The following is a 90,835-nucleotide window of genomic DNA, read 5'->3' as shown; positions in this document are numbered from 1 at the left end:
GCGCTGTTTCTTTGCCTACTTTCTTTTTGCGCAAAAAGAAAGTAGGTGCGCCGCCGGGCGCACATCCCGGCTCCCGCACTTAAACAAGGCATGCGGTAGCCATCGACACCAAGCTGAAGCCACAAAACAAAAACGGCCCACCGAAGTGAGCCGTTCTTGCTGTGCAAAAAGCAGAAGAAGCAGAAATTACTTCTTGCCCTTGCCCTTGCCCTTGGCGTCTGCAGCAGGAGCCGCTTCGGCAGGGGTCTCGACGACCACGACCGGAGCAGCCACGGACACCAGAACGGGATTGTTCTTGTTGCCACGGATCACGGCGCTCACGCCCTTGGGCAGCTTGATGTCCTTGAGGTGCAGCGAAGAACCCTTTTCCAGCTTGGACAGGTCCACAGCGATGAACTCAGGCAGGTCCGAAGGCATGCACGACACGTCGAGTTCGTTCACTACGGGGTTGACCATGCACTTGTCCACCTTCACGGCGGGCGATTCTTCAGCGCCGCTGTAGTGCAGTGGCACCTTCATGTGCAGCTTGGTCTTGGCATCCACGCGCTGGAAGTCGATGTGCAGCACGAGTTGCTTGTAGGGGTGGTATTGCACGTCACGCAGCAGAACCTTGCTGGTGGTGCCGGCGACTTCCATGTCCAGCACGCTGGAGTGGAAGGCTTCCTTCTTGAGGGCGTGCCACAGTGCGTTGTGGTCGATCTCGATCAGTTGGGGTTCAGCGGTACCGCCGTAGACGATGCCAGGCGTCTTGCCCGAATTGCGCAGACGGCGGCTCGCACCCGTACCCTGCTTGGCGCGCTCAAAAGCGACGAAGTTCATAACTAGCTCCTGAAAAGGGCAGACCGCGACCAGTCGTGCCCTGTTGAAAAAGACCTGCCTTGGCAGGCCACACTTTGCCCCCGAACCAACGGACAAGCCTCCCGAAGGAGGCTTGGTGTTCACCGTCCTGCAAAAACCGAAGGCCTCTTGCGAGGCCCGGGATTGTCAGAACAGGTTTTCCTGGTCCGAGAACAGACTCATCACCGACTCGCCCTTGGCAATGCGCTGGATCGTCTCGGCGATCAGCGGCGCCACGGAGAGCTGGCGGATTTTTGCGCATCCCTTGGCGTTGTCGTTCAAGGGAATCGTATTGGTCACCACCACTTCATCGAGGGCCGTGCCCTTGGCGATGCGTTCGATGGCAGGACCCGAGAAAATGGGGTGCGTGCAATAGGCGTACACGCTCTTGGCGCCGCGCTCCTTGAGCACTTCGGCGGCCTTCACCAGCGTGCCGGCGGTGTCGATCATGTCGTCCATGATCACGCAGTTGCGTCCTTCGATTTCGCCGATCACGTGCATCACCTCGGACACGTTGGCCTTGGGGCGGCGCTTGTCGATGATGGCCAGGTCGCAATTGAGCTGCTTGGCCAGAGCACGGGCGCGCACCACGCCGCCCACGTCGGGCGAGACCACGATCAGGTCTTCGTAGTTCTTCTGGCGCAGGTCACCCAGCAGCACGGGCGAGGCATAGATGTTGTCGACCGGAATGTCGAAGAAGCCCTGGATCTGGTCGGCGTGCAGGTCCATGGTCAGCACGCGGGCCACGCCCACGGCCTGCAGCATGTTGGCCACCACCTTGGCGGTGATGGGCACGCGCGAAGAACGGGGGCGGCGGTCCTGGCGGGCGTAGCCGAAGTAGGGGATCACGGCGCTGATGCGCTCTGCCGAGGCGCGCTTGAGCGCGTCGACCATGATCAGCAGTTCCATCAGGTTTTCGTTCGTGGGCGCGCAGGTGGACTGCACCACGAAGACGTCGCGTGCGCGCACGTTCTGCTTGATCTCGACAGTCACTTCACCGTCGGAGAAGCGGCCCACGTCGGCGGCGCCGAGGGTGGTTCCCAGATGCTGGGCGATTTCAGCTGCCATGCCAGGATTGGCATTGCCGGTGAATACCATGAAGTCGGGTTGATTGCCTTGCATGAGCGTCCCAGCGGTCTGAAATAAAAGCCCGTACGCGAGAGAAAGCGCGTGAAAGAAATTTGGCAGGGGAAGAAGGATTCGAACCTTCGCATGCCGGAATCAAAATCCGGTGCCTTAACCAGCTTGGCGACTCCCCTACACAGGTCAACTGCTGAAAGCAGCCAACCTCAATTCTCGTCTGATGCCCACCCAGCCAGGGGATGGACCATCAAATTGTCACATGCTTTGACCTGCCAGTCGCCCGGGGCGTCTTCCAGATCCACCGCATGTGGCATTTGCGCAAACACCGCACTTCCAGAGCCTGTCATCCTGGGCTGCAACCCGCGCTGTTCAAGCCATCTCAGGGCTTGCTTCACATCGGGGCACAGTGCCTCGGCAACCGGCTGCAGATCGTTTCGACCGAAGTCAAAGTGTGTTGCAGCAAAGCCTAAGATTGTAGCACACTCAGAATCGCGTTTTAGGTTCGGCGAAGAAAAAATTGCTTTTGTCTCCAAACCTGCCGCGGGCTTGACGACCGCGAAGCGCGCTTGCGGAAGTTGCTGTGCATTCTCAAGCGGCGTTATTGTCTCACCAATTCCGGTGACAAAAGCGTTCGTGCCGCATAAAAAAAACGGAACGTCTGCGCCGAGGCCGAGGCCGATCTTCTGCAGTGCTTGGCGCGACAGGTTCAGACCCCACAGCCGGTTGAGTGCCAGCAGGGTGCTGGCCGCATCCGAAGAGCCTCCTCCCATGCCGGCCTGCGCAGGCACGCGCTTCATGACGCCGATGTGCGCGCCCTGGGCGCAGCCCGTGGCTGCCTGCAGTGCATGCGCCGCGCGCAGCACGAGGTCCATCTCGGGAAGGGGTGGGCCCAGGTCCTCGCGGCTGATGGCACCGGCCGGGCGCCGTTCGAAATGCAGGGTGTCGCACCAGTCGATGAGCATGAACACCGACTGCAGCAGGTGGTAGCCATCGGCGCGACGGCCCGTGATGTGCAAAAACAGATTGAGCTTGGCCGGGGCCGGCACGTCGTACAGGGCTTGCATGGAAAGAAAGGGAGGAGCCGCCGGGCGTTCAGCGGCTGAAGGCAATGCGCAATGTGGCTTCGGGGGCGGGGTCGTGGCGCCGGGCCACCAGCCGGCCATCGGCCGTGCCCGAGAGGTCGGCCTGCCAGCCGCTGGCCGTGGCCTGGTTGCCATGGAGCCATTGGAAGATGGCAGCCACCGGTATGGCCGTGCCCGTCGCTTCACGCAACAGCTCATCGAGCGAGGCGGACTGGCGCTTCTCCTGCCCGGTGCTGAGCTCGGCGCGGCCATCTTCCCATTGCAGGCGCGCCAGCGTGTTGCCCAGCGGGGTGGTGAGGGTCAGCTCTCCCTTGTCGGGATTGCCTTGCAGATCGAACAGGGCCGAGAAGGATTGCGAGGCCTGCCCCTCCACCTGCAGGGACAGGCGGCCAGACCAGGCGGAGGAGGCGCGCGCACTACCGTCGGCCGCGCGGGGCGGCTGGGCGCAGCCGGTGAGCCACAGCAGGGCCAGCACCAGCCACCATGCCCAGGCGCGGTGCGTCGGCTGCGCGGCGGTGTTGCCGTGCATCAGGGCCTGGCCCCCAAGCGCTTGAGGGTTTCCTTGAGGCTGTCGTTCTCGGGGTTCAGGCGCAGGCCTTCGCGCCAGATGCCCAGGGCCTTGTCGCGCTCGCCCATGCTCCAGACGACCTCGCCCAGGTGGGCGGCAATCTCGGCATCGGGCCGGGCCTTGAACGCCGTTTCGAGCAGGCTGCGCGCCTTGGCCTTGTTGCCCATGCGGAACTCCACCCAGCCCAGGCTGTCGGTGATGAAAGGATCGCCCGGGGCCAGCTCCAACGCCTTGGTGATCAGCTGCCGGGCTTCGGGCAGGCGCAGACCGCGCTCGGCCAGCGAATAGCCCAGGGCGTTGTAGGCGTGGTGGTAGTCAGGCTGGCGCGCGATGATCTGGCGCAACAGCTTCTCCATGGTGTCGAACTGGCCGGTCTTTTCGGCCAGCATGGCCTGGTCGTAGAGCAGCTCGCCATCGTCCGGGGCCAGGGCCACGAGCTCGGTCTGTACTTCCAGGGCTTCCTTGAACTGGCGCTGGTCGCGCAGCAACTGCACTTCGGCCATCAGCTTCATGCGCTTGTCGTCGTCGGTCACGCCGGGCAGTGCGCGCAGCAGCGCGCGGGCCTGGGCCATCTTGCCCTGCTTGGCGAGCAGCGAGGCCCGGCGGCTCTGGGCGCTGAACAATTCACTCGAGTTCTCGATGCGTGCCAGCCAGCCTTCGGCCGCGGCGAAGTCCCCGCGCTTCTCGGCGATCTGCGCGTACAGGAGGTAGGCCTGGTTCAGGCTGCGCTGGCGTGCTTCGCGGTTGATGTCCGGGCCTTCGATGAGCGTCAGAAAACGCTTGAGCGAGGTCTCGGACAGGTCCAGGCGGTTGTCCTGCAGCTGCAGTGTCGCGAGAATCAGCCAGGGCTCGGGCAGGTCCGGTTTGGCGCGGGTCACCGACTCGAGCTGGGTCTTGGCCTCGCCGTACTTCTGCTGGCCCAGCAGCACGCGGGCGTAGGCCATCTGCATCTCGGGCGTGGCCTGCGGCTGGCGCGCGAAGTAGCGCGCCACCAGGGCTTCCCCTTCGGGCACGCCTTCTTCCTGAAGCTCCATGCCCAGCCGGGCCGGGCCTTCACTCGCAGGGTCCAGGTCCTGGGCGGCGCGGGCGCTGGCCAGTGCGCCCGTCTTGTCGCCGGCGGCCAGGCGCACGCGCCCGATGGCAATGTGCGCGGCCGACGCCGTGGCGGGTTTGGCCAGCTCGTCCACCAGGGCCTGTTCGACCACCTTGGCGGCCAGGGCCTTGTCGCTGACGCGGGCAAACATCTGGGGCACGATGCCCAGGATGGTGGGTTTGGCCTGGACCGGGGCCTGGGCCAGTTCCTGCCGCAGCAATTCAGGCGTCTCGCCAATGCGGTTCAGGGCGATCAGGATCTGCAGCACATAGCGGTTGGCCTCGCGCGACTCCGGCTGGGCCTCACGCCAGGCCCGGGCCGCCGCCAGCGCATGGTCGCCGGCGCGCGCCTGCAGGGCCATGTCGGCGGCCCGCTGGTAGAGCTGGGGGTTGTTGGTGCGCCGCGCCGCCTCCAGCATGAGCGCATAGCCCGTGCCCGCCTCGCCGGTGCGGGCGTTGATCTCGCCCATGAGGATTTCATAGAACAGCTCGGCATCCAGGGCCGGGTTGCTGCTCGCGGCATCGTCGGGTGCCGGTTCGGCCGCCGCAGGGGGGGCGCTGGCGGGCGGCTGCTGCGCGTGGCCCACACTGGCCACGGCGGCAAGAGCAACTGTCAACACGGCAGACCGAAAGTAGTTTGAAGGCACCATCGACCCATAATAATCCATGCATGACTACCTGTTCGTGAGGGCTTTGGATGCCTGAGTTGCCCGAAGTGGAAGTAACAAAACGCAGTTTTGCGCAGGCCATCGCGGGTGCCCGGGTCACGGCCGCGCGGCTGGGCAAGCCCTTGCGCTGGCCGCTGGGGGCCGAGGGCGATGCGCTGGTAGGGCGACAGGTCCTGGGGGTGCGCCGCCGTGGCAAGTACCTGCTGGTGGACCTGGACCAGGGCATCCTGCTCGTGCACCTGGGCATGTCCGGCAGCCTGCGCTTCGCCCATGGCCTGCCGCCGCCGGGCCCGCACGACCATTTCGACCTGGTCACCACCCAGGGCACCCTGCGCCTGCACGATCCCCGGCGCTTCGGCGCGGTGGTGCATGCCGCGGGCGAAGCCGATGCCGTGGCGCAGAAGCTGCTGGGCGGCCTGGGGCTGGAGCCGCTGTCCGAGGACTTCACCCTGGAGGCTTTCAGCCGCGGCATCAAGGCCTGCCGTGCGCCCATCAAGCAGATGCTGCTTTCGGGCAAGGTCGTGGTCGGGGTCGGTAACATCTATGCGTCGGAGGTACTGTTTCTGTCGGGTATTCGGCCCGCGACCCCTTCGGCGCGCATCGGCCCCGCCAGAATCGGGCGGCTGCACGCCGCCATACGCGAGGTGCTGGAGCGTGCCGTGGAACTGGGTGGCAGCACGCTCAAGGATTTTTCGAACGCCGACGGTGCCTATGGCAGCTACCAGGCCCATGCCAATGTGTACGGGCGCGAAGGCGCACCCTGCAAGGTCTGCGGCACACCCATCCGGGCGCTGCGCCAGGGCCAGCGCAGCAGCTATTTCTGTCCCCGCTGCCAACGGGCCTGAGGGTGCGCCGGGGTGGGCGCGGTGGCACAAATGTGGCGTATGCGGCCCATGATGGGGGGTAAGCACCATCCACAGCTATGGCCGGCGCGCAGTCGATGCTATATTTTGTTCAGTTCAGAAACAGTCGTTATCGAACGCCGGGAGCAAAGTGGGACCTTCATTCAACGAGCAGTTTGACCAGCATGGCGCGTGGAGACGTGCGTTCGCTCAGCAGCTCAAGCAGCTGGCCGAGTGGATGGATGCCCACGAGTTGATGGACGCCTCCGTCCAGGAGCGCCTGCAGCGCCTGGAGAGCCAGGTCCGCACCGACAAGGTGATGGTCGCCTTCGTTGCCGAGTTCTCGCGCGGCAAGTCCGAGCTGATCAACGCCATCTTCTTTGCCGACTACGGCCGGCGCATCATGCCCGCCAGCGCGGGGCGCACCACCATGTGCCCGACCGAGCTGGGCTACGACGCCGACTTCGCCCCCAGCCTGCGCCTTCTGCCCATCGAGACACGCCTGCAGATGCATGGCCTGGCCGAGTGGCGCCTGCGGCCCGACCGCTGGCAGGAGATCCCGCTGGACGTGAACGACCCCGACCAGATCGCCAAGGCCCTCGAAAAGGTGGCCGAGGTGCGCCGCGTGAGCCTGGACAATGCGCGCGCGCTGGGTTTCTGGCACGACGACCTGGTGGACGAGAACCCGATTCCCGATGCCAACGGCCTGGTCGAGGTGCCCATGTGGCGCCACGCCATCATCAACATCCCCCATCCACTGCTCAAGCAGGGGCTGGTGATCCTGGACACCCCGGGCCTGAACGCCGTGGGGGCCGAGCCCGAACTCACGGTGAACCTGATCCCCCAGGCCCATGCCGTGGTCTTCATCCTGAGCGCCGACACCGGAGTGACCCGCTCGGACCTGTCCATCTGGCGTGAGCACCTGGCCACCTCGGCCGAGAGCTTGGACGGCCGGCTGGTCGTGCTCAACAAGATCGACACCCTGTGGGACTCGCTCAATTCGGCCGAGCAGATCCAGGCGCAGATGGAGCGCCAGGTCAGAACGGCTGCCGAGATGCTGGGGGTCGCTCCCGACAAGGTGGTGCCTGTGTCCGCCCAGAAGGGCCTGGTCGCCAAGATTTCGGCCGACGACCTGCTGCTGGAGACCAGCGGCCTGCCCGTGCTCGAGGAATCCCTGGCCAAGGGCATCATGGGCCAGCGCCAGGCCATCCTGCGCGCGGCCGTGGCCACGGGTGTCGCCGGCCTGCGTGCCGAGACCGGGCGCGTCATCAACATCCGCCGGCGCGACCTGGATGACCAGATGGCCGAACTGCGCAGCCTGCGCGGCAAGAACGCCTCGGTCATCGAGTCCATGCGCCAGCGCATCGAGCAGGAGCAGCACGAGTTCGATCTCTCCGCCTCCAAGATCCAGGCCGTGCGCGCCGTGCACCTCAAGCTGCTGCGCGACGTGTTCCAGCAGCTGGGCTCCAAGGCGCTCAAGGTGGAACTGGCCGAGCTGGCGCAACTGCTGCAGCAAAAGGGCCTCAAGCTCGGTGTGAAGAAGATCTATGTGCAGACCTTCGACAAGCTGCGCGGCACGCTGGACAAGGCCCAGGCCTCGGGCACCGAGATCCAGGCCATGCTGGGTGGCACCTTCCGCCAGCTCAATGCCGAGTTCGGCTTCTCGCTGCAGGTACCGCCGCCTCCGCAACTGGAGCATTTCTCGCACGATCTGTCGCAGATCGAGCAGAGCCATCTGCAGTACCTGGGGGTGGGCAATTCGCTCAAGCTGGCGCAGCCCGAGTTTTCGGAGCGCCTGGTGCGCGCGCTGGCCATGCGCCTGCGCACCGTGTACGAGTCGGCCGCGAATGACCTGGAGCTGTGGAGCAAGTCCGCCACGGCCCAGCTCGATGCGCAGTTGCGCGAGCGCCGCCGCAGCTTTGCGCGGCGCATGGAGGCCGTGGACCGCATCCAGCAGGCGGCCAGCGGGCTGGTCGAGCGCATCGCCGAAATCGAAGAAGGCGAGGGCGAACTGATCCAGCTGGAGCACCGCCTGCAGGAGCTGACCTCGCAACTGATTGCACCGCCGGATGCCGATCCGGCCGCGAGCGAAGAGTCCGCCGTGGACGTGGCCTTGCCGCTTTCATGAGGGTTGCGGCGGGGGAAGTCGCCCGGCGCGTGGTGCGCTGGCAGGCGACGGCTGGGCGCAACCACCTGCCCTGGCAGAACACGCGCGACCCGTACCGGGTCTGGCTGTCCGAAATCATGCTGCAGCAGACGCAGGTGAGCACGGTGCTGGGCTACTACGCCCGCTTTCTGGAGCGCTTCCCCGACGTGCAGGCCCTGGCCCGCGCCCCGCAGGACGAAGTCATGGGCCTGTGGAGCGGCCTGGGCTACTACAGCCGGGCGCGCAACCTGCACGCCTGTGCACAGGCCGTGGTGGCCCTGCATGGCGGGGCCTTCCCGCGCACGGCGGAGGTGCTGGCCACCCTGCCGGGCATTGGCCGTTCCACGGCCGGGGCCATCGCCTCCTTCTGCTTTGCCGAGCGCACACCCATCCTCGATGCCAATGTGCGCCGCGTACTCACCCGGGTGCTGGGTTTTGACGCGGACCTTGCCGTTGCAAAGCACGAGCGCCTGCTGTGGGACGAAGCCGAGGCCCTGCTGCCCACCGACGACCTCGCCAACGCCATGCCGCGTTACACCCAGGGCCTGATGGACCTGGGCGCCTCGCTGTGCAGCCCGCGCAGCCCCGATTGCCTGCCGTGTCCGCTGCTGGACATCTGCGTGGCCGGCCAGGCCGGCGATGCCGAGCGCTACCCGGTGCGCACGCGCAAGCTCAAGCGCCGGGCCGAATCCTGGTGGCTGCTGGTGGTGCGCGATGGCGAGGGCCGCGTGTGGCTGGAGCGCCGGCCCGATTCCGGCATCTGGGCCGGGCTGTTCTGCCCGCCGGTGTTTGCCGACCCGGCGCATTTGCACGACCACCTGGCCCGGCTGTCCGTGGCACCGGGGCAGACCGAGGAACTGGGCGCCTTCCTGCATGTGCTGACGCACCGCGACCTGCATCTGCACCCCGTGCTGCTCACAGCGCGCATGGGTGGCGCCATGCCCGGGGAGGGTGGCTGGTACGGTGCCAGCGAGTGGGAGGCCATGGGGCTGCCTGCGCCCATCCGCAAGCTGCTGGGCAATCTCTTCGGCAGTCTCTTGTAGCCGGGCGGCTGTTTCAGCGACCGTCCAGCTCGCGGTGGCGCCGCAGCGTGGCCCAGCGCCGGCCAAAGGCCTCGGCGAGGCGTTCCACCAAATACACCGAGCGGTGCTGGCCCCCCGTGCAGCCGATGGCCACCGTCACGTAGCTGCGGTGGTTGCGGTCCAGCATGTCCAGCCAGTGGGCCAGAAAGCCTTCAATGTGGCTTTGCATCAGTGCCACATCCGGTTGGGCGCGCAGAAAATCGGCCACCGGGGCATCCAGGCCGGTTTTGTCACGCAGTTCGGGTTCGTAGTGCGGGTTGGGCAGCATGCGCACGTCGAACACATAGTCCGAGTCCACGGGCAGGCCCCGCTTGAAGGCGAAGGACTGGAACACCAGGGTCAGTTGCCCGGGCGCCGTTGCCATCAAGGTCTTTACGTAACTTTGCAATTGCGAGGCGCGGATGGCGCTGGTATCGATGACATGCGCCTCCTCGCGCAGCTCGGCCAACAGCTCGCGCTCGAGTTCGATGATCTGCACCAGCGCGCGCCGGCCCTGCTTGAGCGCATCCGGGGTCAGCTCGTCGTGCGACAGCGGGTGGCGCCGGCGTGTCTCGGAAAAGCGCCGCACCAGGGTGTCGATGGTCGCGTCCAGGAACAGCGAGTGCACGACCACGCCCTGCTTGCGCAGCCGGTCCAGTTCCAGCGGTACCAGCGGCAGCGAGGTGGCGCTGCGCACATCCATGGCAATGGCTACGCGGTTGCCATGGTGGCGGTGCTCCAGCGAGACGAAGGCCGGCAGCAGCTCGGGCGGCAGGTTGTCCACGCAGTAATAGCCCGCATCCTCCAGGGCATGCAGGGCCACCGACTTGCCGGAGCCGGACATGCCCGTGATCAGCACAATCTCAAGCGCCATCGGTCTCTTTCCTCCTTCGGGGGCTGCGCGGGGCCTTGGACGGCGGTGGTGCGATGGCGAGCATTTCGCGCGCATGGGCCACGGTCACCTTGCTGGAGTCGTCGCCGCCCAGCATGCGCGCCATTTCGGAAATGCGGTCCTCGCCCTGCACCGCCACCACCTGGCTGGCCGTTCCCTTGGCGCCGCTGCGCTTGGAGACCACCAGGTGGTGGTCGGCGCGCGCTGCCACCTTGGGCAGGTGGGTGACGGTGAGCACCTGGCGGTCGCGCCCCAGCTGCTGCATGAGGCGGCCGACGGTGTCGGCCACGGCCCCGCCCACGCCCGAGTCCACCTCGTCGAAGATCAGGGTGGGGGCTTCGCCCAGGGCGCTGGTGGTGACCGCGATGGCCAGCGAAATGCGCGACAGCTCGCCGCCCGAGGCCACCTTGCCGATGGGCCGCGGGCTTGCGCCCGGGTGGCCCGCCACGAGGAAGGCCACGTCGTCCGTACCGTGGGCGGCGGGCTCGGCCAGCTTGCCCAGGGACACCTCGAACTGGCCGCCGGCCATGCCCAGGCCTTGCATGGCCTGGGTGATGGCGGTCGATAGCCGGGGCGCACCCTTGGCCCGCGCCAGCGACAGGGCACGCGCCGCGGCCTGGTAGGCCCGGGCGCTGGCGGCCTCGGCCTTTTCCAGCGCCACCAGATCGGCGGCGGCATCGAGTTGTTGCAGTTCGGCCTTCCAGCCGTGCAGCAGGGCGGGCAGCTCCACGGGGCTGCGCTTGTAGCGCCGTGCGAGTGTCATCCACAGCGACAGGCGCGTATCCACGGCGGCCAGGCGCTCAGGGTCCAGGTCGTTGTGGCGCAGATAGGCGTGCAGCGAATGCACGACATCGCCCGCCTGCGCCACGGCGGAGTTGAGGATGTCGGCGGCGCTGGCGAACTCGGCCTCCAGGTGCTCATGGCCCTGCAGCAGGTCCTGCGCGCGGGACAGGCCGTCCAACGCGCCGCCATCGCCCTCGGCATCCGTGCCCGAGAGGGCTGCGATGGCGGCGTTGGCCGCGTCCATCAGCGCCGAGGCGTTGGACAGGCGCTTGTGCTGGGCATCGAGCTCGGGCCACTCGTCGTCGCCCGGGGCCAGCTTGTCCACCTCGGCGATCTGCCATTGCAGGCGCTCGCGCTCCTGCTGCAGCGTGGCCTGGGCGGCGCGGGCCTGGGCCAGGGCCTTCTGGTCCTGGCGCCACTGGTTCCAGCGCTCGGCCGTGGGGCGGTCGCTCGTGCCGGCGTAGGCGTCGAGCAGGCCACGCACCGATTCGGGCCGGGTCAGGCTCTGCCAGGCGTGCTGGCCATGGATGTCGAGCAGCAGCTCGCCGAGCGCGCGCAACTGTGTGGCCGTGGCGGGTGTGCCGTTGATCCAGCCGCGGCTCTTGCCCTGGGTGTCCACCGTGCGGCGCAGCAGCAGAAGGTCTTCGCCCTCCAGCCCGGCCTCTTCGAGCCAGGGGCGGATGTGGGCCGGGGCGTCGAATTCGGCGCAGACATCGGTGCGGGGGCAGCCCTCGCGCACCAGGGCGGCATCGGCGCGGGCCCCGAGCACCAGCTGCACGGCGTCGATGAGGATGGACTTGCCGGCACCGGTCTCGCCTGTGAGCACGGTGAAGCCGCTTTGCAGGTCCAGCTCCAGCGCCTGGACGATGACGAAGTCGCGCAGGGTGATGCGCCGCAGGGCCATGGTCAGGAGCCCCCGTCGTTCCAGCGCAGCTTCTTGCGCAGCGTAGCGAAATAGTTCCAGCCCAGGGGGTGCAGAAAGTGCACGCAGTGTTCGGAACGCTGCACGAGGATGCGGTCGCCGTGCAGCAACGAGGCCAGCGACTGCATGTCGAAATTGGCGCTCACGTCGCGGCCACTGACCACCTCGACAGCGATCTCTGTGGCGTCTGACAGCACGATGGGACGGTTGGACAGGGTGTGCGGCGCAATCGGCACCAGCACCCAGCCGGGGATGGACGGGTGCAGCATGGGGCCGCCGGCCGACAGCGCGTAGGCCGTGGAGCCCGTGGGCGAGGCGATGATCAGGCCGTCGGCGCGCTGGTTGGCCACGAAGCGCCCGCCCACCTCCACGCGCAGCTCCACCATGCCCGAGGTGGCGCCCCGGTTCACGACCACGTCGTTCATGGCCAGTGCCTCGAAGACCACCTGGCCATCGCGCACCACGCGGGCATGCATCAGCGGGCGCAGGTCTTCCTCGTATTCGCCCTGCAGCATCGGGGGCAGGGTGGTCTGGTAGGTGCCGAAGGGGATGTCGGTGATGAAGCCCAGCCGCCCCTGGTTGATGCCGATCAGCGGGGTCTTGTGGCGCGCCAGCTGCCGGCCTATGCCCAGCATGGTGCCGTCGCCTCCCACCACCAGGCCCAGGTCGCACTGGGTGCCGATGGTGTCCACATCCATCGTGGGGTAGTCGGACAGGCCGGCATTGGCGGCCGTCTCGGCCTCCAGGGCCACGCTGCAGCCCTGGCCTTGCAGGAATTGCGCGATGTCCTGCAGGGCCTGGCGTGAGCCCTCGGTCATGGAAGAGGCGCCTGCAGCCGATGCCTGCTGGTACTTGCCGATGAGCGCTACATGGCGGAAATTGGAGGGCATCGTCAAATTACATCATTGTTGTGGGAACACGGAGCCTGGGCGAGGCCTTGCGTCCGGCGGGGGCAAGTTGCGCAATGCTAGTGCATCCCATGCGGACTTCTCTGTACAACGATAGACGAAACGCGACAGGGAAACACCCGCTTCCCTCATTAAAATCGACCGCATGCTTGATGACCGTGCCAAGTTGCTGCTCAAGGCGCTCGTGGAGCGCTACATAGCCGACGGACAGCCCGTGGGCTCGCGCACGCTCTCGCGCGCCTCCGGCATGGACCTGTCGCCGGCGACCATCCGCAATGTGATGGCCGACCTTGAAGAACTCGGCCTGATCGCCAGCCCGCACACTTCGGCCGGGCGCATTCCCACGGCCAAGGGCTATCGTCTGTTCGTCGACACGATGTTGACCGTGCAGCGTGACCCTTTGATTTCACCGCCGCTGGCGCCCGAGCAGCCGCAGAAGGTGATTGCCAATGCCGCCAACCTGCTGTCCAACCTGTCGCAGTTCGTGGGTGTGGTGATGGCGCCACGGCGCACCTCGGTGTTCCGGCACATCGAATTCCTGCGCCTGTCGGAGCGGCGCTTCCTGGTGATCATCGTCTCGCCCGAGGGCGATGTGCAGAACCGCGTGATCTTCACCGACATCGATCACTCGCAGTCGCAGCTGATCGAGGCCGCCAATTTCCTCAACGCCAACTACGCCGGCCTGGCCATGGAGCAGGTGCGCGAGCGCCTGAAGTCCGAGGTGGATGCACTGCGCGGCGAGATCGGCACGCTCATGCAGGCGGCCGTCAATGTGGGCTCGGAGGGGGAGGCGCAGGACGAGGTGGTCATCTCCGGCGAGCGCAACCTGCTGTCCGTGAGCGACTTTTCGAGCGACATGGGCAATCTGCGCCGCGCTTTCGATCTTTTCGAGCAAAAGACGCAGATTCTGCGGCTCATGGACTTCTCCAGCCAGGCCGAGGGCGTACGCATCTACATCGGCGGCGAAAGCCAGGTCGTGCCGTTCGAGGAACTCTCCATCGTGAGCTCCCCCTACGAGGTGGACGGCAAGGTGGTAGGCACCCTGGGCGTGATCGGCCCGACACGCATGCCCTACGATCGCATGATCCAGATCGTGGACATCACCTCCAAGCTGGTCTCCAATGCGCTGAGCCACCGCCGCTGAGCGCCTGCTTGCCCCTACAATACCGCGTGCCCCATCTTCGGTCTGGTACAAGGGGCGTTAGCTCAGTTGGTTAGAGCAGAGGACTCATAATCCTTTGGTCGCGGGTTCAAGTCCCTCACGCCCTACCATATCCCTTCTGCCATAGTTGCTATCAAAATTGCAGCTATCAGCATGCTTGGCGTTTCGCGCCGCGCTATTTTCCCCGCCTTACCACCCCCTGCACCCTCCCCTGCCCGGGGAGGGCTCGCCAGAGCATCTGCATGTAACTTGTGCGCCGAATCACTGCGGTGATGCAACGTTACCGTTACGATGCAAAGACACGTTATGTCACGTTTGCAGGCCTGCAGGGGTGGGCCTTGCGGCGCGCTGGCGTGGTGCATGTCAGAACGATAGGCCAAACGGTCCTGGCATCCGCAGTTTTCTCCCCCGAAATGGCGGCCCTGGGTGAAGCGGGCCGCGAGCGCGTGCCCGGTCATTTTTATTTTTGGAGTCCTCGATGCGGTATCTCATTGTTTTATTTTTGTCGGCGCTGACCACCTTTGCCCAGGCTGCGAACTTCGTTTCGATGCACCAGTCTGCGCACAAGATCGCGCTGCCGCCAGCGCCTGGCACCTTCAACTACACCTTTGACACCAAGGTCGGCTTCAAGGCGCAGTACGCGCCTACCGGCGTGACGGGCTGTGCCATTGGCTTTGGCACGGGCGGCTGCGCCTTCCCTGGTGGTGGTTCCCTTTCCCTGCCCGAGTTCACTGGTTTCCAGATGCAGAGCCAGGAGTTCAAGATCTTCATTCCTGCAGGTTCGCGTTCGTTCCTGTTCTCCGGCTATGCCCCCCAGGGCACCCAGTCGGCCTTCGTGCTGCGCTATGGCAAGGAGCCTACGCGTACCGCTCCTCTGAGTGGCAGCGAGTACCAAGCCGCACAGACCGGTGAGCGCATCGACACCGCGTTTGCACGCCTGGTTACCCAAGACGTTGACCATTTCGTCGTGCACGACGGCGGCGGCACCCTGCGCTTCGTGGGCGGTCAGCTCGATGCCAACCGCGGCAGCACCGACCAGGGCAAGTGGCTCTACGTGCGCCAGCTGAGTGGTGCTGCCCTCTTCGACTACCAGGGCGCCATCGATGTGGACATGCCCAAATACGCCGCGGGCTACAACGCCATCACCTGGACCACCAGCGCCTTCCCGGACCCCGTGGACGCAGCCAGCCCTGGCGGTGGCACGACCAATCCTCCTGGCGGCGGCGGCACGACCAACCCACCGGCCACGGGCACGACAGTCACCACCACGGTGGCTTCCGCCGCCGGCCAGCCCCTCAAGCTGGACATCACGATGACGCAGTCCGCGGCAGAAGTCGCGGCCAATCCACAGATCAGCACCTGGGTGGCTGCGCGCATTCCCGCCAACGGCCTGTTCTACACGACGGACGTCTGGTTCTTCCGCAAGGTCGATGGCTGGGCCCAGCTGGTGCTGCCTTTCCCCGAGAGCGTGGCCTATTCCAGCCTGGGTACGAATGCTGCCAGCCTGAAGTTCACGCCCTCGATGGACCTGGCGGACACGGACCTGCGTGCCTTCAACATCGAGATCTACTTTGGCTACAAGACCAGCACGGGCGCCTTTGTGAGCAAGGGCAAGGTCTGGCCCCAGTAATGGGACGGCGCATTCGCGCCATGCCCGCTTGCACAAAAAGGCCCTTCGGGGCCTTTTTGCATGGTGCCGCCGAGCGGTGGCGCATCCAGACGCGCCGTGGAGGGCGTGCGCACAATCGGAGCGCAGGCCAATAAATTTGGCCTTTTTGCCTGAAGCCCGCTTTGGCGTGCGCTACAATACGTGCAGCAGACGAGTTCTGTGATTGCCCCGGGGTTTTACGTTGAGGCAAACGCAGCAAGCAGCGATTTTTTGAAATGTTGAAAAATCCATGCTATAATTCAAAGCTTAGCGGCTGTAGCTCAGCTGGATAGAGTACTTGGCTACGAACCAAGGGGTCGTGGGTTCGATTCCTGCCAGCCGCACCAACAGGTAAGCCCTGATATCGCAAGGTATCAGGGCTTTTTCCTTTGTGCCTTTGCGCTTTCATTCCGCGCTCGCTGGCCGGGGGTGATCTGGGGCAACTGCTTTCCCCACCGCGTGCAGTTCGCGCCGTACTCCTACACCTTCACCGCCGCAGCCGGCGCACGCTGGGGGACCTTCCACTGCTGCTGTCGCCCACGTGCATGCCCACGTCCTCACCTGCCAATTCCAACGCGATCCCGCGATGGAACACCTCGCATCCACCCCGGTGGTGGCAGATGCGGAAGCCGTGCTGTTCAGTTGGACGGACCGCGAGGGCCGGGGCTATGAGGTGCTGTTGCGCGGGAGCGACCGGCTGGTGGCCGCACTCCGCTTCGATGCACAGGAGTGCCATGCCGCGACCCAGGAATTGGGCTTGCAGTGCAAGGCGCTCGGGCTTGCCTGGGAGGCCATGGCGCCCTCGGCAGACACCGCGTGGACCGCGGCTCATGCGAACGCGGGTGGGGTCGGGTCGCATGGAATCTTTTCTCCCGGAGTTGTCCGCCATGGCCACTGATCCCGAGGAGCATCCGCTGCACCAAGTGCCGGAGCATCTGCCCCGGCCCCCTGGTGACCTGCCGCCTGGCAGCACACCAGCGCCGTCCCCTGGGCCCAAACCGCAGCCCGGCGCGGTGCCGTCGCCGGACGGGGTTGGGCCGTATGCGGGCGAAGTGGAGGATGAAGCCGCAGATCCGGTGGGCAGGCCACCCCGGTTGTGAAAGCCCAGCGGCTGGCAGGGCGGCGGCGCGTCAGCCGGCGAGCGGGCGTTCGAGAATCGCCACCATCGTCTGCACGGTCTTGGCCGACATTTGCAGATCGGGCGACAGTATCTGGACTAGGCGCCAGCCTTCCTGTGCCTCCCGATTGAGAATGGTCTTGAGGTCGGGCAGGGGCGCAGCCTTCATGCCCGCGAGAAAGCCTTGCTTCCATTCGATGTCGAGGGTCCTGTACTCGTGTTTGGGCATGGCGGGAGGCTCCACGTGTTCAAGGTCCCCGACGCTCACTGCAAAGGCCGCAGCCAGCGCTTTTTTCGATTGCAGCGATGCCGTTGCATCGGTCTCGATGCGCTGCACCGTGCGCAGGTTCAGCCCACAGGCCATGGCGAGTTCTTCCTGGGACCAGGATTTTTCCGATCGGAGCCGTTTGACCAGTGCGGAGTTGATGTTGTTCATCTTCGTCTTGCAGTCCTGGGACCTGTGCAGGGATGGGAGGGGGTGGGCGGCATCCGCATGATCCATGCAAATGCTGGAAATCTCCACCCATCCGCTGCGGCAATACCCCGGCGAACCTGCGGCAATGAGACGACAGTGGGTGCCAGCACGTGTTCCGTTGCCGGGGCCGGGCATTGTGCCTGGCGGGTCGATGCCCCCTTTTGGGGGATGAAGGAAGCCTGCCGGCACACCCCCGGCTGCCTTATGCTGCTGCTCCAGCAAGGTGCGCAGCCGCTTCGAGCTGTCGCCAACGAGGGGGATGGGAATGGGCAAGGGAAAAAGATCGCGGGGTGTGTCCACGCTGGTCTTCATGGGCGGCCTGGCCGTGCTGCTGGTGGCGGCGTTGGCCTGGGGTGGCTACCAGAGGTCGCAGCGCAAGGCCGAGGCAGCCCAGGCCATCGTGCTGGCCAATGAGCGCCTGGACAAGGCGCACAAGCAGTGGATGGAGGCCATGCAGGTGGTCCGGAGCACGCCGCGCGTCGGTCTGTCCACGCCAGTGCTGACGATGCAGGCCCTGCGACAGGAGGTGCAGGCGTTGGCACTGCCCCGCTGCCTGGAGAAAAGCCGCGGGCATTTCGTGGCGGGCATGGACGCGCAGCTCGAAGGCATCGTCGCCTTCATCCGCGCCGACATGGACAAGGAGGCCTTGCGCGCCTACACCACGGCCAAGACACGGCTGATGAACGAGAATTTCGTGGAATTCGGCAACAAGGCATCCGCCTGCCCGGCGAACGGGTGAGCCCGGCGGGTGGGGTCACTGCGGGGGTAACATGCCCCCATGAGCAAGGCATTCACCAAGGAATCCGACGCGCAGGCCGATGACGACGAAGGGCCTGCGCTGCCCCCCATTCCCCCGGGTTCGCGCAATTACATGACGCCTGCAGGCTACGCGCGGCTGCGCGGTGAGTTGCTGGACCTGATCGACAACGAACGCCCGAAGATCGTCGAAGTGGTCCACTGGGCCGCCAGCAATGGCGACCGGTCGGAGAATGGCGACTACCTCTATGGCAAGAAGCGCCTGCGCGAGATCGACCGGCGCATCCGCTTCCTCACCAAGCGGCTCGAAGTAGCCGAAGTGGTGGACCCGCTGGTCCACGCCGGCAGCGATCAGGTGTTCTTCGGCGCCACTGTGACGTATGTGGACGAAGAAGACGCAACCAGCACCATCACCATCATGGGTATCGACGAGGCCGACAGCGGACGAGGCCAGGTGAGCTGGGTATCACCTGTAGCCCGCGCCCTGCTCAAGAGCCGGGTGGGCGACGAGGTGCCGTTGCCGACGCCGGGCGGGGTGCGCTCGCTCGAAGTGCTGGAGGTGCGCTACGAGCGCCACGATCCGGCCGAGCCCGGCGCGGCGCCGGCGGCTTCATAGCAAGAGGAGGGCTGCCATGCTGTGCACGGCAGGGGTCACACCGCCGGGGTGATGCGGCTGGCGCGGATGACCGCCGGCGTGCGCCGCAGGTTGCGCAGGGCGGCTTCCACATGGGCCTGGTCGCGCACGGCGACGATGAAGCGCAGGTCCGTGGTGTCCAGTGCCACCTCATCGTCCATGTCCACATGGGTGATGTCGGCCTCGGCGCTCGCCAGGTCGGCGGCCACGCGGGCCAATACGCCCTTGCTGTTGGTGATGGTGACGACGATGCCGGTCTCGAACATGCGCACCGGCTCGTCGGCCCAGTCCACCGCGATGAAGCGCTCACTGTCCTTGTGCTGCAGGCGCTTGGCCACGCCGCAGTGGGCGTTGTGCACCACCAGGCCTTCGCCGCGGCCCAGGTAGCCGACGATGCTGTCGCCCGGCACGGGGCGGCAGCAATGGGCGTACTGTACCGAGGCGTTTTCGCTGCCGTCCAGGGTGACGGCGCCCTGCGACAGCCGTTCGTGCGAGGTATAGCGCTCGCGGCTGAGCAGCAGGGCGTCGGGCCGGTGGCCGTGCTCGGTCATCAGCACCATGAGCCGTTTGGCCACGATGCTGGCAATGCGCTTGCCCAGGCCCAGGTCGGTCATCAGCTCGGTGCGCGTGCGGTTGCCCGTGAAGCGCAGCAGCTTGTCCCACATCGGCTGGGTTTCGGCATTCACGGGCGGCAATTGCTCCAGGCCTTCCGCACGGATGGCCTGGGTCAGCAGCTTCTCGCCCAGGCCTTCGGACTCGGCATGCGCCAGGGTCTTGAGGTAGTGGCGGATCTTGGAGCGCGCGCGGCCGGTGCGCACGAATCCCAGCCACGCCGGGTTGGGAGTGGAGACCGGGGCGGTGATGATTTCTACCACGTCGCCGTTCTTGAGCTCGGTGCGCAGCGGCACCTGCTCGTTGTTGATCTTGGCGGCCGTGGTGCGGTCGCCCACATTGCTGTGGATTGCATAGGCGAAGTCCACCACCGTGGCGCCCCGGGGCAAGGCCATTATCTGGCTCTTGGGGGTGAACACGTAGACCGCGTCGGGGAACAGGTCCACCTTGACGTGGTCCCAGAACTCGGCGGCATCGCGCGTCTCGTTCTGGATGTCCAGCAGCGACTGCAGCCACTTGGTGCCCAGGCGCTCGGCCGCCGTGCCATCGCCATCCTGTGCCTTGTACAGCCAGTGCGCGGCCACGCCGGCCTCGGCGATGACGTGCATCTCCTCGGTGCGCATCTGGAACTCGATGTTCACGCCTGAGGGGCCGACCAGCGTGGTGTGCAGCGACTGGTAGCCATTGAGCTTGGCGATCGCGATGTGGTCCTTGAACTTGCCCGGCACCGGCTTGTACATCTGGTGCAGCACCCCGAGGGCCGTGTAGCAGTCGGTCACCGTGGGCACGATGACGCGAAAGCCGTACATGTCCGTCACCTGGGCAAAGCTCAGGTGCTTCTGGTCCATCTTCTGGTAGATGGCGTAGAGCGTCTTTTCGCGCCCGGCCAGGCGCACCTGCATGCCGATGCGCGAGAAGGCGGCATCCACTTCGCTTTGCACGCGCTGCACCAGGTCGCGGCGGCGGTTGCGCGATTTGTTCACCGCCTTGGCCAGCGTGGCGTAGCGCCAGGGATGCAGGTGGCGGAACGACAGGTCCTGCAGCTCGCGGTAGGTCTGGTTCAGGCCCAGGCGGTGGGCGATGGGGGCGTAGATCTCCAGCGTTTCCGAGGAGATGCGGCCCCACTTGCTGCGCGGCATGTCCGACAGGGTGCGCATGTTGTGCGTGCGGTCGGCCAGCTTGATGAGGATGACGCGCACATCGCGCGCCATGGCCAGCAGCATCTTGCGGAACGACTCGGCCTGGTTCTCTTCGCGCGTGTTGAACTGCAGCTTGTCCAGTTTGGTGAGCCCGTCCACCAGCTCGGCCACGGGGGCGCCGAAGCGCTCGATCAGGTCCACCTTGGTGACGCCGCAGTCCTCCATGGCGTCGTGCAGCAGCGCCGCCATCAGGGCCTGGGCGTCGAGCTTCCAGGTGGCGCACTGGGCCGCCACGGCAATCGGGTGGGTGATGTAGGGCTCGCCGCTGTTGCGCAACTGGCCCAGGTGGGCCTCGTCGGCGAAGCGGTAGGCCTGGCGCACCTGCTCGATGCTGTGGGCGTCCAGGTAGTCCAGGTTGTCGGTGAGCGCGGCAAAGCTGGCGGCCGCTGCATTGGCCGCCGCGGCCGATGCACTGGCTGGCGCGTGGGTGTCGCCAGGCCGGGCAGCCGCTGCCGAGGGAGTGTTGAACACCGCGTTCATGCCTTAAATGTAGCGCGGGTACGCCATGCGGGTCGGCAAGGCAAAAAAAAGCACCGCATGGCAGCGGTGCTCTCGGGGGCCGGGGCCCTGTCGGTCAATCAACCAGGAACCTTCTTGAGCATCTCCAGGCCGACCTTGCCTTCGGCGATCTCGCGCAGGGCGGTCACGGCAGGCTTGTTGCGGCTTTCGATGCGCGGGGCATGGCCCTGGCTCAGCATGCGGGCACGGTAGGTGGCCGCCAGCACGAGCTGGAAGCGGTTGGGGATCTTTTCCAGACAGTCTTCTACGGTGATGCGTGCCATCGGTGTACTCCGGGGATTCAGGTGATATTGAGCGACTGGAAGGTGTCAGCGCGGGCGCGGCGCTGCGCGGCGTACTTCAGGCGCTGGGCGTGAACGACGGCCTTCAGGTCGAAAAGCGCGCGCTCGAACAGTTCGTTGATTATAACGAAGTCGAATTTGCCCACCTCCGCCATCTCGGTGGCGGCGTTCTTCAGGCGCACCTCGATCACCTCGGGCGAATCTTCGCCCCGGCGCTCCAGGCGCGAGCGCAGTTCTTCCCAGCTCGGCGGCAGGATGAACACCAGGATGGCATTGGCGAAGGCCTGGCGGATCTGCAGCGCGCCCTGGAAGTCGATCTCCAGGATCACGTCCGAGCCCTGGGCGATGCGCTCCTCGATCGCCTTCTTGGAGGTGCCATAGCGGTTGCCATGCACATGGGCCCATTCGACGAAGGCATTGGCCTCGACCATGGCGTCGAACTCGGACTGCGAGGCGAAATAGTAGTCGCGGCCGTGCTTTTCCTGCCCGCGCGGGGCGCGCGTGGTGTGCGAGATGGACAGGTGGACGTGCGAGTCCAGTTCCAGCAAGGCCTTGACCAGGCTGGATTTGCCGGCGCCGCTGGGGGCCGCCACTACGAAAAGGTTTCCTGGGTAGTCCATAGATGAAGGTGTGCGCCGGGCGCTCAAACCATGAATGTCATTCGATATTTTGCACCTGCTCGCGCATCTGCTCGATCAGGACCTTCATGTCCACGCTGATGCGCGTGAGGTCCAGTGCGGCCGACTTGGAGCCCAGCGTGTTGGCTTCGCGGTGCAGCTCCTGGATCAGGAAATCGAGGCGCTTGCCGACCTCGCCGCCCTTCTTGAGCAGGCGCTCGATCTCGTCCAGGTGCGAATCCAGGCGGGTGATCTCCTCGGCCACGTCGATGCGGATGGCAAAGGCGGTCGCCTCGGTCAGGGCACGGTCGCGGGCGGCCTCGGGCGGCGTGGCGCCGTCGGTCAGGGCCATGGCCTCCTTCCAGCGCTCCATGAAGCGCTGGCGCTGCTGTTCCACGAGCAGGGGCACCATGGGCACGGCCTGCTGGGCCAGTTCGCGCAGCTGCTTGACGCGGTCCTGCAGCATGGCGGCCAGGCGCTTGCCTTCGCGCTCGCGGGCGGACAGCAGCGCCGTGAGGGCTTCTTCGGCCAGGGCGGGCACGGCCTCGCTCCAGTCCTCGTTGCCCGCATGGGCGTTGGCGCACAGGCGCAGTGCGTCGGCCACGCTCAGGGGCGCGGCATTGGGCAGCCAGGACTTGACCGAGTCCTGCAGGGAATTGAGGCGCTGCAGCAGGCGGGCAGGGGGGTCCTGCAGCGTGTTGCTGTCTTCGTTCTCCAGCGCGGCGCGCACTTCCACCTTGCCGCGCTTGAGCTTGGCGGTCAGCAGGGTCCGCAGGGCGGGCTCCATGGCGCGCAGTTCGTCGGGCAACCTGAACGACAGGTCCAGGAAGCGGCTGTTGACCGAGCGGATCTCCAGCCCCAGGCGGCGCGCCTGGGTGGCACGGCCCTCGGTTTCAGCGCCGGCGGCGGATGTGCCGTGCTGCGCGCTGGCATAGCCGGTCATGCTGTAAACTGGCATTGGACTTTTTGATGGTTGCTTGCGATCCGGCGATTATCCGGGTTCCGCCTTACCCCCGAGTCATCTTCGCAAAATATGTCAAAAATCAAACCGGCCCCCTTGCCACCCGATACCGCGATTGGTGGTTACCGTGTGGTGCGCCGGTTGTCGTCCGGTGGTTTCGGGGTGGTTTACCTGGCCCTCGATACCGAAGGCCAGCAGGTCGCCATCAAGGAATACCTGCCCTCGTCCCTGGCCACGCGCGCCCCGGGCGAGCTGCTGCCCAAGGTGCAGTCCGAAAAGCTCTCGCTGTACCGCCTGGGCCTCAAGAGCTTCTTTGAAGAAGGCCGGGCGCTCGCGCAGATCTCGCACGCTTCGGTGGTGAGCGTGCTCAACTTCTTCCGCGAGAACGAAACCGTCTACATGGTGATGAACTACCTGGAGGGCGCGACCCTGCAGGACTTCATCATCACCGCGCGCGACCTGAAGACGCAGAAGGTCTTCCGCGAATCGACCATCCGCTCGCTCTTCGACGAAGTGCTGCGCGGCCTGCGCATCGTGCACCAGCACAAGATGCTGCACCTCGACATCAAGCCGGCCAACATCTTCATCACCGACGACAACAAGGCCGTGATGATCGACTTCGGTGCCGCGCGCGAGGTGCTGTCCAAGGAAGGCAACTTCATCCGCCCCATGTACACGCCCGGCTTTGCCGCGCCCGAGATGTACCGGCGCGACTCGTCCATGGGCCCGTGGACCGACATCTACGCCATCGGCGCCTGCATCTATGCCTGCATGCAGGGCTTTCCGCCCAATGAAGCGCCCCAGCGCATCGAGAAGGACCGCCTCTCGCTGGCGCTGACCAAGCTGCGTGGCGTGTACTCCGACAACCTGATCGAGGTGGTGGAGTGGTGCATGGCGCTCGATCCGCTGTCGCGCCCGCAGTCGGTGTTCGCCCTGCAAAAGGAACTCAGCCGCGAAGGCGAGCGCCGCTACACCAAGCTCACGGTGGCCGAGAAGATGCGCCTGCAGCTCGATACCCTGGTGTCCGACACCAAGAAGAATGTGCAGAAGGTGGGTGAAGCCACCGGGATCGGAGCGAAACCCAAATGAAAACGACCCACGCAAAGCGGGCTCGGGCAGGGTGCAGTTTCAGTAACGATGCATGGGTGCATCCTTGTTTGCGTGGGTCACTATGAAGTTCTCCGTATTCCAGATCAGCCGCCGCGGCGGCCGCGAGAAGAACGAAGACCGCATGGGCTATTGCTACACGCGCGAGTCGGGCCTGTTCGTGCTGGCCGACGGCATGGGCGGCCACCCCGAGGGTGAGGTGGCGGCGCAGATCGCGCTGCAGACCGTCTCGGCGCTGTTCCAGCGCGAGGCCAAGCCCCAGCTCAAGGACGTGCAGGAATTTCTCTCCGGTGCCTTGCTGGCCGCGCACCACCAGATCCTGCGCTACGCCACCGACAAGGGCATGCTGGACACGCCGCGCACCACGCTGGTAGCGGCCGTGGTGCAGGCCGGCACGGCCACCTGGATCCACTGCGGCGACTCGCGCCTGTACATGGTGCGCGACGGCGACCTGCTCACGCGCACGCGTGACCACTCGTACATGGAGTTGCGCAACAACCCGCCACCGGGGCTGGAGCGCATCAACCGCAACGTGCTGTTCACCTGCCTGGGCTCGCCCACCAAGCCCATCTACGACATCACCGGCCCGGTCTACCTGGAGCAGGGCGACCGCATCCTGCTGTGCTCCGATGGCCTGTGGGGCACGCTCAGCGATGAAGAGATCGCCAAGCAGATGGCCCAGCAGGCCGTGTCGCATGCCGTGCCCGAACTGGTGGAGGATGCGCTGCGCAAGGCCGGCGACAGCAGCGACAACGTGACCGTGGTGGCACTGGAGTGGGAGACGCCCGATGCCTTCGAGTCGACCCAGGGTGTGTCCACCGACAGCATCAGCGACGATGTGTTCGCCTCCACCATCCAGGCCGGCCCGCTCGACGGGCTGGTGGACGATCTGGACGACGAGGCCATCGAGCGCTCGATCGCCGAGATCAACGAAGCCATCCGCCGCTCCGCCGCGCGCAAAGCCTGATCGGGCGTGCAGCGCTGCATGGGCTTGCATGCGGCGCCAGGCCCGGGCGACCCCGGAGGCCTCCAAGGCCCTCCTTCTTTTGACACCGGAAACACCATGACCGCTTTCACCCGCACCGGCGCCCGCGCCGCCGACCAGCTGCGCCCCGTGCGCATCACGCGCCACTACACCATGCATGCCGAGGGCTCGGTGCTGATCGAGTTCGGCAACACCAAGGTGCTGTGCACCGCCTCGGTGGAAGAGCGCGTGCCCCCGCACAAGCGCGGCAGCGGCGAAGGCTGGGTGACGGCCGAGTACGGCATGCTGCCGCGCGCCACCCACAGCCGCAGCGACCGCGAGGCCGCACGCGGCAAGCAGAACGGCCGCACGCAGGAGATCCAGCGCCTCATCGGCCGCAGCCTGCGCGCGGTGTTCGACCTGAAGCTCCTGGGCGAGCGCACCATCCAGCTCGACTGCGACGTGATCCAGGCCGACGGTGGCACCCGCACGGCTGCCATCACCGGCGCCTGGGTGGCCGCGCAGGACGCGGTTACCAAGCTGCTGGCCGCCGGCAAGATCGCCAAGTCCCCGCTGGTCCAGCCCGTGGCCGCCATCTCGGTGGGCATCGTCGAAGGCACACCGCTGCTGGACCTGGAATACGTGGAAGACGTGGGCTGCGACACCGACATGAATGTGGTCATGACCGGTGCGGGACACTATGTGGAAGTGCAGGGCACGGCCGAAGGCGTGGCCTTCACGCGCAAGGAGATGGATGCGTTGTTGGCCCTGGCCGAAAAGGGCATTGCCGAGCTCATCACCCTGCAGCAGCAGGCGCTGCGCGACTGATCTCCCCCGGGCCGCACCTGCGGCACCGACCGACAACAACGATGTGTACGATGAAACTGGTTCTCGCCTCCAACAACCGCGGCAAGCTGGCCGAACTGCAGGCCATGCTGGCCCCCCTCTCGGTCGAGTTGGTGCGCCAGGGCGACCTGGGCGTGGGCGAGGCCAAGGAGCCCTTCCGCACCTTTGTCGAGAACGCCCTGGCCAAGGCACGTTTTGCCGCCGCCCACACGGGCCTGCCGGCCCTGGCCGATGACGCCGGCCTGTGCGTGGACGCCTTTGGCGGCCTGCCGGGGGTGGATACGGCCTATTACGCCACGCAGTTCGGCTACGAAAAGGGCGACGACACCAACGTGCGCGCCATCCTGGAGCAGATGCAGCACATCGACCAGCGCCGTGCCGCCATGGTCAGCACCCTGGTGGCGGTGCGCAGCCCCGAAGACCCCGAGCCCCTGATCGCCGTGGGCCGCGTGGTCGGCGAGATCACCCGCGAGCCGCGTGGCAGCAACGGCTTCGGCTTCGACCCCGTGATGTTCATCCCCGAGTTCGGCAAGACCTTTGCCGAGCTGCCCGTGGAGGTGAAGAACGCCCACAGCCACCGCGGCCGCTCGGCCCAGCAGATGCTGGCGCTGATGCGCGAGCGCTGGTTCTGAAACTCCGCGCCGGCGATTCCATGGCCCACATTCCCATCGTCCCCGACAGCGAGGCGGCACAGCCCGCCGTGGTGCGCGACATCCAGCACTACATGCGCGGCGGCCTGCTGCAGCTGCAGAGCCTGCCACCGCTGTCGCTGTACGTGCACCTGCCCTGGTGCATCCGCAAGTGCCCTTACTGCGACTTCAACTCGCACGAGTACCGCGGCGCTGCCACGGGGGCCGACGCAGCCCACGCCGCTCCGGGCGAGGTACCCGAGCAGCGCTACATCGATGCGCTGATGGCCGACCTGGAGGCTGCGCTGCCCCTCATCTGGGGGCGCTCGGTGCACAGCATCTTCATCGGCGGCGGAACACCCAGCCTGTTCTCGCCGCAGGCCATCGACCGGCTCATCGGCGATATCCGCGCGCGACTGCGCCTGGAGGCCGACTGCGAGATCACCATGGAGGCCAACCCCGGCACCTTCGAGAAGGATCGCTTCCGCGCCTTTCGCGGCGCGGGTGTCACGCGCCTGTCCATCGGCGTGCAAAGCTTCAACGACCGGCACCTGAAAGCCCTGGGCCGCGTGCACGACCGGGAGCAGGCCCTGGCCGCGGTGCAGGAGGCGGCCGAGGCCTTCGACACCTTCAACCTGGACATCATGTACGCGCTGCCCGGGCAGACACTGGCCGAGTTGGAGGAGGACGTGGGCCTGGCCCTGTCGCTCAAGCCGCCGCACATCTCGATCTACCACCTCACCATCGAGCCCAACACCTACTTCGCCAAGTACCCGCCGGCCATCCCCGAGGACGACCAGGCCTACGCCATGCTCGACCGCATCACCGAGATGACCGGGAAGGCCGGCATGGCGCGCTATGAGATTTCGGCCTACGCCCAGCCCGGGCACCAGTGCTTCCACAACACCAACTACTGGCAGTTCGGCGACTACCTGGGCATTGGCGCGGGGGCGCACAGCAAGCTCAGTTTTGCGCACCGCGTGGTGCGCCTGGTGCGCTTTCGCGACCCGGCGCGCTACATGGAGAACGCCCTGGCCGGCCATGCCGTTGCGCAGGACGAAGAGGTGCGCCGCGCCGACCTGCCGTTCGAGTACATGCTCAACGTCCTGCGCCTGCGCGCGGGCTTCGAGCTCAAGGACTTCACCGAGCGCACCGGCCTGCCCATCACCGCCATCGCCAAGGCGCTGGAGAAGGCCGAGGCCAAGGGCCTGATCGAGCGCAGCCTGGGTGGCCACGTGCGCCCCACCGAGCGGGGTTTCGACTTCTTGAGCGACCTGCAGGAGTTGTTCCTGGCCGACTGATTGATCGATTGATTGATGGGGGATCACCCCGCGCTGCGCTGCAGCCGCCACAGCGCAAGCAGCGAGGCCAGCGACAGGATCGAGATGCCAAAGGCCAGCCACAGGGCCGCGCGTGGCCCGGCCGATGTCATGATGGCTGCGAACGCAGGGGGCGCCGCAGCGAACGAGAGGTTCAGCGGCATGGCCAGCCGCGCCGAGGCGCGCGCGTAGGCGCCGGCCGGAAAGATCTGCAGCGGCAGCGTGGCCCGGTTCACGGCGATCACCCCGCCCGCCACGCCATAGACCACGGCGAACAGCAGGGCGCCGGTGAAGCTGCTGGTCTGCAGCAGCACGATGAAGCTCAGCGGGAACAGCGCCGACGCGGCCAGGCCCAAGGCGAAGCCCGACCAGCGTCCCCCGCCCACGAAGTCGAACAACCGCCCCGCCCACTGCGCGATGCCGATGAAGGATGCGGCCGCCAGCGCGCTGGCATGGCTGAGCCCTGCCGTTTCGAACAGGATGATGATGGTCAGTGCAAAGCCCCAGGTCACGAAGCCGTTGGAGGCAAAGGTCATGGCCAGCAGCACGAAGCGCGAGCGGTCGATGGGCACTGTCTCGGCGCCCGCCTGTGCCATGGCCTTTTCGCGGGGATGGCGGGCCAGCATCGCCCAATGCAGTGGCAGGCACACCAGCAGCATCAGTGCACCGAAGCACAGGGTGGCTGCGCGCCAGCCCCACTGCGCCTGCAGCAGCCCGGTGAGCGGCCAGAACAGGGTGGAGGTAAGCCCCCCGGCCAGGATCAGCACGCCGAGCGCCCGGCGCGCCTGGTCGCCTGCGATCTCGGTCACCGCGATCTGGGCGGGCGTGGTCAGCATGCCCGCGCCGGCCAGGCCCAGCAGCGTCCAGGCCAGCAGGTAGGAGACGGGGCCCTGGGCCAGGCCCACGAGCATGAGCCCCAGGGCGCCGAGCAGCGAGCCCAGCACCATCACCGGGCGTGCGCCATGGCGCTCGAACACCGCACCCAGCGGCCAGGACACCAGGGCCATCACGACCAGCATGGCGGTCGGCCCGGCCATCACCAGGGGCAGGGGCAGCCCCAGGTCGGCCGCCATGGCCGGGCCCGTGACGGCCGGCAGCCAGAAGGTGGAACCCCAGCCGATGAGCTGGGTGAGCGACAGCGCGGCGACGGCGCGGATGGTGGGGGTAGGGGCGGTGAGCGAGCGCAGGGGCATCGGACGGAGACCTGCGGCGCCGATGGAAGGAAGAAAGGAAGGAGAGGGGCGGCCGCCTCCCACATGATATCCCGCCGGGTGCCGCACCACGGCCGTCGGCTCAGCCGCAGCGCACCGCTGTGATCTTGCCGCTTGCGTCCGTCACCAGGTTCAGCCGCTCGCCATTGAACTCCATGGTCACGGGCTGGTTGTCGCGCAGCACGCGGGCCATGGCCGCGCCCGAGGCGACACGCGCCTGCTCCACCGTGCCTGCCGTCGGTGGCTTGCCTTTGGCGCCCTGGGCGGGTGCGGCATTGCACAGGCCCCCCTTGGGGCCGGGGCCGACCGAGGGCGTGTCGGCGACAGGCGGACGTGCCGGTGTACCGGCACAGCCTGCGAGCAGGGCCAGGGTGAGGCCCGCGAAGGCGGTGGCGAGCCGGGAGCCGTAGGGGTGGTGGTGCATGGAGTCTCCTGAAGGGAACGGGTGTACGCCCGCCACCATACCGCCTTGGGGGCCGTCCATTGGTGACGCCGCGTAACCGCTGCCACTGTGCCTACAGGAGCGGCCGCGCTGTGCAGGACGTTTCCTACACCGGCCCCCTCGGCTCTCCGACCCTGCGCTCGGGCTGAAAGTGCGCCAATGCAGCCATGGCCCTGTGTCAGCCCTGTTTTGCCGCACGCGAGGATGAAAACCATGCACTTCGAAGACCTTCAGATGAGGCGCCTTGACCCCATTGGCGAGCCCAATCCCCTGCAGATGGGCCAGCCCCTGCGTGCTGCTTCCCAGTCCCAGCAGAGCGAATACCTCATGGTGGGCCGCACCGACAGGGCCCATGTGCAGGTGGAGCCGCAGTTCGGCGACACGGTGGCTGGCGAGTTCCAGGCCATGGGCTGACCCCCTTGCAGGAGCACACCGCCATGTTTGCCGCCGTTGCCCATCCCGGCCCTCGCCAGCGCACCGTGCATGGGGAAGACACTGCTGTGCCCGGCAGCCTGATCCTGCACATTGCCCACGACGGCGCGCACAGCTACCGTGCGCGCATGTTCGATGAGCGCGACCAGGTCGGCACGGCCACCTACCACTCGCGCATCGACGAGGCCATCCGCTGGTATGGGGAGCATGCCCCTGTTGCCGGTATCCAGGCTTTTCGCATCTGGTACGGGGGCTGGTGTGCGGGCAGCTTCAGCCTGGCCGAAATGGAGCAGGGCGCCGATGGCATCGCTGAGCGCCTGCTGGTTCTGTCCATGGTGGCGCGCTGACCGGCGTGGGCGGCTGGCGCTGCTGCTTCACGGGGTCAGGTAGTAGTACCAGATCCAGGGGGCATAGACCAGGCTGGGAGCCCAGGCCACCACGATGATGCCGTTGTACCAGGGGCAGTTGTACCGGTCTGCGAAGTAGCCGTCGAAGGGGATGAAGGTGCCCGCCGTCGTGCAGCCCAGGGAGCCCGTGAGCTCCATGAAGGCGTCGTTGCGGGTCAGGTAACCGATCGACTGGGACCCCACCTGGTAAGTGTTGCCCGTGCTGGTGCTCAGCAGGTAGGTGTAGAAGTAGGTGGGCTCGACCACCAAGGCCTGGCTGGTCCCCTTGGCGGAGGGGCTGGCTGCTGGCCGCGCGATGGGGGGCAGCTGCACCGCATCGAGATCTGGTGCTTCGCCGGCCTGCGCCAGCGCACCGTGCAATACCACCAAGGTCCACAGCAACAAGAGCAGTTTCTTCATGGTATTCCCCCGGGAACAGGCCACCATGGTTGCACTCTCCGGGCAGCAGCGCAAGACCGTACGGCCAGTTTCTGCCCCGATCGAAGCTGACAGAAGGCTGTCACCCTGGCGCCAGTGCTGGTATAAACGCGCTCGGTCACCGGCCGCGAAGGCTCCGGTGCACCCACCACGACAAAGACCCGAGGAGACCCATGAACCCGAGCGCCGCTGCGACCCCTGTTCGCCCCTGGATTTTGAGCCCCGTTCTCTGGGCCGGCGCCTTGCTGGCCCTGCTGGGAACGGCGCAGGCGGCCCCTATCGTGGTCGGTCAGGTGGCGCCGCTGTCGGGCCTCAAGGCCAGCGACGGGCGGGGCTACTCGGCGGGCATGCAGATGTACTTCAACCATGTCAACAAGGCTGGAGGCATCAACGGCAACACCCTGGTGCTGGCGCGCAAGGACGATACCGGTCGCGCCGACCAGACCCTGGCCGCCACCCAGCAACTGCTGGCCGAGCAGCGCCCGCTGCTGCTGGCCGGCTACATGGGCGCCAGCAACCTGGCCGCGCTGCAGAAGTCGGGCCTGCTGGCCAGGGAGAAGATCGCCCTGGTGGGCTACCGCAGCAGCACCTTCCAGCCCGACTCGCCCCTGCTCTACAACGTGCGCGCCGGGCTGCGCGACGAAATCGGCAAGATCGCCGAGCACCTGGCCACCGTGGGCATCACCAAGCTCGGCCTGCTGTACGAGGAAGGTCCCGATGCTGCGACGCTGGTGGCCAGCGCCGAAGAGGCCGTGAAGAAGAATGGCGGCAGCCTCATGGCCAAGGGGTCCTACGAGATGGACACCCTGCGCATGGAGAACGCCAACAAGCTGCTGCAGGCGGCCAAGCCCCAGGCCATCATCCTCATCACCAGCGGCGCCGCGGCCTCGGCCTTCATCGAGAAGTACCGCCTGGAAGGCGGCACGGCACGGCTGTTCGCTTCGTCCGACGTGGACCTGGAGCAGTTGGCCAAGCGCCTGGCCGAAGAGCACATGCAGGGCATCTCCATTGCCCAGGTCACGCCCAACCCCTACCGCGCATCGAGCAAGCTGAGCAAGGAGTTCCGCGAGGTGCAGGCCAAGAGCGGTGACCCCGAAGTGCCCGTGAGCTACGCCATGATGGAGGGCTACATCGCCGCCAAGGTGATTGCCGAGGCCGCGCGCCGCGCCGGCGCCCGGCCCACGCGCGAGAACCTGGCCGCGGCCCTGGACAGCATCGACAGCCTGGACCTGGGCGGCTACACCGTGGGCTACCGCCCCGGCCAGCGCGGGGGCTCGCGCTTCGTGGAGCTGTCCATCGTGAGTGCGACCGGGCGCATCCGGCAGTAGCAGCACCACCGCCAACGGGCATGGACGCCGAGGCTCAGCGCAGCACGGCGCCGCCCCGTCGCACCAGGGCTTCGTTGCCCTGCCGGTCGGCCGCGATCTGCTGCGCGAAGGCCGCCACCGTGCCGCCCGCCGGCAGCACATGCTTGTCGCGCAGCGAGGCCGCCAGCCCTCCCACCCCCAGGATGCGGTTGACCGCCTCGTTCAGGCCCTGCACCACGGCCGCCGGCGTGCGCGCGGGCGCGAACAGGCCGAACAGCGAGCTCAGGTTGGCCCGGGGGTAGCCCAGTTCGGCCAGCGTGGGCACCTCGCGCAGGTCCGCCAGACGCGCGGGGGCGCCCACGGCCAGCGCGCGCAGGCGGCCGGCTGCCACGTACTCGAGCTGCTGTGCCGCGACATTGGTGGAGAGCACCTCGAACTGGCCGCTCAGCGCATCGTTGAGCTGTGCACCGCCGCCCTGGTAGGGCACGTGGGTGATGTCGGCACCGCTGTGCAGCCGCGTCTGCGCCAGCACCATGTGCCCCGTGGTCGCCACGCCCGAGCTGGCCCAGCGCACGGCGCCGGGCCGCGCATGGGCCCAGGCGATCATGTCGGTGAACGAGCGTGGCCCCAGGGCCGGCGTGCCGATGACCAGCACCGGTGTGTGCATGATGCCCACGATGGGGGTGACCTGTGCGAGCAGATCGCGCGCCCCCGGCACCAGCAGAGGCTGGAGGGTAAGCGGGGTGATGGCCGAGAACGCCAGCGTGTGCCCATCGGGCGCGGCGCGGGCCAGCAGGTCGATGCCCACGGCGCCGCCGGCTCCGGCACGGTTGTCCACCAGCACGGGCACCTCCAGCGCCTGCGCCAGCGGTTGTGCCAGTGCACGCGCGGTCGCATCGCTCACGCCCCCGGGTGGGTACACCACGATCAGGCGAATGGGCCGGCTGGGCCACCGTGCATTTGGTGCCGCGGCCTGCGCGGCCGGCATGCCCGCCACCAGGGCGGCACCTCCCGTGGCCCAGCGCAGCAGGCGCCGGCGCGGCAGGGCAGCAGGGGAGGGGAATGCGGACTCAGGCGCTTGCAGTGGCACCACGGGCCCTTTCGGCCGCAATCTTCGTGACCAGTTCCACAAAAGCCCCTGTGGGGCCATGGCAGTCGCTCTTGCGGTAGGCCAGGGTCAGTGGCGCACCCAGCTTCACCGACCGTGCCAGCGGCCGGTAGACGATGGCGTTGTGGTGCGTGCCCTGCATGGACGAAGGCACCACCGAGATACCCGCGCCGGCGGCCACCAGGTTCAGGTTGGTCATCATGCGGTCCACCTCCGAGACCACGTTGATGGCCACGCCCTCGCGCGTGCACAGCTCCAGCAGGTTGGCATACAGGCCCGGTGCGCCGGGCTTGCGCACGAAGATGAACTTCTCCCCTTGCAGCTCCTTGAGCTGCACGGCGCCCTGCTTCTTGCCCACGGGCACCTGCGCCAGCGGGTGGTCGCGCGGCATGGCCAGCACGGCGGGCTCCTGCAGCAGGGTCTTGAGCACCACGCCCTTGGGCCAGGCCACGGGCACGCGCAGAAAGCCGCAGTGCAGGCGCGAGGAGGCCACCGCGTCGGTGATTTCGGCGGCGTTGTTCTCGCTCACCACCAGCTGGATGCCGGGGTAGGTGGCGCGGCACACGCGCAGGGCCTCGGGCGTGAAGTCGTGCGCCGCCGACGAACTGGTGAAACCGATGGAAAGCATGCCTTGGCTGCCGTCGGCAAAGGCCAGCATGCGCTCCTGCATGGCTGCGCAGTCGCGCAGCAGGCGCGTGGCCTCGGCATAGAAGAGCTGGCCGGCATCGGTCAGCGTCACACCCTTGGGGTGGCGCAGGAACAGCGGCACGCCAAGCTCCACCTCCAGCCCCTTGATCTGCTGGCTCAGCGGGGGCTGCTGCATGCCCAGGCGCTCCGCGGCACGCGTGATGTGCCGGGCATCCGCGACGGCGACAAAGTAGCGCAGGTGCCGAAACTCGATATTCATAACGTATGGACTAGAGATTATTCAGGTGTTTGGCATGTGCAGTCTACGCTCCTAGGATACGCCCTGTTCCCTGCGGCCGGCCTCGTCGGTTTCCCTGTGGCGGGCTTCTCGCCCGCCTGTGCATCGCGCAGAGGAGCACGCTTTTGCCACAACAACAACCGGAGACACATCCATGCGTTCCACCACCGGCTCGCGCAGCCCGGTCGCTTCGTCGACCCTGTCCGTCCTGTCCACCCTGTCGGCCATCAGCCTGCTGTCCGCCTGCGGCGGCAGCGACGGCCCCTCCTACCCGCCCGAGGCCAAGCCCGTCGCCGTGGCCTGCCCGGCCGAGCTGCCTACCACCGCCACCTGCCTGGGCGGGCGCGACTCGGCTGGCGCCTACTACCTCATCGCGACGCCCAAGGACTGGAGCGGCAACCTGATCCTGCACGCCCATGGCGGGCCCGACCTGGCCGCCCCCACGGCCGAACGCGCTCAGGAAGACCTGGTGCGCTGGGCCATCATGGTCAAGGCCGGCTATGCCTGGGCGGGCTCGACCTTCCGCCAGGGCGGCGTCGAAGTGCGCGCAGCGGCCGAGGACACCGAGCGCCTGCGCCGCATCTTTAACGAGCATGTGGCGGTCCCCAAGCGCACCGTGCTGCACGGGCAGTCGTGGGGCGCGGGCGTGGCGGCCAAGGCCGCCGAGATGTTCACGGCGCAGACCGTGGGCTCGCAGCCGTACGACGCCGTGCTGCTCACCAGCGGCGTGCTGGCCGGTGGCACGCGCTCCTACGATTTCCGCCTGGACCTGCGCGTGGTCTACCAGTACCTGTGCAACAACCACCCGCGGCCCACCGAAGCGAGCTATGCGCTCAACCTCGGCCTGCCGGCCAGCTTGACCCTGGCGCGCGACGACTTCAACGCCCGTGCCAACGAATGCCTGGGCCTGGACAAGACCGCCGCCCAGCGCACGCCCGAGCAGCAGCGCAAGGTCGAGACCATCGAGAAGGTGGTGAAGATCCCCGCCAGCGCCATCTCGGCCCACCTGAGCTGGGGCACCTACCACTTCCAGGACGTGACGGCCAAGCGCACCGGCGGCGCCAGCCCCTTCGGCAACACCGGCGTGGTCTACAGCGGGTCGGCCGACGACGCGGCCTTGAACGCCGGCGTGCTGCGCTACCGCGCCGACCCGGTCGCCGTGCAGCGCTTCGGCGACGACACCGACCCCAAGGGCACCATCCCCGTGCCGGTGCTCACCACCAAGTGGATCAGCGACCCCACGGCCTTCGTCGAACTCGATGCCCACTTCAAGACCGTGATGGACCGCGGCGGCAGCGGCGACCGCCTGGTGCAGACCTTCGTGAACACCGGCACGCACAGCTACATCAGCGACCCGACCTACCCGGCCCTGGTGACCTCGCTGCTCGACTGGGTCGAGACCCGCACCAAGCCCACGCCGACCAGCGTGGCCCAGCGCTGCACGTCGCTGGAAGCGCGTTTCGGCGCGGGCTGCAGCTTTGCGCCCACCTATGTGCCCGGTGCGCTGGAAACGCGCGTGCCGGCGCGCACGCGGCCGTAACGGTATCGGGGAGGGCGGTTCAGGCAGCCATGGAAAAGCTGTCAGCCAGCCGCGCCTCCACCAGCGCATTGCGGGACGGCTTGACACTGCGCCGCTGCATGTCCGCGCGCAGCCATTGCAGTGCATGCGGGCCCACCCAGACCTGCGCGTCGGGCGTGCCGGGGTTGGCTGAGCGCCCCGGCACGGCCGGGCCGAAGGGCAGGCTGGGGTTGCACCAGCACACCACCGCGTTGGTGTAGTGCTTGCGGATGAAGCGGCCCAGGGTCTTGTAGCGTTTTTCCACCCCCCGCGCTTCGTCGGGGCTGGCATCGCGCGTGCCCACGGCGATGCGCCCTTCGGTCAGCACGCCCTCGGCAACGGCCTCCGAACGCAGGAACTGGATGGTCGCTCCTTCGGACTCGCAGTACCAGTCATCGCAGGGGGCGATGTAGCGCGCCTGCAGCGTGGGCCGGTCTTCGCGCGACCAGAGGATGCAGTAGCTGCCGCGGATGGCGTCGAGGGTGCGGAAGGTCTCTGGCTGGGCCGTCTTCCAACGCGGTCCGTCGATCAGGCACACCGCAGGATCAGCCAGGACCTGGGCCGCGAATTCGCGCTCGTCCTGCGGGTGCATCACAAAGCGCAACTGGCTGTTCATGGGCATGGCGGGGGCGGTGCGCGGCGTGCTGTCAGCGGTCCACGTACTGTGCGTCGAAGCGCTTGCGCGCCGCCAGGTGGGCGTCGGCGCAGGGGCGCGTGGTCGGGTCGGCACGGCACACCGGGCTGGGCTGGAAGTAGCGGGCCCAGGCGTCGGCCCGGCGCTGCTGGCGCTCGGCCTCCAGCCGCGCGGCCAGGGCCTGGGCTTTCTTGAGGTCGTCGTCGGCCTGCTGCTTCTGGCCCTGGGGCTCCTGCATGGCTTGCGGGGGCTGGGCCGTAGGGGCTGGGGCCTCGGCCCGCGGCGGTGCGGGTGGTGGCGGCACAGGGGGCGCGGCTGGCGGCGCTGGCTCTGGCGGCGGCGCCTGGACAACTGCGGGCTGCGGCGGGGTCTGCTGCGTGCTGCTGCCGCTGTCATCGCCCACGGGCCGTGGGGGCGTCGCTGCCGGTGCCATGGCTGGCGGCGGAGCCGGGGGGCGCTGGCCAACGAGGGCATCGTGCACGAACAGGGCCGCAAGGCCGCCGATGAACACCCCGAGCGCGGTCCGGGCCGTGCCCATCAGGAAAGAGCCTCCACCGGCTCCAGGCGACGAATGTGATTCCATGGCACACCTCCAGCCGGCAGTGTAGTCCCGAGTTCGGGCGTGCGGCCTGGGAGCTCGCCTGATGAAATCGCAGGCACCGTGCTGCAGCCCGCACCAGGACTGGCTTTGGCCCGGATGCACAGGTGTTGTCCACAGGGTCATCCACCGCTGCTGTGGACGGGCTACAACGAGCGCAGAAAGGCGATGGGTTCGGGATCCACGTGGGGGGACGCTTCCTACTGCCGTCAATGCCCGGCCGTTGCCCACAAGCGCCGGGTCGATCAGGCACGGCAACTGGTGCCGCCGCAGACCTGATCAAATTGCGGGCACCGCGTTGCAAGCCGCGCCGGCATTGGCTTTGGCGCACATGCCAAGGGCTTGTCCACAGGGTCTTCCACGGTGGCTGTGGACTCCCGCTCCCGCAGGCGCGGCGCACAGGTGCGACGGATGTGCCAGGGCATGTGCGCAGCGTCGGCAGGCGGCGGGGCTGCCGGGTTGGGCAAATCGCAGGCACTGCGTCGCAAGCCGCGCCGGCATTGGCCTGGCCGCACATGCCAAGCGATTGTCCACAGGGTATTCCACCGTGGCTGTGGACTCGCGGAATACCGGACATGACAGGTTGATGAAATCTTGGGCATCGCGCTGCAGACCGCGCCAGCATTGGCTTTGGCGCACATGCCCAGGGCTTTTCCACAGGGTGTTCCACGGTGGCTGTGGACTGGGTGCATGTCGTCACTCGGCGTCTGCTTTGTCGCACGGCTTGCCCATGGTCCACCATGGGCAAGCCGCGCTTCGCGCATCCATCCGCATGCCGGGGCCAGCGCGGGAGTGCAATGGGTGATGACACGCCCTGGGCCCACGGTGGTGGCGCCGTGCCTCTGCATTGCACAGGAGTGTGGCATGGTGATGAAATCGCAGGCACCGCGCTGCAGGCCGCGCGGGCTGTGGGTTTGGGCCATATGCCCCGGGGTTTTCCACAGGGTCATCCACGCCGGCTGTGGACTATACGCCCTTCCCGGTCGGGCAGGGTGCAGGCGCAGTGCGCGGTGGATCCTGGGGGCTGGTGCGCGCGTGGCTGATGAAATCGCGGGCACCGCGTTGCAAGCCGCGCCAGTGCTGGTGTCGGCCCACATGCCAAGTGCTTGTCCACAGGGTATTCCACGCTGTCTGTGGACTCGCGGCGTGCGCGCCCGGAGCCACTTGCACCCTTGGCTCGGTGCATTGCTCAAATGGCAGGCACCGTGTCGCAGCCCGCGCCCGCATTGGCTTTGCGCCGTATCCCGCGGTGTTGTCCACAGGGTCATCCACGGCGGCTGTGGACGGTGGCGGCATGCTCAGCGGCCGGGCAGGCGCAGCGCGTCCACCACCACGCTGAGCGCCTTCGACGAGGCGCGCCGGTTGGGGTAGTAGGCATGCAGGCCCGGGAACACGGGGCACCAGTCTTCCATCACCGACACCAGGCGCCCACTCTCCAGGTGGGGTTGCACCAGTTCCCTGGGGGCGAAGGCCAGCCCGGCGCCATGCAGGGCGGCGTGGACCATCTGGTAGACGCCGTTGAAGGTGGTGCGCCCGTCGACGCGGGCCTGCACCTTGCGCTTGCCCCTCTCCAGCTCCCAGGCGTAGATGCCGCCGCTGGAGGTCAGGCGCAAGGTGATGCAGTTGTGCGAGAGCAGGTCCCGCGGCACCTTGGGCAATTGGCGCCCGCGCAGGTAGTCCGGGTGGCCGACGATGCACATCTCCACATCGGGGCTGATGCGCACGGCCACCATGTCCATGGCCACCTGGTCGCCGTGGCGCACGCCGATGTCGAACCGGTCGGCCACGATGTCGCTCAGCCCGTAGTCGACGATGAGCTCCACCCGGAGGTCCGGGTACAGCGGCAGGATCTTGGCCAGCCGCGGCCAGATGTAGTGGTCGATGGCGAAGTCGATGGCGGTGATGCGGATGGTGCCCGCGGGCTTGTCGCGCAGCTCACCCACGGCCTTCACCTCGGCGTCGATCTCCTCCAGGCGCGGTGCGATGGTGCGCAGCAGCCGCTCGCCCGCCTCGGTAGGCGCCACGCTGCGCGTGGTGCGCGTCAGCAGGCGCACGCCCATGCGCGTTTCCAGCCCGCGGATGGCGTGGCTCAGCGCCGACTGCGACAACCCCAGCCGGGCCGCGGCGCGCGTGAAGCTGCGCTCGCGGGCGACCACGGTGAGGTAGAACAGGTCCTGCAGGTTTTCGCGCATCGGGGTTCCATAGGCGACGGCCGCCCCCATGGTAAAGGGACGGAGGCACCAGTCCCATGATGGACACCCGCCCCCAAGCAGGGCCCAGGAGCTGGCGGGTTCAGGCGGGCACGGACAGCGAGGCCATGTCGATCACGAAGCGGTAGCGCACGTCCGAGCGCTGCATGCGCTCGAAGGCCTCGTTGATCTGGTCCATGCGGATGACTTCGCACTCGGGCAGGATGTTCTTGCGCCCACAGAAATCGAGCATCTCCTGCGTCTGCGCAATGCCGCCGATGGGCGAGCCCGCGATGCGCCGGCGCCCGAACACCATGGGGGCCGAGGTCGTGGGGTCGAGCGCGCCGATCTGGCCCACCAGCACCAGGGTGCCGTCCACGTCCAGCAGGTGCATGTAGGGTGTCACGTCGTGCTGCACCGGGATGGTGTCGATGATGAGGTCGAACACCGAGGCCTGGGCCGCCATTGCGGCGCTGTCGCCGGACACCAGCACGCTCTCCGCACCCAGGGCCTTGGCTTCGGCGGCATTGCGTGCGCTGCGGCTGATCACCGTGACCTGCGCGCCCAGGCCGGCCGCCAGCTTGACGGCCATGTGCCCCAGCCCGCCCAGGCCCACCACGGCCACGCGGCTGCCGGGGCCCACGCCCCAGGTGCGTAGCGGCGAGTAGGTGGTGATGCCCGCGCACAGCAGCGGCGCGGCGCGGGCCAGGTCCAGCCCATCGGGGACCGAGAGCGCGAACTCCTGGCGCACCACCAGGTGCTTGGAATAGCCCCCGTAGGTGGTGTCGCCGGTGACGCGGTCGCGGCCGTTGTAGGTGGCCGTCATGCCCTCGCGGCAGAACTGCTCTTCGCCGGCCCGGCACTGGTCGCAGGCCAGGCAGGAATCGACCATGCAGCCCACGGCCACTGCGTCACCCACACGGTGGCGGGTGACGGCGCTGCCCACCGCGGTGACGCGGCCGATGATCTCGTGCCCCGGCACCACGGGGTAGCGGGTGGGGCCCCATTCACTCCAGTCGTTGCGGGCCTGGTGCAGGTCGGAATGGCAGACCCCGCTGTACAGGATCTCCATCGCCACATCGTCAGGGCGCAGGCCCCGGCGCTGGAAGGAATAGGGCTTGAGCGGCGCGCTCGCGCCGTCGGCGGCATAGCCAATGGTTTGCATGGGATGGGTCTTGCGTGGTGTTGAACGAAGGGCGCGTGGCGCCCTGGGCAAGCCATCGTAAGGACTTGGCGGGCCGTTCAGGGCCCCCTGCCGCGCATGCCTTCATGAGCCCGGCTCATGAAACGCAACAGCGGTTCTAGCCCGTTCGCGCTGCCAGGGCCCGCGCCAGTGCCGCGTCGGCGCGTGCCGCATGCGCGGCATCCACGCGCTCGCCCAGCACCTGCACCAGTTGCCGCAGTTGGCCAGGCGCCAGGCCCACGTTCATGCTGATGCGCATGTGCGACTGCAGCTGCGATTCAGCCCCCGGCAGGGCCGAGAGCATGCCCACCGTGGCGATTTCCCGGCTCTGCCAATCCAGGTTGTCGCGCTCGAAGATGTCGCCGAACAAATGGGTCTTGAGGTAGGTGTCGATGGCGGGCGCGAAGTCGAACAGCGGGCCTTTGACGGGCGCGCCCGACAGGCGGGTCTGGTTGGCCGTGCCGGCCGCCAGCAGGGCATCGCCCTGGGGGATGGGGCGGCCCGGGGCTCGGCCCGGCGCGTCCTGGATGCCGCGCTGGCGGCGTGCCTCCAGCACCTTCATGAACTCGCCCAGCGCGTTCAGGCTGCGTGGAAAGCCCGCGTAGGCATACAGCTGCACCAGCACCTCGCGCACATCGCTCACCGTGAGCCCGGCATCCAGGCCCTGGCCCAGTGCCGTGGACAGGCGCGCGATGTCGCCCGCCGCCGCAAACGCCGCAATGGGCACGATGGCCTGCTGGCGCGGCGTGAGGGGGCTGTCTGCCGCGGGTGGGGCATCCGCAGCCAAAGCCGGGGCCGCCGCCATCGACAGTGCCGCCACCAGGCCAGCGGCCATGGCGGTTCGGCGTTCAACGTGCGTTGTACTGTTCATCGCTGACTTTCTCCATCCATTCAACGTTCTTGCCATCCACCGTGCCGGTCACGGCCAGGTGGGTCATGGCGGTGCCGGGTGCGGCGCCATGCCAGTGCTTGACCCCTGGCGGGCACCAGACCACGTCGCCGGGGCGGATCTCCTGCACCGGCTGGCCCCACTGCTGGGTGCGGCCCACACCCGACACCACCACCAGCCGCTGGCCTGCGGGGTGCGTGTGCCAGGCGGAGCGGGCCCCGGGCTCGAAGGTGACGTGGGCGCCCGAGGCGCTGATGCCTTTGTCGGCGGGCCAGACGGGATCGACCCGCACGCGGCCGGTGAAGAAGGTCTCGGGCCCCGCGGCCGAAGCCTGGGTGCCTGCGCGCGTGATCTGCTGGGCGCTGGTTGCCGCAGCCGTGCTGTCCGCGGCCATGGCGCTGCCGGCCTGGGCCACGGCCAGTGCCACGGCGGTTTGCATGAGGGTGGTGTGCATGGAAGATTGGGGAGGAAGCAGGGTGGTGCAGCAACTGTAGGCAGCGCTGCTTTGGTTGAGAAGATGGGAAAATCGGCACACACCTGTGCAATGGGTTCACCAATGTCCCGAGAAAACCTCAACGACCTGCAGGCCTTTGTCGTGGTGGCGCGCGAGCGCAGCTTCACCCGGGCCGCGGCGCAGCTGGGCCTGTCGCGCTCGGCCCTGAGCCACGCCATGCTGGCGCTGGAGGCGCGCCTGGGCGTGCGCCTGCTCACCCGCACCACGCGCAGCGTTTCCACCACCGAGGCCGGGGCCCGCCTGCTGGCCACGCTGGCACCGCGCCTGCAGGAGATCGAGGCCGAGCTGGGCGCGCTCAGTGCCCTGCGCGACAAGCCGGCGGGCACCGTGCGCATCACCGCGCACGACCATGCCATCGCCACCGTGCTCTGGCCGCGCCTGCGCCCGCTGCTCAAGGAGTACCCCGACATCCGCATCGAGTTCAGCGTGGACTACGCCTTCACCGACATCGCCTCGCAGCGCTTCGATGCCGGCGTGCGCGTGGGCGACCGGGTGGACAAGGACATGGTAGCCGTGCGCATCGGTCCCCCGCTGCGCATGGCGGTGGCCGCATCGCCGGCCTACCTGGCAGGCAGGGCGCTGCCTGCCACCCCGCACGACCTGACCGGCCACCAGTGCGTGAACCTGCGCCTGCCCACCCACGGCGGCCTGTATGCCTGGGACTTCGAGAAAGATGGGCAGAGCCTGGCCGTGCGCGTGCAGGGGCAAACCGTGTTCAACACCACGCCGCTGATGCTGCAGGCCGCGCTTGACGGCCTGGGCTTCTGCTACGTGCCCCTGGAGCTGGTGCAGCCGCATGCCGAGCAGGGCCGGCTGGTACCGGTGCTGCAGGACTGGTGGCCGAGCTTCTCGCCCTACCACCTGTACTACGCCAACCGGCGGCAGATCGCGCCCGCGCTGGCCCTGGTGATCGAGGCGCTGCGCTGGCGCGAAGGTCCGGCTCAGTCCTGAGCCGATGCAACCAGCGGCGCGATGCGCTGCTTGCACCAGTGGATGGTGGCGGCCACCGCGCCGGGCATGGCGGCGAGCCCATCGTCCTCACCAACCAGGTAGGCCTGCGCCGCGCGCTGCAGGGTGGCGGCGTGCTCCACCGGCATGCGCTCGGCCGCCCAGGCGGCGGCTGCGTGCTTCGAGGCGATCGCGCCAGTGCTGGCGCTGTACCAGATGCGCGCCAGCGCCAGCAGGATGGGAGCCTCTTCGCCTTGCCAGTCGGGTGGCGCATTCCACTGCGCGATGGTGTCGGCCAGCGCCTGCCGGAAGTCGCGGGCGGGCACCGGGGCGAACAGTTCCACGGCGGGCGGCCCCAGCAATGACAGGCTGTGCTGCCGCAGCTTGGTGAGCAGGATGGCCAGGTCGGGGTCTGCCATGGCGGGCTCGAAGCGGCCGGCCACGATGTCCTCGCGCAGCCATTCGCCAAACTGCATCTCGCGCCGCGCTGGGTAGCGCCAGGGCTGCACCTCTCCGAGCGCGAGCACCGTGACCTCCAGCGCCCGCAGTGCGCCGGGGTTACCGGGCGGAGCCGAGTGGGCCAGCAGCTCGCGCATCAGCGCCTGCCGCACAGCTTCGGCCAGCGGCGCGGCCACGGTCACCATGAGGTCGATGTCGCTGCGCGGCTGGAGGCTACCGTCCACCGCAGAACCGTAGAGGTGGATGGCGAGCAGGCCATCACCCAGGTGCTGTGCCAGCAAGCTGCGTACCTGGGTGAGTTGGTGGGCGATGTCGGGGGTGGCTTGCATGCCGCGAGCATAGATTCAGTGCGGGAAATCCCAGGGCCTGCAGGGGATTCACGGTCCACGGATGCAAGTCGTTTTGACTTTTGGCTGTCAAAAAGACTTTCTTTCAAGAGAAGTCGTTATGACGTTGTATTGACGCAAGTCATTGATTGCAAAGGCCCTGGGGACCGGCATGGCTGTTGCAATGATCAGGGCCTCATCCACTCGACCCCTGTGCCCCCTGCAATGCTCACCGACTCCCAACGCGCCATCGTCTCCTCCACCGTGCCCCTGCTCGAACAAGGGGGCGAGGCGCTCACGACCTACTTCTACAAGATGCTGCTGGCCGAACACCCCGAGGTGCGGCCCTTCTTCAACGAGACCCACCAGGCCAAGGGTGACCAGCCGCGCGCGCTGGCCAATGGGGTGCTGATGTACGCCAAGCACATCGATCGCCTGGAAGCCATGGGCCCGCTGGCCACGCAGATCGTGAACAAGCATGTGGCGCTGCAGGTGCTGCCCGAGCACTACCCCATCGTCGGCCGCTGCCTGCTGCGCGCCATCCGCGACGTGCTGGGCGCCGAGGTTGCGACCGACGCGGTGATGGACGCCTGGACGGCCGCCTACGGGCAACTGGCCAACATCCTGATCGGGGCCGAGCGCGCACGCTACGACGCGCAGGCCGCAGCACCCGGTGGCTGGCGCGGGCAGCGCGCCTTCACGGTGCAGCGCAAGGTGCGCGAGAGCGCGGAGATCACCTCCTTCCATCTGGTGCCGGCCGATGGCGGCGCGCTCATGGACTTTGCGCCGGGCCAGTACATCGGTCTGTGCCTGGTGGTTGAGGGCAAGGACATCCGTCGCAACTACTCGCTGTCTGCCGTGCCCAATGGGCAGAGCTACCGCATCAGCGTCAAGCGCGAGCCCGGTGGCGTGGCATCGAACCACCTGCACGACGCGGTGCACGAGGGCTACACCCTGCAGCTGCTGCCCCCGTCGGGCGGCTTCGTGCTGGCCGAGGGCGAGCGCCCGGTGGTGCTGATCAGCGGCGGCGTGGGCATCACGCCCACGCTGGCCCTGCTGGAACAGGCGCTGGCCGCCGAGCGGCCGGTGACCTTCATCCACTGCGCGCGCAACGGCGCGGTGCACGCCTTTCGCGAGCACATCGACGCGGCCGCCGCGCGCCACCCGGGGCTGCTGCAGCGCTACTACTGCTACGACGAGGTGACCCAGGGCGCGCCCGGCCTGCCGCACGCCGTGGGCCGCCTCGGCCTCGACCTGCTGCAGCGCTGGCTGCCCGGCGGCACGCGCGACGTGGACGCCTATTTCCTTGGGCCCAAGCCCTTCATGCAGCAGGTGCGCCGCGGCCTGCGCGACTGGGGCGTGCCCGATGCGCAGTCGCGCTTCGAGTTCTTCGGGCCGGCTTCGGCGCTGGAATAAGGCGCGCTCAGGAGGGCACCCGCGCTATGCCCAGGCGCCTGGCCATGCGCGCCAGGTTGGCGGGGTCGACGCGCAAGGCCCGTGCAGCGGGCGCCCATTGCTGGCCGTGCTGCGCCAGCGCATCGAGCACCATGCGCCGCTCCAGCTGGTCCACCGCATCGCGCAGGCCCAGCTGGCCGGCCGGCACGGCGGGCTCTGCGGCGGGGGCAGTGGCGGCCGTGGCCGCGCCGACGTTGCCGAGGCCCAGGTCCTCGGCCGACAGGGTGAGGATGCGCGGGCGCTGCGCATGCCGGCCCAGTGCCTTGACCACGCTGCGGCCCAGCAGGTGCTCCAGCTCGCGCACATTGCCGGGCCATCCGTAGGCCAGCAGCGCGGCCTGCGCGGCGGCGTCCAGGCGCACACCGCCCAGGCCCATGCGTGAGCGCGCCTCCTCCAGGAAAAAGCCGCCGATGGGCAGCACATCGCGCCCGCGCTCGCGCAGCGGCGGCACCTGCAGCGGGTACACGCTCAGGCGGTGGTAGAAGTCGGCGCGCATGCGGCCCTCGCGCACCTCGCGCGCCAGGTCGCGGTTGGTGGCGGCGATCACGCGCACATCCACCCGGTGTTCGCGGTCCGAGCCCAGGCGCTGCAGCTGGCCGCTTTGCAGCACGCGCAGCAGCTTGGCCTGCACGGGCAGGGGCAGCTCGGCCACTTCGTCCAGGAACAGGGTGCCGCCATCGGCCAGCTCGAACTTGCCGCGCCGCTCGCCCACCGCGCCCGTGAAGGCGCCGCGCACATGGCCGAAGAGTTCGCTCTCCACCAGGCTGTCGGGCAGGGCCGCGCAGTTGATGCTGACCATGGGCTTCCTGGCACGTGGCGATGCAGCGTGCAGCGCCTGGGCCACCAGCTCCTTGCCGGTGCCGGTCTCGCCCTGGATCAGCACGCACAGCTCGGTGGGGCCGGCCAGCGCGATCTCCTGGAGCAGGCGCTTGTGCGCCGCACCGTGGCCGATGAGCTGGCGCGGGCCGCTGCGTGCCACGGCTGCCTGGGTGGCATAGGTGTCGGCGCGCTGGCGCTCGTCCTCTGCCTGTGCGGCCAGGCCGTGCATGCGTGTGGCCACGGCCACGCTGGCGGCCGCCAGGCTGGCAAAGGCCTGCAGCGTGGTCAGTGCCACGCGCGAGAAACGGCCCAGCTCCAGCGCGTCCAGGGTGACCAGGCCCCAGGGCCGGCCGTCCACCTGCAGCGCACAACCCATGCAGTCGTGCACCGGCAGGTGGCCCTGCACGCCCTCCACCAGCCCGTCGAAGGGGTCGGGCAGGCCGCCATCGGCGGCAAAGCGCACCGGGCCGGGGGCGGCCAGCAACTGGGCGAAGCGCGGATGCTCGGCCACGAGAAAGCGCCGACCCATGGTGTCGCGCGACAGGCCGTTGACGGCCAGCGGCACCAGCCATTCGCCGTCGAGCCGCAGCAGGGCCGTGGCGTCGCAGGGCAGCAGCACGCGCAGGGCTTCCAGCAGGCGCCGGTGGCGCTCGGCCTCGGGCAGGTCCTGTGCCAGATCGGCCATCAGGGGGAGCAGCGCGGTGAGCAGGGTCTGGGGGGTCATGGAGGGCAAACGTACCGCCATTGTCCCGCGGGCGGATTGGACTGGTGAGGTGTGCGGGAACTCGACCAGACCGCCATCTGAGGAGAACCCTCTACATATTTTGTTTACAAAATGATACGATTTGCGCAGGTCGAGCTCCAGGCACCGTTGTTCAGTGCATGAGGGCTTGGGATGGGGTACAGGGTGTGGCCGAAGGTGGCCGCAGCCATCCACCCTGCAGGCAAGATTTCTGGGAATATTTTGAGGTGAACGCGATGCGCGCGGGCAAACGACAACCATGGACCGGCCGCCAACGGTGGCTGGCAACAGGCCTAGCACTGGCCGGCTGCCTGGCAGCCGGGCCGGTGGCGGCGGGCACGCTGAGCGGCACCCTGCAGGCGCAGATGCAGCTCACGGCCGGCTGCATGGTCGCTGGCAGCTCGGGCGCCTCGGCGGGCCTGAACTTCGGCACCCTGGATTTCGGCACCCGCCCTGGCACGTTCACGGGCACCGTCACCGCCACGCCCTCGGGCGCCGAGGGCATCTCCGGTCCTACGCAACTGGTCTGCTCGCCCGAGGTGCTGGGCATCAGCATCCAGGTCGGCCCCGGTGCCTACGCAGGCCAGGGCACGGGCATCGGCACCGGCTCGCGCGCCATGCGCCACGGCAGCACCGCCGCCTACATCCCCTACGAGCTGTACCGCGATGCCGGGCACACCCAGCCCTATCCTGCCGGCTCGGCCGTTACCGGAATCAATGTGCCGGCCAGCGGCGCAGCGTTCTCGCTGCCCATCCACGGCCAGATCAACAAATCGACCCCGGTCGCCCTGCCCGCGGGCATGTACACCGACACCCTGCAGGTCACGGTCACCTATTGAGCCCTCCATGGGGCAGGCACGCGGTGGGGCGGGTCGTAGCCGGCACCACTCGGTGGCGCAGCGCACGGCTGTTGACCACAGTGCATCACCGGACCGTGGCTCGGTATGGAATGTGCCATTCATCTGGCACCAGTGCGTACAGGGGGCTGGGATCGCGCTGCCAGCCTGACGGCCCCACGGGAGTGATGGCGCCCTGGCGTACTTCGGTGGCCATGCCGATGTTGGCCAGTTGCTGCATCCACGTAATGTCGATTGCGCCGCCGGGTGTCGGACGGGAGAAGATCAGCTCCAGCATCCTGCGCGACCGTGGATCGCCACGCGCCGCTGCGATCTGGTACAGACGAATGGCTTCGGTGTAGTTGGCCGGCACGCCATCACCCAGGTGGTAGCGGCGCGCGTCCTGGTATCCATCCCCGGTGCTGTTGCGCGGCATACGCGAGCGCGCTTTCGTGCTGCTGTCCATGCGGCTTGCCAGCAGGTTGGCGTTGGCGGATGCGGTCTCCGAACGGGCGGCGGCGGCCTGGAACTGCACAAGTGCCTGCTCCAGGTTGCCCGATGCAAGGTATTCCAGCCCCAGTTCGTTCTGTGCCTGGGAATTGCCGGCCCGTCCGGCCTCTGCAAGCAACGTCGTCAACCCAGTGGGTGGCGATGGGCGCGGTGTGCGCCTCGCCGCCGCGCTGGGTTCGCGCAGTGCGGGGCCTGGTGCTGTGGGTTCGGCCAGTGGCGCCAGGACCTTGGCAGCGTGCCACTCCAGGTACTTGGCCAGCCCTGGTTCGGCGCGGCGCAGCAGGGCAATCCAGTGCATTGCCGTGGCGGGGTTGGGGCTGGCAACGCAGCCGCTGATCTGGCACCAAGCCATGCCTGCAGGCGCCAGAGGGTGGCCCAGCAGTTGTGCACGCTCGAACCAGTGCTGTGCCTGTGCGGGGTCTGCCGGCATGGCCAGGCCGTGCAACGCCAGCAGGCCCAGTAGCCAGGCCGCATCGGGCGGGTTCGGATCGGCGGTCGGTTTGCGCAACCTGGGAAGCTGCTGTCTGCGGGGCGGCAGAACCTCTCGCTGTGCGATGGTGCGCAGTATTTGCAATCTCTTCTCCAGGGCCGGGCTGTCGGGGCCTGGCACATAGGGTGATGCGGGGTTCAGCAACGCCCGCTCGATAGGTTCTGCCTGTGGCGCTGGAAGTGCGCGCACGGATGCCTGCACGATGGCTGCGGGAACCAGGACAAGCCACCATGCCAAGGCACTGGCCGCGGCACCTCGAACTGACCAGGGCCTGTTCATGGGCTGCACATGGCTTGTGCCACGCCGTTGCAAGGGGGCGAGCAGGGCACTCAGGGAAAGCGTTGAGGCCATCGGGAGATCCTGGGCAGGCGCTCTACTTGCGCGGGGAAGGGGCTGCCGGAGCTCCGGCGACAGGTGCGGCCATGCGGGGAATGACCCTCCAGTACACCGCGTTGCCGGTATACCCCTCTGCGCCCCACGCGTCGGCGAAGGCCTCGTTGAGTTTTTCAAGCGTCTTGTAATTCTTCAAGGGCTTCAGGGGCGGGCCGCGCAGGTCTTCTGGCAGGTGGGCGGTGCTGTCCTCGTCGGTGGCGAAGCAGGCCACTCCCTCTGTGCCTGGGCTGGCGGCGTCCATGATGAAACCGGGGTTGGGGCTCATCCAGTCGGGAATGCGGATGGCCTGGCTTGCGGTCACCCAACCGGTGCTGTTGGCCTTGTTGGGCAGAAGGCGGATGATGGTGCCCGTGGCATCTGCCAGGTAGCACTGCAGGTAGGAGGCGCGCGATACTGTGGCGGACAGGAAGATCTGCTCGCCCACCTCGAAGGCCGTTCGCTCCAGCAGCACGTTCTCGATTTGCAGGTCGATGGTGCGGGCGGGGGGCGGTCCGCCATATGTCGGCGCGGCAATGGGGGCGGGCGCCATCACCGACGAGGCATCGACGGGTGGCGCTGCGGCCCGGCCCAGGCCCGCCGTGGGCGCGCGCGCCTCGCTTACCGCCACGGGCCCTGCATGCATGCTGTCCCAGCCGATGCGCGCCAGCGTGCCGTCGGCGGACAGGCGCACGAAGTTGCGCAGTGCGCGTTCGTAGGTGGGAAAGTCCACCACTCCCGTGACCACCATACCGTTGTCTGCTTGAAAACGTGCCAGCGCGGCGCGCAGCGCTGCGCCGTCGCCGGCGAGCGGCTCGGACCCCGGCGGCAAGTAGCCCTGGCTTGTCAGGGAGCGTGCGATGAGCTGAATGCGCACCGAGGGTGCGCCCTCGTCGAACCAATCGCGCAGTTGCCGCTGGAAGTCGGGGTGGTTTTGCTCCAGCGTCAGGCATTGCCAGTAGGGCACGCGGGCCCACTTGCCGATGAGCTCGATGGTGGCCAGGTCCACCAGTGTGCGCACTGCGCTGCCGGAGCCCTGCGTGTAGTCGCGCCCCACGTTGAATTGCACGCCATAGGTGCCAATGCGCCCCGCCAGGTCAATGCCTTGTCCGCCCGTTCCCACGATGACCTCGTTGGCGGAGTCGAGTCCGGGTATCAGCGTGCGGGTGCGAAAGTCACCCAGATGCATCTCCAGGGCGATGATGGTGGCGTTGCGGCTTTGGCTGTACCCGAAGTCCAGGCGTGGCCCGGAGACCCCGGCATCGGCACGGTTGTTGATGACGTTCTGGTCCACGAAGGCGATGGCGCCCGACAGGTACAACGCGGGCCGCTGCAATTGCATCTGGTTGTTGTTGAGCAGGATGGTGGTGAGGTTCTGCACTGTGTCCTGGCGCGCGATGTCCACCTCGTAGTCCACGAAGCGAAATGCATTGCTCAGCCGCGACATCTGCGAGAGAGCGGTGATCACCATGTCCTTGGTCGCGACGGCCACCCGCGCGGAGTAATCCGGTATCTGCTTGCTCGTGATCAAGGTGGTGGGCATTTGCGCGTCGCGCAGCATGTGGTCCATGCAGAGGAGCGAATCGGAAAAGCTCGACAGCGAGCGCGTAGGGCGCACGGCAGGCCTGTCTGCCACTGACGCATAGCTCAGAAAATCGCGGTCCTTGCGCGGATCCATGGGCACGGCGCAGCCTGCCAGCAGCGTCAGCACCAGCAGCGCGCACAGCGCGCTCTGTGTACCATCGTGGCGAACGCAATGGGCCTGTGCTGCGACGCTCGGTAGGTTGGACGGCATGTTCTTCTTCCTGTCGCTGGCACCGCAGCCAACCATTCACTTGCAGATATTGACGAGATCACCGCGCAGCACCACCACTTGGGGGCCCTGGTTGGGGCCATAGCGGGCCGCGCCGGTCGTACTGCTGGATAGTGTGTTGCTGCCCACCTCCTGAACGCAGGTCTTTTGCATGCCCTGCGCGGTGGCCGTGGTGACGACGTCGTTGTTGGTCAGCACGCCTGTTGTGTCCTGGGAGAATGCCTTGGCTTCGTAACGCGCGATGCGTGCCCGCAGCCATGAAGGCGTGGCACCGTTGTTGTCCAGGCCGATGGAAGGCGAAACCGGGCCGGTGGGCTGCATCTGCACGATGAGCTTCTTGGAGAGAACGACAGGGTCTTCACCGGGAACCTGCGGCCACGCCGATCCCGCGGCGGATGCGATGGTAAGCACCAGTGCTGCGCGGTGCGCATGCAAACGTGTGGTCATGGAACATCTCCTGGAGTGGGGGCTGGGGGCGTGAACTGCTGGCCACAGCCATGCCCGTGCGCGCCCCGGTAGCGAAATCCGGGCATCGGTGGATCTCCCGTCTCCGGTTTGCCAAGGACCTGTCAGCTGCATTCGCTGCCAGGTCCCGTGAAATCAGTAGTTGCTGCCGCTGCGAGTAGGCTGGCAGGTGAAGCAGGCGTTGTTCGTGGCGATGTTCTGCACGGCCTTGCTGTTGCTGCCGCTGGACAGATTGGTGAGCGTCGCATTCACGAGCGTGGTGGTCTGGCGCGAGTTGCCGCTGATGGTGACTTCACCCAAATTGGTCGAGAGGTTCTGGCTTGCATAGGCTTCGCTTCCGCTTGCCGTGTTGGTCACGCTGCCGCCGCGGCCGGTGACGGTCTGGGTGGAATTGCCGCCAATGGTGACGTTGCCCGTGTTGGTGGCCATGTTCTGGAAGGCCTCGCTCTTGGAGCCCGTCGAGTTGTTATGCACGGCCATCGAGGTCAGCGAAGCCGTCTGGGTGGAGTTGCCGCTGATGGTGATGTCCGGAGTTGAAGACACAGGGCCGGTGGCCATGGCGGTGGAGGCGATGAAACTGAGAGCGAAGAAAGCAAGGGTTTTCATGACATATCTTTCGGTAGGTGTCGACACTGGCTGCGTCACAGGAGATCTGCGCTGCAGGGTTGGACAGTGCGTACCGGGCGGGCTGCCCGATGGTGCGGTAGCCGGTCTGCGCTGTCTGGTTTCAGTGTGTTCCGGGCCGCCCCCCTTGCTAATACGTTGCTTTGGCTACCGCATACGAGGGAGCACTGCAGGGCTTGTTTTCTCCTGCGCCCATGCCTAGCGTGGACTTGCGCGCTGTGGTTACATCTGAAGACTCAATAAAAATAGGTAGTAACAAATTGAAACTATAGTAACTATTGAATTAAATTGAATTTGTGGAAGTATTTTGTTGCACTGTGTTGGGTACCGCACCGATGCATGCATATGCTGATGTGAACATACGTGACACAACGCACAGGACACTAGGTGGCCTTGACTGTGCAGATGGGACCTTCGTCAATGCGAGTCAGGTCACCGAGGAGAATCACAAATGAATGACAACTGGCAAGCCGATGCGCTTGCAAAGCCGGTTCTAGCTGCAAACGGAGCCGCTGTTTGCGTGGAACCCCCGGGCCAGTTTTCAAGCTATAACAATCCTCCTTCTGTGTGGCCTGCATTCCTCATGGGCCAGGAGGCGAGTCCCGTGCGGGTGCTGCTGGTGGACGACGACCCACATATCCGGTTTGTCATTGCGCAGCAGTTGATGGCCGATCCGCGCACCCTGCTGATTGCCCAGGCAGGTAGCGTCCGCGAGGGCCGCAAGGCTATCAAGCTGCATGAATTCGACGTACTCCTCGTCGATCTGAATCTGGGCGATGGCGACGCGTTCGAGTTGCTGGAGTTCATCAAGCCGGTGCGCCCTTCTGCACAGGTGGTCGTTGTCTCCGTCATGGAGAATGACGACCAGGTGATGCGTGCCTTCGAACTGGGGGCCACTGGTTATATCGGCAAGAACTCCTGGTTTGGCAACTACTCGCAGGCAGTGCTCCAAGTGGCCAATGGAGGAGCATCCATCACCCCGAATCTGGCGCGTCGGCTGCTGCAGCGGTTTGACCGGACAAACTCCGCGCAATCCAAGCGCCGTGAGCCAGATGAGGCCGACCGGCTGTCCGTGCGCGAAAAGGAAATTCTGCGCATGGTGGCCAGCGGTTACACGAGCACCGAAGTGGGTTCTCGCCTGCTGATCAGCGGCATGACGGTGAACACCCATCTGCGCAACATCTACCGCAAACTGCAGGTGCGCACCCGGGCCCAGGCCGTGCGGTTCGCGTCGCTCAGGGGCTTGTTCTAGAACGCGCTTGCGCCATCTCGGGCAGCGCACATTGCATCCGATCCAGCGGAGCCGAGCTGTGTTTCGTACCCGTCCGCCGTGGGTTGCTGTCACTTGCATCGGCATATGGCTCCTGCAGCTTGGGTTGAACGTTGTGCTCTTTCAGCAGAGCTGGTCGACCAGCCTGCCTGCAAGGGGGTGGTTGATGCTGGCGGTGCTTGCTTTCTCGCTCGCGTTGGGGGCCCTGCTGGTCATGCAATTGCCGCGTGCGCTGCAGTGGCGTCCACGGCTGGGCTTTCGTCCCAGCGCTGAAGTGAGTGCGGAGCGCAAGCGCATCGCCAGGGACCTGCATGACAAGCTTGGATCTCAGCTGGTAGTCGCCATGGCGCTCCTCGATTCACGGCCCGCGCTGGACCATGATGTGCTCTCCGTTCTCGAACAGTGCATGCTGGACCTGCGCCTGATCGTGGACTCCATGGATGGTGCGGGGGAACTTTTCGCTGATCGTCTGGCGCGGCTGAGGCACCGCATGCAGCGTGTGCTCGAACAGCGTGGTATCGAAATGCAGTGGGACGTACAGATACCCGAAGGCACCACCCCCATCCGCCCGCAGGTTACCGCGCAGCTCATCGCCATCGTCCAGGAAGCCCTCAGCAATGTATTGCAGCATTCCAGGGCCAGCCAAGTGCTGGTGAGTGTGCGCTACCTCCCGGAAGCCCGTTCATGGTGCCTGCAGGTGAGCGACAACGGCCGCGGACTACACGCTAGCCAGGCAGCGGGACGCCAAACGGTAGGGGCAGGGCTGCCCGGCATGCAGGAACGTGTGGGAAAGGTTGGTGGCCTGCTGCGGGTGGCACCTGCCGCTGGGGGCGGCACCTGTGTATGGGTTGTCGTGCCTGGTACCAGCGCGGCCTGAGTCCGCAGCACGCGTCCACCAGCGGCAACCAGACTCAGCTTTGTCTTACGCCCCCCGTGCAATGCCGGGGCTAAGGTTGGAACATCCCCTTTGCTTCAAGAGTCCACCATGTCCCAGCCCACCTCGTCTTCATCCTCTTCTTCCTCTGGCCCGGTGCCCCACTCTTCGGGCCGCAACCGGTCTGCCACCGGCCGCACGGTCGCCATCATCGCCGTCGTGGTGGGTTTTCTGCTGATCGCCATCATGGTGCCCTGGTAGGCGCACCACAGAAAACAGCGCTCAGTTGCGCGCCGCCGCCACCATCGCCGCGAACCGGCTGAGCACGCTGCCCGCGCCAGGTGTTGCGCTGACATGGGCCCCCCGCGCCTCGTCGACATAGTCCACATACGCCTGCATCGCCTGCGCCGAAAATTCCGGGTGGAACTGCACGCCCCAGCCGCAGCCGCCCACCCGGAATGCCTGGTGGGGCTCCATGTCGCTGCGCGCCAGCAGCACGGCGCCCCCCGGCAGGCGCAGCACCGACTGGTAGTGCACGAGCTGCGCGGGGAACTGGTCCGGCAGCCCGGCGAGCAATGCATCCTGCCCTGCCTCGGCCATCAGCCGCACGGTGTGTGTGCCCACCTCCGGCCCGCCCGGCAGGTCGTCCACCTGCCCGCCGAAGGCATGCGCCAGCAACTGGTGCCCGTAGCAGATGCCCAGCACCGGCACCTGCGCCTCGACACAGCGGCGCATCCACAGCGCCAATTGCTCGCTCCAGGGCTCGCAGTGCGACACCATGGCATGCGAGCCACTGACCACCACGGCCGACAGCTCGGACGGATCGGGAAGGCCGGCCGCCTTCTGCTGCGCATCGATGCGCTGCAGGGGCAGTGCATTGCCCAGGCCGGCGGCAATCCAGTCGTCGAAATCGCCCTGGGCCTCACGGATGTCGGCGAAGGTCTTGCCGGCGGCAACGATGAGAATGGGTTTGCGAAGTGGGCTTGAATCGGGGCTTGCGGTCATGGGTGCAGCGGCAGGGGTATCCAGAAAAAAGCGCCCTCAGAGGGCGCCTGGGGTTCCTGCCACTGGCGGAGACCGTGGTCGCAGGAACCTGGATGCATGAACGATTTTATCTGCGAGCCACGTCCAGAAAGCCCATGCGCAAATCGGGGCGCGCAGTCCGGTGGAATGGGCGCCCTGGTCCTTGCGTCCCGTTCAGCGGGCCAGGGTCGCTGGTGTTGCCTGTGCCGCCCAGAGCGCCAGGCCGCCCTCCAGGCTCCAGGCGTTGGCATGGCCCAGGCGGCGCAATGCACGTGCCGCCTGCGCGCTGCGGTTGCCGCTGCGGCAGTAGAACAGCACGGGCGTACCGGCCTCCAGCTTCAGCCAGGCGGGCAGGGCATTGAGCAGGCTGCCCAGGGGCACCGACTGCACATTGTTCGGGTGGACGCCTTGCCCCAGGTCGGGTCTGCCGCCCAGCGCGTGCTCGTAGGGCTCGCGCACATCGACCAGCAGCGGGGCCGGGGACGTCGAGAACTGCAGGTGCAAGCGATCGCGGGACAGGGTCAGGGCCTCCGGCTCGGCATGCAGCGCCTTAGGGCGCGATGGTTGGCCCAGGGTCCAGGCGAAGTGCTGTGCGTCGTCGTGGCCGGGCAACAGTAGCGCATGGGGTGCCAAGGCCAGGGTCAGCCAGTGCATGGAGCCCACGCCTGCCATGGCGGAGGCGCCCACAAAGGCCAGTTGGCCTTGGTCAGGCGCGTGCAGGACATAGGCGCCTGTATCGGTGCTGCCCCCCGGGGGAGCCAGCCGCGTGATGCGGTGCTGACCCATCTCGATTTGCTGCGCGCCCTGCGGCCACCCCAGGGGTTCGGCGGGACCCAAGGCCTGCATGGACTCCGGGAAGGCGGCGCTCAGGGTGGCCACCGTTGCGGCATGTTCGGTGCGGTGGGTGGTTGCCAGCACGGCAACCAGGGTGTGGTGGTGGCGGCGCTGCCACTGCGTGATCTGTTCGCTATGTGCGGGCAGGGGATCGATGAGCACGCAGTGCCGGCGGGCCGCATCGGCCACCAGGTAGCAGCAGGCGCCATCAACCACGAAGCGGGTCACCAAACCGGTCGGCGTGGTGTTGCCGGCGGGGGCACGGGCCGTCAGACCATGGGCGCGCAGCGACTCGCCGCAGGCCCGGATGCGCGCACAGGCACGCTCGATGAGTTCGGAAGAGTCGGCCGCGCCGAAGGACAGGCGCACCGCTGCCGAACTCTGCCAGGCGGGCAGGTTCATGGCCTCCAGCACGTAGCTGGGCTGGGCCTTGGCCGCACTGCAGGCCGAGCCACCGCTGACACGCAGGCCAGCGGCATCGAACAGGTCCAGCAGCAGCCTGGAAGCGAGGCCGGGCACGGCAAAGTTCAGCGTCGTCGGCAGGCACAGCGATGGCGGGGCATTGAACACCAGCCCGGGGAAGGCGTCGGTCAACGCCCGCGCCAGGCGCTCGCGGTGCGCCAGCAGCGTCTCCTGGTTCGCGAAGGTGTCTCCTGCTTCCAGGGCCTGCAGCACCTCGCCCAGTGCGGCAATGCCTGCGATGTTCTCGGTGCCGGCGCGCAGCGCGCCTTCCTGCCCGCCCCCGGTCATCAGCGGGGTGAAGGGTGCGCCCTCGCGCACGTACAGCATGCCGATGCCCTTGGGCGCATAGAGCTTGTGCCCGGAAAAGGGCGCGTAGTCGATGCGGCGCTCGGCCAGATGCAGCGGCAATTTGCCCAGGGCCTGCACGCTGTCGACCAGCCACAGCGCGCTGCTGTCCGCCAGCGCCGCGTGGATGCCGTCGAGGTCACTGACCACACCCGTCTCGTTGTTGGCTGCCATCGTGCACACCAGCCCGGCCTGCGGCGCCTGCTGGCGCAGCCAGGCCAGGTCGTGCCGCCCCTGGTGGTCCACCGGAATGGCGCGAACCGGCCAGTGCAGGCCCAGCAGGTCATTCCAGTGCCGGAGTGCCTCCGGCACCGCCTTGTGCTCGGTGGCCCCATAGAGCAGCAGCAGGGGTTGTTGGGTTTCGCCGGCATCGCGCCGGCGGCGCAGTTCGGTCAGGGCCGACAGCACGGCGGTCTGTATGCCTTCGGTGGCGCCACTGGTGAAACACAGTTGGCCACCGGCCGCACCCAGCAAGCGGCGGGCGCGGTCGCGCACCTGCTCCATGAGCGCCCGCGCCTTCAGGCCACTGCCATGGATGCTGCTGGGGTTGCCAAAGGCGTCGCCCATCACCGCCATGGCCGCCTGGCGCGCTTGAGGGAGTACCGGTGTCGTGGCGTTGGCGTCGAGATAGATTTCTTCCATGGCGCCCAATTCTCGACGGGTCACCACAGCAAGGACTTGCAATCTTTCCAGGGATCAGCCGTAAAATTGGAATAAAAATCCCAAAATCATGGCAAAAGTAAAATTGGATTCTATTGATTGCAAATTGATAGAGATTCTCCAGATCGATGCCGAGACCCCCATCGCGGACATGGCGGCCCGCGTGGGCCTCTCGGCCACCCCCTGCTGGCGGCGCGTCCAGCGCCTCAAGGAGATGGGGGTGATCACCCGCCATGTCGCCCTGGTCGACGCAGCCAAGGTGAACGTAGGGGTCACGGTGTTCGTGTCGGTGCGCACGAGCACGCACACCGAGGAGTGGTTCGAGCACTTTCGCGCCACGGTCCAGGCCATTCCCGAAGTGGTGGAGTTCTACCGCATGAGCGGTGACGTGGACTACCTGCTGCGCGTCGTGGTGCCCGACATTGCTGCCTATGGCAAGGTGTACAAGCGCCTGATCGCCGGTACCCAGCTGTTCGATGTGTCGTCCAGCTTTGCGATGGAAGAGCTGAAGTTCACGACGGCGCTGCCGCTGTCCTATGTCGAATAGGACGCTCGCCGATACCCAACTGCTGTAGGGACGGGCAAAACAAAAAGCGCCCCGAAAGGCGCTTGTTCATGGATGTTCTGGCGGAGACTGTGAGATTCGAACTCACGGACGGTTGCCCGTCGGCAGTTTTCAAGACTGCTGGTTTAAACCGCTCACCCAAGTCTCCGGGAGGGAAGGCGCGTATTCTAGCCGGCTGCCGCGGCTGCTTTGGTCAGCATGCCCTTGGTCTCGATGAAGCGCACCACTTCGTTCAAACCGGCCAAGGTCTTCAGGTTGGTCATCACAAAAGGGCGCAGGCCCTGCGGCGTGGTGCGCATGCGCACGGTGTCTGACTCCATGATGTCCAAATTGGCGCCCACGTGGGTGGCCAGGTCGGTCTTGTTGATGATGAACAGGTCGCTCTTGGTGATGCCGGGGCCGCCTTTGCGCGGGATCTTCTCGCCCGCAGCGACGTCGATCACGTAGATGGTCAGGTCCGACAGCTCGGGGCTGAAGGTGGCGGCCAGGTTGTCGCCGCCGCTCTCCACGAACACCACGTCGGCATTGGGGAACTGGCCCAGCATGCGGTCGATGGCTTCGAGGTTGATCGAGGCGTCCTCACGGATCGCCGTGTGCGGGCAGCCGCCGGTCTCCACGCCCAGGATGCGCTCGGCCGGCAGGGCGCCGCTCACGGTGAGCAGGCGCTGGTCTTCCTTGGTGTAGATGTCGTTGGTGATGGCGATCAGGTCGTAGTCGTCGCGCATGGCCTTGCACAGCATTTCGAGCAGGGTGGTCTTGCCCGAGCCCACGGGGCCGCCGATGCCCACGCGCAGCGGGGGCAGGTGCTTGGTGCGGTTGGGGACGTGGTGCAGGGGGCTGGTCGTGGTCGTCGTCATGATCTGAAGAGGCGTGAGTATTGGGTTTCGTGCCGGGCCGAGAGAATGGCCAGCATGGGCGAAAAGGCCTGGCGCTCGCCATCGGGCAGCGCCAGTGCATAGGTGGCGGCTTCGGGGATGGCCTGGGCGAGCTTGGCCAGGATGCGCTGGCCCGCGCTCTGGCCCAGGGCCATGGACTTGAGCGCGGCCTGCACCATGTTCTCGGCCCAGCCGAAGGCAAAGGCCAGAAGCACATCGTAGACCGATGCTTCGGTGGTGGATGCGGCCAGCGCAAAGGCCACGGGGTAGGTGGGCGGCAGCGCGGCCAGGGCCTGCACGGCCGGCATGCGCGCCGCATCGCCCTGGTGCTGGTTGCGCAGCCAGTCGGCGAGCGAGCGGCCCATCTGCTCGGTCTGCAGGCGCAGCTCGCTGGTCTCGCGCGTGTGCAGCACCCAGTCGTTGAGGCTCTTCACATGCTCCATGTCGCCCTGGCGCCAGGCGCCCACGGCCTGGGCCACCACGGCCAGGTCGCCGCGCGCCTGGGTGATGTGCAGCTGGTCCAGCAGCCAGGCGGCCACGGCGGCCTCGGAGCCGACACCGGCGCTTTCGATGGCACTCTCCAGCCCTTCGGAATACGAGAACCCGCCCACGGGCAGCGCGGGCGATGCGAGCCAGATCAGCTGCAGCAGGCTGGCCGCGGGCAGGGCCGTCGGGGCCGGGGGCTCGCGCATCATCATGGCTGGAGGTGCCCCGGTGCAGCGCCGTCAGTGCGCATGCTTGTGGCCGTGGTCGCCGTGACCATGGTCATCGTGCGAGTGCCCGTGATCGTGATCGTGGCCACCATGGGAATGGCCGTGCCCATGATCGTCATGGTGGTGCTCGTGACCATGGTGGTGGCCATGCCCGCCGCCATGCCCGGCGGCATAGGCGCCGCCCTCGGGCTCGAAGGCCATGTCGCGGGACTGCACGATCAGGTGCATGGCGCGCAGCATGTCGGCCAGCACATGGTCGGGTTCGATCTTCAGGTGGTCGGGCTGCAGCTCGATGGGCACATGGCGGTTGCCCAGGTGGTAGGCGGCACGCACCAGGTCGAACGGCGTGCCGTGGTTCTTGCAGTGGGTGATGTAGAGCACCGCCTGCGGCGCGGCCAGCACGCGCACCAGCGAGCCGTCTTCGGCCACCAGCACATCGCCGCCGCGCACCACGGTGCCGCGCGGCAGGAACACGCCCAGCGTGCGGCCGCTGGAGTCGGTGGCCGAGAAGCGGCTTTTCTGGCGCACGTCCCAGTCGAGTTCAACGGTGGTGGCGCGCTTGAGCAGCACGTGCGCCAGGCCATGGCCTTGCGCAAGGATTTTTCCGACGGAAATCATGGGTGCGAATACGGTAGAGAAGAATGCGGGCTCGCTCAGCGCGTGGTGGGGCGCGAGCCCATGGCCGTGAGCACGCCCAGGCCGATGAAGGAGGTGCCGGCCAGGCGGTTGCCCCACACCGCATGGCGCGTGGCCTGGCCCAGGCGGGGCGCCACCAGGCTGGCGGCCAGCACATAGAAAAGATCGGTGCATGCTGCTATGGCCACAAAGGTGCAACCCAGCGCCAGGGTCTGCGCCAGCGCGCTGCCCTGTGCATCCATGAACTGCGGCAGGAAGGCGGCGAAGAACAGGCTGGTCTTGGGGTTGAGCAGGGCCACCACAAAGCCGTCGCGGAACACGCGGGCCAGGGGCTGGCGCGCTGCGGCCGCGCCGCCGTTGCTGGCCTCGGTCGGGCGCGTGAACCACATGCGCAGGCCCAGGTAGACAAGATAGGCAGCGCCCGCCCACTTCACCACGGTGAAGGCTGCCGACGACACGGCGAACAGCGCCGCCAGGCCCAGGGCCGCACCGACGGCGTTGCCCAGGTTGCCCAGCGCCACGCCCAGCACCGATGCCAGGCCGCAGGCACGCCCCTGCGCCACCGTGCGCGCCACGATGTAGACCACCGCCGGCCCGGGGGTGAGCGCCAGCACCAGGCTGGCACCGGCAAAGGCCAGCAGCAAATGGGTTTCGGGCAGCATGGGTGGGGCTCCTGGTTCGGTCTTTGGTCAGAACAGGAAGTATCGCTGCGCCATGGGCAACTCGGTGGCGGGCTCGCAGGTGAGCAACTGGCCATCGGCGCGCACGGTATAGGTCTGTGCGTCCACCTCCATGCGCGGGGTGTAGCTGTTGTGCACCATGTGCTCCTTGCGCACGCCGCGGATGTTGCGCACCGCGACCAGGTTCTTGGCCAGACCGAAGCGCTCGCCAATGCCGGCGTTGAGTCCCGCCTGCGACACGAAGGTCAGCGAGCCGCGCGCAATGGCGCCGCCAAAGGCGCCGAACATGGGCCGGTAGTGCACCGGCTGCGGCGTGGGGATGGAGGCGTTGGGGTCGCCCATGGCCGCCATGGCGATGAAGCCGCCCTTGAGAATGAGGGCCGGCTTCACGCCGAAGAAGGCCGGCTTCCAGATCACCAGGTCGGCCCATTTGCCCACCTCGATCGAGCCCACTTCGTGGCTGATGCCGTGCGCGATGGCCGGGTTGATGGTGTACTTGGCCACATAGCGCTTGATGCGCGTGTTGTCGTTGCGGGCGCTGTCGCCTTCCAGCGTGCCGCGCTGGGCCTTCATCTTGTGCGCCGTCTGCCAGGTGCGCAGGATGACCTCGCCCACGCGGCCCATGGCCTGGCTGTCGCTGCTCATCATGCTGATGGCGCCCAGGTCGTGCAGGATGTCCTCGGCCGCAATGGTCTCCTTGCGGATGCGGCTTTCGGCAAAGGCCAGGTCTTCGGCAATGCCGGCATCGAGGTGGTGGCACACCATGAGCATGTCCACATGCTCGTCCAGCGTGTTCACCGTGTAGGGCATGGTGGGGTTGGTGGACGAGGGCAGGAAGTTCGCCTCGCCCACCACGCGCAAGATGTCCGGCGCATGGCCGCCGCCTGCACCCTCGGTGTGGAAGGCGCAGATGCCGCGCCCGCCCACGGCGGCAATGGTGTTCTCGACAAAGCCCGATTCATTGAGCGTGTCGCTGTGGATGGCGACCTGGGTGTCCGTCTCCTCGGCCACGTCCAGGCAGTTGCTGATGGCTGCGGGCGTGGTGCCCCAGTCCTCGTGGAGCTTGAGGCCAATGGCCCCGGCCTCGATCTGCTCGCGCAGCGGCCCCGGCAGGCTGGCATTGCCCTTGCCCAGGAAACCCAGGTTCATCGGGAAGGCATCGGCCGCCTGCAGCATGCGCTCCATGTTCCAACTGCCCGAGGTGCTGGTGGTGGCCAGCGTCCCCGTGGCCGGGCCCGTGCCGCCGCCCAGCATGGTGGTCACGCCCGAGGCCAGCGCCTCCTCGATCTGCTGCGGGCAGATGAAGTGGATGTGGCTGTCGATGCCGCCCGCGGTGACGATGTTGCCCTCGCAGCTGATGACCTCGGTGCCTGCGCCGATGATGATGTCTACGCCGCTCTGCGTATCGGGGTTGCCGGCCTTGCCGATGGCCACGATGCGCCCGCCCTTGAGGCCGATGTCGGCCTTGTAGATGCCCGAATGGTCGATGACCAGGGCATTGGTCAGCACCGTGTCCACGGCGCCCGCATCGCGCGTGCGCTGGCTCTGCGCCATGCCGTCGCGGATGGTCTTGCCGCCGCCGAACTTGACCTCTTCACCGTAGCCGCCGGCACGCAGGGTGTAGTCCGCCTCCACCTCGGCGATCAGGCCGGTGTCCGCCAGGCGCACGCGGTCGCCCACGGTGGGGCCGAACATCTCCGCATAGGCGCGTCGTCCAATGGTTGCCATGGTTCAAAACCTTTTGCTGGTGCCCGGCAGGGGGCTCGAAGGGATAGCGACGGGGGAAGAAGAAAAAAGGGCAGGGTGCCGCATCACAGCGCGCCCTGCACCAGGCCGCGAAAGCCGTAGACCGTGCGGTCGCCCGCATAGTCCACCAGTTCCACGGTACGTTCCTGCCCGGGCTCGAAACGCACGGCCGTGCCCGAGGCGATGTTCAGCCGCATGCCGCGCGCGGCCTCGCGGTCGAAGCCCAGCGCGCCATTGGTCTCGGCAAAGTGGTAGTGCGAGCCCACCTGGATGGGGCGGTCCGCCGTATTGCGCACCACCAGCGTCAGCGTGCGGCGCCCGGGGTTCAGGGCATGCTCGCCCGCGTCGATCAACAGTTCGCCTGGGATCATGGTGGCGTGTCCTTGTCAGGGGGGTTATGCCAGCTGCATGAGCATGGCGCCGCCGAAGGCGGCCACGCCGGCTCCGGCCGCGCGCGTCAGCCAAACCGTGCGGTGGCGCAGCGCCCAGCCGGCGGCCAGGCCGGCGCAGTGCAGCAGCACCGTGGCGCACAGCATGCCGGCCAGGGTCTGCCAGGCGCTGTCGCTGCCGGCCAGTTCGTAGCCATGGGCCAGGCCATGGAACAGCGCGAACACACCCACGCCCAATGCCGCCACGATGCCCGGCACATGCAGGCGCGATACCACCAGCAGGCCCGTGGCCAGCAGCGAGGCGGCGATCATCGGCTCCACGGCCGGGATGGCGATGCCCTGCAGGCCCATCACCGCGCCCACCATCAGCAGGCTGGCAAAGCCCACCGGGCCCCACAGCAGTTCGGGCCCGGCACGGCGTGCCGACAAGGCGCTCCACAGGCCCACGGCCACCATGGCGGCCAGGTGGTCCAGGCCGAACAGGGGGTGGGTCAGGCCGCTGAAGAAATCATGGTGCGAGTGCGCCACGCCATCGGTGTGGGCACTGGCGGCAGCGGCCAGCGTGGCCAGGGCGAGGAAGGCAAGGGTGCGGGATGCGCGCATGGATGGGATCTCCAGGAAGAAAATTCAGACGATGGGTTGGTGGACGGTCACGAGCTTGGTGCCATCGGGAAAGGTGGCCTCGACCTGGATGTCGGGGATCATCTCGGGGATGCCCTCCATCACGTCGGCGCGCGTGAGCACGGTGCGCCCCTCGCTCATGAGCTGGGCCACGGTCTTGCCGTCGCGCGCGCCTTCCATCACGGCGGCGCTGATCAGGGCCATGGCCTCGGGGTAGTTGAGTTTCAGGCCCCGGGCCTTGCGGCGCTCGGCCAGCAGGGCCGCCGTGAAGATCAGCAGCTTGTCTTTTTCGCGGGGGGTGAGTTCCATGGTCTTGGAGATGAGGTGATCGGGGAGGGCGGTCTGGCGCGGCACGCGCGGGCGAGGGTCGCCCCTGTCTGCACCATCATAGTGAGCAAGCGGCGTGCCGGCCATACGTCGATTGGCGCATCCATGCCCCGGCCGTGGCATGGAAACTGCACCACCACGGGGACTGCCGCCCCGCCCCCTGACGCCCATGCCCCCCTCCACCGCCGCCATCGCCCCGCCCGACGCGGGCGCCCCTGCACAAGGCGGTGTGGACATGGGCGCGGATGCCCAGGCCCCGCAGCAGGTCGTCAAGGTCCGGCGTGACTACAACAGCTGGGTGGCCACCGAGACCATGGAAGACTACGCGCTGCGCTACACGCCCCAGCGCTTTCGCAAGTGGTCCGAATGGCGCGTGGCCAACACGGCCTTCGGCGCGGCCTCGTTCCTGATCCTGGAGGCCGTGGGCGCCACGCTGCTGGTGCAGTACGGTTTCATCAACGCCTTCTGGGCCATCGTGGCCACGGGGCTCATCATTTTCCTGGCGGGCCTGCCCATCAGCGTGTACGCCGCGCGCTACGGGGTGGACATGGACCTGCTCACGCGCGGCGCGGGCTTCGGCTACATCGGCTCCACGCTCACTTCGCTGATCTACGCCTCCTTCACCTTCATCTTCTTCGCGCTGGAGGCGGCCGTCATGGCCTATGCGCTGGAGCTGGCGCTCGACATACCACCCACCTGGGGCTACCTGATCTGCGCCATCGTGGTGATTCCGCTGGTCACGCATGGCGTGTCGGCCATCAGCCGGCTGCAGGTCTGGAGCCAGCCGCTGTGGCTGGTGATGCTGGTCGTGCCCTTTGCCTATGTGGTGATGCACGATCCTGGTGCATTCGCGGGCATTGCGCACTACGGTGGTGAGTCTGGGCGCGGTGCATCGTTTCAACTGCCCTTGTTTGGTGCGGCGCTCACGGTGGGCATTGCGCTGATTACCCAGATGGGTGAGCAGGCCGACTACCTGCGCTTCATGCCCGCCAGCACGCCGGCCACGCGCGGGCGCTGGTGGCTGGGCGTGCTCGCGGGCGGGCCGGGCTGGGTGGTGCTCGGGGTGCTCAAGATGCTGGGCGGGGCGCTGCTGGCCTACCTGGCCCTGACCCACATGGTGCCGGCCGACCGCGCCGTGGACCCCAACCAGATGTACCTGGTGGCCTATGAATACGTGTTCCCGCACTACGGCTGGGCGGTGGCGGCCACGGCGCTTTTCGTGGTGGTGTCGCAGATGAAGATCAACGTGACCAACGCCTACGCGGGTTCGCTGGCCTGGTCCAACTTCTTCTCGCGCCTCACCCACAGCCACCCGGGGCGCGTGGTGTGGGTGGTGTTCAACACCCTCATCGCCTTCATGCTGATGGAGATGAATGTCTTCCGCGCCATGGGCGAGGTGCTGGGCCTGTACTCCAACATCGCCATCGCCTGGATCATGTCGGTGGTGGCCGACCTGGTCATCAACAAACCCCTGGGCCTGTCGCCCAAGGGCATCGAGTTCAAGCGCGCCCACCTCTACGACATCAACCCCGTGGGCGTGGGCTCGATGGCACTGGCGTCGGTGGTCTCCATCAGTGCGCACCTGGGTTTCTTCGGCCCGCTGCCGCAGGCCTTCTCGGCCGTGATCGCCATGGCCGTGGCGTTTGCCACCGCGCCCCTCATCGCATGGGCCACGCGCGGGCGTTACTACATTGCGCGCCAGCCCGAGCCGCCGGCCGTGCCCATGCACGGGCCGGTGAGCGGCCAGGTCGCTGCCGACCTGGGCACCTATACCCGCTTTTCGGTACAGCGCTGCGTCATCTGCGAGCGCGAGTACGAAGCGCCTGACATGGCCCAGTGCCCCGCCTACGGCGGCGGCATCTGTTCGCTGTGCTGCACGCTCGATGCGCGCTGCGGCGACCTGTGCAAGCCCCACGCCAGCATGGCGGTGCAATGGTCTTCGGCCCTGCGCTGGGTGCTGCCACGCGCCATCTGGCGCTACCTGGACACGGGCCTGGGCCACTTCCTGCTACTCATGCTGGTGATCGCGCCATTGCTGGCCTCCGTCATGGGCCTGCTGTACCACCAGGAGCTCAACACCATCGGCCAGGCCCTCACGGATACCGAGGTGCAGGCTGCGCCCGAGGTGGCCCTGCGCTCGGGCCTGCTCAAGGCCTACCTGGCGCTCCTGGTCATCTCCGGCATCGTGGCCTGGTGGCTGGTGCTGGCGCACAAGAGCCGCCAGGTGGCGCAGGAAGAATCGAACCGCCAGACCGGCCTGCTGGTGCGCGAAATCGAGCTGCACCGCCAGACCGACGAGGCCCTGCAGAATGCCCGCAGCGTGGCCGAGCAGGCGCGCCAGGTGGCCGAGGAAGCCAAGCGCGCGGCCGACCAGGCCAACCAGGCCAAGAGCCGCTACATCAGCGCCATCAGCCACGAGATCCGCACGCCGCTCAACTCCATCCTGGGCTACGCCCAGCTCATGGGCGAAGACTCTGGCGTGCCGCCACACCGCAAGCAGGCCGTGCACGTGATCCGCCGCGGTGGCGAGCACCTGCTGTCGCTGATCGAGGGCACGCTGGACATCGCGCGCATCGAGTCGGGCAAGCTCACGCTCGACGTCACGCCCATGCGCTTTGCCGACGGTCTGCACGAGATGGCCAGCCTGTTCGAGCTGCAGGCCGCGGCCAAGGGCCTGGCCTTCCAGTTCGACGTGCAGGGCGTGATCCCCGAGGTGGTGCGTGCGGACGAGAAGCGCCTGCGCCAGATCCTCATCAACCTGCTGGGCAATGCCGTCAAGTTCACCGCGCAGGGGCGGGTGACCTTGCGTGTGCGCTACGCCCGCGAGATCGCGCGCATCGACGTGCAGGACACGGGGCCCGGCCTCACGGCCGACGAGATCGAGCGCATCTTCGAGCCCTTTGCGCGCGGCGGCAGCGCCGCCGCCGTGGCCGCCACGCCCGGCGCGGGCCTGGGCCTGACCATCGCCAAGATGCTCACCGCCCTCATGGGGGGCGAGCTCAGCGTGACCAGCGAGCCCGGCCTGGGCTCGGTGTTCCACGTCAAGCTCTTCCTGCCCGAGGTGCATGCCGAGGCGCTGGGCAAGGCTTCGGCACCCGCCCTGCAGGCGCCGCGCGTGCGCCGGGGCTATGCGGGCGAGCGCCGCCGCATCCTGGTGGTGGACAACGAGGAGGCCGACCGCGAACTGCTCGTGCAGCTGCTCGAACCCCTGGGCTTCGAGCTGCGCCAGGCCGCCAGCGGCCACGACGCGCTGGACCTGCTGGCCACCGGCTACCGGCCGCACGCCCTCTTCATGGACCTGGCCATGCCGGGCATCGACGGGTGGGAAACCTTGCGGCGGGTTCGGCAGATGAATCTGCCAGAACTGCATTGCGCCATCGTCTCTGCCAATGCCTTTGACAAGGCGCTGGACAACGACGTCGATATCCGTCCCGAGGACTTCATCGTCAAGCCCGTGCGCCACAGTGAACTGCTCGACTGGCTGGGGCGGCGCCTGGCGCTGCAGTGGCTGGGCGAGGCCGTACCCGAAGCTGCGCCCCCAGCGCCCGCGCCCGCGCAGGGCGCGGACGGGCTGAGCTACCCCGACCCTGGCGCCCTGGCCGCCCTCTCGCAGGCCGTGTCGCTGGGCTATTACCGCGGCATTCTCAATGCCCTGGACGAGATCGAACGCCACCAGCCCGCCCATGGCAGCTTCGTGCACACCATGCGCGGCCTGGCGCGGCAGTTCCAGTTCGACGCCATGGGCCGCATCCTGGAGCAGGCACCCCCGTGAACACCGCTGCACATCCCCCTTCCGCACCCGCCGGCGCTGCCGCCCTGGACCGCAGCGACAGCGACGTGGTGCTCATCGTCGACGACGTGCCCGACAACCTGGCCGTGCTGCACGATGCGCTCGACGAATCGGGCTACACCGTGCTCGTGGCGATGCACGGCGAGGCGGCGCTGCAGCGGGCCGCGCAGGCCCTGCCCGACATCGTGCTGCTCGACGCCATGATGCCCGGCATGGACGGCTTCGAGGTGGCGCGGCGCCTGAAGGCCTCGCCCCAGACCGCGCACATTCCCATCATCTTCATGACCGGGCTGACCGAGACCGAGCACCTGGTGGCCGCGCTGGAGGCCGGCGGGGTGGACTATGTGACCAAGCCCATCAAGCCGCGCGAGGTGATGGCGCGCATGGGCGTGCACCTGGGCGCGGCGCGCAAGGCCCGGGCCGACGCCAGCCAGGCGCGCGAGGCGCGCAACGCGCTCGACGCCTTCGGCTATGCCAGCATCACCGTGCGCGCGCTGGACGGGCGCATCGTCTGGCAGACGCCGCTGGCGCGAGAGCTGCTGCAGGCCTATTTCGGCGAAGCCAGCCCCTGGGCGCCCGAGGCCGTGCAGGCCTGGCTGCGCCGCCATGTGCTGGCCGATAACGCCGCCGAGCTGCTGGCCCAGGCGCAGGCCGAGCCGCCGCGCCTGGCCATCGACCAGGGCGCGCGCCGCCTGACCTTCCGGCTGCACCAGCAGGCCGGCGACAGCGAGGGCGGCGGCGACTGGCTGCTGGTGATGCGCGAAGTGTCGGACGCCAAGATCATCGAATCCATGAGCCTGTCCTTCAAGCTCACCGCACGCGAAGCCGAGGTGCTCTACTGGGTGGTCAAGGGCAAGATCAACCGCGACATCGGCGACATCCTGGGCGCGAGCCCCGCCACGGTCAAGAAGCACCTGGAGCGCGTGTTCGCCAAGCTCGGGGTGGAGACGCGCACCGCGGCGGCCGGCATGGCGATGAACCGCATACGGCAGCTGCATCCGCAGTTCGAGGGATAGGGCAACGCTGAACAAGTCTCGCGCGCGCCGCGCGCCCCGCTTTGGGCGGTCTGCGGCGTTGCAACTGCTCGCCATAGCACTGGCTATGGCTGCGCTTTGCGCCTAGCAGCCCATCCCAAACCAGGGCACGCGCCATCCCGAAGACTTGTTCAGCGTTGCCCTGGGGCCCGCCGTCTCTAACGGCCTACGGCCTTCTCCAGCTCGGCCTTGCTCATTTTCGAGCGGCCCTGGATGCCCTTGCGCTTGGCATCCTCATAGAGCTGTTCACGCGTGCGGCCCTGCGCGCCCTGGTGCGAGCGCCGGCCGCCGCGCACCGGGGCGGGCGTGTCCTTCAGGGTCTTGGGGTGGGCGGTTTCGCTCTCGCCGTGCTGGGCACGTTCCTTGTTGACGGTGCGTGCGGCGATTTCCTCGGCCGTGCGCTCGCTCTTGCCGCGCTGCAGCAGGCTGTCCTTGATATGGCCGTACTGGCGTTCGCGCTTGGCGCTCCAGGCAGTTGAGGGCATGGTGGTTCTCCCGGTGGTGACCAAGCCCCAACTTAGGCGCTCAGCGGCGCCGCGTGGATAGGACGGGCCTGCGCCTGTCTGTAGGACTGATCTATGCGACCTGCTGTCGGCGCAGCCGCATCACGATGCGGTTGAGCCCGACGGGCGTTACGCCCAGATGGCGTGCCAGGTCCTTCTGCGGGATGCGTGCGGCCAGGTCCGGATGGGCCGCGCAGAAGGCCCGGTAGCGGCCCTCGGCGTCCAGCGTGAGCAGTTCGCGCTCACGTTCCTCCTTGCGGGCCGCGAACACCATGGTCAGCGCACCCAGTGCCGTGGCCCAGGCCAGGTGCCCGCGCGCCAGGGCAGCCAGCAGCCGGTAGTCGATGCGCTCCAGAACGCAGGGTTCCAGCGCGGTCACCATGAAGGTGGTGCGCCCGCCTGGTGCCAGTGCTGCGATGCTGGCGAAAAAGCGCCCCTCGTGCGCGAAGGACTTGATCCATTCCGTGCCGTCCTCTCCCAGGTAGCACAGCTTGAGCAGGCCGCTGGCCACTGCGTACACATGCGGGTGTTCCACGCCCTGCAGGAAGGCGGTGCCGCCGGCATCGATGCGCCGCACCTCCAGCGCCTGCGCCACGCGCGGCCATTCGGGCAGGTCGGTGCTGCCAGCGGCCGATTCGAGCAACGCCTTGAAAGTGGATGGAGGGCCGTGCATTAACCTGGGTTGATTGCAAGAGGGCTGCGGCTGCCTACAGTGGCAGCCATGAATCCGCACACTGTAGAACAACCCACGCCACTGCCGCGCACCATCGTCACGGGCGCCAGCTCCGGCATCGGCCGGGCGCTGGCGCTGCACCTGGCCTCCCTGGGCGTGCCCGTGGTGGCCATCGGGCGCGATGCCGTCCGCTTGCAGTCGCTGGCGGCGCAGCACCCGCTCATCCATGCCTGGCCGGCCGACCTGGCCCGCATTGGCGAGATCGATGCACTGGCGCAGCTGATCGTGGCGCGCTTCCCCGACGTGGGCGTGCTCATCCACAACGCCGGCATCCAGCACGACCTGCGCATGGACGATGCGGGCTATGGCAGCGCCGACATCCAGCAGGAGGTGGGCGTGAACCTTGTTGCGCCCCTGGCCTTCACGCGGGCGCTGTTGCCCCACCTGCAAAGCCGCCAGCAGGCCTGCGTGGTCAACGTCACCTCGGCCCTGGCCTGCGCGCCCAAGCGCACTGCGGCCGTCTACAGCGCCACCAAGGCCGGCCTGCGCCTGTTCACCCAGGCGCTGCGGGTGCAACTGCGCGGCGGCAGCGTGCGGGTGGTCGATGCGGTGATGCCCCTGGTGGACACGCCCATGACACAGGGGCGGGGGCGCGGCAAGCTGCCGGCCGGGCAGGCCGCACAGGCGCTGGTCGCCGGTCTCATCGCCGGCCGTTCCGAAATTCACATCGGCAAGGCGCGCTGGGTACCCGCGCTGCAGCGCTGGGCGCCGGGGCTGCTCGCGCGCATCCTGCAAAAAGCCTGAGGCGACACACCGTCTTCTCCTGAAAGCCACGCACCATGAACTACGCCTTCTTCATCCATCTCCGTGCCACCACCGCCTGGCTGCAACTGCCGCGCGAACGCCGCAACGCGCTCACGGCCGAGCACCTGCACCCCTTGCTGGGGCCGGGCGCGGACCTCTCCATGCGCTACTTCGATGCCGAGGCCTTCAGCGCCGCGTGCAGCGACGTGATGCTGGTGGAGACGACCGATCCGCGCGCCTATTACTTCTTCATGGAGCGTCTGCGCGACTCGCCGCTGATCGCGCACCCGTATTTCGAGGTGGTGCAGATCGTGCCCGCCATCGAGGGCGGGTACGAGGCCTTCGAGCGGCACGCAGCGACCGCTCGCTAGTCTTTTGGGGACATGCAATTGCCCGCCAGGCAGACACGCCTGTCGGGCAAGTTCGGACCGGGCGTGTCCGAAAAAAAGAGACAGGATTTCCATCCCGGCCCTGACTCAAGAAACACGGGGCGGCCCCTACAGTGGACTTGCGCAATCTGCGAAATTTTTCTTGTCCCCGAGGCCCGATCATGCTTGAGTCCATCGCCCATGCCACCGCCCCCACCGTGCGTGTGCACCCGCCGCTGCCCTCGCGCGCGTTCGGTGTGGCCTCGTCGCCCGCGTTGGCCGGCCGCACGGCAGCCGGGCCGCAGCCGACCCGCATGGATGCGCTCAACCGCCTGGCGACCAAGGAAGAACGCCTGCCCTTCTGGGTGCGCCTGGTCAAGAACGAGGCCGATCTGCGCAAGGCCGTGCACATCCGCCACGCGGCCTATGCGCGCCATGTGCCCGATCTGGCGCAAAAGCTGCAGGAGCCCGAGGCCACCGACTATGAAGACGGGGTCGTGGTGCTGCTGGCCGAGTCCAAGCTCGATGGCTCGCCCCTGGGCACGGCGCGCATCCAGAGCAACCGTTTTCGCCCCCTGAGCGTGGAGCAGTCGGTCGACCTGCCCCTGTGGATGGAGGGCATGCACCTGGCCGAGGTGACGCGCCTGGGCATCGTGGGCGGCACCATGGGCCGCCTGGTCAAGACCGTGCTCATCAAGGCGGCCTTCCAGTACTGCGAGCGCCAGGGCATCGAGCAGGCCATCGCGGCGGGCCGCGCGCCCATCGACCGGCACTACGAGCAGCTGCTGTTCGAAGACCTGTTCCCCGCCAAGGGGTTCATTCCACTGGCCCATGCCGGCAACCTGCCGCACCGGGTGATGGCCTTCGACATCGACAGCGGCCCGGCGCGCTGGCAGCAGGCGCAGCACCCGGCGCTCAATTTCTTCTGCCATACCCGCCACCCCGACATCGACATGGGGCCGGTGCCGGCGCGCAGCCTGCCTGCCGGCAGCAAGGTCGCCGGTGCGCTGCCGCGGCGCGCGCCCGCCAGCGGGCGGCGGGAACTGCCGGCACGCATCAGCAATAGGGCCTTTGCCTGAACTCCCATCCCACCCCGGCAAGGTGGGGCTGGCCCAGCGCGAAATCACCTGTTGGTAAAAAGGCCACACCTGCGGTGGCCTTTTTGCTGCCCTTTGCTTTGTAAACTCCCATAAAACAGGGGGAACGCGCAAAGACTTGCAGGGCAGGCCGTGTGTTCCGTGACAAGATGGAAGTTTGCGCGTGATTGCGGTCGGGTCTGGCCGTGGCCCATGCGCCATCCAGCGCGTGGCCGTGGGGGCCGCGCATCCACACGAAACCATGGGGTCAGCGCGATTGCAGGAGCACGCACGGCATTGGGTACGGCGCGGCGTAGTCATGATGGACTGGCTGCTGCGCGCGATGTCCATCTACATCATTCCCATTGCCATGGCAGGCCTGGCCGTGTGGGCGCTGCTGTTCTGGCAGAGCAACTACCTGTCGGCCGGCGGCCACACCCTGATGATGCGCGTGCTGCCCCAGGCGGCGGCACAGCTCAGCCCCGAGCAGGCGCTGGCGGCGCTGGCGAACCGGCCGCTCAAGTCCTTCCACGATACCAACCTGTCCGAGGAGCCGGTCTGGCTGCTGGTGGACCTGCCGGTGTCGATGGCGCAGCCACCCTCGGTGCTGTTCCCTTCGCGCCACGCGGTGGAGATGGCCTGCTGGGACGGCAGGAGCCTGGCATCGCTGGGCCAGGCCACGCGTGAGCAGGCCAGCGGCAGCCTGATTCCCATGAAGGCCGGCTTCGGCCTGCCCGAGGCCAGTGCCGGCCAGCGCCTGCTGTGCCGCGCGGCCTTTGTCGGGCCGGCGCGCCTGCAGGCCGACTGGTGGGGCCAGGCCGACCTGCAGGCCTCGGTGCTCGAATTCCACCGCAATCTGGGCCTGCTCGAAGGCGGCCTGGTGGTGTTGGGCATGTTCGTGCTCATGACGGCGCTGATCAACCGCCAGTCGCTGTACGTGCTGTTCGCGGCCTGGCTGGTGGTCACGCTGCGCGTGGGCGCCATCTCCGCCGGCTGGGACGTGCAATGGCTGGGCCACCTGGTGCCCACGCCCTGGTTGTTTCCGACCCGCGCGCTCACGGTGGCGATCTACGGTTTTCTCACCATCACGCTGTACAAGAACCTGTTCCAGGAAGACCTGGACCGCTCGCGCCTGGGGCCCTGGATCCGGGGGGCCCAATGGGCCTGCGTGCCGCTGTTGCTGGCCGCCGTGTTCCTGCCCTATGGCCTGTACCTGCCCATGATGTGGGTGTCCACCGGGCTGGGCCTGCTGCTGATGACGGTGAGCCTGGTGCGCATCGTGTTCAAGACCCGCTCGCGCGTGGCCCTGTGGTACGGGGCCTCGCTGGGGGTCACCTTCCTGTCGAGCTTCTCGGAAATCGTGGCGGCAGCCTATGGCATGAAGGTGCTGGTGGGCACGGTGAACCATGTCACGGCGGCGCTGTCGTCGAGCCTGCTGGCCGCGCTGGCCATCGCCGAGCAGATGCGCCAGGAACACGTCAAGCGCCTGGAGGTGCAGGCCCAGCTGCAGCATGCCTACGAGGCCATGCCCATTGGCTTGTTCACGCTCGACCTGCAAGGCCGTTTCCTGAGTGCCAACCCGGCGCTCGTGGACATGCTGGGCGATGGCCTGCTGGACAACGGCGGGCGCACCTGGCGCGCGCAGTTCGGCGATGCGGCCTGGCTGCAGCTCGACCAGATGGTGCACGGCCAGGGCGAGACGGAGACCGAGTTTGCCGTGAGCGGGCGCGAGGATGGGGAGCTGACCCGGCGCTTCATGGTGCGTGCCACCCAGGCGCGCGGCCGCATCGAGGGCTCGCTGCAGGACGTGACCGAGAAATCGCGCGCCACCGAAAACCTGCGCGTGCTGGCCCACCATGATGCGCTCACGCGCGTGCTCAACCGCCGCGGCATCGAGCAGGTGCTCGAGGCGGCCCTGGCCCAGCGCAACCAGGGCAAGCCGCTGGCCCTGGCCTACCTGGATCTGGACCGGTTCAAGCTCATCAACGACCTGTTCGGCCACGCGGCCGGCGACGACGTGCTGCAGCAGGTGTGCGCCCGCGTCTCGCAGATGCTGTCGGGCAACATGCAGATCGGGCGCGTGGGGGGCGACGAGTTCCTCATCGTCTTCCCCGACACCCACATCACGCTGGCCCGGCTCATCAGCCAGGGCATCGTCTCCAGCATCTGCACCAGCCCCTACCGGGTGGGGGCGCGCTCCTTCCACGTGCGCGGCTCCATCGGCCTCATCGAGGTGGCCCCGGGCAGCACCATCCGCGACGTGGTGTCCACCGCCGACCACGCCTGCCGCGATGCCAAGCGCGGCCTGCAGCAGGGCCTGGCGGTGTATGAGCGCGATGCGCCCGGCCTGATCGCCCACGAGATGGAGATGAAGCTCGTGGAGCGCCTGTCCTCCGACGAGCGCATCGAAGGCCTGTACCTGGAGATGCAGCCCATCATGTCGCTCACGGCGCCGACCGAGTCGCTCAACTTCGAGGTGCTGCTGCGCATGCGCGATGCCAGCGGCGCGCTGGTGCCCACGCCCCGGCTGATTGCCGCGGGGGAGCACAGCGGGCGCATGGGCGTCATCGACCGCTGGGTGCTGGGCACCGTGTTCGAATGGCTGGGCAAGCACCATGGCCAGCTGGGGCGCACGCAGTTCGTGTGCCTGAACCTGAGCGGTGCTTCGCTCAACGACGAGGCCTTCATCGACGATGTGTTCGCCCTGTTCGACGAGCACCCGCACCTGGCCAGCTGGCTGTGCCTGGAGATCACCGAGAGCGTGGCCCTGCACGACCTGGAGAACACGCGCCGCTTCATCAGCCAGGTGCGATCCTATGGGGCCAAGGTGGCGCTCGACGACTTCGGCGCCGGCTACACCTCGTTCTCCTACCTCAAGGACCTGCCGTCCGACCTGCTCAAGATCGACGGCAACTTCATCGTCAACATGAACCGCCACCCGGCCAACGTGGCCATCGTCGAGGCCATCGTGAGCCTGGCGCGCAACCTGGGCATGAAGACCATAGCCGAGTGGGCCGAAGACCACGCCACGGTACAGACCCTGGCCGAGATCGGCGTGGATTATGTACAGGGCTTCGTCGTGGCGCGGCCCCAGGCGCCCGAGAAGCTGCTCGCCGCATCCTCCGCCGCCAGCTTCATCGAGGATCCGCAGCTCACGCAGTTCGTGCAGTTGCTGGGTGCCAGCGGCCCGCCATCGGGGCAGGCCGGGTTGTTCGGTGAACGCCGCTCCGACGCACACTGAGGGCGCCCTGGCGCGCTGGACTCAGGGCACGATCAAGCGCGCCACATCCCGGGCCATGCCCGAGGGCTCGCGTTCCAGGTGCTCCACCAGGCTGTGCCGGTCGGCCTCGGTGCGCTGCTGCGAGAGAAAGCGCTTGCCTTCGAGCGCGCTGAGCTCGATCTCGAAGCCCGTGAGATGGCGGGCCGCACTCTCCACGTAGTCGGGCGCGGCCATGTCCAGCGACCAGGGCTCTGGGCGGTGCCGCTCCTGCGTGGCGGTGAGGGCGGCCAGGTGGGTGAGCATCCAGGCGGCATCGCCGTCCACCCAGTGCAGCCGGCCGCGCGCCTGGGCGGCCACGTAGTTCCAGCTGGGGGCCACGCGCGCGCTGCGCTGGCCGTTCACGTACCAGCGCGGCGAGATGTAGGCATTGGGGCCCTGGAACAGCGCCAGCACCGTGCTGCCGCCCGCCACCTCCTGGCGCAGCGGGTGGCTGCGCGCCACGTGGCCCTGCAGCCGTGCCGGGCTGGCGGTGGTGGCGCCCGGCAGCAACAGCAAGGGCAGCAGGTGCACCTGCAGAGCGCCGTCTGCCCCGGTGGCGATCAGGCTGGCCAGCGGGTGGGTGGCCACCAAGCGGTGCAGGGCGGCGGTGTCGTTTTCGGCAAACAGGGGTTGGATGTGCATGGAACAAGGGCAGTGCGTGGCGGTGTCCTTGCAGTATCGGCAGCCGGGCCTGCGGTGTATTGAAGATTGCGGCCAGTCGGTGCCCGGTGGCGGCGGCGAAAAAGGGCTTCAGTCCAGCACCAGCGTGCTGGCCAGGTGGCCATAGACCGTGGCCACGCGCCGCAGGTGGCGCGATTCGGGGTGGGCCAGCAGCCACAGGCCGGTTTCGCATTCGTCCAGCGCGCCGGTCAGCGCCACCAGGCCGGGGTGCTGGCGGGCCAGGAACAGGGGCAGCACGCCCACGCCCATGCCCAGCGCGATGAGTTCCATCACCGTGAGGATGCTGTGCACCCGGTAGCGCGCCACGGCCTTGGGGTGGTGCCGTTTGCGCCACAGCACCGAAGGGTGTTCGGGGAGCGCATCGTCGGGCGCCACCCAGGGGGCCTGGCCGGCCTGGGCCTCGGCCAGGTGCGCGTAGGCACTGCCCCGCGCGGCAAACAGGGCCATGCGCAGGGCACCCACCTGGCGGCCCACCAGGTGCACCGGCGGGCGGCGCGTGGCGCGCACGGCGATGTCGGTGTCGCGCCGTGTGAGGCTGGCCAGTTCGTTGCCCGCATGCAGCTCGAACTGCAGCAGCGGGTGCTGCGCCGCGAGCGGCTGCAGGGCCGGCGCCACCAGGCCGTGCAGGATGGTGTCGGTGGTGGTGATGTGCACGCTGCCGGCCACCTGTTCGGGCTGGCGCTGGGCGGCCGAGCGCGCGGCCTCGAGCGCGGCCTCGGCCTGCTCGGCATGCCCGGCCAGTTGCTGCGCCAGCTCGGCGGGCTGGTAGCCCGCGCGCGAGCGCACGAACAGCGTCTGCCCCAGCCCCCGCTCCATGCGCTGCAGCGTGCGGAACACGGTGGACGGTGCCACGCCCAGGCGCTCGCCTGCGCCGGCCAGCGTGCCCGCACGCACCATGGCCAGCAGGCATTCCAGGTCGGCCGGGCCCAGCTGGAAGGCGGTGCCTTTTTGTTGCGTTGGTGCAATCATGGTTTGCCGTGCTGCGTATTTTGATTTCGCTGGCGCAATCATAGATTCGGTACTCCCACCTTTCAAGGAAGCACCATGCCGCAAGCACTCACTCTCGTCAGCCACCCCCTGTGCCCCTATGTCCAGCGGGCCGCCATCGCCCTGGCGGAAAAGGGCATTGCCTTCGAGCGCATCGATATCGACCTGGCCAACAAGCCCGCCTGGTTCCTCCAGATCTCTCCGCTGGGCAAGACGCCGGTGCTGCTGGTGGACGGCCAGCCCGTCTTCGAATCGGCCGTGATCTGCGAGTACCTGGATGAGACCGCAGCGCCTCGCCTGCACCCAGGGGACGCACTGGCCCGTGCCCGGCACCGGGGCTGGATGGAGTTCGGCTCGGCCGTGCTCTCGGCCATAGCCGGGTTCTACAACGCGGCCGACGAAGCCGCGCTGGCCGCGCGGGCCAAAGACCTGCAGCGCCTGTTCGCGCAGATCGAGGTGCAATTGGGCACACGCGGTGAAGCGGGTCCTTACTTTTCGGGGGCGGATTTCACCCTGGTCGATGCCGTGTTCGGCCCGGTGTTCCGCTACTTCGATGTGTTCGACCACATCGGCGATTTCGGCGTCTTCACCGGCCTGCCACGCGTGGCCGCCTGGCGCGCCGCGCTGGCGGCCCGGCCATCGGTGGCCAGCGCAGCGGGCGCCGACTATGGGGAGCGGCTGTGCGCCTTTCTGCGTGCGCGCCAGGGAGCACTGGCGGCGCGCATGGCGCAGGTCGGTGCTACGCTACCACCGGCACCTGCTGCGGCAGTGCCGGCGTGAAGCCGCCGAACTGCCGGAACTGCCGCGTCATGTGCGCCTGATCGGCATAGCCTGCCTCGTGCGCCAGGTCGGCCAGCGAGGGAGGATGCCCCTTTTGCACCCAGGCCATGGCGCGCTGGAAGCGCAGAATGCCGGCCAGGCTGCGCAGCGGCAGGCCCACGGCGGCCAGCACATCACGGCGCAGGGTGCGCTCCGGCACGGCCAGTGCCGTGCACAGCGCGTGCAGTGGGGCGCCGGGGTTTTGGCGCAGCCAGCGCAAGGCCAGCAGGGCACGCGCCTGCGAAGGGCTGGTGGCCGGGGCCGGGCCGGCCCGCCCTGCCAGGGCTGCCGCCGCCGTGGCCAGTGCGGCCTGCAGGCTCTCGGTCTCGGTGGCGGCGAGCACAGGGTGCGCCAGGGGGCCGAGCACCTGCTCGGCCGCAGGCCCGGCCAGCACCCGGTTCACCAGCGTGGCCGGGGCCAGCCCCAGGCAGGCGCCGCCCCAGCCAAGCTGGAAGCGCACGCCCACGCTCCAGAGGGCGCTTCGGTGGGCCACGGTGCCGGGCCGGTCTGCGGGGCCGGCAATGGCCAGGGTGACGGCCGTGATGCGGCCTGCGGCATCCCGCAGCGCATGCGCCACCAGGTCCATGCGGCCGTCGGGCAGGATGGTCTGCCGGCGCCCGGCCGCGGGGCGGTAGCGCCACAGCGCCTCGATCCGCGCGGGGTCCAGCGCGCCCAGCGGCAGTTCCTCGTAGGGCAGGGCTTCCCGCGGGAAGGGCGGCATGCGGGAGCAGGTGGCCGGTGGCCTACATGCCCAGCGACTTGAGCAGCTCGTCCGTATCGGATCCGCCGCCGCTGTCCGCTGCGGGGGCGGGCGCCGCGGCCGGCGCATGCTGTGACTGGGCCATCAGCGCGTCGGGGTCGGGTGTGTCCTGGGCCTCGAAATCCACCATCTTGATGAACTCGGTGCGGTCGATGGCCAGCTCCAGGTAGAAGATGTTGTTGCTGGCGGTGTAGAAGGTCACGCGCCGGGCCTCGGGTTTGTCCAGGTTGGCGTCCACGCTCAGCATGACTTGCTTGTTGAGCACCAGCATCTTGGGCTGGTTCTGGGTGATGTGGGTCTGCAGTTCGCGCCGCACCTTGCCGGTGAAGTCGCCCACCACCTGGTTCATGAGCTCGCCCATGACGTTGGCCACCTCGTCCGAGGTGTAGGAGCTGACCAGGTCGTCCTTGGACATGCCCATGTTCAGCAGGTAGCTGGAATACAGCTCCATGGCGGCCTGGGCGGAGAAATTGATGATCACCAGGCCGGAAAAGCCGCCATCGAACAGCACGAAGCAGCCGATATCGGGTTTCAGGCAGGTCTTGCTGATGCGCTGCACCATGCCGGAATAATGGATCTGGCTGTGGGTGGCGACATTGAGCACGCGCGTGACGGAGTTGCACAGGCTGACCAGCAGGTCTTCGGTGCCGTAGGCCACGGTGGAATTGTTGTTTTCAGGAATGCTCATGGTGAATGCTCGGGAAAAAGGGGGCGCACAGAGTGTCCACAGCATAGGCGAAGCGGCGGGACTCGGCCAGAGTGGTTACATGGCGCTGTGGCTACCAGGGTCAAGGCGCTATGCTGTGGGTTGACAAGCAACCGGCTCGGCGTATCGTGCCAGCCATTCAAGAGGGAGGAATCCGATGGGCGTGTACACCTATGGGCTGGACGATCTCCAGTCGATTGCCGCGGGCGCGGCGGTTTTGGCCAGCGGCGGCGGCGGTAGCTACAACGATGCCTGCACCATCCTGCAGCAGCTGGCGGCCCAGGGGACCTTCACCCCCGTCACCGTCCAGGACTACGATGGGAAAACCCCGGCCTGCGTACTGGCCATCATGGGCTCACCCGACGCGGCCGATGGCCTGACGCTGTCGGCCATCCAGAACTCCATCACCAACACATCCCAGGTGTTCGAGCAGGCCACCGGGGCCCCGCTCGGGGCCCTGATCCCGGTGGAAGTCGGCCCCATCAATTCGCTCGTGCCCCTGATCGGCGCCGGCATGTCCAAGGGCACCATCTATGTGGTCGACGGTGATGGCGCCGGCCGTGCCGTGCCCGAGCTGCCCCAGACCACCTTCACCGGCAGCGCCAAGCTCGCCCCCACCCCCTGCGCCCTGGCCAACGACGTGCCGCCCTCACCCCAGGTCGAGTCGGCCGTGCTCGGCGCCCCCACTGCGGACAAGGTGGAGACCCTGGCCGGTGGCGTGGTCGGCGGCTTTGGCGGCTACTCGGGCATCGCCATGTGGCCGTCCAACGCCAGCAACGGCTATGCGCTCACGGGCAACTACATTCCCGGCACCATGGAGCAGGCGCGCAAGCTCGGCGCCGCCCTGCGGCAGGCGCCTGCGCCCCTGTCCACGGCCTCCGTGGCGGCCAATATCACGGAGCTGACGGGGCGTGCGGCCAAGGCGGTGCTGACCAACTTCTACATCACGGCCGTCACGCAGTCCACCTCCAGCGCCTCGTCGCTGGACTCGGGCATCATCCGGCTGGACAATGCACCCGATCCGGCCCAGAGCACCGAGACGCACTACCTGTACAACCTGAACGAAAACCTCATCATGTACGGCACGGCGAACAGCTCGCCCGACATCATCGCGCCCGACTCGATCTGCTACTACTCGGAGAGCACGGGCCGGGGCTTTTCCAACGCCAGCGACGATCTGGCGATCTACTTCGACGCCACCAAGGGCCAAAGCACGGGCAAGCAGGTCAGCATCATCTATGTGCAGACGGCGCCCCAGCTGTACAACACGCCAGGCGTGGTGGCCTCGTTCGCGGGGCTGCTGCGCAACATCGGCTACGCCGGTGCCATGCCTGCGGCCTGAACCAGTGAGCGGACAGGGGGCGGCCCGCCATGGGTGAAGCAGATCTGAACCGCGAGCGGCTGGAGCTGGCGCTGGAAGCCGCCGGCCTGGACCTGTGGGAAAACGATCTGCTCACCGGCACCGTCACCCGCAAGGCCACCAAGACCTTTCTGGAGCTGGGCTTCACCGAGGAGGAGATCGTCTCGGGCCTGCAGGATGTCTACGGCCTGTTCCACCCCGATGACCTGGCGACGGTGCAGTCGGCCGTGTCCGACCACATGTCCGGCGTGACCCCGCAGTACCGCTGCGAGTTCCGGCTGCGTGCCAAGAGCGGCGAGTGGGTCTGGTACGCCAACTACGGCCGCATCATGGACGGCCACACCGACACGCCGGGCAAGCGCCTGATCGGGGTGACCTTCAACATCGACGACCGCAAGCGCAAGGAAGACGAGATCGCCCAGATCAACCGCCAATTGCGCGAGCAGAATGCCCTGCTGCAGCAGCTCAACACGGCGCTGGAGCAACTGGCCGCCTGCGATGCGCTCACGGGTCTGTCCAACCGGCGCACGCTGATGGAGATGGGCGCGCGCGAGTGCTTGCGCACCGGGCAACTGGGCCAGCCGCTGTCGCTGATGGTGGTGGACATCGACCACTTCAAGGCCGTGAACGACGCCTGGGGCCACCTGGCCGGCGACCGGGTGATCTGCGCCGTGGCCCAGGCCTGCCTGGCACGCTCGCGCACGGCGGTGGACATCGTGGCCCGCTTCGGCGGCGAGGAGTTCGTCATCGTGCTGCCGGGCATCGACGCCCCCAGCGCGCTGCGCTTGGCCGAGTCGCTGCGCACGGGCGTGTCGGACCACAATGTGCTGGTCGATGGCGACGGCGCCTGCGTCACCGTCACCGTGAGCATCGGCGTGGCCACGTTGTACGACGCGCGCGGCGCCAGCTTCGAGGAGCTGGTCAACACCGCCGACAAGGCGCTCTACCGCGCCAAGCAGGCCGGGCGCAACAATGTCCAGTCGGCCGTGGCGGCGGAGTCCGAGGCCCGGGCGGGTTCCCACGTGCTCCTCGATTCGGGGCAGCAAACCCAGGGCAGCGCACTGGCCAACTGAGCGCGGAGCGTCAGCCGGGTCCCTTGCCCGCAGCGGCCTGGTGGATGGCCGCACGGATGCGCGGGTAGGTGCCGCAGCGGCAGGCATTGCCCGACATGGCGGCATCGATGTCGGCATCGGTGGGCCGTGCGGTCTTGGTGAGCAGGGCGCAGGCCGACATGAGCTGGCCGCTCTGGCAGTAGCCGCACTGGGCCACGTCCAGCGTGGTCCAGGCATTGCGCAGGGCCTCGGCCTGCGGGCCTGCCAGGCCTTCGATGGTGGTCACATCGGCATCGCCCACGGCCGACAGCGGCGTGATGCAGGCGCGCGTGGGCTCGCCGTTCAGGTGCACCGTGCAGGCGCCGCACAGCGCCATGCCGCAGCCGAATTTCGTGCCGTTCATGTGCAATTCGCCGCGCAGCACCCACAGCAGAGGGGTGTCCGCCTCGGCGTTCACGGAAACGGCCTTGCCGTTGATGCGCAGGGTGGTGGGCATGGATGGGGCTCCTGTGGGCGCGGGTGGTTCAGGCCAGGCGCAGTGGCAGGCTGCGCAGGCGCTGGCCGGTCAGTGCAAAGACCGCATTGGCCACGGCGGGGGCGATGGGCGGAACGCCCGGCTCGCCCACGCCTTCGGGCGGTTCGGCGCTTGGCACGATGTGGACCTCGGTGCGCGGGCAGTCGGCCATGCGCAGCAGCGGGTAGTCGTGGAAGTTGGCCTGCTGCACCTGGCCCTTGTCCACGGTGATCTCGCCATGCAGCGCGGCCGTGAGGCCAAAGACCACGGCACTCTCCATCTGCTGGGTGATGAGGTTGGGGTTGATGGCTGCACCGCAGTCGATCACGCAGACCACGCGGTGCACGCGGATGGCCTTGCTGTCCGCCGCGACCGAAACCTCGGCCACCTGGGCGACGATCGACCCAAAGGACTGGTGCAGCGCAATGCCCCGGGCACGCTTTGCACCCGAGGCGTCGGCCGCCAGCGGCTGGCCCCAGCCCGCGAGCTCGGCCGCCTTTTTGAGAACCTGCAGGTGGCGCGGGTGCTTCTGCAGCAGCCCGGCGCGAAAGACCACCGGGTCTTGCCCGGCCGCGGCGGCCGCCTCGTCCATGAAGCTTTCCTTGAAGAAAGCCTGGTGCGAATGTCCGACCGAGCGCCAGAAGCCCACGGGCAGCGGCAACGCGACGATCTCGTGGGCGATGCGCGCATGCGGCCATTCGTAGGGCTGGTCGAAGGCGCCCTCCGAGGTGGTCTTGTCCGGCCCGGCCCCGGGCAGCCCGAAGAGGCGGCCCAGCACCTGGGGCACGATGGCCTGGCCGACCGAGAGGTTGTCCCAGGCCACCAGCTTGCCCTCGCCATCGAAGCCCGCCTTGAAGCGCGCCATGCAGGCGGGGCGGTAGAAGTCGTGCTGCGTGTCCTGCTCACGCGTCCACAGCGTCTGCACCGGTGCGCCATCGGCCGCACGGGCGATGGCCGCGGCCTGGGCCACGTAGTCCACCTCCAGCCGGCGGCCGAAGCCGCCGCCCAGCAGCAGTTGCCGCACCTCCACCTTGTCCTCGGCGATGCCCAGCACCTTGGCCGCAGCCGCGCGCGCCAGGTCGGGCACCTGGGTCGATGTCCACACCGTGGCCGCACCGTCCTTGAACTGCACCGTGCAGTTGATGGGCTCCAGCGCCGCATGGGCCAGGTAGGGCGCACGGTAGTCGGCCGTGATGGTGCGGGCCGCGCCCTGCATGGCGGCCGGGGCATCGCCGCTCTGGTGGTAGCCGAAGCCCTTGGCCTGGTCCAGCGCCTGGGCCAGTTGCTCGTACACCGCCGCACTCGACAGGGCGGCGGCCGGGCCGTGGTCCCATTCCACGGTCACGGTGGCTGCCGCCTTGCGCGCATGCCAGGGCGTGTCGGCAATCACCGCCACGGCGCCGGTGCCGCCGTTCAGGGCGTCCACGGCCAGCACCTTCTTCACCCCGGGCAGCTTCTCGGCGGCCGCTGCGTCCATGCGTGCGACCTTGCCGCCGCGCGTGGGGCACATCAGCACCGCTGTGTGCAGCAGGCCCGGCGGGTTGGCGTCGATGCCGAACACGGCCGTGCCATCGAGCTTGCTGCGCGCCTCGATGCGTGTGAGCGGCTTGCCGATCAGGCGGAACTGCGCGGCCTCCTTGAGCACCACCTTGCCTGGCAGCGGCTGCTGCGCTGCCAGGGCCGCCAGCTCGCCAAAGCTCGCGCGCTGGCCCGCGGCATGCTCCACCACACCGGCTTGCACCGTGCATTCGGCGGCCTGCACGTTCCACTGCGCCGCCGCCGCGCGCACCAGCATGGCACGCGCGCTGGCGCCGGCCTCGCGCATGGGCAGCCACAGGTCCTTGATGCTGGAGGAGCCGCCCGTCATCATCACGCCCACCTCGCGCATGGTCTTGGCGGTGAGCCAGCCGGCCACGGCCTTGATGGAGCCGTCGTTGTCGGGGTGGAAGGGCAGGCCGTCGACCACGGTGGCCAGGTTGTTGTAGATGTCGTCGATGGGTGCCATCTCCAGCCGCAGCTGGGGCCAGTCGGCATCGAGCTCCTCGGCCAAAATGGCGGCCAGGCCGGTGTGCGTGCCCTGGCCCATCTCGGCCTTGGCCATCATCACCGTGACGCTGTTGTCGGCACCGATCTTGAGCCAGCCGTTGAGCGCGGCCTGCCCGCCCGCCGTGGGCAGCGGCTGGCCCGTGCGCAGGCGCTGGCGCGGAGGCAGCGCGCCCCAGCCAATCACCAGGGCGCCGGCCGTGGCCAAGCCCCCCCAGAGCACTGTGCGTCGTTTCACCATGGTTTTGCCTGCCTCTCGTGGGAGCCGTCTTTCAACCATCGTAAACCGGGGACGGGGGTTGCGGACAACGCCTAGGCGACACAACGGGCAGATCGTTGTCCTGGGGGTGTTTTGTTGCAGCGCTTTCAGCGTGCCGGCAGCGCCACAAAAGCGGGCAGCCGCTCTGCCTGCACGGAATAGGCGGCCAGGGCGGGGTAGCGTGCCGCCTCCACCACCTGCGCCACCATCATCTGCATGAAATCCCAGGCCACGGCGATGGTGATCCCGGCATCGCCGATCTCCCGCGCGGGGTCGGGCAGGGGGGCGCGCACCAGCTCGTCCTCCAGCAGCGCGCACGCGGCCAGCAACTGGCCCGTCACCCGGTCCAGCCAGGGGGCGTGCAGCTTGTCGGCGGGGCGCAGCTGGTGCTCGTAGACGATCTGCACCGCCTTTTCGCAGACCGCCAGTGCCAGTCCGGTCAGGCGCAGCTCGCGCTGCAGGGCCGGGCCGTCCGGGGGCTGAAGCCGGCGCGCCGACTGCGTGGCCGCCCATTGCAGTATCAAGGTCGAGTCCATGAGCACGCCGCCGTCGTCGCACACCAGGGTGGGGGCCTTGACCACGGGGTTGATGCGGCCGAAGGCCTCGACGGTGCTGAACACCGACAGCGGCAGGTGCGTGAACGGCACATCGAGCACCGTGAGCGCGATGGCGACACGGCGGACAAAGGGGGAGTCGAGCATTCCAACCAGCTGCATGGGGTCTGTTTCCTCAAAAAAATGCATCGGCCACCACGGGCCGCAGGTCATGCACCATAGAGGGATGCCGGTGCTGCGTGAAGCAGCGGTCATCGGAAAAATGGAGGCCAAACCGATGGATGATCGGCCGTGGCGCAACCCCTGCTCAACACACCGCACCATGGAACTCGACAAGAAAGACTGGCTCATCCTCGAAGCCCTGCAGACCGATGCCCGCCAAAGCCTGGCAGCGCTGGGCAAGCGCATCGGCCTGTCGCAGCCGGCCATGAGCGAGCGCGTGCGCAAGCTCGAAGACGCGGGCGTGATCGAAGGCTATGGCGCGCGTGTGAACCTGCGCGCCATCGGCGTGCGGCTGCAGGCCCTGATCCGGATTCAGACCACGCATGCCGGCATAGCGCCCTATGTGAAGCTGTTCGAGAGCATGCCCGAGGTGCTGGAGGCCGATCGCGTCACCGGCGAAGACTGTTTCATCGTGCGCTGCGCCATTGCCGAGCCCGAGGACCTGCAGCGCGTGGTCGATACGCTGGCCCGGCACGGCGGCGTGACCACCTCGCTGGTGCTGTCGAGCCCGGTGCGCAAGACCACCACCGTGCATGCGCTCCAGCGGCCGGTGCGCTGAGCGGCTGGCCGCAGCGCACCGCGCGTGGCGTACGCCGCAGGCGCGCAGGGCACTCTTCTTTTGATAGCTGAATCTACCCATCTGGCATGGGCGGGATGGGTATCGCTGCCCTCCACGTAACCAGCCGTGTACGCCACCCGGCGTATTTCCGATCCCGGGGGCTGTCTCCAGAATCCATTCCATCGACCGACCAAGGCACCCATCCAGGCGCCATCGGGCGAAGCGGTTTGTAGATGAACCACCACCCTTCCACTGGAGAAGCACACATGCAACGTCGTTATTCCCTCAAGGCCCTTGCGGCCGTCGCTACGCTCGCTGGCCTGTCTGCGCTGCCAGCCCATGCGCAGGACACCATCAAGGTCGGCATCCTGCACAGCCTCTCGGGCACCATGGCCATCTCGGAAACCGTGTTGAAAGACACCGTGCTCATGGCCATCGACGAGATCAACGCCAAGGGCGGTGTCCTGGGCAAGAAGCTCGAACCCGTGGTGGTGGATCCGGCCTCCAACTGGCCCCTGTTTGCCGAAAAGACCAAGCAGCTGCTGGGCCAGGACAAGGTGTCGGTGATCTTCGGCTGCTGGACCTCGGTGAGCCGCAAGTCCGTGCTGCCCGTGGTCGAGGAAATGAACGGCCTGCTGTTCTACCCCGTGCAGTACGAAGGCGAAGAGCTGTCCAAGAACGTGTTCTACACCGGCGCCGCGCCCAACCAGCAGGCCATCCCCGCGGTGGACTACCTGATGAGCAAGGACGGCGGCAGCGCCAAGCGCTGGGTGCTGCTGGGCACCGACTACGTCTACCCCCGCACCACCAACAAGATCCTGCGCGCCTACCTCAAGTCCAAGGGCGTGAAGGACAGCGACATCGACGAGAAGTACACCCCCTTCGGCCACTCGGACTACCAGACCATCGTGGCCGACATCAAGAAGTTCAGCCAGGGCGGCAAGACGGCGGTGGTCTCCACCATCAACGGCGACTCCAACGTGCCCTTCTACAAGGAACTGGGCAACGCCGGCCTGAAGGCCAAGGACGTGCCGGTCGTCGCCTTCTCCGTGGGCGAAGAGGAACTGCGCGGTGTGGATACCAAGCCCCTGGTGGGCCACCTGGCCGCCTGGAACTACTTCCAGTCCATCAAGAGCCCGGCCAACACCGAGTTCATCAAGAAGTGGAGCGACTACGCCAAGGCCAAGGGCATCGCCGGCCACAAGGACAAGCCGCTCACCAACGACCCGATGGAAGCCACCTACATCGGCATCAACATGTGGAAGCAGGCCGTCGAGAAGGCCAAGAGCACCGACGTGGACAAGGTGATCGCCGCCATGGCCGGCCAGACCTTCAAGGCACCTTCGGGCATCGTCTCCAAGATGGACGAGAAGAACCACCACCTGCACAAGAGCGTGTTCATCGGCGAGATCAAGGCCGATGGCCAGTTCAACGTGGTGTGGAAGACGCCTGGCCCTGTGAAGGCCAAGCCATGGAGCCCGTACATCGAAGGCAACGACAAGAAGAAGGACGAGCCGGACGGCAAGAGCAAGCTCTGACCGTTGTCGGTTCCGGGAGGCGCAATGCGCCTCCTTTCTTTCCCCCTGGCTTGCGTGGTCCGCATGGAAGCCAGGGGCGACGCCAGCGCACCGCCGCATTCCCCTGACGCCACTGGCCGCTATGTTTTCATCCCTCTTTCACCGCCTGTTCGCCTGCCTGCTGCTGTGCGCAGCCGTGCAGGCACAAGCGCTTACGGCCGAATCCGCGCGCGCCATGGCGGCCGGCGAAACCGATGAGCGCATTGCCGCGCTGCAGGCCGCCATCGCCACGCCAGACGAGGCCACCATCGCCTTCATCCGCGCCATGGGCGACGACGCGGTCAAGATCGCCGGCGACAAAGCCATCGTCATCAAGGACGACAAAGGCACCGACCCCGTGACCGGAGCCGAAGTGCCCGTGCCCGACGATGCCGAAGACATCGTCAACAACAACCGCATGCGCGGCGAGTTCGACACCGCGCTCGCCTCGCTGCAGCTCATGTCCGCCGATATCGCGCAGCGCCGCAAGGCCATCGATGCCCTGCGCGAAGAAACCGACGAAGCCCGCCTGCCCCTGATCGAAAAGGCCCTGGCCGCCGAGCAGGACGCCGGCCTCAAGGTGCGCCTGGAAGGTATCCGCGCACGCATCCTCATCAGCAGCAGCGACGCTGTCAAACGCCTGGAGGCCACCCAACTGCTGGCTGCCAGCGCCAACCCCGCCACGCGCACCGTGTTGCTGGAGCAGCTGCGCAGCGAGGAAGATCCCAAGGTGAAAGCCGCCCTGCAGACCGCCCTCAAGGCCGTGGAAGAGCGCCTGCAGTGGGGCGAGCGCCTGGCCGCCATGTTCTCGGGCATCAGCCTGGGCTCCATCCTGCTGCTGGTGGCGCTGGGCCTGGCCATCACCTACGGCCTCATGGGCGTGATCAACATGGCCCATGGCGAGCTGATGATGATCGGCGCCTACGCCACCTACGTCATGCAGGGCGTGTTCCAGCGCTACTTTCCCGGCGCGTTCGACTGGTACCTGGTGGCCGCCGTGCCCGCCGCCTTCCTGGCATCGGCCCTCATGGGCGCGGTGCTCGAGCGCGGCGTGATCCGCTTCCTCTACGGCCGCCCGCTGGAGACGCTGCTAGCCACCTGGGGCATCAGCCTCATGCTGCAGCAACTGGTGCGCAGCGTGTTCGGCGCGCAGAACGTGGGCGTGGAGAACCCCTCGTGGATGAGCGGCGGCGTGCAGCTCATGGAAAACCTGCAACTGCCCTGGAACCGGGTGATCATTGTCGCCTTCGCGCTCGCAGTGCTTGGCGGCGTGGCCTTCCTCATCAGCCGCACGCGCCTGGGCCTGTTCGTGCGTGGCGTCACGCAGAACCGCCCCATCGCCTCGTGCATGGGCGTGAACACCGCCCGTGTGGACACCTACGCTTTCGCGCTGGGCTCGGGCATCGCAGGCCTCGCGGGCTGCGCGCTCAGCCAGGTGGGCAATGTGGGCCCCGACCTGGGCCAGGGCTACATCGTCGATTCGTTCATGGTAGTGGTGCTCGGTGGCGTGGGCCAACTGGCCGGCACCGTGTATGCCGCGCTCGGCCTGGGCGTGCTCAACAAGTTCCTCGAAGGCTGGACGGGCGCCGTGCTGGCCAAGATCGCCGTGCTGGTGTTCATCATCATCTTCATCCAGAAGCGGCCGCAGGGCATCTTCGCCGTGAAAGGCCGCACTGCGGACTGAAGGGCGAGCCATACCATGACCACCAAGTCTTCTCCTTCTTCTTCTCTGCAACTGCCGGCACCGGCACCGCTGCTCACGCGCGGCGGCTGGTCGGCCTTCATCGTGGCGCTCATCGTGGTGTGCGCCGTGGCGCCGGTGCTCAACCTGTGGGTGCCGGCCGGCAGCCCGCTGCACCTGTCCGACTATGCCGTGGCATTGCTCGGCAAGATCATGTGCTACGCCATCTGCGCGCTCGCCATGGACCTGATCTGGGGCTACACCGGCATCCTGAGCCTGGGCCACGGCCTGTTTTTTGCCCTGGGCGGCTACGTGATGGGCATGTACCTCATGCGCCAGATCGGCCGCGACGGCAATTACAAGAGCGACTTGCCCGACTTCATGGTGTTTCTCGACTGGAAGGAACTGCCCTGGCACTGGATGCTGTCCGACAGTTTTGTGGCCACGCTCATCCTGGTGGTGGCGGTGCCCGGCATCGTGGCCTTCGTGTTCGGCTACTTCGCTTTTCGCTCGCGCATCAAGGGCGTGTACTTTTCCATCATCACCCAGGCCATGACGTATGCGGCCATGCTGCTGTTCTTCCGCAACGAGACGGGCTTTGGCGGCAACAACGGGTTCACCGACTTCAAGCGCATCCTGGGCCAGCCGATTGCCACGCAGAACATGCGCATGCTGCTGTTCGTGATGACGGGGGTGGCGCTGCTCGGCTTCTTCCTGCTGGCGCGCTGGCTGGTGCGCAGCAAGTTCGGCCGCGTGCTGCAGGCCGTGCGCGATGCCGAAACCCGCGTCATGTTCTCGGGCTACTCGCCGCTGCCCTACAAGCTCACCATCTGGACCATCAGCGCCATGATGTGCGGCGTGGCCGGCGCGCTGTACGTGCCCCAGGTCGGCATCATCAACCCTGGCGAGATGAGCGCCGCCAACTCCATCGAGATAGCAGTATGGGCGGCCGTGGGCGGCCGCGCCACGCTGATCGGCCCCATCGTGGGTGCCTTCATCGTCAACGGCGCCAAGAGCTGGCTCACCGTGACGGCCCCCGAGTTCTGGCTGTACTTCCTGGGGGCGCTGTTCATCGCGGTCACCCTGTTCCTGCCCAACGGCGTGGTGGGCCTGGTGAAGAAACTGCGCTTCGGCAACAAGAACAACGACAAGAAGGAAGGTGCCGCATGACCCCGGACCTGATGGAAGAGGGCGCCCGCCGCCTGCAGGGCCAGGTGGTTCCGGCTCCGGTGGGCCAGACCGAATCGGGCGGCCGCGCCGCCGGCTTCTCGCGCCTGGCCACGCCCGGCGAGGTGGACGTGGCCCATGGCCGCATTTTGTACCTCGAAGACGTGAACGTGAGTTTCGATGGCTTCAAGGCCATCAACAACCTGAGCCTCGATATCGCCCCCGGCGAGCTGCGCTGCATCATCGGCCCCAATGGCGCGGGCAAGACGACGATGATGGACATCATCACCGGCAAGACGCGTCCCGACAGCGGCACCGTGTTCTTCGGCAGCACCATCGACCTCTTGCGCCACAACGAGCCCGAGATCGCCAGCCTGGGTATCGGCCGCAAGTTCCAGAAGCCCACGGTGTTCGAGCAGCTCACGGTGTTCGAGAACCTGGAACTGGCCCTCAAGACCCACAAGGGCGTGCAATCCAGCATGTTCTTCCGCCTGGACTCGGGCCAGTCCGACCGGCTGGCCGAGGTGCTGCACACGATCCATCTGGCGGGCAGTGTGACGCGCATGGCGGGCAACCTGAGCCATGGGCAAAAGCAGTGGCTGGAGATCGGGATGCTGCTGATGCAGGATCCGAAGCTGTTGTTGCTCGATGAACCTGTCGCTGGCATGACCGACGACGAGACAGCGCGGACGGCCGAGCTGTTTTTGACTTTGAAGGGCAAGCACTCCCTCATGGTGGTGGAGCATGACATGGGGTTCATCCGGACGATCTCGGAGATCGTCACGGTCTTGTGCGATGGGGCTGTGTTGGCTCAGGGGACTTTGGATCAGGTGCAGGCGGATGAGCGGGTGATTGAGGTTTATTTGGGGCGGTGATGGTTCTTGCCTCTTTTTTTGCGTGTGCTTTGATTGAGGGCGGGAGCCGGGATGTGCGCCCGGCGGCGCACCTACTTTCTTTTGCGTCGCCAAAAGAAAGTAGGCAAAGAAAA

Annotated in this window: 87 protein-coding genes and 4 tRNA genes; 40 read left to right on the top strand and 51 right to left on the bottom strand. The window is 67.6% G+C overall.

From position 1 onward, the window contains the following. Window positions 1–186 precede the first annotated feature (186 nt). The 6 genes from AC3WOH_RS27245 to AC3WOH_RS27220 all read right to left on the bottom strand — a co-directional run bounded on the left by AC3WOH_RS27245 (window position 187) and on the right by AC3WOH_RS27220 (window position 5,330). Window positions 187–819, bottom strand: a complete 633-nt coding sequence (locus AC3WOH_RS27245) for a 50S ribosomal protein L25/general stress protein Ctc (protein WP_184857071.1) — start codon at window positions 817–819, stop codon at window positions 187–189. A gap of 165 nt (window positions 820–984) precedes the next feature. Then, window positions 985–1,959, bottom strand: coding sequence for a ribose-phosphate pyrophosphokinase (locus AC3WOH_RS27240; RefSeq protein ID WP_184857070.1), 975 nt, complete (start codon window positions 1,957–1,959; stop codon window positions 985–987). 60 nt (window positions 1,960–2,019) lie between these two features. Then, window positions 2,020–2,096, bottom strand: a tRNA-Gln gene (locus tag AC3WOH_RS27235). 30 nt (window positions 2,097–2,126) lie between these two features. Further along, window positions 2,127–2,984, bottom strand: coding sequence for a 4-(cytidine 5'-diphospho)-2-C-methyl-D-erythritol kinase (gene ispE / locus AC3WOH_RS27230; protein ID WP_492232429.1), 858 nt, complete (start codon window positions 2,982–2,984; stop codon window positions 2,127–2,129). Window positions 2,985–3,012: 28 nt separating this feature from the next. Then, window positions 3,013–3,531 (bottom strand): outer membrane lipoprotein LolB, encoded by a 519-nt coding sequence (locus AC3WOH_RS27225; protein ID WP_492232428.1) that lies wholly within the window; start codon window positions 3,529–3,531, stop codon window positions 3,013–3,015. After that, entirely contained in the window at window positions 3,531–5,330 is a 1,800-nt protein-coding gene (locus tag AC3WOH_RS27220; protein ID WP_492232427.1) for a tetratricopeptide repeat protein, read from the bottom strand. Before AC3WOH_RS27220 ends, AC3WOH_RS27225 begins: the two co-directional genes overlap by 1 nt. A 29-nt stretch (window positions 5,331–5,359) precedes the next feature. Here AC3WOH_RS27220 and mutM point away from each other — a divergent pair, with 29 nt between their 5' ends. From mutM to mutY, 3 genes are all read left to right on the top strand, one after another. After that, window positions 5,360–6,175: a bifunctional DNA-formamidopyrimidine glycosylase/DNA-(apurinic or apyrimidinic site) lyase gene (gene mutM / locus AC3WOH_RS27215; protein WP_492232426.1), complete on the top strand. Its 816-nt coding sequence runs from the start codon at window positions 5,360–5,362 to the stop codon at window positions 6,173–6,175. 148 nt (window positions 6,176–6,323) lie between these two features. Then, complete coding sequence (locus tag AC3WOH_RS27210; RefSeq protein ID WP_492232425.1) at window positions 6,324–8,300, top strand: dynamin family protein; 1,977 nt, start codon at window positions 6,324–6,326, stop codon at window positions 8,298–8,300. Next, window positions 8,297–9,361 carry an A/G-specific adenine glycosylase gene (gene mutY / locus AC3WOH_RS27205; protein WP_492232424.1) on the top strand — a complete coding sequence of 355 codons (1,065 nt, stop codon included), beginning with the start codon at window positions 8,297–8,299 and terminating at the stop codon, window positions 9,359–9,361. Before AC3WOH_RS27210 ends, mutY begins: the two co-directional genes overlap by 4 nt. A gap of 13 nt (window positions 9,362–9,374) precedes the next feature. Here the strand turns inward: mutY and rapZ are convergent, their stop codons facing one another. The 3 genes from rapZ to AC3WOH_RS27190 are packed head-to-tail and all read right to left on the bottom strand — an operon-like array spanning window position 9,375 to window position 12,866. Beyond that, window positions 9,375–10,253, bottom strand: coding sequence for an RNase adapter RapZ (gene rapZ / locus AC3WOH_RS27200; protein ID WP_492232423.1), 879 nt, complete (start codon window positions 10,251–10,253; stop codon window positions 9,375–9,377). Next, the gene (gene recN / locus AC3WOH_RS27195) at window positions 10,243–11,958 is read right to left on the bottom strand and encodes a DNA repair protein RecN (RefSeq protein WP_492232422.1); all 1,716 of its coding nucleotides are present in this window, start codon (window positions 11,956–11,958) and stop codon (window positions 10,243–10,245) included. The genes rapZ and recN overlap by 11 nt, the downstream gene beginning before the upstream one ends. A 2-nt stretch (window positions 11,959–11,960) precedes the next feature. Further along, window positions 11,961–12,866 carry an NAD kinase gene (locus AC3WOH_RS27190; RefSeq protein ID WP_492232421.1) on the bottom strand — a complete coding sequence of 302 codons (906 nt, stop codon included), beginning with the start codon at window positions 12,864–12,866 and terminating at the stop codon, window positions 11,961–11,963. Between the two features lie 163 nt (window positions 12,867–13,029). Between AC3WOH_RS27190 and hrcA the strand changes: the two genes are divergently transcribed. The 5 genes from hrcA to AC3WOH_RS27165 all read left to right on the top strand — a co-directional run bounded on the left by hrcA (window position 13,030) and on the right by AC3WOH_RS27165 (window position 16,592). After that, complete coding sequence (hrcA, locus tag AC3WOH_RS27185; RefSeq protein ID WP_007855554.1) at window positions 13,030–14,028, top strand: heat-inducible transcriptional repressor HrcA; 999 nt, start codon at window positions 13,030–13,032, stop codon at window positions 14,026–14,028. 51 nt (window positions 14,029–14,079) lie between these two features. Next, window positions 14,080–14,156, top strand: a tRNA-Ile gene (locus AC3WOH_RS27180). A gap of 368 nt (window positions 14,157–14,524) precedes the next feature. Then, window positions 14,525–15,676: a hypothetical protein gene (locus AC3WOH_RS27175; protein ID WP_492232420.1), complete on the top strand. Its 1,152-nt coding sequence runs from the start codon at window positions 14,525–14,527 to the stop codon at window positions 15,674–15,676. A gap of 288 nt (window positions 15,677–15,964) precedes the next feature. Next, a tRNA-Arg gene (locus AC3WOH_RS27170) sits at window positions 15,965–16,041 on the top strand. Window positions 16,042–16,280: 239 nt separating this feature from the next. Then, on the top strand, window positions 16,281–16,592 hold the full coding sequence (locus AC3WOH_RS27165; RefSeq protein ID WP_492232419.1) for a hypothetical protein: 312 nt from the start codon (window positions 16,281–16,283) through the stop codon (window positions 16,590–16,592). Window positions 16,593–16,824: 232 nt separating this feature from the next. Here AC3WOH_RS27165 and AC3WOH_RS27160 read toward each other — a convergent pair whose 3' ends face one another. After that, the gene (locus tag AC3WOH_RS27160; RefSeq protein WP_492232418.1) at window positions 16,825–17,598 is read right to left on the bottom strand and encodes a DUF4177 domain-containing protein; all 774 of its coding nucleotides are present in this window, start codon (window positions 17,596–17,598) and stop codon (window positions 16,825–16,827) included. Here AC3WOH_RS27160 and AC3WOH_RS27155 point away from each other — a divergent pair. Next, window positions 17,579–18,025 (top strand): hypothetical protein, encoded by a 447-nt coding sequence (locus AC3WOH_RS27155; RefSeq protein WP_492232417.1) that lies wholly within the window; start codon window positions 17,579–17,581, stop codon window positions 18,023–18,025. The two genes, AC3WOH_RS27160 and AC3WOH_RS27155, sit on opposite strands and share 20 nt — an antisense overlap. 39 nt (window positions 18,026–18,064) lie before the next feature. After that, the gene (greB, locus tag AC3WOH_RS27150; protein WP_492232416.1) at window positions 18,065–18,658 is read left to right on the top strand and encodes a transcription elongation factor GreB; all 594 of its coding nucleotides are present in this window, start codon (window positions 18,065–18,067) and stop codon (window positions 18,656–18,658) included. Between the two features lie 35 nt (window positions 18,659–18,693). Here greB and AC3WOH_RS27145 read toward each other — a convergent pair whose 3' ends face one another. From AC3WOH_RS27145 to AC3WOH_RS27130, 4 genes are all read right to left on the bottom strand, one after another. Next, window positions 18,694–20,967 (bottom strand): RelA/SpoT family protein, encoded by a 2,274-nt coding sequence (locus AC3WOH_RS27145; protein WP_492232415.1) that lies wholly within the window; start codon window positions 20,965–20,967, stop codon window positions 18,694–18,696. A gap of 98 nt (window positions 20,968–21,065) precedes the next feature. Then, the gene (gene rpoZ / locus AC3WOH_RS27140; RefSeq protein WP_005794722.1) at window positions 21,066–21,269 is read right to left on the bottom strand and encodes a DNA-directed RNA polymerase subunit omega; all 204 of its coding nucleotides are present in this window, start codon (window positions 21,267–21,269) and stop codon (window positions 21,066–21,068) included. A gap of 17 nt (window positions 21,270–21,286) precedes the next feature. Beyond that, a complete protein-coding gene (gene gmk / locus AC3WOH_RS27135; RefSeq protein ID WP_184857055.1) occupies window positions 21,287–21,907 on the bottom strand; it encodes a guanylate kinase in 621 nt (206 codons plus the stop codon). A 37-nt stretch (window positions 21,908–21,944) separates the two neighbouring features. Further along, window positions 21,945–22,862, bottom strand: a complete 918-nt coding sequence (locus AC3WOH_RS27130; protein WP_492232414.1) for a YicC/YloC family endoribonuclease — start codon at window positions 22,860–22,862, stop codon at window positions 21,945–21,947. Window positions 22,863–22,937: 75 nt separating this feature from the next. On the opposite strand from AC3WOH_RS27130, the gene AC3WOH_RS27125 reads away from it, so the two are divergent. The 5 genes from AC3WOH_RS27125 (at window position 22,938) to hemW (ending at window position 27,712) form a co-directional block, all read left to right on the top strand. Next, the gene (locus AC3WOH_RS27125) at window positions 22,938–23,954 is read left to right on the top strand and encodes a serine/threonine protein kinase (RefSeq protein ID WP_007855567.1); all 1,017 of its coding nucleotides are present in this window, start codon (window positions 22,938–22,940) and stop codon (window positions 23,952–23,954) included. A gap of 82 nt (window positions 23,955–24,036) precedes the next feature. Then, on the top strand, window positions 24,037–24,939 hold the full coding sequence (locus AC3WOH_RS27120) for a PP2C family protein-serine/threonine phosphatase (RefSeq protein ID WP_184857053.1): 903 nt from the start codon (window positions 24,037–24,039) through the stop codon (window positions 24,937–24,939). Between the two features lie 96 nt (window positions 24,940–25,035). Then, window positions 25,036–25,764: a ribonuclease PH gene (gene rph / locus AC3WOH_RS27115; RefSeq protein ID WP_492232413.1), complete on the top strand. Its 729-nt coding sequence runs from the start codon at window positions 25,036–25,038 to the stop codon at window positions 25,762–25,764. Window positions 25,765–25,814: 50 nt separating this feature from the next. After that, window positions 25,815–26,414, top strand: a complete 600-nt coding sequence (rdgB, locus tag AC3WOH_RS27110; RefSeq protein ID WP_492232412.1) for an RdgB/HAM1 family non-canonical purine NTP pyrophosphatase — start codon at window positions 25,815–25,817, stop codon at window positions 26,412–26,414. Window positions 26,415–26,434: 20 nt separating this feature from the next. Further along, window positions 26,435–27,712 carry a radical SAM family heme chaperone HemW gene (gene hemW / locus AC3WOH_RS27105; RefSeq protein WP_492232411.1) on the top strand — a complete coding sequence of 426 codons (1,278 nt, stop codon included), beginning with the start codon at window positions 26,435–26,437 and terminating at the stop codon, window positions 27,710–27,712. Between the two features lie 23 nt (window positions 27,713–27,735). Here the strand turns inward: hemW and AC3WOH_RS27100 are convergent, their stop codons facing one another. Next, window positions 27,736–28,923, bottom strand: a complete 1,188-nt coding sequence (locus AC3WOH_RS27100; RefSeq protein ID WP_492232410.1) for an MFS transporter — start codon at window positions 28,921–28,923, stop codon at window positions 27,736–27,738. A gap of 100 nt (window positions 28,924–29,023) precedes the next feature. Further along, window positions 29,024–29,365 carry an I78 family peptidase inhibitor gene (locus AC3WOH_RS27095; protein ID WP_492232409.1) on the bottom strand — a complete coding sequence of 114 codons (342 nt, stop codon included), beginning with the start codon at window positions 29,363–29,365 and terminating at the stop codon, window positions 29,024–29,026. Between the two features lie 252 nt (window positions 29,366–29,617). Here AC3WOH_RS27095 and AC3WOH_RS27090 point away from each other — a divergent pair, with 252 nt between their 5' ends. Next, window positions 29,618–29,797: a hypothetical protein gene (locus AC3WOH_RS27090; RefSeq protein WP_492232408.1), complete on the top strand. Its 180-nt coding sequence runs from the start codon at window positions 29,618–29,620 to the stop codon at window positions 29,795–29,797. Between the two features lie 23 nt (window positions 29,798–29,820). Next, on the top strand, window positions 29,821–30,162 hold the full coding sequence (locus AC3WOH_RS27085; RefSeq protein WP_492232407.1) for a hypothetical protein: 342 nt from the start codon (window positions 29,821–29,823) through the stop codon (window positions 30,160–30,162). 27 nt (window positions 30,163–30,189) lie between these two features. Here AC3WOH_RS27085 and AC3WOH_RS27080 read toward each other — a convergent pair whose 3' ends face one another. Further along, window positions 30,190–30,621 carry a hypothetical protein gene (locus tag AC3WOH_RS27080; RefSeq protein WP_492232406.1) on the bottom strand — a complete coding sequence of 144 codons (432 nt, stop codon included), beginning with the start codon at window positions 30,619–30,621 and terminating at the stop codon, window positions 30,190–30,192. Window positions 30,622–30,812: 191 nt separating this feature from the next. On the opposite strand from AC3WOH_RS27080, the gene AC3WOH_RS27075 reads away from it, so the two are divergent. Beyond that, on the top strand, window positions 30,813–31,967 hold the full coding sequence (locus tag AC3WOH_RS27075; protein ID WP_492232405.1) for an ABC transporter substrate-binding protein: 1,155 nt from the start codon (window positions 30,813–30,815) through the stop codon (window positions 31,965–31,967). 34 nt (window positions 31,968–32,001) lie between these two features. Here AC3WOH_RS27075 and AC3WOH_RS27070 read toward each other — a convergent pair whose 3' ends face one another. Together AC3WOH_RS27070 and AC3WOH_RS27065 are read right to left on the bottom strand one after the other, a co-directional pair. Further along, window positions 32,002–33,036 carry a Bug family tripartite tricarboxylate transporter substrate binding protein gene (locus tag AC3WOH_RS27070; protein ID WP_492232437.1) on the bottom strand — a complete coding sequence of 345 codons (1,035 nt, stop codon included), beginning with the start codon at window positions 33,034–33,036 and terminating at the stop codon, window positions 32,002–32,004. Next, window positions 33,017–33,955, bottom strand: coding sequence for a LysR family transcriptional regulator (locus tag AC3WOH_RS27065; protein ID WP_311773822.1), 939 nt, complete (start codon window positions 33,953–33,955; stop codon window positions 33,017–33,019). Before AC3WOH_RS27065 ends, AC3WOH_RS27070 begins: the two co-directional genes overlap by 20 nt. A gap of 178 nt (window positions 33,956–34,133) precedes the next feature. Between AC3WOH_RS27065 and AC3WOH_RS27060 the strand changes: the two genes are divergently transcribed. Then, entirely contained in the window at window positions 34,134–35,519 is a 1,386-nt protein-coding gene (locus AC3WOH_RS27060) for a hypothetical protein (protein WP_492232404.1), read from the top strand. Window positions 35,520–35,538: 19 nt separating this feature from the next. Here the strand turns inward: AC3WOH_RS27060 and AC3WOH_RS27055 are convergent, their stop codons facing one another. The 6 genes from AC3WOH_RS27055 to AC3WOH_RS27030 all read right to left on the bottom strand — a co-directional run bounded on the left by AC3WOH_RS27055 (window position 35,539) and on the right by AC3WOH_RS27030 (window position 41,424). Then, a complete protein-coding gene (locus AC3WOH_RS27055) occupies window positions 35,539–36,159 on the bottom strand; it encodes a DUF8467 domain-containing protein (protein WP_492232403.1) in 621 nt (206 codons plus the stop codon). Between the two features lie 25 nt (window positions 36,160–36,184). Then, window positions 36,185–36,754: a hypothetical protein gene (locus AC3WOH_RS27050; protein ID WP_492232402.1), complete on the bottom strand. Its 570-nt coding sequence runs from the start codon at window positions 36,752–36,754 to the stop codon at window positions 36,185–36,187. Window positions 36,755–38,067: 1,313 nt separating this feature from the next. Beyond that, entirely contained in the window at window positions 38,068–38,961 is an 894-nt protein-coding gene (locus tag AC3WOH_RS27045; protein WP_492232401.1) for a LysR family transcriptional regulator, read from the bottom strand. Window positions 38,962–39,061: 100 nt separating this feature from the next. Beyond that, window positions 39,062–40,123: an NAD(P)-dependent alcohol dehydrogenase gene (locus AC3WOH_RS27040; RefSeq protein ID WP_492232400.1), complete on the bottom strand. Its 1,062-nt coding sequence runs from the start codon at window positions 40,121–40,123 to the stop codon at window positions 39,062–39,064. Window positions 40,124–40,259: 136 nt separating this feature from the next. Then, the gene (locus AC3WOH_RS27035) at window positions 40,260–40,946 is read right to left on the bottom strand and encodes a carboxymuconolactone decarboxylase family protein (RefSeq protein ID WP_492232436.1); all 687 of its coding nucleotides are present in this window, start codon (window positions 40,944–40,946) and stop codon (window positions 40,260–40,262) included. 43 nt (window positions 40,947–40,989) lie between these two features. Beyond that, window positions 40,990–41,424: a (R)-mandelonitrile lyase gene (locus AC3WOH_RS27030; protein ID WP_492232435.1), complete on the bottom strand. Its 435-nt coding sequence runs from the start codon at window positions 41,422–41,424 to the stop codon at window positions 40,990–40,992. Window positions 41,425–41,586: 162 nt separating this feature from the next. Between AC3WOH_RS27030 and AC3WOH_RS27025 the strand changes: the two genes are divergently transcribed. Further along, window positions 41,587–42,495, top strand: coding sequence for a LysR family transcriptional regulator (locus AC3WOH_RS27025; protein WP_492232399.1), 909 nt, complete (start codon window positions 41,587–41,589; stop codon window positions 42,493–42,495). Here the strand turns inward: AC3WOH_RS27025 and AC3WOH_RS27020 are convergent. Beyond that, window positions 42,486–43,280: an aminoglycoside adenylyltransferase family protein gene (locus AC3WOH_RS27020; protein WP_492232398.1), complete on the bottom strand. Its 795-nt coding sequence runs from the start codon at window positions 43,278–43,280 to the stop codon at window positions 42,486–42,488. The genes AC3WOH_RS27025 and AC3WOH_RS27020 overlap by 10 nt on opposite strands. A gap of 222 nt (window positions 43,281–43,502) precedes the next feature. Here AC3WOH_RS27020 and hmpA point away from each other — a divergent pair, with 222 nt between their 5' ends. Further along, entirely contained in the window at window positions 43,503–44,693 is a 1,191-nt protein-coding gene (hmpA, locus tag AC3WOH_RS27015) for an NO-inducible flavohemoprotein (RefSeq protein ID WP_492232397.1), read from the top strand. Window positions 44,694–44,700: 7 nt separating this feature from the next. Here hmpA and norR read toward each other — a convergent pair whose 3' ends face one another. After that, window positions 44,701–46,275, bottom strand: a complete 1,575-nt coding sequence (gene norR, locus AC3WOH_RS27010; protein WP_492232396.1) for a nitric oxide reductase transcriptional regulator NorR — start codon at window positions 46,273–46,275, stop codon at window positions 44,701–44,703. Window positions 46,276–46,529: 254 nt separating this feature from the next. On the opposite strand from norR, the gene AC3WOH_RS27005 reads away from it, so the two are divergent. Next, complete coding sequence (locus tag AC3WOH_RS27005; RefSeq protein WP_492232434.1) at window positions 46,530–47,132, top strand: Csu type fimbrial protein; 603 nt, start codon at window positions 46,530–46,532, stop codon at window positions 47,130–47,132. A gap of 85 nt (window positions 47,133–47,217) precedes the next feature. On the opposite strand, the gene AC3WOH_RS27000 is transcribed toward AC3WOH_RS27005, so the two are convergent. The 4 genes from AC3WOH_RS27000 to AC3WOH_RS26985 form a co-directional block, all read right to left on the bottom strand. Next, window positions 47,218–48,480 (bottom strand): SEL1-like repeat protein, encoded by a 1,263-nt coding sequence (locus AC3WOH_RS27000; RefSeq protein ID WP_492232395.1) that lies wholly within the window; start codon window positions 48,478–48,480, stop codon window positions 47,218–47,220. A gap of 22 nt (window positions 48,481–48,502) precedes the next feature. Continuing rightward, window positions 48,503–50,176 carry a DUF4384 domain-containing protein gene (locus AC3WOH_RS26995; RefSeq protein ID WP_492232433.1) on the bottom strand — a complete coding sequence of 558 codons (1,674 nt, stop codon included), beginning with the start codon at window positions 50,174–50,176 and terminating at the stop codon, window positions 48,503–48,505. 153 nt (window positions 50,177–50,329) lie between these two features. Beyond that, window positions 50,330–50,758, bottom strand: a complete 429-nt coding sequence (locus AC3WOH_RS26990) for a hypothetical protein (RefSeq protein WP_492232394.1) — start codon at window positions 50,756–50,758, stop codon at window positions 50,330–50,332. 153 nt (window positions 50,759–50,911) lie between these two features. Then, entirely contained in the window at window positions 50,912–51,382 is a 471-nt protein-coding gene (locus AC3WOH_RS26985) for a hypothetical protein (protein ID WP_492232393.1), read from the bottom strand. A 601-nt stretch (window positions 51,383–51,983) separates the two neighbouring features. On the opposite strand from AC3WOH_RS26985, the gene AC3WOH_RS26980 reads away from it, so the two are divergent. The 3 genes from AC3WOH_RS26980 (at window position 51,984) to AC3WOH_RS26970 (ending at window position 53,805) form a co-directional block, all read left to right on the top strand. Continuing rightward, a complete protein-coding gene (locus tag AC3WOH_RS26980) occupies window positions 51,984–52,652 on the top strand; it encodes a LuxR C-terminal-related transcriptional regulator (protein WP_492232432.1) in 669 nt (222 codons plus the stop codon). A gap of 133 nt (window positions 52,653–52,785) precedes the next feature. Continuing rightward, a complete protein-coding gene (locus AC3WOH_RS26975) occupies window positions 52,786–53,547 on the top strand; it encodes a sensor histidine kinase (protein ID WP_492232431.1) in 762 nt (253 codons plus the stop codon). 108 nt (window positions 53,548–53,655) lie between these two features. After that, window positions 53,656–53,805 carry a hypothetical protein gene (locus AC3WOH_RS26970; protein ID WP_492232392.1) on the top strand — a complete coding sequence of 50 codons (150 nt, stop codon included), beginning with the start codon at window positions 53,656–53,658 and terminating at the stop codon, window positions 53,803–53,805. Window positions 53,806–53,826: 21 nt separating this feature from the next. Here the strand turns inward: AC3WOH_RS26970 and AC3WOH_RS26965 are convergent, their stop codons facing one another. Continuing rightward, window positions 53,827–54,549 carry a glutamine amidotransferase gene (locus tag AC3WOH_RS26965; protein ID WP_492232391.1) on the bottom strand — a complete coding sequence of 241 codons (723 nt, stop codon included), beginning with the start codon at window positions 54,547–54,549 and terminating at the stop codon, window positions 53,827–53,829. Between the two features lie 192 nt (window positions 54,550–54,741). After that, complete coding sequence (locus AC3WOH_RS26960; RefSeq protein WP_492232390.1) at window positions 54,742–56,850, bottom strand: aminotransferase class V-fold PLP-dependent enzyme; 2,109 nt, start codon at window positions 56,848–56,850, stop codon at window positions 54,742–54,744. An 88-nt stretch (window positions 56,851–56,938) separates the two neighbouring features. On the opposite strand from AC3WOH_RS26960, the gene AC3WOH_RS26955 reads away from it, so the two are divergent. Next, complete coding sequence (locus AC3WOH_RS26955) at window positions 56,939–57,415, top strand: Lrp/AsnC family transcriptional regulator (protein WP_492232389.1); 477 nt, start codon at window positions 56,939–56,941, stop codon at window positions 57,413–57,415. 78 nt (window positions 57,416–57,493) lie between these two features. Here AC3WOH_RS26955 and AC3WOH_RS26950 read toward each other — a convergent pair. The 9 genes from AC3WOH_RS26950 to AC3WOH_RS26910 all read right to left on the bottom strand — a co-directional run bounded on the left by AC3WOH_RS26950 (window position 57,494) and on the right by AC3WOH_RS26910 (window position 63,402). Beyond that, window positions 57,494–57,581 (bottom strand) — tRNA-Ser (locus tag AC3WOH_RS26950). Window positions 57,582–57,600: 19 nt separating this feature from the next. Beyond that, window positions 57,601–58,290 carry an urease accessory protein UreG gene (gene ureG, locus AC3WOH_RS26945; RefSeq protein ID WP_492232388.1) on the bottom strand — a complete coding sequence of 230 codons (690 nt, stop codon included), beginning with the start codon at window positions 58,288–58,290 and terminating at the stop codon, window positions 57,601–57,603. After that, entirely contained in the window at window positions 58,287–59,003 is a 717-nt protein-coding gene (locus tag AC3WOH_RS26940; RefSeq protein WP_492232430.1) for an urease accessory protein UreF, read from the bottom strand. The genes ureG and AC3WOH_RS26940 overlap by 4 nt, the downstream gene beginning before the upstream one ends. A gap of 30 nt (window positions 59,004–59,033) precedes the next feature. Further along, window positions 59,034–59,639 (bottom strand): urease accessory protein UreE, encoded by a 606-nt coding sequence (gene ureE, locus AC3WOH_RS26935; protein ID WP_492232387.1) that lies wholly within the window; start codon window positions 59,637–59,639, stop codon window positions 59,034–59,036. Between the two features lie 35 nt (window positions 59,640–59,674). Then, the gene (locus tag AC3WOH_RS26930) at window positions 59,675–60,319 is read right to left on the bottom strand and encodes a LysE family translocator (RefSeq protein WP_492232386.1); all 645 of its coding nucleotides are present in this window, start codon (window positions 60,317–60,319) and stop codon (window positions 59,675–59,677) included. A gap of 27 nt (window positions 60,320–60,346) precedes the next feature. Next, window positions 60,347–62,065, bottom strand: a complete 1,719-nt coding sequence (ureC, locus tag AC3WOH_RS26925; RefSeq protein WP_492232385.1) for an urease subunit alpha — start codon at window positions 62,063–62,065, stop codon at window positions 60,347–60,349. A gap of 83 nt (window positions 62,066–62,148) precedes the next feature. Further along, on the bottom strand, window positions 62,149–62,454 hold the full coding sequence (locus AC3WOH_RS26920; protein ID WP_184856956.1) for an urease subunit beta: 306 nt from the start codon (window positions 62,452–62,454) through the stop codon (window positions 62,149–62,151). A 24-nt stretch (window positions 62,455–62,478) separates the two neighbouring features. After that, window positions 62,479–63,075, bottom strand: coding sequence for a HupE/UreJ family protein (locus AC3WOH_RS26915; RefSeq protein WP_492232384.1), 597 nt, complete (start codon window positions 63,073–63,075; stop codon window positions 62,479–62,481). A 24-nt stretch (window positions 63,076–63,099) separates the two neighbouring features. After that, window positions 63,100–63,402 carry an urease subunit gamma gene (locus tag AC3WOH_RS26910; protein WP_108626693.1) on the bottom strand — a complete coding sequence of 101 codons (303 nt, stop codon included), beginning with the start codon at window positions 63,400–63,402 and terminating at the stop codon, window positions 63,100–63,102. A 187-nt stretch (window positions 63,403–63,589) separates the two neighbouring features. Between AC3WOH_RS26910 and AC3WOH_RS26905 the strand changes: the two genes are divergently transcribed. Beyond that, the gene (locus tag AC3WOH_RS26905; protein WP_492232383.1) at window positions 63,590–67,192 is read left to right on the top strand and encodes a hybrid sensor histidine kinase/response regulator; all 3,603 of its coding nucleotides are present in this window, start codon (window positions 63,590–63,592) and stop codon (window positions 67,190–67,192) included. Beyond that, entirely contained in the window at window positions 67,189–68,226 is a 1,038-nt protein-coding gene (locus tag AC3WOH_RS26900) for a response regulator (RefSeq protein WP_492232382.1), read from the top strand. Before AC3WOH_RS26905 ends, AC3WOH_RS26900 begins: the two co-directional genes overlap by 4 nt. Before the next feature lie 176 nt (window positions 68,227–68,402). Here AC3WOH_RS26900 and AC3WOH_RS26895 read toward each other — a convergent pair whose 3' ends face one another. Further along, complete coding sequence (locus tag AC3WOH_RS26895) at window positions 68,403–68,729, bottom strand: plasmid stabilization protein (protein ID WP_492232381.1); 327 nt, start codon at window positions 68,727–68,729, stop codon at window positions 68,403–68,405. Between the two features lie 91 nt (window positions 68,730–68,820). Further along, the gene (locus AC3WOH_RS26890; RefSeq protein WP_492232380.1) at window positions 68,821–69,420 is read right to left on the bottom strand and encodes a Crp/Fnr family transcriptional regulator; all 600 of its coding nucleotides are present in this window, start codon (window positions 69,418–69,420) and stop codon (window positions 68,821–68,823) included. 48 nt (window positions 69,421–69,468) lie between these two features. On the opposite strand from AC3WOH_RS26890, the gene AC3WOH_RS26885 reads away from it, so the two are divergent. The 4 genes from AC3WOH_RS26885 to AC3WOH_RS26870 all read left to right on the top strand — a co-directional run bounded on the left by AC3WOH_RS26885 (window position 69,469) and on the right by AC3WOH_RS26870 (window position 74,909). Further along, the gene (locus tag AC3WOH_RS26885) at window positions 69,469–70,224 is read left to right on the top strand and encodes an SDR family oxidoreductase (RefSeq protein ID WP_492232379.1); all 756 of its coding nucleotides are present in this window, start codon (window positions 69,469–69,471) and stop codon (window positions 70,222–70,224) included. A gap of 35 nt (window positions 70,225–70,259) precedes the next feature. After that, window positions 70,260–70,595, top strand: coding sequence for a darcynin family protein (locus tag AC3WOH_RS26880; RefSeq protein ID WP_492232378.1), 336 nt, complete (start codon window positions 70,260–70,262; stop codon window positions 70,593–70,595). 179 nt (window positions 70,596–70,774) lie between these two features. Beyond that, window positions 70,775–71,671: a hypothetical protein gene (locus tag AC3WOH_RS26875; protein ID WP_492232377.1), complete on the top strand. Its 897-nt coding sequence runs from the start codon at window positions 70,775–70,777 to the stop codon at window positions 71,669–71,671. A 316-nt stretch (window positions 71,672–71,987) separates the two neighbouring features. Further along, window positions 71,988–74,909 carry an EAL domain-containing protein gene (locus AC3WOH_RS26870; protein WP_492232376.1) on the top strand — a complete coding sequence of 974 codons (2,922 nt, stop codon included), beginning with the start codon at window positions 71,988–71,990 and terminating at the stop codon, window positions 74,907–74,909. 21 nt (window positions 74,910–74,930) lie between these two features. Here AC3WOH_RS26870 and AC3WOH_RS26865 read toward each other — a convergent pair whose 3' ends face one another. Together AC3WOH_RS26865 and AC3WOH_RS26860 are read right to left on the bottom strand one after the other, a co-directional pair. Continuing rightward, the gene (locus AC3WOH_RS26865; RefSeq protein WP_492232375.1) at window positions 74,931–75,569 is read right to left on the bottom strand and encodes an FMN-binding negative transcriptional regulator; all 639 of its coding nucleotides are present in this window, start codon (window positions 75,567–75,569) and stop codon (window positions 74,931–74,933) included. Between the two features lie 108 nt (window positions 75,570–75,677). Continuing rightward, window positions 75,678–76,577, bottom strand: a complete 900-nt coding sequence (locus tag AC3WOH_RS26860) for a LysR family transcriptional regulator (protein ID WP_492232374.1) — start codon at window positions 76,575–76,577, stop codon at window positions 75,678–75,680. A 75-nt stretch (window positions 76,578–76,652) separates the two neighbouring features. Between AC3WOH_RS26860 and AC3WOH_RS26855 the strand changes: the two genes are divergently transcribed. Next, window positions 76,653–77,375, top strand: coding sequence for a glutathione S-transferase family protein (locus AC3WOH_RS26855; protein ID WP_492232373.1), 723 nt, complete (start codon window positions 76,653–76,655; stop codon window positions 77,373–77,375). Here AC3WOH_RS26855 and AC3WOH_RS26850 read toward each other — a convergent pair. Further along, the gene (locus tag AC3WOH_RS26850) at window positions 77,335–78,135 is read right to left on the bottom strand and encodes an AraC family transcriptional regulator (protein WP_492232372.1); all 801 of its coding nucleotides are present in this window, start codon (window positions 78,133–78,135) and stop codon (window positions 77,335–77,337) included. The genes AC3WOH_RS26855 and AC3WOH_RS26850 overlap by 41 nt on opposite strands. A 22-nt stretch (window positions 78,136–78,157) precedes the next feature. Beyond that, complete coding sequence (locus AC3WOH_RS26845) at window positions 78,158–78,862, bottom strand: DUF3334 family protein (RefSeq protein ID WP_492232371.1); 705 nt, start codon at window positions 78,860–78,862, stop codon at window positions 78,158–78,160. A gap of 175 nt (window positions 78,863–79,037) precedes the next feature. Here AC3WOH_RS26845 and AC3WOH_RS26840 point away from each other — a divergent pair, with 175 nt between their 5' ends. Together AC3WOH_RS26840 and AC3WOH_RS26835 are read left to right on the top strand one after the other, a co-directional pair. Next, window positions 79,038–80,222, top strand: a complete 1,185-nt coding sequence (locus tag AC3WOH_RS26840; RefSeq protein ID WP_492232370.1) for an S-methyl thiohydantoin desulfurase domain-containing protein — start codon at window positions 79,038–79,040, stop codon at window positions 80,220–80,222. A gap of 29 nt (window positions 80,223–80,251) precedes the next feature. Continuing rightward, entirely contained in the window at window positions 80,252–81,313 is a 1,062-nt protein-coding gene (locus AC3WOH_RS26835) for a sensor domain-containing diguanylate cyclase (RefSeq protein WP_492232369.1), read from the top strand. A gap of 10 nt (window positions 81,314–81,323) precedes the next feature. Here the strand turns inward: AC3WOH_RS26835 and AC3WOH_RS26830 are convergent, their stop codons facing one another. The 3 genes from AC3WOH_RS26830 to AC3WOH_RS26820 all read right to left on the bottom strand — a co-directional run bounded on the left by AC3WOH_RS26830 (window position 81,324) and on the right by AC3WOH_RS26820 (window position 84,824). Next, a complete protein-coding gene (locus tag AC3WOH_RS26830) occupies window positions 81,324–81,788 on the bottom strand; it encodes a (2Fe-2S)-binding protein (protein ID WP_492232368.1) in 465 nt (154 codons plus the stop codon). A 28-nt stretch (window positions 81,789–81,816) separates the two neighbouring features. After that, a complete protein-coding gene (locus AC3WOH_RS26825; RefSeq protein ID WP_492232367.1) occupies window positions 81,817–84,090 on the bottom strand; it encodes a xanthine dehydrogenase family protein molybdopterin-binding subunit in 2,274 nt (757 codons plus the stop codon). 125 nt (window positions 84,091–84,215) lie between these two features. After that, a complete protein-coding gene (locus AC3WOH_RS26820; RefSeq protein WP_492232366.1) occupies window positions 84,216–84,824 on the bottom strand; it encodes a glutathione S-transferase in 609 nt (202 codons plus the stop codon). 160 nt (window positions 84,825–84,984) lie between these two features. Between AC3WOH_RS26820 and AC3WOH_RS26815 the strand changes: the two genes are divergently transcribed. The 5 genes from AC3WOH_RS26815 to urtD all read left to right on the top strand — a co-directional run bounded on the left by AC3WOH_RS26815 (window position 84,985) and on the right by urtD (window position 90,722). Next, window positions 84,985–85,443, top strand: a complete 459-nt coding sequence (locus AC3WOH_RS26815; RefSeq protein ID WP_492232365.1) for an Lrp/AsnC family transcriptional regulator — start codon at window positions 84,985–84,987, stop codon at window positions 85,441–85,443. A 266-nt stretch (window positions 85,444–85,709) separates the two neighbouring features. Then, on the top strand, window positions 85,710–86,981 hold the full coding sequence (urtA, locus tag AC3WOH_RS26810) for an urea ABC transporter substrate-binding protein (protein ID WP_492232364.1): 1,272 nt from the start codon (window positions 85,710–85,712) through the stop codon (window positions 86,979–86,981). 121 nt (window positions 86,982–87,102) lie between these two features. Continuing rightward, window positions 87,103–88,683 carry an urea ABC transporter permease subunit UrtB gene (urtB, locus tag AC3WOH_RS26805; RefSeq protein WP_492232363.1) on the top strand — a complete coding sequence of 527 codons (1,581 nt, stop codon included), beginning with the start codon at window positions 87,103–87,105 and terminating at the stop codon, window positions 88,681–88,683. A 15-nt stretch (window positions 88,684–88,698) separates the two neighbouring features. Next, window positions 88,699–89,850 (top strand): urea ABC transporter permease subunit UrtC, encoded by a 1,152-nt coding sequence (gene urtC / locus AC3WOH_RS26800; RefSeq protein ID WP_492232362.1) that lies wholly within the window; start codon window positions 88,699–88,701, stop codon window positions 89,848–89,850. Then, window positions 89,847–90,722: an urea ABC transporter ATP-binding protein UrtD gene (gene urtD / locus AC3WOH_RS26795; RefSeq protein ID WP_492232361.1), complete on the top strand. Its 876-nt coding sequence runs from the start codon at window positions 89,847–89,849 to the stop codon at window positions 90,720–90,722. The genes urtC and urtD overlap by 4 nt, the downstream gene beginning before the upstream one ends. The last annotated feature ends 113 nt before the right edge of the window (window positions 90,723–90,835 follow it).

The organism is Acidovorax sp. FW305-C-20-28, from assembly GCF_058783375.1.
Note: the sequence above shows the minus strand (reverse complement) of the source record. Positions and strands in the feature narration are given on the sequence as shown.

Bases quoted from the DNA above. Each gene is read 5' to 3' on its own strand.
- AC3WOH_RS26885 (WP_492232379.1), top strand. From the start codon at position 69,469: ATGAATCCGCACACTGTAGAACAACCCACGCCACTGCCGCGCACCATC.
- AC3WOH_RS26980 (WP_492232432.1), top strand. From the start codon at position 51,984: ATGGGCCAGGAGGCGAGTCCCGTGCGGGTGCTGCTGGTGGACGACGAC.
- AC3WOH_RS27035 (WP_492232436.1), bottom strand. From the start codon at position 40,946: ATGGCGGCGGCCCCGGCTTTGGCTGCGGATGCCCCACCCGCGGCAGAC.
- AC3WOH_RS26870 (WP_492232376.1), top strand. From the start codon at position 71,988: ATGATGGACTGGCTGCTGCGCGCGATGTCCATCTACATCATTCCCATT.
- AC3WOH_RS26825 (WP_492232367.1), bottom strand. From the start codon at position 84,090: ATGGTGAAACGACGCACAGTGCTCTGGGGGGGCTTGGCCACGGCCGGC.
- AC3WOH_RS27145 (WP_492232415.1), bottom strand. From the start codon at position 20,967: ATGAACGCGGTGTTCAACACTCCCTCGGCAGCGGCTGCCCGGCCTGGC.
- AC3WOH_RS26840 (WP_492232370.1), top strand. From the start codon at position 79,038: ATGGGCGTGTACACCTATGGGCTGGACGATCTCCAGTCGATTGCCGCG.
- urtA (WP_492232364.1), top strand. From the start codon at position 85,710: ATGCAACGTCGTTATTCCCTCAAGGCCCTTGCGGCCGTCGCTACGCTC.
- AC3WOH_RS26985 (WP_492232393.1), bottom strand. From the start codon at position 51,382: ATGAAAACCCTTGCTTTCTTCGCTCTCAGTTTCATCGCCTCCACCGCC.
- AC3WOH_RS27095 (WP_492232409.1), bottom strand. From the start codon at position 29,365: ATGCACCACCACCCCTACGGCTCCCGGCTCGCCACCGCCTTCGCGGGC.
- norR (WP_492232396.1), bottom strand. From the start codon at position 46,275: ATGACCCCCCAGACCCTGCTCACCGCGCTGCTCCCCCTGATGGCCGAT.
- urtB (WP_492232363.1), top strand. From the start codon at position 87,103: ATGTTTTCATCCCTCTTTCACCGCCTGTTCGCCTGCCTGCTGCTGTGC.
- urtC (WP_492232362.1), top strand. From the start codon at position 88,699: ATGACCACCAAGTCTTCTCCTTCTTCTTCTCTGCAACTGCCGGCACCG.
- mutM (WP_492232426.1), top strand. From the start codon at position 5,360: ATGCCTGAGTTGCCCGAAGTGGAAGTAACAAAACGCAGTTTTGCGCAG.
- AC3WOH_RS26895 (WP_492232381.1), bottom strand. From the start codon at position 68,729: ATGCCCTCAACTGCCTGGAGCGCCAAGCGCGAACGCCAGTACGGCCAT.
- ureG (WP_492232388.1), bottom strand. From the start codon at position 58,290: ATGACGACGACCACGACCAGCCCCCTGCACCACGTCCCCAACCGCACC.
- AC3WOH_RS26930 (WP_492232386.1), bottom strand. From the start codon at position 60,319: ATGCTGCCCGAAACCCATTTGCTGCTGGCCTTTGCCGGTGCCAGCCTG.
- AC3WOH_RS26860 (WP_492232374.1), bottom strand. From the start codon at position 76,577: ATGATTGCACCAACGCAACAAAAAGGCACCGCCTTCCAGCTGGGCCCG.
- AC3WOH_RS27040 (WP_492232400.1), bottom strand. From the start codon at position 40,123: ATGCAAACCATTGGCTATGCCGCCGACGGCGCGAGCGCGCCGCTCAAG.
- AC3WOH_RS27160 (WP_492232418.1), bottom strand. From the start codon at position 17,598: ATGAAGACCAGCGTGGACACACCCCGCGATCTTTTTCCCTTGCCCATT.
- ureE (WP_492232387.1), bottom strand. From the start codon at position 59,639: ATGATTTCCGTCGGAAAAATCCTTGCGCAAGGCCATGGCCTGGCGCAC.
- AC3WOH_RS27175 (WP_492232420.1), top strand. From the start codon at position 14,525: ATGCGGTATCTCATTGTTTTATTTTTGTCGGCGCTGACCACCTTTGCC.
- AC3WOH_RS27025 (WP_492232399.1), top strand. From the start codon at position 41,587: ATGTCCCGAGAAAACCTCAACGACCTGCAGGCCTTTGTCGTGGTGGCG.
- AC3WOH_RS26850 (WP_492232372.1), bottom strand. From the start codon at position 78,135: ATGCCGCCCTTCCCGCGGGAAGCCCTGCCCTACGAGGAACTGCCGCTG.
- AC3WOH_RS26910 (WP_108626693.1), bottom strand. From the start codon at position 63,402: ATGGAACTCACCCCCCGCGAAAAAGACAAGCTGCTGATCTTCACGGCG.
- rph (WP_492232413.1), top strand. From the start codon at position 25,036: ATGACCGCTTTCACCCGCACCGGCGCCCGCGCCGCCGACCAGCTGCGC.
- AC3WOH_RS27050 (WP_492232402.1), bottom strand. From the start codon at position 36,754: ATGGAATCACATTCGTCGCCTGGAGCCGGTGGAGGCTCTTTCCTGATG.
- urtD (WP_492232361.1), top strand. From the start codon at position 89,847: ATGACCCCGGACCTGATGGAAGAGGGCGCCCGCCGCCTGCAGGGCCAG.
- hmpA (WP_492232397.1), top strand. From the start codon at position 43,503: ATGCTCACCGACTCCCAACGCGCCATCGTCTCCTCCACCGTGCCCCTG.
- hrcA (WP_007855554.1), top strand. From the start codon at position 13,030: ATGCTTGATGACCGTGCCAAGTTGCTGCTCAAGGCGCTCGTGGAGCGC.
- AC3WOH_RS27090 (WP_492232408.1), top strand. From the start codon at position 29,618: ATGAGGCGCCTTGACCCCATTGGCGAGCCCAATCCCCTGCAGATGGGC.
- AC3WOH_RS26845 (WP_492232371.1), bottom strand. From the start codon at position 78,862: ATGAGCATTCCTGAAAACAACAATTCCACCGTGGCCTACGGCACCGAA.
- AC3WOH_RS26830 (WP_492232368.1), bottom strand. From the start codon at position 81,788: ATGCCCACCACCCTGCGCATCAACGGCAAGGCCGTTTCCGTGAACGCC.
- AC3WOH_RS26970 (WP_492232392.1), top strand. From the start codon at position 53,656: ATGTCCCAGCCCACCTCGTCTTCATCCTCTTCTTCCTCTGGCCCGGTG.
- AC3WOH_RS27240 (WP_184857070.1), bottom strand. From the start codon at position 1,959: ATGCAAGGCAATCAACCCGACTTCATGGTATTCACCGGCAATGCCAAT.
- AC3WOH_RS27120 (WP_184857053.1), top strand. From the start codon at position 24,037: ATGAAGTTCTCCGTATTCCAGATCAGCCGCCGCGGCGGCCGCGAGAAG.
- AC3WOH_RS27165 (WP_492232419.1), top strand. From the start codon at position 16,281: ATGGAACACCTCGCATCCACCCCGGTGGTGGCAGATGCGGAAGCCGTG.
- AC3WOH_RS26815 (WP_492232365.1), top strand. From the start codon at position 84,985: ATGGAACTCGACAAGAAAGACTGGCTCATCCTCGAAGCCCTGCAGACC.
- AC3WOH_RS27220 (WP_492232427.1), bottom strand. From the start codon at position 5,330: ATGGATTATTATGGGTCGATGGTGCCTTCAAACTACTTTCGGTCTGCC.
- rdgB (WP_492232412.1), top strand. From the start codon at position 25,815: ATGAAACTGGTTCTCGCCTCCAACAACCGCGGCAAGCTGGCCGAACTG.
- AC3WOH_RS26955 (WP_492232389.1), top strand. From the start codon at position 56,939: ATGGCAAAAGTAAAATTGGATTCTATTGATTGCAAATTGATAGAGATT.
- AC3WOH_RS26890 (WP_492232380.1), bottom strand. From the start codon at position 69,420: ATGCACGGCCCTCCATCCACTTTCAAGGCGTTGCTCGAATCGGCCGCT.
- rpoZ (WP_005794722.1), bottom strand. From the start codon at position 21,269: ATGGCACGCATCACCGTAGAAGACTGTCTGGAAAAGATCCCCAACCGC.
- rapZ (WP_492232423.1), bottom strand. From the start codon at position 10,253: ATGGCGCTTGAGATTGTGCTGATCACGGGCATGTCCGGCTCCGGCAAG.
- gmk (WP_184857055.1), bottom strand. From the start codon at position 21,907: ATGGACTACCCAGGAAACCTTTTCGTAGTGGCGGCCCCCAGCGGCGCC.
- AC3WOH_RS27130 (WP_492232414.1), bottom strand. From the start codon at position 22,862: ATGCCAGTTTACAGCATGACCGGCTATGCCAGCGCGCAGCACGGCACA.
- hemW (WP_492232411.1), top strand. From the start codon at position 26,435: ATGGCCCACATTCCCATCGTCCCCGACAGCGAGGCGGCACAGCCCGCC.
- AC3WOH_RS27000 (WP_492232395.1), bottom strand. From the start codon at position 48,480: ATGGCCTCAACGCTTTCCCTGAGTGCCCTGCTCGCCCCCTTGCAACGG.
- AC3WOH_RS26855 (WP_492232373.1), top strand. From the start codon at position 76,653: ATGCCGCAAGCACTCACTCTCGTCAGCCACCCCCTGTGCCCCTATGTC.
- AC3WOH_RS26915 (WP_492232384.1), bottom strand. From the start codon at position 63,075: ATGCGCGCATCCCGCACCCTTGCCTTCCTCGCCCTGGCCACGCTGGCC.
- AC3WOH_RS27045 (WP_492232401.1), bottom strand. From the start codon at position 38,961: ATGCGCGAAAACCTGCAGGACCTGTTCTACCTCACCGTGGTCGCCCGC.
- AC3WOH_RS26960 (WP_492232390.1), bottom strand. From the start codon at position 56,850: ATGGAAGAAATCTATCTCGACGCCAACGCCACGACACCGGTACTCCCT.
- AC3WOH_RS27100 (WP_492232410.1), bottom strand. From the start codon at position 28,923: ATGCCCCTGCGCTCGCTCACCGCCCCTACCCCCACCATCCGCGCCGTC.
- AC3WOH_RS27190 (WP_492232421.1), bottom strand. From the start codon at position 12,866: ATGCCCTCCAATTTCCGCCATGTAGCGCTCATCGGCAAGTACCAGCAG.
- AC3WOH_RS26940 (WP_492232430.1), bottom strand. From the start codon at position 59,003: ATGATGCGCGAGCCCCCGGCCCCGACGGCCCTGCCCGCGGCCAGCCTG.
- AC3WOH_RS26965 (WP_492232391.1), bottom strand. From the start codon at position 54,549: ATGACCGCAAGCCCCGATTCAAGCCCACTTCGCAAACCCATTCTCATC.
- AC3WOH_RS27055 (WP_492232403.1), bottom strand. From the start codon at position 36,159: ATGCCCATGAACAGCCAGTTGCGCTTTGTGATGCACCCGCAGGACGAG.
- AC3WOH_RS27080 (WP_492232406.1), bottom strand. From the start codon at position 30,621: ATGAAGAAACTGCTCTTGTTGCTGTGGACCTTGGTGGTATTGCACGGT.
- AC3WOH_RS26880 (WP_492232378.1), top strand. From the start codon at position 70,260: ATGAACTACGCCTTCTTCATCCATCTCCGTGCCACCACCGCCTGGCTG.
- AC3WOH_RS27125 (WP_007855567.1), top strand. From the start codon at position 22,938: ATGTCAAAAATCAAACCGGCCCCCTTGCCACCCGATACCGCGATTGGT.
- AC3WOH_RS26920 (WP_184856956.1), bottom strand. From the start codon at position 62,454: ATGATCCCAGGCGAACTGTTGATCGACGCGGGCGAGCATGCCCTGAAC.
- AC3WOH_RS27030 (WP_492232435.1), bottom strand. From the start codon at position 41,424: ATGGCCGCGGACAGCACGGCTGCGGCAACCAGCGCCCAGCAGATCACG.
- mutY (WP_492232424.1), top strand. From the start codon at position 8,297: ATGAGGGTTGCGGCGGGGGAAGTCGCCCGGCGCGTGGTGCGCTGGCAG.
- ureC (WP_492232385.1), bottom strand. From the start codon at position 62,065: ATGGCAACCATTGGACGACGCGCCTATGCGGAGATGTTCGGCCCCACC.
- AC3WOH_RS26990 (WP_492232394.1), bottom strand. From the start codon at position 50,758: ATGACCACACGTTTGCATGCGCACCGCGCAGCACTGGTGCTTACCATC.
- AC3WOH_RS26875 (WP_492232377.1), top strand. From the start codon at position 70,775: ATGCTTGAGTCCATCGCCCATGCCACCGCCCCCACCGTGCGTGTGCAC.
- AC3WOH_RS27245 (WP_184857071.1), bottom strand. From the start codon at position 819: ATGAACTTCGTCGCTTTTGAGCGCGCCAAGCAGGGTACGGGTGCGAGC.
- AC3WOH_RS26865 (WP_492232375.1), bottom strand. From the start codon at position 75,569: ATGCACATCCAACCCCTGTTTGCCGAAAACGACACCGCCGCCCTGCAC.
- AC3WOH_RS27085 (WP_492232407.1), top strand. From the start codon at position 29,821: ATGTTTGCCGCCGTTGCCCATCCCGGCCCTCGCCAGCGCACCGTGCAT.
- greB (WP_492232416.1), top strand. From the start codon at position 18,065: ATGAGCAAGGCATTCACCAAGGAATCCGACGCGCAGGCCGATGACGAC.
- AC3WOH_RS27225 (WP_492232428.1), bottom strand. From the start codon at position 3,531: ATGCACGGCAACACCGCCGCGCAGCCGACGCACCGCGCCTGGGCATGG.
- ispE (WP_492232429.1), bottom strand. From the start codon at position 2,984: ATGCAAGCCCTGTACGACGTGCCGGCCCCGGCCAAGCTCAATCTGTTT.
- recN (WP_492232422.1), bottom strand. From the start codon at position 11,958: ATGGCCCTGCGGCGCATCACCCTGCGCGACTTCGTCATCGTCCAGGCG.
- AC3WOH_RS27075 (WP_492232405.1), top strand. From the start codon at position 30,813: ATGAACCCGAGCGCCGCTGCGACCCCTGTTCGCCCCTGGATTTTGAGC.
- AC3WOH_RS26835 (WP_492232369.1), top strand. From the start codon at position 80,252: ATGGGTGAAGCAGATCTGAACCGCGAGCGGCTGGAGCTGGCGCTGGAA.
- AC3WOH_RS27060 (WP_492232404.1), top strand. From the start codon at position 34,134: ATGCGTTCCACCACCGGCTCGCGCAGCCCGGTCGCTTCGTCGACCCTG.
- AC3WOH_RS27020 (WP_492232398.1), bottom strand. From the start codon at position 43,280: ATGCAAGCCACCCCCGACATCGCCCACCAACTCACCCAGGTACGCAGC.
- AC3WOH_RS26820 (WP_492232366.1), bottom strand. From the start codon at position 84,824: ATGCAGCTGGTTGGAATGCTCGACTCCCCCTTTGTCCGCCGTGTCGCC.
- AC3WOH_RS27005 (WP_492232434.1), top strand. From the start codon at position 46,530: ATGCGCGCGGGCAAACGACAACCATGGACCGGCCGCCAACGGTGGCTG.
- AC3WOH_RS26905 (WP_492232383.1), top strand. From the start codon at position 63,590: ATGCCCCCCTCCACCGCCGCCATCGCCCCGCCCGACGCGGGCGCCCCT.
- AC3WOH_RS26995 (WP_492232433.1), bottom strand. From the start codon at position 50,176: ATGGATCCGCGCAAGGACCGCGATTTTCTGAGCTATGCGTCAGTGGCA.